Origin of the sequence: Bacteroides caecimuris (assembly GCF_001688725.2) — a bacterium.
Lineage (GTDB): Bacteria > Bacteroidota > Bacteroidia > Bacteroidales > Bacteroidaceae > Bacteroides > Bacteroides caecimuris.
The window spans coordinates 922,742-1,038,084 of the sequence record NZ_CP015401.2; the positions used below are offsets into that span (position 1 = coordinate 922,742).

The 115,343-nt window shown below is 44.0% G+C and carries 105 protein-coding genes and 13 pseudogenes (2 of these 118 running past the window's edge); 30 read left to right on the forward strand and 88 right to left on the reverse strand.

Features of this window, described 5'->3' with window-relative positions; all coding sequences use genetic code 11:
- Positions 1-208, forward strand: the 3' portion of a protein-coding gene (locus A4V03_RS03590; RefSeq protein ID WP_018667424.1) for a DUF7688 family protein. It extends 14 nt beyond the left edge of the window; only the last 208 of its 222 coding nucleotides appear in the window; its start codon lies off the left edge, out of view; the stop codon is at positions 206-208.
- Between the two features lie 68 nt (positions 209-276).
- On the opposite strand, the gene A4V03_RS03595 is transcribed toward A4V03_RS03590, so the two are convergent.
- The 20 genes and pseudogenes from A4V03_RS03595 to A4V03_RS03690 all read right to left on the reverse strand — a co-directional run bounded on the left by A4V03_RS03595 (position 277) and on the right by A4V03_RS03690 (position 16,535).
- The gene (locus A4V03_RS03595) at positions 277-804 is read right to left on the reverse strand and encodes a glycoside hydrolase family protein (RefSeq protein ID WP_065538001.1); all 528 of its coding nucleotides are present in this window, start codon (positions 802-804) and stop codon (positions 277-279) included.
- A complete protein-coding gene (locus A4V03_RS03600) occupies positions 801-1,304 on the reverse strand; it encodes a DUF3872 domain-containing protein (protein WP_065538002.1) in 504 nt (167 codons plus the stop codon). Before A4V03_RS03600 ends, A4V03_RS03595 begins: the two co-directional genes overlap by 4 nt.
- A complete protein-coding gene (locus A4V03_RS03605) occupies positions 1,301-2,203 on the reverse strand; it encodes a toprim domain-containing protein (protein ID WP_065538003.1) in 903 nt (300 codons plus the stop codon). Before A4V03_RS03605 ends, A4V03_RS03600 begins: the two co-directional genes overlap by 4 nt.
- An 8-nt stretch (positions 2,204-2,211) precedes the next feature.
- Positions 2,212-2,787: a conjugal transfer protein TraO gene (locus A4V03_RS03610; RefSeq protein ID WP_018667420.1), complete on the reverse strand. Its 576-nt coding sequence runs from the start codon at positions 2,785-2,787 to the stop codon at positions 2,212-2,214.
- Positions 2,788-2,789: 2 nt separating this feature from the next.
- Complete coding sequence (gene traN / locus A4V03_RS03615) at positions 2,790-3,794, reverse strand: conjugative transposon protein TraN (RefSeq protein ID WP_018667419.1); 1,005 nt, start codon at positions 3,792-3,794, stop codon at positions 2,790-2,792.
- A gap of 63 nt (positions 3,795-3,857) precedes the next feature.
- Positions 3,858-5,207, reverse strand: a complete 1,350-nt coding sequence (gene traM / locus A4V03_RS03620) for a conjugative transposon protein TraM (RefSeq protein WP_018667418.1) — start codon at positions 5,205-5,207, stop codon at positions 3,858-3,860.
- A complete protein-coding gene (locus tag A4V03_RS03625; protein ID WP_018667417.1) occupies positions 5,188-5,505 on the reverse strand; it encodes a TraL conjugative transposon family protein in 318 nt (105 codons plus the stop codon). The genes traM and A4V03_RS03625 overlap by 20 nt, the downstream gene beginning before the upstream one ends.
- A gap of 5 nt (positions 5,506-5,510) precedes the next feature.
- Positions 5,511-6,134: a conjugative transposon protein TraK gene (gene traK / locus A4V03_RS03630; protein WP_004308925.1), complete on the reverse strand. Its 624-nt coding sequence runs from the start codon at positions 6,132-6,134 to the stop codon at positions 5,511-5,513.
- 31 nt (positions 6,135-6,165) lie between these two features.
- Positions 6,166-7,170 carry a conjugative transposon protein TraJ gene (traJ, locus tag A4V03_RS03635; protein WP_065538004.1) on the reverse strand — a complete coding sequence of 335 codons (1,005 nt, stop codon included), beginning with the start codon at positions 7,168-7,170 and terminating at the stop codon, positions 6,166-6,168.
- Between the two features lie 3 nt (positions 7,171-7,173).
- The gene (locus tag A4V03_RS03640) at positions 7,174-7,803 is read right to left on the reverse strand and encodes a DUF4141 domain-containing protein (RefSeq protein WP_057098481.1); all 630 of its coding nucleotides are present in this window, start codon (positions 7,801-7,803) and stop codon (positions 7,174-7,176) included.
- 30 nt (positions 7,804-7,833) lie between these two features.
- Positions 7,834-8,217: a DUF3876 domain-containing protein gene (locus A4V03_RS03645; RefSeq protein WP_172323552.1), complete on the reverse strand. Its 384-nt coding sequence runs from the start codon at positions 8,215-8,217 to the stop codon at positions 7,834-7,836.
- A 37-nt stretch (positions 8,218-8,254) separates the two neighbouring features.
- A pseudogene (locus tag A4V03_RS03650) lies at positions 8,255-8,827 on the reverse strand (TraG family conjugative transposon ATPase); the annotation flags it as partial.
- Positions 8,828-8,847: 20 nt separating this feature from the next.
- On the reverse strand, positions 8,848-10,503 hold the full coding sequence (gene ltrA / locus A4V03_RS03655) for a group II intron reverse transcriptase/maturase (RefSeq protein WP_065540268.1): 1,656 nt from the start codon (positions 10,501-10,503) through the stop codon (positions 8,848-8,850).
- 623 nt (positions 10,504-11,126) lie between these two features.
- Entirely contained in the window at positions 11,127-13,160 is a 2,034-nt protein-coding gene (locus A4V03_RS03660; protein ID WP_172323550.1) for a TraG family conjugative transposon ATPase, read from the reverse strand.
- Positions 13,157-13,489 carry a DUF4133 domain-containing protein gene (locus A4V03_RS03665; protein WP_018667411.1) on the reverse strand — a complete coding sequence of 111 codons (333 nt, stop codon included), beginning with the start codon at positions 13,487-13,489 and terminating at the stop codon, positions 13,157-13,159. Before A4V03_RS03665 ends, A4V03_RS03660 begins: the two co-directional genes overlap by 4 nt.
- Positions 13,490-13,499: 10 nt before the next feature.
- Positions 13,500-13,811, reverse strand: a complete 312-nt coding sequence (locus A4V03_RS03670; protein ID WP_008782546.1) for a DUF4134 domain-containing protein — start codon at positions 13,809-13,811, stop codon at positions 13,500-13,502.
- Between the two features lie 204 nt (positions 13,812-14,015).
- Entirely contained in the window at positions 14,016-14,747 is a 732-nt protein-coding gene (locus A4V03_RS03675) for a conjugal transfer protein TraD (RefSeq protein ID WP_065538006.1), read from the reverse strand.
- Positions 14,744-15,328, reverse strand: coding sequence for a DUF3408 domain-containing protein (locus A4V03_RS03680; RefSeq protein WP_084081107.1), 585 nt, complete (start codon positions 15,326-15,328; stop codon positions 14,744-14,746). The genes A4V03_RS03675 and A4V03_RS03680 overlap by 4 nt, the downstream gene beginning before the upstream one ends.
- A 20-nt stretch (positions 15,329-15,348) precedes the next feature.
- On the reverse strand, positions 15,349-15,771 hold the full coding sequence (locus A4V03_RS03685) for a DUF3408 domain-containing protein (protein ID WP_089280693.1): 423 nt from the start codon (positions 15,769-15,771) through the stop codon (positions 15,349-15,351).
- Positions 15,772-15,773: 2 nt separating this feature from the next.
- Positions 15,774-16,535 (reverse strand): ParA family protein, encoded by a 762-nt coding sequence (locus A4V03_RS03690; RefSeq protein ID WP_065538007.1) that lies wholly within the window; start codon positions 16,533-16,535, stop codon positions 15,774-15,776.
- 66 nt (positions 16,536-16,601) lie between these two features.
- Between A4V03_RS03690 and A4V03_RS20615 the strand changes: the two genes are divergently transcribed.
- The 4 genes from A4V03_RS20615 to mobC all read left to right on the forward strand — a co-directional run bounded on the left by A4V03_RS20615 (position 16,602) and on the right by mobC (position 20,911).
- On the forward strand, positions 16,602-16,937 hold the full coding sequence (locus tag A4V03_RS20615) for a hypothetical protein (RefSeq protein ID WP_157447983.1): 336 nt from the start codon (positions 16,602-16,604) through the stop codon (positions 16,935-16,937).
- A 276-nt stretch (positions 16,938-17,213) separates the two neighbouring features.
- A complete protein-coding gene (gene mobA / locus A4V03_RS03695; protein WP_065538008.1) occupies positions 17,214-17,642 on the forward strand; it encodes a conjugal transfer protein MobA in 429 nt (142 codons plus the stop codon).
- Positions 17,621-18,871, forward strand: coding sequence for a conjugal transfer protein MobB (gene mobB / locus A4V03_RS03700; protein ID WP_065538009.1), 1,251 nt, complete (start codon positions 17,621-17,623; stop codon positions 18,869-18,871). Before mobA ends, mobB begins: the two co-directional genes overlap by 22 nt.
- Positions 18,872-18,901: 30 nt before the next feature.
- The gene (gene mobC / locus A4V03_RS03705; protein ID WP_065538010.1) at positions 18,902-20,911 is read left to right on the forward strand and encodes a conjugal transfer protein MobC; all 2,010 of its coding nucleotides are present in this window, start codon (positions 18,902-18,904) and stop codon (positions 20,909-20,911) included.
- Between the two features lie 59 nt (positions 20,912-20,970).
- Here mobC and A4V03_RS03710 read toward each other — a convergent pair whose 3' ends face one another.
- The 38 genes and pseudogenes from A4V03_RS03710 to A4V03_RS03895 all read right to left on the reverse strand — a co-directional run.
- The gene (locus A4V03_RS03710; RefSeq protein WP_065538011.1) at positions 20,971-21,360 is read right to left on the reverse strand and encodes a hypothetical protein; all 390 of its coding nucleotides are present in this window, start codon (positions 21,358-21,360) and stop codon (positions 20,971-20,973) included.
- Positions 21,361-21,362: 2 nt separating this feature from the next.
- Complete coding sequence (locus A4V03_RS03715; protein ID WP_065538012.1) at positions 21,363-22,811, reverse strand: Fic family protein; 1,449 nt, start codon at positions 22,809-22,811, stop codon at positions 21,363-21,365.
- 131 nt (positions 22,812-22,942) lie between these two features.
- The gene (locus A4V03_RS03720; protein WP_065538013.1) at positions 22,943-23,560 is read right to left on the reverse strand and encodes an RteC domain-containing protein; all 618 of its coding nucleotides are present in this window, start codon (positions 23,558-23,560) and stop codon (positions 22,943-22,945) included.
- A gap of 210 nt (positions 23,561-23,770) precedes the next feature.
- A complete protein-coding gene (locus A4V03_RS03725; protein WP_065538014.1) occupies positions 23,771-24,184 on the reverse strand; it encodes a dihydrofolate reductase family protein in 414 nt (137 codons plus the stop codon).
- 281 nt (positions 24,185-24,465) lie between these two features.
- Positions 24,466-25,788 carry a sigma-54-dependent transcriptional regulator gene (locus tag A4V03_RS03730; protein ID WP_065538015.1) on the reverse strand — a complete coding sequence of 441 codons (1,323 nt, stop codon included), beginning with the start codon at positions 25,786-25,788 and terminating at the stop codon, positions 24,466-24,468.
- On the reverse strand, positions 25,781-28,099 hold the full coding sequence (locus tag A4V03_RS03735; RefSeq protein WP_065538016.1) for a hybrid sensor histidine kinase/response regulator: 2,319 nt from the start codon (positions 28,097-28,099) through the stop codon (positions 25,781-25,783). Before A4V03_RS03735 ends, A4V03_RS03730 begins: the two co-directional genes overlap by 8 nt.
- 92 nt (positions 28,100-28,191) lie before the next feature.
- Positions 28,192-29,058, reverse strand: a complete 867-nt coding sequence (locus tag A4V03_RS03740; RefSeq protein WP_065538017.1) for a helix-turn-helix transcriptional regulator — start codon at positions 29,056-29,058, stop codon at positions 28,192-28,194.
- A gap of 76 nt (positions 29,059-29,134) precedes the next feature.
- On the reverse strand, positions 29,135-29,509 hold the full coding sequence (locus A4V03_RS03745) for a hypothetical protein (protein WP_065538018.1): 375 nt from the start codon (positions 29,507-29,509) through the stop codon (positions 29,135-29,137).
- 30 nt (positions 29,510-29,539) lie between these two features.
- Positions 29,540-30,046, reverse strand: coding sequence for a DMP19 family protein (locus A4V03_RS03750; protein WP_216655487.1), 507 nt, complete (start codon positions 30,044-30,046; stop codon positions 29,540-29,542).
- 17 nt (positions 30,047-30,063) lie between these two features.
- Entirely contained in the window at positions 30,064-30,783 is a 720-nt protein-coding gene (locus A4V03_RS03755) for a hypothetical protein (protein WP_104369553.1), read from the reverse strand.
- Positions 30,784-30,809: 26 nt separating this feature from the next.
- Positions 30,810-31,277, reverse strand: a complete 468-nt coding sequence (locus A4V03_RS03760; protein WP_065538021.1) for a hypothetical protein — start codon at positions 31,275-31,277, stop codon at positions 30,810-30,812.
- Positions 31,278-31,347: 70 nt separating this feature from the next.
- Positions 31,348-31,725 carry a hypothetical protein gene (locus A4V03_RS03765; RefSeq protein WP_065539097.1) on the reverse strand — a complete coding sequence of 126 codons (378 nt, stop codon included), beginning with the start codon at positions 31,723-31,725 and terminating at the stop codon, positions 31,348-31,350.
- Between the two features lie 44 nt (positions 31,726-31,769).
- Positions 31,770-32,102, reverse strand: a complete 333-nt coding sequence (locus A4V03_RS03770) for a hypothetical protein (RefSeq protein ID WP_065538022.1) — start codon at positions 32,100-32,102, stop codon at positions 31,770-31,772.
- A 40-nt stretch (positions 32,103-32,142) separates the two neighbouring features.
- Complete coding sequence (locus A4V03_RS03775; RefSeq protein WP_065538023.1) at positions 32,143-32,607, reverse strand: hypothetical protein; 465 nt, start codon at positions 32,605-32,607, stop codon at positions 32,143-32,145.
- Positions 32,608-32,633: 26 nt separating this feature from the next.
- Entirely contained in the window at positions 32,634-33,227 is a 594-nt protein-coding gene (locus A4V03_RS03780) for a DUF4304 domain-containing protein (RefSeq protein ID WP_065538024.1), read from the reverse strand.
- A gap of 64 nt (positions 33,228-33,291) precedes the next feature.
- Entirely contained in the window at positions 33,292-34,062 is a 771-nt protein-coding gene (locus tag A4V03_RS03785; protein WP_065538025.1) for a hypothetical protein, read from the reverse strand.
- Positions 34,063-34,122: 60 nt separating this feature from the next.
- On the reverse strand, positions 34,123-34,926 hold the full coding sequence (locus A4V03_RS03790; protein WP_065538026.1) for a hypothetical protein: 804 nt from the start codon (positions 34,924-34,926) through the stop codon (positions 34,123-34,125).
- A gap of 77 nt (positions 34,927-35,003) precedes the next feature.
- Complete coding sequence (locus tag A4V03_RS03795) at positions 35,004-35,441, reverse strand: NTF2 fold immunity protein (protein WP_065538027.1); 438 nt, start codon at positions 35,439-35,441, stop codon at positions 35,004-35,006.
- Between the two features lie 42 nt (positions 35,442-35,483).
- Positions 35,484-35,909 carry a hypothetical protein gene (locus A4V03_RS03800; protein WP_065538028.1) on the reverse strand — a complete coding sequence of 142 codons (426 nt, stop codon included), beginning with the start codon at positions 35,907-35,909 and terminating at the stop codon, positions 35,484-35,486.
- 69 nt (positions 35,910-35,978) lie between these two features.
- Positions 35,979-36,728, reverse strand: coding sequence for a hypothetical protein (locus A4V03_RS03805; RefSeq protein ID WP_065538029.1), 750 nt, complete (start codon positions 36,726-36,728; stop codon positions 35,979-35,981).
- Positions 36,729-36,802: 74 nt separating this feature from the next.
- The gene (locus A4V03_RS03810) at positions 36,803-37,597 is read right to left on the reverse strand and encodes a hypothetical protein (protein WP_065538030.1); all 795 of its coding nucleotides are present in this window, start codon (positions 37,595-37,597) and stop codon (positions 36,803-36,805) included.
- A gap of 68 nt (positions 37,598-37,665) precedes the next feature.
- Complete coding sequence (locus A4V03_RS03815; RefSeq protein WP_065538031.1) at positions 37,666-38,220, reverse strand: hypothetical protein; 555 nt, start codon at positions 38,218-38,220, stop codon at positions 37,666-37,668.
- Between the two features lie 44 nt (positions 38,221-38,264).
- Positions 38,265-38,597 carry a hypothetical protein gene (locus tag A4V03_RS03820; RefSeq protein ID WP_065538022.1) on the reverse strand — a complete coding sequence of 111 codons (333 nt, stop codon included), beginning with the start codon at positions 38,595-38,597 and terminating at the stop codon, positions 38,265-38,267.
- A gap of 68 nt (positions 38,598-38,665) precedes the next feature.
- Positions 38,666-39,289, reverse strand: a complete 624-nt coding sequence (locus A4V03_RS03825) for a hypothetical protein (RefSeq protein WP_065538032.1) — start codon at positions 39,287-39,289, stop codon at positions 38,666-38,668.
- A 79-nt stretch (positions 39,290-39,368) separates the two neighbouring features.
- Positions 39,369-39,902 (reverse strand): annotated as a pseudogene (locus tag A4V03_RS03830) (SMI1/KNR4 family protein).
- Positions 39,903-39,983: 81 nt separating this feature from the next.
- Positions 39,984-40,589 (reverse strand): hypothetical protein, encoded by a 606-nt coding sequence (locus tag A4V03_RS03835; RefSeq protein WP_065538033.1) that lies wholly within the window; start codon positions 40,587-40,589, stop codon positions 39,984-39,986.
- A gap of 45 nt (positions 40,590-40,634) precedes the next feature.
- Positions 40,635-41,291 carry a hypothetical protein gene (locus A4V03_RS03840; protein ID WP_065538034.1) on the reverse strand — a complete coding sequence of 219 codons (657 nt, stop codon included), beginning with the start codon at positions 41,289-41,291 and terminating at the stop codon, positions 40,635-40,637.
- 77 nt (positions 41,292-41,368) lie between these two features.
- Positions 41,369-41,611 carry a hypothetical protein gene (locus A4V03_RS03845; RefSeq protein ID WP_065538035.1) on the reverse strand — a complete coding sequence of 81 codons (243 nt, stop codon included), beginning with the start codon at positions 41,609-41,611 and terminating at the stop codon, positions 41,369-41,371.
- A 38-nt stretch (positions 41,612-41,649) separates the two neighbouring features.
- Positions 41,650-41,982 carry a hypothetical protein gene (locus tag A4V03_RS03850; protein ID WP_065538022.1) on the reverse strand — a complete coding sequence of 111 codons (333 nt, stop codon included), beginning with the start codon at positions 41,980-41,982 and terminating at the stop codon, positions 41,650-41,652.
- Positions 41,983-42,049: 67 nt separating this feature from the next.
- Positions 42,050-42,292, reverse strand: coding sequence for a hypothetical protein (locus A4V03_RS03855; protein ID WP_065538035.1), 243 nt, complete (start codon positions 42,290-42,292; stop codon positions 42,050-42,052).
- A 68-nt stretch (positions 42,293-42,360) separates the two neighbouring features.
- Positions 42,361-43,164: a hypothetical protein gene (locus A4V03_RS03860; protein WP_065538026.1), complete on the reverse strand. Its 804-nt coding sequence runs from the start codon at positions 43,162-43,164 to the stop codon at positions 42,361-42,363.
- A gap of 603 nt (positions 43,165-43,767) precedes the next feature.
- Complete coding sequence (locus tag A4V03_RS03870; RefSeq protein ID WP_065538036.1) at positions 43,768-44,448, reverse strand: BatD family protein; 681 nt, start codon at positions 44,446-44,448, stop codon at positions 43,768-43,770.
- Positions 44,449-44,589: 141 nt separating this feature from the next.
- Positions 44,590-45,696, reverse strand: a complete 1,107-nt coding sequence (locus A4V03_RS03875) for a tyrosine-type recombinase/integrase (RefSeq protein ID WP_065538037.1) — start codon at positions 45,694-45,696, stop codon at positions 44,590-44,592.
- A 125-nt stretch (positions 45,697-45,821) separates the two neighbouring features.
- A complete protein-coding gene (locus A4V03_RS03880; protein ID WP_065540271.1) occupies positions 45,822-46,433 on the reverse strand; it encodes a TetR/AcrR family transcriptional regulator in 612 nt (203 codons plus the stop codon).
- Between the two features lie 147 nt (positions 46,434-46,580).
- A pseudogene (locus A4V03_RS03885) lies at positions 46,581-47,759 on the reverse strand (DNA methylase); the annotation flags it as partial.
- A 103-nt stretch (positions 47,760-47,862) separates the two neighbouring features.
- Positions 47,863-49,548 (reverse strand): group II intron reverse transcriptase/maturase, encoded by a 1,686-nt coding sequence (gene ltrA, locus A4V03_RS03890; protein WP_065540272.1) that lies wholly within the window; start codon positions 49,546-49,548, stop codon positions 47,863-47,865.
- A 45-nt stretch (positions 49,549-49,593) separates the two neighbouring features.
- On the reverse strand, positions 49,594-49,719 hold the full coding sequence (locus A4V03_RS21430; RefSeq protein WP_255202460.1) for a hypothetical protein: 126 nt from the start codon (positions 49,717-49,719) through the stop codon (positions 49,594-49,596).
- A 508-nt stretch (positions 49,720-50,227) separates the two neighbouring features.
- A pseudogene (locus A4V03_RS03895) lies at positions 50,228-51,223 on the reverse strand (DNA methylase); the annotation flags it as partial.
- A 144-nt stretch (positions 51,224-51,367) separates the two neighbouring features.
- On the opposite strand from A4V03_RS03895, the gene A4V03_RS03900 reads away from it, so the two are divergent.
- From A4V03_RS03900 to A4V03_RS03920, 5 genes are all read left to right on the forward strand, one after another.
- Positions 51,368-52,579 carry a tyrosine-type recombinase/integrase gene (locus A4V03_RS03900; RefSeq protein ID WP_008640397.1) on the forward strand — a complete coding sequence of 404 codons (1,212 nt, stop codon included), beginning with the start codon at positions 51,368-51,370 and terminating at the stop codon, positions 52,577-52,579.
- Positions 52,576-53,532 (forward strand): tyrosine-type recombinase/integrase, encoded by a 957-nt coding sequence (locus tag A4V03_RS03905; RefSeq protein WP_008640396.1) that lies wholly within the window; start codon positions 52,576-52,578, stop codon positions 53,530-53,532. Before A4V03_RS03900 ends, A4V03_RS03905 begins: the two co-directional genes overlap by 4 nt.
- Entirely contained in the window at positions 53,516-54,529 is a 1,014-nt protein-coding gene (locus A4V03_RS03910; RefSeq protein ID WP_055256750.1) for a tyrosine-type recombinase/integrase, read from the forward strand. The genes A4V03_RS03905 and A4V03_RS03910 overlap by 17 nt, the downstream gene beginning before the upstream one ends.
- A gap of 391 nt (positions 54,530-54,920) precedes the next feature.
- On the forward strand, positions 54,921-56,960 hold the full coding sequence (locus A4V03_RS03915; RefSeq protein ID WP_065538039.1) for a phosphotransferase: 2,040 nt from the start codon (positions 54,921-54,923) through the stop codon (positions 56,958-56,960).
- Positions 56,941-57,234: a hypothetical protein gene (locus A4V03_RS03920; protein ID WP_008640392.1), complete on the forward strand. Its 294-nt coding sequence runs from the start codon at positions 56,941-56,943 to the stop codon at positions 57,232-57,234. Before A4V03_RS03915 ends, A4V03_RS03920 begins: the two co-directional genes overlap by 20 nt.
- Before the next feature lie 212 nt (positions 57,235-57,446).
- Here A4V03_RS03920 and A4V03_RS03925 read toward each other — a convergent pair.
- The 7 genes and pseudogenes from A4V03_RS03925 to A4V03_RS03950 form a co-directional block, all read right to left on the reverse strand.
- A pseudogene (locus A4V03_RS03925) lies at positions 57,447-59,933 on the reverse strand (DNA methylase); the annotation flags it as partial.
- A 77-nt stretch (positions 59,934-60,010) separates the two neighbouring features.
- Positions 60,011-61,187, reverse strand: a pseudogene (locus tag A4V03_RS21745) (N-6 DNA methylase); the annotation flags it as partial.
- On the reverse strand, positions 61,177-61,629 hold the full coding sequence (locus A4V03_RS03930; RefSeq protein ID WP_065538040.1) for a DUF1896 family protein: 453 nt from the start codon (positions 61,627-61,629) through the stop codon (positions 61,177-61,179). The gene A4V03_RS03930 and the pseudogene A4V03_RS21745, both read right to left, overlap by 11 nt.
- Before the next feature lie 164 nt (positions 61,630-61,793).
- Positions 61,794-63,884 carry a type IA DNA topoisomerase gene (locus A4V03_RS03935; protein ID WP_065538041.1) on the reverse strand — a complete coding sequence of 697 codons (2,091 nt, stop codon included), beginning with the start codon at positions 63,882-63,884 and terminating at the stop codon, positions 61,794-61,796.
- A 59-nt stretch (positions 63,885-63,943) separates the two neighbouring features.
- Positions 63,944-65,518, reverse strand: coding sequence for a DUF4099 domain-containing protein (locus A4V03_RS03940; protein WP_065538042.1), 1,575 nt, complete (start codon positions 65,516-65,518; stop codon positions 63,944-63,946).
- Positions 65,519-65,548: 30 nt separating this feature from the next.
- Positions 65,549-65,899, reverse strand: coding sequence for a helix-turn-helix domain-containing protein (locus A4V03_RS03945; RefSeq protein WP_065538043.1), 351 nt, complete (start codon positions 65,897-65,899; stop codon positions 65,549-65,551).
- 21 nt (positions 65,900-65,920) lie between these two features.
- Complete coding sequence (locus tag A4V03_RS03950; protein ID WP_024988120.1) at positions 65,921-66,280, reverse strand: helix-turn-helix domain-containing protein; 360 nt, start codon at positions 66,278-66,280, stop codon at positions 65,921-65,923.
- A 213-nt stretch (positions 66,281-66,493) separates the two neighbouring features.
- Between A4V03_RS03950 and A4V03_RS03955 the strand changes: the two genes are divergently transcribed.
- Positions 66,494-66,778, forward strand: coding sequence for a helix-turn-helix domain-containing protein (locus tag A4V03_RS03955; protein WP_065540274.1), 285 nt, complete (start codon positions 66,494-66,496; stop codon positions 66,776-66,778).
- Entirely contained in the window at positions 66,775-67,071 is a 297-nt protein-coding gene (locus A4V03_RS03960) for a helix-turn-helix domain-containing protein (RefSeq protein ID WP_071807633.1), read from the forward strand. The genes A4V03_RS03955 and A4V03_RS03960 overlap by 4 nt, the downstream gene beginning before the upstream one ends.
- A gap of 88 nt (positions 67,072-67,159) precedes the next feature.
- Here the strand turns inward: A4V03_RS03960 and A4V03_RS03965 are convergent, their stop codons facing one another.
- Both A4V03_RS03965 and A4V03_RS03970 read right to left on the reverse strand, forming a co-directional pair.
- Complete coding sequence (locus A4V03_RS03965) at positions 67,160-67,531, reverse strand: hypothetical protein (RefSeq protein ID WP_024988123.1); 372 nt, start codon at positions 67,529-67,531, stop codon at positions 67,160-67,162.
- Between the two features lie 11 nt (positions 67,532-67,542).
- Positions 67,543-68,778 carry a site-specific integrase gene (locus A4V03_RS03970; protein ID WP_065538044.1) on the reverse strand — a complete coding sequence of 412 codons (1,236 nt, stop codon included), beginning with the start codon at positions 68,776-68,778 and terminating at the stop codon, positions 67,543-67,545.
- Between the two features lie 382 nt (positions 68,779-69,160).
- Between A4V03_RS03970 and A4V03_RS03975 the strand changes: the two genes are divergently transcribed.
- A complete protein-coding gene (locus A4V03_RS03975; RefSeq protein ID WP_065538045.1) occupies positions 69,161-70,534 on the forward strand; it encodes an MATE family efflux transporter in 1,374 nt (457 codons plus the stop codon).
- A 39-nt stretch (positions 70,535-70,573) separates the two neighbouring features.
- Here the strand turns inward: A4V03_RS03975 and A4V03_RS03980 are convergent, their stop codons facing one another.
- On the reverse strand, positions 70,574-72,316 hold the full coding sequence (locus A4V03_RS03980) for an RluA family pseudouridine synthase (RefSeq protein WP_065538046.1): 1,743 nt from the start codon (positions 72,314-72,316) through the stop codon (positions 70,574-70,576).
- A 169-nt stretch (positions 72,317-72,485) separates the two neighbouring features.
- On the opposite strand from A4V03_RS03980, the pseudogene A4V03_RS03985 reads away from it, so the two are divergent.
- Positions 72,486-72,716, forward strand: a pseudogene (locus A4V03_RS03985) (SGNH/GDSL hydrolase family protein); the annotation flags it as partial.
- Between the two features lie 120 nt (positions 72,717-72,836).
- Positions 72,837-73,301, forward strand: a complete 465-nt coding sequence (locus A4V03_RS03990) for a MaoC family dehydratase (RefSeq protein ID WP_004308264.1) — start codon at positions 72,837-72,839, stop codon at positions 73,299-73,301.
- Between the two features lie 118 nt (positions 73,302-73,419).
- On the opposite strand, the gene A4V03_RS03995 is transcribed toward A4V03_RS03990, so the two are convergent.
- From A4V03_RS03995 to bla, 3 genes are all read right to left on the reverse strand, one after another.
- Positions 73,420-73,944: a hypothetical protein gene (locus tag A4V03_RS03995; RefSeq protein ID WP_065538047.1), complete on the reverse strand. Its 525-nt coding sequence runs from the start codon at positions 73,942-73,944 to the stop codon at positions 73,420-73,422.
- Between the two features lie 18 nt (positions 73,945-73,962).
- On the reverse strand, positions 73,963-75,402 hold the full coding sequence (locus tag A4V03_RS04000; RefSeq protein WP_065538048.1) for a GNAT family N-acetyltransferase: 1,440 nt from the start codon (positions 75,400-75,402) through the stop codon (positions 73,963-73,965).
- Positions 75,403-75,478: 76 nt separating this feature from the next.
- Entirely contained in the window at positions 75,479-76,360 is an 882-nt protein-coding gene (gene bla, locus A4V03_RS04005; protein ID WP_065538049.1) for a class A beta-lactamase, subclass A2, read from the reverse strand.
- A gap of 287 nt (positions 76,361-76,647) precedes the next feature.
- Between bla and A4V03_RS04010 the strand changes: the two genes are divergently transcribed.
- The 5 genes and pseudogenes from A4V03_RS04010 to A4V03_RS04025 all read left to right on the forward strand — a co-directional run bounded on the left by A4V03_RS04010 (position 76,648) and on the right by A4V03_RS04025 (position 82,577).
- The gene (locus tag A4V03_RS04010; RefSeq protein ID WP_065538050.1) at positions 76,648-77,844 is read left to right on the forward strand and encodes a hypothetical protein; all 1,197 of its coding nucleotides are present in this window, start codon (positions 76,648-76,650) and stop codon (positions 77,842-77,844) included.
- Between the two features lie 29 nt (positions 77,845-77,873).
- Positions 77,874-77,978: pseudogene (locus tag A4V03_RS21755) on the forward strand (condensin complex protein MksE); the annotation flags it as partial.
- A gap of 5 nt (positions 77,979-77,983) precedes the next feature.
- Positions 77,984-79,708: pseudogene (locus A4V03_RS04015) on the forward strand (ATP-binding protein); the annotation flags it as partial.
- Positions 79,709-79,713: 5 nt separating this feature from the next.
- Positions 79,714-79,935: pseudogene (locus tag A4V03_RS04020) on the forward strand (hypothetical protein); the annotation flags it as partial.
- A 551-nt stretch (positions 79,936-80,486) separates the two neighbouring features.
- The gene (locus A4V03_RS04025) at positions 80,487-82,577 is read left to right on the forward strand and encodes a BT4734/BF3469 family protein (RefSeq protein ID WP_065540275.1); all 2,091 of its coding nucleotides are present in this window, start codon (positions 80,487-80,489) and stop codon (positions 82,575-82,577) included.
- Positions 82,578-82,678: 101 nt separating this feature from the next.
- On the opposite strand, the gene A4V03_RS04030 is transcribed toward A4V03_RS04025, so the two are convergent.
- The gene (locus A4V03_RS04030) at positions 82,679-83,113 is read right to left on the reverse strand and encodes a DUF6078 family protein (RefSeq protein ID WP_065538052.1); all 435 of its coding nucleotides are present in this window, start codon (positions 83,111-83,113) and stop codon (positions 82,679-82,681) included.
- A gap of 419 nt (positions 83,114-83,532) precedes the next feature.
- Entirely contained in the window at positions 83,533-84,459 is a 927-nt protein-coding gene (locus tag A4V03_RS04035; RefSeq protein WP_065538053.1) for a tyrosine-type recombinase/integrase, read from the reverse strand.
- A 77-nt stretch (positions 84,460-84,536) separates the two neighbouring features.
- On the opposite strand from A4V03_RS04035, the gene A4V03_RS04040 reads away from it, so the two are divergent.
- Positions 84,537-85,712, forward strand: coding sequence for a restriction endonuclease subunit S (locus tag A4V03_RS04040; RefSeq protein ID WP_065538054.1), 1,176 nt, complete (start codon positions 84,537-84,539; stop codon positions 85,710-85,712).
- Here A4V03_RS04040 and A4V03_RS04045 read toward each other — a convergent pair.
- Positions 85,705-86,310, reverse strand: a complete 606-nt coding sequence (locus A4V03_RS04045) for a restriction endonuclease subunit S (protein ID WP_084081110.1) — start codon at positions 86,308-86,310, stop codon at positions 85,705-85,707. The two genes, A4V03_RS04040 and A4V03_RS04045, sit on opposite strands and share 8 nt — an antisense overlap.
- Before the next feature lie 225 nt (positions 86,311-86,535).
- Between A4V03_RS04045 and A4V03_RS04050 the strand changes: the two genes are divergently transcribed.
- Positions 86,536-87,822: a Fic family protein gene (locus tag A4V03_RS04050; protein WP_065538056.1), complete on the forward strand. Its 1,287-nt coding sequence runs from the start codon at positions 86,536-86,538 to the stop codon at positions 87,820-87,822.
- 36 nt (positions 87,823-87,858) lie between these two features.
- Here A4V03_RS04050 and A4V03_RS04055 read toward each other — a convergent pair whose 3' ends face one another.
- Both A4V03_RS04055 and A4V03_RS04060 read right to left on the reverse strand, forming a co-directional pair.
- Positions 87,859-88,683: a hypothetical protein gene (locus A4V03_RS04055; protein WP_157447984.1), complete on the reverse strand. Its 825-nt coding sequence runs from the start codon at positions 88,681-88,683 to the stop codon at positions 87,859-87,861.
- On the reverse strand, positions 88,643-89,746 hold the full coding sequence (locus A4V03_RS04060) for an AAA family ATPase (RefSeq protein WP_065538058.1): 1,104 nt from the start codon (positions 89,744-89,746) through the stop codon (positions 88,643-88,645). Before A4V03_RS04060 ends, A4V03_RS04055 begins: the two co-directional genes overlap by 41 nt.
- Before the next feature lie 131 nt (positions 89,747-89,877).
- Here A4V03_RS04060 and A4V03_RS04065 point away from each other — a divergent pair, with 131 nt between their 5' ends.
- Positions 89,878-90,492, forward strand: a complete 615-nt coding sequence (locus tag A4V03_RS04065; protein WP_141243560.1) for a restriction endonuclease subunit S — start codon at positions 89,878-89,880, stop codon at positions 90,490-90,492.
- Here A4V03_RS04065 and A4V03_RS04070 read toward each other — a convergent pair.
- The 4 genes and pseudogenes from A4V03_RS04070 to A4V03_RS04085 form a co-directional block, all read right to left on the reverse strand.
- Positions 90,485-91,678, reverse strand: coding sequence for a restriction endonuclease subunit S (locus A4V03_RS04070; RefSeq protein WP_236588673.1), 1,194 nt, complete (start codon positions 91,676-91,678; stop codon positions 90,485-90,487). The two genes, A4V03_RS04065 and A4V03_RS04070, sit on opposite strands and share 8 nt — an antisense overlap.
- Positions 91,679-91,729: 51 nt before the next feature.
- Complete coding sequence (locus tag A4V03_RS04075; protein ID WP_065538059.1) at positions 91,730-93,271, reverse strand: type I restriction-modification system subunit M; 1,542 nt, start codon at positions 93,269-93,271, stop codon at positions 91,730-91,732.
- Between the two features lie 15 nt (positions 93,272-93,286).
- Positions 93,287-96,118 (reverse strand): type I restriction endonuclease subunit R, encoded by a 2,832-nt coding sequence (locus A4V03_RS04080; RefSeq protein WP_065540277.1) that lies wholly within the window; start codon positions 96,116-96,118, stop codon positions 93,287-93,289.
- A gap of 176 nt (positions 96,119-96,294) precedes the next feature.
- Positions 96,295-97,175: pseudogene (locus A4V03_RS04085) on the reverse strand (DEAD/DEAH box helicase); the annotation flags it as partial.
- A 319-nt stretch (positions 97,176-97,494) separates the two neighbouring features.
- Between A4V03_RS04085 and A4V03_RS04090 the strand changes: the two are divergent.
- Together A4V03_RS04090 and A4V03_RS04095 are read left to right on the forward strand one after the other, a co-directional pair.
- A complete protein-coding gene (locus tag A4V03_RS04090; RefSeq protein WP_065540278.1) occupies positions 97,495-98,526 on the forward strand; it encodes an alcohol dehydrogenase in 1,032 nt (343 codons plus the stop codon).
- 58 nt (positions 98,527-98,584) lie between these two features.
- Positions 98,585-99,397 (forward strand): TrmH family RNA methyltransferase, encoded by an 813-nt coding sequence (locus A4V03_RS04095; RefSeq protein ID WP_065538060.1) that lies wholly within the window; start codon positions 98,585-98,587, stop codon positions 99,395-99,397.
- A 30-nt stretch (positions 99,398-99,427) separates the two neighbouring features.
- Here the strand turns inward: A4V03_RS04095 and A4V03_RS04100 are convergent.
- Positions 99,428-99,556 (reverse strand): annotated as a pseudogene (locus A4V03_RS04100) (YjbQ family protein); the annotation flags it as partial.
- A gap of 669 nt (positions 99,557-100,225) precedes the next feature.
- On the opposite strand from A4V03_RS04100, the gene A4V03_RS04110 reads away from it, so the two are divergent.
- From A4V03_RS04110 to A4V03_RS04130, 5 genes are read left to right on the forward strand one after another with little or no spacing between them, the layout of a single operon-like run.
- Positions 100,226-101,614 (forward strand): ATP-binding protein, encoded by a 1,389-nt coding sequence (locus A4V03_RS04110; RefSeq protein ID WP_065538061.1) that lies wholly within the window; start codon positions 100,226-100,228, stop codon positions 101,612-101,614.
- Between the two features lie 26 nt (positions 101,615-101,640).
- Complete coding sequence (locus tag A4V03_RS04115) at positions 101,641-102,840, forward strand: hypothetical protein (RefSeq protein WP_084081112.1); 1,200 nt, start codon at positions 101,641-101,643, stop codon at positions 102,838-102,840.
- On the forward strand, positions 102,830-103,387 hold the full coding sequence (locus A4V03_RS04120; RefSeq protein WP_007665836.1) for a condensin complex protein MksE: 558 nt from the start codon (positions 102,830-102,832) through the stop codon (positions 103,385-103,387). The genes A4V03_RS04115 and A4V03_RS04120 overlap by 11 nt, the downstream gene beginning before the upstream one ends.
- Entirely contained in the window at positions 103,371-107,021 is a 3,651-nt protein-coding gene (locus A4V03_RS04125; RefSeq protein ID WP_065540279.1) for an ATP-binding protein, read from the forward strand. Before A4V03_RS04120 ends, A4V03_RS04125 begins: the two co-directional genes overlap by 17 nt.
- An 11-nt stretch (positions 107,022-107,032) precedes the next feature.
- The gene (locus A4V03_RS04130) at positions 107,033-107,884 is read left to right on the forward strand and encodes a DUF7281 domain-containing protein (protein WP_007665834.1); all 852 of its coding nucleotides are present in this window, start codon (positions 107,033-107,035) and stop codon (positions 107,882-107,884) included.
- 203 nt (positions 107,885-108,087) lie between these two features.
- On the opposite strand, the gene A4V03_RS04135 is transcribed toward A4V03_RS04130, so the two are convergent.
- The 7 genes and pseudogenes from A4V03_RS04135 to A4V03_RS04165 form a co-directional block, all read right to left on the reverse strand.
- A complete protein-coding gene (locus A4V03_RS04135; RefSeq protein WP_044155111.1) occupies positions 108,088-108,894 on the reverse strand; it encodes a metallophosphoesterase in 807 nt (268 codons plus the stop codon).
- Positions 108,895-108,928: 34 nt separating this feature from the next.
- Entirely contained in the window at positions 108,929-110,317 is a 1,389-nt protein-coding gene (rhuM, locus tag A4V03_RS04140) for a RhuM family protein (RefSeq protein WP_007665832.1), read from the reverse strand.
- Positions 110,317-111,333, reverse strand: coding sequence for a Fic family protein (locus A4V03_RS04145; protein WP_369882198.1), 1,017 nt, complete (start codon positions 111,331-111,333; stop codon positions 110,317-110,319). Before A4V03_RS04145 ends, rhuM begins: the two co-directional genes overlap by 1 nt.
- A 143-nt stretch (positions 111,334-111,476) precedes the next feature.
- Positions 111,477-111,758 carry a hypothetical protein gene (locus A4V03_RS04150; RefSeq protein WP_007665830.1) on the reverse strand — a complete coding sequence of 94 codons (282 nt, stop codon included), beginning with the start codon at positions 111,756-111,758 and terminating at the stop codon, positions 111,477-111,479.
- Positions 111,751-112,149: a hypothetical protein gene (locus tag A4V03_RS04155; RefSeq protein WP_007665829.1), complete on the reverse strand. Its 399-nt coding sequence runs from the start codon at positions 112,147-112,149 to the stop codon at positions 111,751-111,753. Before A4V03_RS04155 ends, A4V03_RS04150 begins: the two co-directional genes overlap by 8 nt.
- 5 nt (positions 112,150-112,154) lie before the next feature.
- Positions 112,155-112,972: pseudogene (locus A4V03_RS04160) on the reverse strand (GIY-YIG nuclease family protein).
- Between the two features lie 31 nt (positions 112,973-113,003).
- Positions 113,004-115,343, reverse strand: the 3' portion of a protein-coding gene (locus A4V03_RS04165; protein WP_065538062.1) for a DEAD/DEAH box helicase family protein. Its footprint extends 1,011 nt past the window's final position; 2,340 of the gene's 3,351 nt are visible here — the last part of the coding sequence; its start codon lies off the right edge, out of view; its stop codon occupies positions 113,004-113,006.

The following is a 115,343-nucleotide window of genomic DNA, read 5'->3' on the forward strand; positions in this document are numbered from 1 at the left end:
ACAGAACGGAAAAATCATCTTGCACAGCGATGACGGAACAGGCATGAAGATGATTTTCAAAAACCTGACGGGAAAGAATTTTCAAGGTCGGGAGTATGCGGAGTATATCCGTCATATCGCAATCGGAAGCATGGGATTTTCACCCGGCATCATCGAACATTGCAGGGACGGTGAGGTAATCGACATGGGAACAATACCGAATGTATGAAATGAAAGCGGAAAATCCGATGAAGCAGGCAGCTTCATCGGATTTTCTTTTGTCAGGCACTTGCCATATCACGGAACATACAGCAGCGCAAATTCCGCCTTCCTCCGTTTGAGCAGCATGGCGTGCCGTTTACCCTTGTAATTGCAGAAAGCAATATACTCCCGATAAATGTTCCTGTCGCCCGCTTCCAATTTTCGGATCAGCGTGCTTTTGGAGTATCCGTTGCCGCCCAAAAGTTTCGCCGGACCGACATTGAAAGCCAGCGTGCCAAGCAAAATCGAATCCGCCCCGAACCTACGGAACATGGCGATGAACTTCCGCAGGTCTTTGCGCAGGAGCGCGTCCGCCTGCCGTTTCGTCATGGTGCGTGCAGAATACCTTTCGCCTTTTTGTAAACGATGCCCCCAGCCCAAGTAGGGATAGCAGCTTTGGTCATGCCAGCCTTCAAAATAGCGGGTGCATAGAAAAGCCCGCTCCATGAGTGGCAGGCGGTAGATTGCCGCCTGTCTGTCCGTTCCCTCTTGGCGGCTGATCTGTGCGGACACGGAACAGACCGCCAGCAGCGAACAGAGGATAGCCATGAATACACGCATCATCTTGGCAGAGGTTTGAAATTGCCCATAGGGATGACGGTCTGAATGTCGTCCTTACCGTTCCGATTATTGAAGTCAAATTCCAATTCATAGGAATTTTTGAAATTGTCCACCACCACCACGATGAAGTTGTGCGCCTCGTCGCCCTCTGCCGTGTAGTACAGCCGGAACTTCTCGTTTTCGAGCAGGTAGCGGTCGTTGGGCAGGAACGTAATGCCGTTGTCCATTTTCAATGTACCTTCCCCCTCGAACTGGAAATACCGGATGGTATAGAGGGTGTTGGCGAAGTCGCCCGTCTTTTTCAGCTCACAGCGGATTTCCACCGTCTGCCCCTTCGTCACCTTGTTCGGCACGGGCATGGTTTCCACCGTGAAGGGATAGGATTGCTGGATGTCCATGTCGTCGTCACACGACACGAGCGTGAGCGACACGGCGGCGAACAGGCAGAGTGCCAACGCCTTGAAGATGGATTTTCTTCGGTTCTTGTTGTTCAGTATGTTCATTTCAATTTGATTTTTAAGTTATTGTTCATTTCTTTTTTCGTTGTCAGTTGCAGATACTCGTTCAAGTCCTTGCAACCGTCATAGAGGGCTGAACGGTCACAGGCACGTCTGCCATAGCGTTTGCCAAGAACGTCAAGCGTCCTCCGTCCGGCTTCGTCACGGTCAAGGAAACAGTTGATGCGTCCGTAAGCGTCCAGATGCTTCATCGCCTTTTCCACGTTGGAAACGGAGTTCAGCACAAGACTGTCGCCATTGCCGACTATGCCGAGTGTGGCAGCAGAAAGGAAATCCATAAATCCCTCGAACACGCTGCACACGTCGGCAGCGGTATTTTCCAGCTTTACCAGTGACACATCTTTCGGTGGTATGCAACCCTTGAAATGGCGGCTGCGTACCTCATAGCCGCCAGCCATGTTTGGAAAGCCTATTGCGAAATACCGCTTTCCACGCACGCCATAGTTCAGGCGGAAACAATGGTGGAATGCAACGGCATAAGGTATGCCCCGTTCCGCCAGATAGTCCGTCAGCGGTGAGCGGAGCAACGGGACGGCTTCCACTCCTTCAAAGGCAGGTTCGGCAGGCTTCGGTTGATAGGTCGGAAAAGCCGACCTATCAACCACCATATTTGCGGCTTTCGCTATAAACCTCGCCTGTTCCATAAAATCCACGCTTTGCGCAAACTCCCCGGCAAGCGTAAAGATGTCGCCACCCTTGCCCAAACCGAAGTCGTACCAGAGCTGTTTCGCCACGTTCACACGGAAAGAGGGTGTGCGCTCATTGCGGTACGGCGCACGATACCAAAGCTCGTTTCCGCTTCTCCGTACAGGCTCGTGCCCCAACCGCGCGAGAAAGTCTGCCAACGGAATCCGCCTTATCATGTCGATGTCCGTATGCTCCATGCGGTGCGTCAGTTGATGATTATCTTGATGCCCGCCCCGAATTGGCAATGGAACTTTCTCGTGTCGCCACCCCACAGACAACGCTCCCGGAGGTTGGCGAGCAGGGCGATACGGTCAGCCACGTAAAACTCCACGTCCAGCGTCAGCGCACCGCCGTAGATGAAGGCGTCACGGTCATGGAGCGTGGAGCCGTCAGGCAGCACCTTCTCGCCCCAGTTCACCGATTCATACCCGGCAAGAGCCGAAGCACCCGCATAGACGAACACGGTTTTACGCGCGTCGGACAGTATCTTGAAGTAGTAGCCGCCCTCTGCCGTGAACTGTGCCACGGGTATCTTTGCGTCCTTGTAGGGGTTGTTCTTCAGCAGGTACTCGCCGCCGAACACCCATCTGTTACCTTTCTTCGTGTAGGTGGAGAGAGCCGCCCCGAAGCTGTACCCGCCGTCGTTGCCGCCGGGATTGAAGCCGTCCGCCATGTTTGCCCTGACCTCGATGCCTTGCATCTTCGGCAGGCACCGCTGGGCGTTCGCCCGCCCTGTGAACAGGGCAAGCGACGCGATAATCATGAAAAGGTACTTCTTCATAGTCAGCGCACTTGAAGTTCGTTGATGGTATTGGCTCGTACCAAGTCCTCGTTCTCAATCACGAAGGACTGGTGGCGACCGCCGTTCTTCTCGTTCAGCTCCACCACGAGGCACTTGCCGTCGGGGATGGTGAACTTTGCCATCGTGAAGACCGTGCGCTCGCTCTTCCTGCCCGGCACGAGCGTGGCGTAGTTCTGCGCGCGGAGCGGCAGGACGATCTGCTCCTGCACGGCGGTACGCTTCGCTACCTTCTTGTCCACGATTTTCCACGTTATGTAGTCCACGTCGAAAGGAATGTTGCTCTGGTTCTTGATTTCCGTGTGGAAATACAGAAGCCCGTTATGCGTGTAGATGCCTTTCAGCAGGTACTGGATGCCGAAACGCTTGCAGCCGATGTGCTTCACCTCGCGCTTGTTCTGCCTGTGGATGGACTTCATGATAAGGCGCACCAGCATCGGGCTTTCGCTGCCCAGCTCCTTCAGATAGATTTCCTGCGCGTTGTTCGGGCGGTTCACCGCCGAGCCGTCATGGATGAAATCGCACATCTCCACGTTGAGCAGCAGCGGTTCGGCGGCGTACTTCACGTTGAAGGTGTAAAAATTTCCGTCTTCCGTGATTACGGACATGTTGGTTTCGTTCGGAAAGTCCCTCACGGTAGCCTTCACGCGGATGACGTTCTCGGCTCCGTCGGCTTTGCCCGCAATCAGGTCGGGCGAGCCTAAATCGACATAGCGCACTTCCGAGGGGAAAATGACGTGGACGGTCTTGTCGTAGGTCACTTCCAAACCGTGCGGGGGGACCATGCGGTCAAATCCCAGCTTTCTTGTCAGCCCGTGGTACAGGTCGCCGTCCGCCTCCTTCTGCGGATAGACCTCCTTTGTCAAGGTCGGCTGTTCTGTCGTCGGCTGTTCTACACTGCCGTTGTCCGTTCCAACGGTCACGTTCTCCTGCGCGTTGGCAGTAGCGATGCCCATAGCGAGGGCAAACATGATGATTACTTTTCTCATATTACTTTGGATTTTAGTGGTAAATTAAACATTGGTTGTTGTTACTTTTTCTGTATTCTGTTTTCAGTCTATCTCCTGATAGAGCATGACCCTGTACCCGGCTTTCAGATGCACTTTCACCGTGCGCATCTTCTTGGCGATATACTGGCTCGTGCCTTGTATCAGCCCCTTGCCCAAGTCGGAGGCGAGCTGCGCCCCTGCATTGGTGGAGATATTGATGCTGCTCCCCAGCGAGCCGCCCATGTTTGCGGCAACCTCCCTGACAGCGTTCATTTCCATCGAGTTGGGGATGAAGATGCCGGGCTGCCCGTCCGTGTCATACACCGCCAGTTCCACCGGGATGATCGTACCTGTGTACTCCAGCGAAGTAATTTCAATATCAAGCCGTTCGCCCTGAATCTTTGCCGTGCCGACCACCACCGCATTACGGGGGATGATTTTGTCAGCCACCGCCATCGGCTCCAGCAGCCGTAATCTTACCGCCTGCCCGTCGGTCACGCTTTGCGCCCCATAGACGCACGCCGATATGGTGTTCCTGTCCGATACGGTCGTGACGCCCACCGCCGTGTTGAAATTGCGGTTACGCTCCTGCGAGAAGGAGGCGACAAACTCGGCGTTACTCATCGGTTGTCCAAGCGAGGACACCACCTGATGCACTACCTGCCTGACGGGTTTCGCCGTGTTCTTTCCGGCTTTCTGCACGGGGTAAGGCTCAGCCGCCTGCACCGGTTCCGGCTTGCCGCCGTTCTGACCGCCCATGTATTTCGCCGCCAGCTCATAGGACTTTTCCATAAGTGCCACCTGCTCATCCATAGCGGACGCCTTGCCTTTCTCGCTTTCCAGTTCCGATTCCAGCGATGCGATACGCTCCAGCAGTTCGTCCATCTCCGCGTTGTCGTTCTCCGGCTGCTCGTAGAAGTTACCGAGCGTGGCATTGAGGTCGCGGTAGGCGGCTGCGGAGGATTGGATGGTTTTCGGTGCGGGCTTCACCGCCTCTTCCGTTCCACCGGGATTGGCAAGGTCGAAGTCACTGCCATTGTCCGCTTCCACTGTTTCGCGGTCGAACAGGTCGCCCAACTGCTGCATGGCACGGTCGCGGTTCTCCTGCCGTTCTTCCATCGCCCCCTGTTCGTAGGCTTTCGCCTTGTCGCCGATAATCCGGCGGTTCGCCTTGTCCGCGTCGGGCATTTCGATGTTGTAGCCGCCCGTTCCCGGCTCCTGCTCCTTGCCGGAGGACGGTGCGAATATCAGCCACATTGCACCGAGGAATACCAGCACCATAGCGGGCAGCACTATCATCTTCTGACGTTTCAGCCGTTGGGCTTCGGTCAGCGGCTTGCGCACCTTCTTCGGTTTCCCGTTGTCGGGAGCCGCCTTGTTCTCGTTTTTAGGTTCATTCTTCGTCTGTTCCATACATATTATTATAATAAGGTGTAAAATTGTCACTCACTTCAGGCTTCAAGGACAGTTCCACCTGTCCGGCATGGTCTGTCACCATACGGCTGCCGTCATTCCTGCCGATGTCATGGACGGCTTTGCCGAAGGTGTAGAGGGCAAGCGCGGCGAATGCGGCGAGCATTGCCAGCACGACACGCCTGCGTGTCTTCGGCGGCAAGCCGTCCAGATACCCTTTGAGCCTTGCCACCAGCATTTTCTTTTTGTCGTGGAGTTTCCAATAGACCCTCCACAGCGATTTTCCGATTCCTTTCATGCCTGTTAGCGTTTGATGGTTTGTAAATCCTTGTTCTCGATGATGGTGAAACCCTCGATGGTGAACCCGTTGGGGTTGTCGTCCGAACGGGACGAGTTCAAGAGGCGGCATGTGGTCACAAGGCTGCGCTCGGTGACGTTGCTCTGCCGGATGATCTTCTGCGTGGCGTAGGTCACGGCACGGTAAGGATAGCCGTTGAAGTCGCACACCACGCTGTCCACCTTCAGCACTTGGTTGATGTTCCCGGCGATGATGCGGTTGTAGTACCCCTTCTCGGCGAAGTCCGAATAGTAGTTGTACACGCTCTTGTCCGCTAATAGCAGGGCACGCTTCACGTTATGCTCTATCGCGCTCTTTTCGGGCGAGAGCGTGAAGAAAAGCTCGTGGAAGCGGCGCACATGCTCCCTTGCCTCTGCCGGACGGTTCTGCGACAGGTCCTGCGAGAGAGCCAGCATCAGCGACTTGCCGTTGTCCAGCACGTAAATCTTCTCCCGCTGCCGCTCCGCGAAGCGGTAGGAACTCCACACGCTCCATACCGTTATCACGGCGCACAGCGAGAGGAAGACGATACCGAACAGGCGTATCTGCCTGAACGATGATTCGATGTTTTTGAGTGACTTGAATTCCATTGTTTTTTATTCGTTTTTAATTGTCAGTTGATTATTTCAGCAGTTTCCCAGCACGTCCGACCATGTTGCCTGCGGCTGCACCCGCCACGCTGCCCGCCATGCTTCCGGCTCGTCCTGCCGTCTGGTTCACGTTGCGACCGTAGCTTCCCATGCCTCCGGCTTGGATAATCCAGCCTGCCACCGTCGGTATCGTGAAGTAGCCGATGATGCCGATTATCATGAACACGATGTACACCCCGTCGCTGGAATCCAGCGAGAAGTTGGGGTCGGTCTGCATACGCTCGATGTCGCTCTGGAGCATCAACACCTGAATCTTGGCGAGTATCGTGCTGAATATGTCCGACACGGGAAGCCACAGATAGACCTGTATGTAGCGGTAGAACCACTGCGTGAGCGTGCTTTGGAAGCCGTCCCACACCGAGATGGCGAAGGCTACCGGACCGAGTATCGCCAGTACCACGAGGAAGAAGGTGCGGATGGTGTCTATCACGAGGGCGGCGGCTTGGAACATCAGTTCCAGTATCTCGCGGAAGAAGTCGCGGATGCCTTTCTTTATTTCGTACATCTTCCGGTCGAGGTACATTTTCGCCATCGTCACCATGTCGGCGGGCGACCAGCCCAGTTCCTCCAGCTGCTTGTCGTACTCCTCGTTTGACACGAGGTAGGCGGTTTCGGGGTTGCGCACCATCGCCTCGTATTCCAGCCTGTCCTTCTGCTCACGGTACCGGTTCATGTCCAGCGTCTGCGTTTCCAGCAGTTTCGCCGTGCCCTGCACCACGGGAGAGAGGACGCTGTTCACCGTGCCAAGCACCACCGTGGGGAAGAACATGATGCACAGACCGATGGCGAACGGGCGGAGCATGGGGAACACGTCTATCGGTTCGGCTCTCGCCAGTGATTGCCATACACGATATGCCACGTAGAACAGCGCGCCCAGCCCGGCTATCCCTTTCGCCACGCCCGCCATGTCACCGCACAGGGGCATCATCTGCCCGTAGAGCGAGCGCAGGATCTGATGAAGGTTGTCGAACTCCATAGGCTACCAGTATCTTTCGTTCATACTGCCGTACAGCCCCATGATGCGGTCGAGGTCGTTCCTCTTCTTTGCCCGCAGGTAGCTCACGCCGATGTTCTTGTTGGTGTAGTAGCTCACGAGGTTGCGGTAACGCTTCATCTTGGAATGGCAGCGTTCCACCACGTCCATACGCTCCTTGTCGGTCATGGAGAGCGTGGTGATGTTCACCACATTTTTCAACTCCGTCAGCACGTCGTTGCTCTCCTCCAAGAGCTTCGTGTAGCCGAAGGCGATGGCTCCCAGCTCCTCCACCGTGAAGCTGTCGTCGCGCAGCATCTTTTGGAAGCTGGTGACGTAGATGTCGGTGATGTCGCCTACCATCAGGATGGTCTGCTGCACCTTGCGGGCGTCTTTCACCAGGTTGTTCACGGATTTGAGGGCGTCGTAATACTTCTTGCCCTGTTCATAGATTTTCACCGTTTCCTGAAAGTTCTTCACCATATTCTGGGCGGTGGTCGAGGTATGCACTACGTTCTTCGAGGTGTTCACGATGCTCTGCGCGATGTTGGACGGGTCTATCACCGCCCACTGTGCGCTTGCCCTGCCGGCTGCAAACAGGCACAGGCAGATAATAAGTGTCATTCTTGTTCTCATGTTACTTTGGATTTTAGTGGGTTTCATTATTTATTCTCCGCTTGCCGGATGGTCCGGTTTCGGGGTCACACGCACGTAGTCCCCGTTCGGCGAGAAGGTCAGGATGTCCGTCGCCTCGTTGTAGGACACGTCGATACGGAATCCGGTGTTTATGAACAGGTTGCCGTTCTCCTCCTGCAAGAGGTAGGTTTCCGGCTTCAGTTTGCGGCGGATGCCGCTCCGCTTGAATACCGTTACCTTATAGACTTCGCCCTCCTTGTAGATAAGCACGTCGGGCTTTCCCTCAACGCTCTCCCAGTTCCCGCAAAGCTGGTCGCGGCGGTTGTCCACGGTTTCGCAGGATTGCAGCATCATGACTGCCAGCCCGATTAAACACTTGCTGACTTGCAGCATTTTCGTTCTTGATATACTCATACGCATTTTCTTTTTTAGTTGATGAATCTGTTTCTACTTATTCCTTTTTTCTCCGCCTTTCGGCAAGCTGCCGGATTGCGGCTTCGATGTCGCCGCCCAACTGCTCCGCCAGACAGTAAACCTCTACTTTTTCCGTTTCTTCGGTGGTGTACGCCAGATACTCTTCAGCACTAACTTCGGTGGCATAAACCGCCGACTGCGTGCCACCCAGTCCGATCCAGACCTCCTTGTAGAGCCTTGACGGGTTGTTCGCCATGTTGATGGAGAGTATCTGCGACTTCTCCTTCTCCGTAAGACCCAACAGGGACTGTATGGCATCAAACTTGTTCATGTATTTCCGCTGGTCGAGGAGTATCTTGCAGTCGGAGTTGTTGATGATGCTCTCCTTGACGACAGGCGAGGAAATGATGTCGTCCACCTCCTGCGTCACCACGATTGCCTCCCCGTAATACTTGCGCACGGTCTTGTACATATAGCGCAGGTACTCAGCCATGTTCGCCGAAGAGAGAGCCTTGCCGGGTAGGTCAGGGGCATTACTGCCCCTTTCCCCCCTCAGAACCGTACGTGAAAGTTTCCAATCATACGGCTCAAGCGGTGTTAAATTTCTATTTAATAGAAACCAGCTCATAGTTACATCTTATTAGTTTGAATGACTTTTCTTCTACAACTGTCATGCAACAGGAAATTTACTTTCTTGCCGTTGACTATTTGTTGGGAAGTTCCCCAAGGATGTTCCTTGTCTATGGGTTTACCACATACGGGACATAAATGGTTCTGTCTTTCCCACATGTACAGCAATGATTTTCTACCGTTGAGCGACTGTAGCATCTTGTAAGTCTTGCGCTTTTCAAAATACTCTGTCCATTCGGGGTCAAAGGGATTTGCTTCACCTTTTACCTTGACATATCGGGTAATCTTTGTATCATACAGCCTTTTCAGTGCAATCCTGTCATCAGTCTTGCCTTTCTTGAAGTTTGCCACGAAGCACCAGTTACGGTTTTTTACCCGTGTAAAGTATCGGTCGGCAATCCAATATTTGCCTTTCTTGGGGTGTCGTCTCTTAGCCCATTGCCATAACTTTTCAAATATCAGGTAGTCAGCTTTTCTGAATGTATCCGAAGCCACACAATTCTTATAGTAGTTTACCCAGCCTGTTATCAGAGGATTCAAGAGCCTTATAAGTGATTCCTGTTTGCTTCCTTTATTGGAATCAATGATTCCCCGGATTTTCTGCATGAATTTCTTCAGGCTCTTTTTGGACGGTTTGATTAGAAGCACTCCTTTGTATTTTCGGATATTGTACCCAAGAAAATCAAATCCGTCATCAATGTGTGTAATCTTTGTTTTCTCTTCCGACAGGGTTAATCCCCTTTCTTTGAGAAAGTCCACTACTAACGGTTTGATTTCTTCCAAAGCTTCCTTGCTTCTACCCGTGATGATAAAATCATCCGCATAGCGTACAAGATGTACTTTGGGATAGTAGGTCGTTTTCCTGTTTACAAATTTCTTGTGATACTTCTCTGCAAGCATAGTTTGCAGTCCGTCCAGTGTCATATTCGCAAGAGTTGGTGAAATGATACCGCCCTGTGGAGTACCCTCTTCCGTGGGGAATAGCTCCTTGTTGAAGACGAAACCGCATTTGAGCCATTTCCGCAGCATCACTTTATCCATAGGGATATTGTTCAGCAGCCATTCGTGGCTGATGTGGTCGAAACAACCTTTGATGTCACCCTCCATAATCCATTCGGGAGAAGTTTTCTTTGCAAGGACACAAAAACATTGTTCCCTTGCATCTCCAGTACTTCTCTCTTTACGGAAACCGTAGGAATTACTGTCCGCAGTTGTTTCCGATACAGGTTCCAACGCAAGCAGGTATAATGCCTGCATAGCCCTGTCTTTCATTGTCGGGATGCCTAAAGGACGTAGTTTCCCATTACTCTTTTTGATATTGACCCTTTTTAACGGCTGGGGCTTGTAGCCTCTTCTTTTCAGTTCACCGATAGCCTTGAATCTGGCATTGGGAGTTGACCATTTCACCTTGTCAATGCCTGCGGTGTCACTGCCACTGTTTGATGTAACACGCTTTACGGCTAAAGCCTTAGCGTAAAACGAATGCGTCAGCACCCACTGCAAGGATTTCACCCTGCCGTGTTTGCCCGCCTTTTGAGCTTTTACAATACGTGCTTGTAGCTTATTAACCGCTATCTTGCACTTGTTCCAGTCTATGCTTTCCCAAGTGTTCCATTTCCGGTCAGTAGATGCACACGATGTTTTAATTTCGTTCATTTGCTTTTCTTCTTTAATAAGTTCTATAAGTTTCTTGTAAAACATCCACCATGCGGAAGTCTGCCCACTTTCGTGTGAGGTGATGTTTCAACCTCTATCCGTCCCATTACAGGACGGCATTCGCTTTCTCCGCATTCCTCTGCCCGCACTCCATTCGGCTTCACTTACGGTCTGCTTACCTGTTGTTACACAGGAGAAGTACGGGTTTACCATGTTTCTTGTATATGACAAACGAATGGGTTAGAATCCGTCTATCCGCCGGCAGTCGTTATGTCCGTGTAACCTTAGCATGGAGAAGGTTATCCGACTGCGTCCCTTTTGGGTTAGAGCCCAGTATCATTAGCGGCTCATTCGAAGTTACGACGTTTATCAACGGTTCACATTACGTTATTCATACCATTCAGCCTAGCTCCCCTGCCATTCGATACTAACGGCAGTTGTAATCCCCTCACGGTTCAAACTTCTCCTTTCGGAAGGGCTTCATTGTTGGTTCTGTTACCGCACGGGTTCATTGCTTAATACCGCACGTTCCCATAGGCTACTGTTGACGGAACAACAGGTTCAATCATTCTAATTCCAACTCGTGGAATGAAAGTTGAACAATCATATACAAGACTTACATGTCACAACCAAGCCTCTTCCACTATCAGTTGCTTGCGCACGCCTTTCAGACGGCGCATCTTGTTAATGAAGGCTTCCATGATGATGATGGTCACCACCGGGAAAAGCTCGCGATTTTCCTTAATACTGTCAATCTCGAAGACGATGAACCGCTTGCCGAGCAGGTCGATGTTCTCCGTGGAGTTGAGCAGGAAGTCGTAGCGTCCGCCCCGGTAATACTGCCGCATGGTGGTGAGCATGTTGTCGATGTTGAAGTCGGACTTCTCCACCTTGATGTCACGCTGTGCCAGCTCGCGGCGGTAGTCGTCGCGCATGTACTCGTAGAAGGTGTTGAACGAGGGGACGATGCTCCGGTCAGCCCTGATGCGTTCGATGTAGGCGTTCACCGCGCTGCCCAGCTCGCCGCTCTCGGTCTTCGTCACCTTGTCGTCCTCCGACTTCCAGAGCGTCAGCAGCAGCGTCTTGATGCTGTCCTTCTTCTCCACGTCGTACACGTAGTTGTCGGTGTAGAACGGGTTGAACGAAATCGGTTTCTCCTCCGTATAGGTGAAATACACGCCGTCCGCGCCGTTTGTCTTGCGCCGTATCATTTCGCACAAGCCCTGATAGGAGTTTCCCGTGTCCACCAGCACCACGTGCGCGCCCTGTTCCCAATACTGCCTCACGAGGTGGTTCATGAAGAACGACTTGCCGCTGCCCGAAGGACCTAATACGAACTTGTTGCGGTTGGTGGTGATGCCGCGCTTCATCGGCAGGTCGCTGATGTCGAGGTGCAGGGGCTTTCCCGTGAGCCTGTCCACCATCTTGATGCCGAAGGGCGAGAGCGAGCTGCGGTAGTTGGTTTCCTCCGTAAAGAGGCATACCGCCTGCTCGATGAACGTATGGAAACTTTCCTCGGCAGGAAAGTCCGCCGCGTTGCCGGGCATCGCCGCCCAGTAGAGCATCGGGCAGTCGATGGTGTTGTGGCGCGGCACGCACTCCATGCTTGCCAGCTGGCTGCCCACGTCGTTCTTGATATGCTTCAGTTCCTCCGCGTCGTCGCTCCACGCCATGACGTTGAAGTGCGCCCGCACCGAGGTCAGCCCGTAGGAATGGGCTTCGTTCAGGTACTGGTCTATCCATTCGCGGTTGATGCTGTTGCTCCGGCTGTATCGGGATAGCGACTGCATATTTCTCGCGGACTTCTCGAACTTCTGCAAATTTTCCTCGCTGTTGTCGATAATCACATACTGGTTGTAGATGTGGTTGCAGGAGAGCAGCAGCCCCACCGGGGAGGCGAAGGAGAGGCGGCAGTCCGAGCGGTCGGTGGAGAGTTTCTCATAGCGGATGTCGGTAACCACCTTTCCGGGCATATCCTCCGCATCGGAGAGTGTATGCAGGCACAGGCGGTTGTCGCCGATGCGCATTTCTTTTGCCGAGAGGTCGATGTCCTGCAAGGTCGCATTCCCTTCGGGCATAAGCGAGAAGTAACGCTCTATCAGCCCGGCGGACTTCTCCGTGCCGACAATCTCGTCAGTGGAGAGCCGGCGCAGCCTGACAAATCCGCTGTCGTTCATGATGCGCTCGAACTGTTCGGCGGCTTCCATAAACTTCCCGGCGGTTTCCTTGTCCAGTTCCTTCGGGATGATATGCCCCCGGCACAGCGTGCTGAAATTGCTCTGCATCCGGTTACGCTCCTTTGTCGTCTTGGTCAGGTAGAGGTAGCAGGTGTGCTTCAGGTACGGACGCTCGTTGAAGTGACGCTCGTTCGAGCGGCTCAGGAAGCTCATGTCCTCCTTTTGCAGTTCCGGCTTGTAGCGTTCCTTGATGAACCAGTCCTGCTTGTGGACGACGCAGAAGTCCGGCAGCACCTTGATAGCCTTGCACCAGCAGCCGTGTATCGCCTCGTACTCCGCGCCCGTCACGGTGTAAAGCTCCGGCAGCTCCACCTCGAAAGCCACCGTGATGTCGGCGTCTTTGGAGATGATGCAGCCATGCTCCACCGCCAATAGCGGGAACTTGTTTTCCAGTGTCGTCATTTTGGATGTATTTCTCATGTCGTTTCTTCCTTTCGTTGCCGTTTGAATAATCGGGTGATCCGCCGCCGGTTGATAAGGTATCGGGGATGGTTCCGTGCCGCTCCCAGCTTCATAAGCCCGTGTTCGCCGTACCGTGCGTTCAGCGCGAAGGTCTGCCATACGAGGACGGAGGACGATGCCGCGCCGAAGCCGATACATACCCACTGGTCGATGCCGACCATGTAGAGGATGACGAACAGGATGAAGAGAGCCAGCAGACCTCCGCAGAAAATGAAGAGGTATTGTGCCTTCAGACCCTTGAACTCGACCGGACGGCCGATACCCTTGTTTATCGGGTATTCAGCCATACATTGTTTATTAAAGGAAGAATGAACGCAGGATAGTTGCGGCGACAATCAGGAAAATGCACGCTCCGAACCAGCTTGCGGCGGTCTTCGAGGTGTCGGGGTCGCCGGACGAGAATTTTCCGTACACTTTTACGCCTCCGATAAGACCGATTACAGCACCGACGGCGTAAATCAGTTTCACTCCCGGATCGAAATAGGAACTCACCATAGAGGTGGCTTCGTTGATGCCCGCCATGCCGTTTCCCTGCGCGAAGGCGGAGGCGGTTGCGGCAACCAGAAGTGCCGCGGAGATGATGAACTTTTGTCTGATGTTCTTGTTCATAAACTGTTCTTGTTTTTGTGCCGTCCAAAGGGTGGATAGTCCTTTGGACGGCGGTTGATACTGGATTACATTACTTTGGTTTAGTGGATTCTCCCTTTGTTTCCACGGACTTGGGAGGGGCCGTTGCGGACGGGCCGTACCTTGTACCGCCGTGCCGCGTGGTGTGATGTTGTCTTACGTTTTCATTTTTTCTATCGTCTTTCGTTACACAAAGTCCCTTATGTTGAAATCCTCCAACCTTGTGGGAATTACCAATTCTTTTTTCGTCTTTGTCTCTGCGGTTGCCGTCATAGGTTCATCATAAAGATAGAAGTCTATGAACCCCGCGATTTTCACTTTGACAGACTTGCGCAATTTTTCAAGCAGCTCCGTTCCTTCCAGTTCGGAGAACACCTTTCCGGCTTGCCGTTTTTCGTCGTTGGTCGGGTTGTCCTTTCCTGCTATGCCGACGGCTTCCCCGATTTCGTCAAAACTGTAACCGGATGCACGCTGTTTGTCCGCCGTATCCTCTCCCGGTTCATCCTCCCCGAACTCCAGTTCCGAAGGCGGGATGCTCGTGAAGGTTTCATCGAGTTTCTCCTCCGGGACTTGTGCAGGGCGTGACAGGGTTTTCGCGTTTCCGTCGTCAAAAGTAGCGTCTTCCTCCGACAGCTCAATGCCTTTTTCCGAAGTGGCAGCATGTGGCACAGGGGTGGCAGCGGTTGTCCGGGGTGATGCCATCCTGAAACGGCTCTTTCCGATGATGTCCGGTATTTCTGCGGGAGGTGTTTCCCGTACTGTTTCCTGCTTTGCCGCCGTGCCGCCCAATGACTGCCAGACAACCGCCATACCCTTGAAGAAGCGGACGATTTTCGTTTCCATGATGCGGTCGTAGAGCAACAGGAACAGGAACCATGCGTTGCAGGCGATTGATACCGCCAATAATATTTTTGTCATAGCTCGGCGGGATTTATGTTTCCGAGAGCTTGTTTGTAGAGAGCCTTGTGCCTGCGTATATGGTCGCGTAGAATATTGTCCACGAACTTGCCGATGCTCAGTCCTTCCACCAGAAATCTGGCTATATGGGCTATCTGCCTATGTGTTTCACGGTCGATATAGACGCACTGCCGGGTTTTGATTTCCGAGGGTTCCAGAAAGGTGGCGAGAAGTTCTTTGCCGTCAAGACCGATGGCAGATTGCACATTTCCCGTGTCCACACGGTTGCCGATAACATTGATCGTGACCTTTGTCGCCGGTGCTGCCGAGTTGCGGTATGGAGGCTCTTGGGCATGTCTGCCGCAGGAAGGCTCATTCTCTTTCTGAAGCTGTGCAAAATGCCGGGTCAGCACGTTGTCCAGATAATCTTCCACCGTCACGCCTTCTTTGGCAAACAGCCTGATAAGCTCTTCCATGCGCTGATAGTACTCCGGACGTAACAATGTCTGATAGCCAGAGACCGTTCCGATGCTGGACTTTTTCAGGATTTCATCCTTGTAGCCATCCGCCTGTTTCTGATTTTTCTTGTTCTTTGTTTCCATGTTCTTTTTATTTTTGGTGATTAAAATACGTCTTCGTAATTTTTGTCATACAGTTTCTTTATCACGTCCCCGCACTGGAGGAAGTGCTGGGTCAGCACATGGTCCAGATAGGCGGACAGTGTCAGCTTGTCCTTGCCGATTACGCGGGTGATGCGCATGATACGGTCGTGGTATTCCCTGCGCACGTATGCCATCTTTCCCGACCGCGCCGCAGTTTCCGCGCCTTTGATGAACATTTCAAGGTAGTCCTCTTCGTTCTCTATGGGCGGAATGACGGATACGGCAGCCGGCTTCTTGCGGTTTTCACCTTTAGCCGTTCTCTTTTTGTCAGCCGCATTGTCAGTTCCCGGCTTTTCCATGCGGGTGGAGGACGGGGGCATTTCCGGACGTATGCTGTCCAGAAAACTCGCTGTGTCAATCTGCACATCAAGGTTCTTGGCCATAATTATCCGTTTATCAGGTTCAGCATTTCGTCCGCAAGCTGTTCGATGTTGCTGCCTTTGACAAGAGCCTTGTCAGGCGGCATGATGGTGGAACGGAATACATAGCGTTCACCGTCCTCCTCGCTTTCCTTGCGGAAACGCTTGCTGTCCGGCAAATAGGTTTTCATCATGTTCAGTCCGGCTCTTCCCGCCACTTTCTCGTACACGTCATACAGGTTGGTCTTCTCCCTGCCGTCCACCATGTTCCACAACAGGTAAAGCCCTTTGAGGTTGGCTTTCCCCGTACTCATGAAAGATTCGTTCACGACGGCGGCGAAGTTCAAGGAGCTTTCGGCAACAATGCGGTCTGCCGTTATGGGGCAGAACACGTAATCCATTGTCGCCACGGTATTGATGACGCCGGGATTGTTCACTGTTCCGGGCAGGTCAAAGAAGATGATGTCCGGCGGTGTTTCCATCGCGACGAAATCCTTTGCCTTTTCGATGGCGGTTTCGGGATGGCTCTCCACTATGGGATACATTCTTTTCTGTACTTTGGCATACAGTTCGAAAACCGTTTTTTTCAAACGGGGATTGCGTTCGATGTTCTTGATGTCACGTTCGCGCATGTCCTTGATGCTGTACTGCGGGTAGTCGCAATCCACCACGACGACGTCCATTCCTTTCACGTAGTAGAAATAGCTTGCCATCAGTACCGTGAGCGTTGTTTTGCCCGCACCGCCTTTCTGGGTGGAGAAGGCAACCAGTAATGTTTCTTTCTTCATTGCTTCTGTTTTTTTATTCGGTTATACAATCAGTTTGTCCGTTTTGTGATTGGCTGAATAACCGGGATGTCAGACGGTTTTCCAATCAGCCGACTGTCGGTATGCCGGATGAACCGGTCTGCATGGCTGTCAGTAGTCAGGCTTGCTTGCCGGCTTTCATATCAGCTTGCCGTTTTACTGACTTATCAGCCGGGCGGCTTGTCCGCTTATCGGCTGACTGGTCATCAGACCGGTCTTCCGGACGGTTTGCCGGGTGTCCGACAAACTGGTCTTTCAACCAATCACGCTGCAAATAAACAGGTATATTCCGGAACTTGTATCACTTCCCCGGCAAGTGGCAGCAAGTGGCACAGGGTGGTAGCGGTTGGCACAGCTAAAATCCTGTTTGCCATGCGGTTTTAGCCCTAACTTTGCCCCCGAACGGCAGGGTTCGCCGCAGGTGGCGCAGCCCGGAGTTTGAAAGGCATTCCCCCTAATCCGTCCCCGACGGATTTTTATGTTCACCTGAACATAGCAAGGTATGTTTTCAGCCGCTCAAAACATTTTGAGCAGCCGTGAAAACGCCTTGCCCTTGCAGGGGGCGGGCTTACCCTCCGAAGTCGGGAAGCCTCTCAAACCTGCGGTGTCTGTGACCCATAGCGGCGGCTTATGCCGCCAATCCGCTAAATCCAAAGTAATATGAGTGAAAAAAGAAGAAACAAAGGCGGGAGAAATCCCAAACTCGATCCGGCGGTGTTCCGCTACACCGTCCGTTTCAGCGAGGAGGAACACAACCGTTTCCTCTCCATGTTCGAGAAGTCGGGCGTTTACGCCAAGTCGGTTTTCCTGAAGGCGCACTTCTTCGGGCAGCCGTTCAAGGTGCTGAAAGTGGACAAGACGCTGGTGGATTACTACACCAAACTGTCCGATTTTCACGCGCAGTTCCGCGCAATAGGTACAAATTACAACCAAGTCGTGAAGGAACTGAGGCTGCATTTTTCCGAGAAAAAGGCGATGGCGTTGCTCTACAAGCTGGAGCAACAGACCGTCGAACTCGTGAAACTGAGCCGCCAGATTGTGGAACTTTCAAGGGAAATGGAGGCGAAATGGTCGCAAAAATCAGTGTAGGCAGCTCGTTGTACGGCGCGATTGCCTACAACGGGGAGAAGATCAACGAGGCGCAAGGGCGGCTGCTCACTACCAACCGTATCTATAATGACGGTTCGGGAACGGTGGACATCAACAAGGCAATGGAGGGCTTCCACACCTTTCTGCCGCCACAGATGAAAGTGGAGAAGCCGGTGGTGCATATCTCGCTCAATCCGCACCCGGAGGATGTACTGACCGATGCGGAATTGCAGGATATAGCCCGCGAGTATCTGGAAAAACTCGGTTTCGGCAACCAGCCGTATCTCGTTTTCAAGCATGAGGACATCGACCGCCACCATCTGCATATCGTGACGGTCAGGGTGGACGAGAACGGCAGGAGCATAGACACTCGGAACAATTTTTACCGAAGCAAGCAGATAACACGCGAACTGGAACGGAAGTACGGTCTACACGACGCGGAACGCAAGAACCGCCGTCTTGACACGCCGCTGTGCGAGGTGGACGCCTCTGCGGGCGACGTGAAGAAGCAGGCGGGGAATATTGTCAAGGTTCTGAACGGGCAGTACCGTTTCCAGACGATGGGCGAATACCGCGCACTCCTTTCCTTATATAATATGACGGTGGAGGAAACGCACGGCAATGTGCGCGGACGCGAGTATCACGGGCTGGTCTATTCCGTCACGGATGACATGGGCAACAAAGTCGGTAATCCGTTCAAATCCTCGCTCTTCGGGAAATCCGTCGGTTATGAAGCCGTGCAGAGGAAGTTTGCCCGTTCCAAACAGGAGATTAAGGACAGGAAACTCGCCGGAATGACGAAACGCACCGTCCTTTCCGTGCTGGAAGGCACGTATGACAAGGATAAGTTCGTTGCCACGCTCAAAGAAAAGGGCATCGACACCGTGCTGCGCTACACGGAGGAAGGGCGCATCTACGGAGCCACGTTCATCGACCACCGCACGGGCTGCGTGCTGAACGGCTCGCGCATGGGCAAGGAACTTTCCGCCAATGCCTTGCAGGAACACTTCACGCTGCCTTACGCCGGACTGCCGCCGGTTCCGCTTTCCGTTCCGGTGGAAGCCGGGGAGGATATGCGCGGACAGGGCGCATCCGACGATGAAAGCATGGCGGGCGGTGTCGGCCTGCTCACTTCCGAAGGTCCGGCGGTAGACGCCGAGGAGGAAGCCTTCATCCGTGCGATGCAGCGCAAGAAGAAAAAGAAGAAGCGCAAGGGCTTGGGAATGTAACCGGGGTATCAACAATCAAAAAATAAATGTATGTCACAACAAGAAGACGATTTGAGGGCATTGGCGAAAATCATGGATTTTCTGCGTGCCGTGAGTATTATTTTAGTGGTCATGAACGTGTACTGGTTCTGCTATGAAGCCATCCGGCTCTGGGGAGTGGATATCGGCGTGGTGGACAGAATCCTGATGAACTTCGACCGCACGGCGGGGCTGTTCCGTTCCATCCTGTACACGAAACTGTTTGCCGTCCTCCTGCTTGCCCTGTCATGTCTGGGGACGAAGGGCGTGAAGGGGGAGAAAATCACTTGGGAACGGATCTGGACGGCTCTTGCCGCAGGCTTCGTGCTGTTCTTCCTGAACTGGTGGATATTGGCATTGCCGCTGCCGGTGGAAGCGGTGACGGGGCTGTATGTCCTGACCGTCGGAGCGGGCTATGTCTGCCTGCTGATGGGCGGTCTTTGGACGAGCCGCCTGCTAAAGCACAACCTGATGGATGACGTGTTCAACAACGAGAACGAGAGTTTCATGCAGGAAACACGGCTTATCGAAAGCGAGTATTCGGTCAATCTTCCGACACGGTTCTACTACAAAAAGCGTTGGAACGACGGCTGGATCAATGTCGTGAATCCCTTCAGGGCTTCCATCGTATTGGGTACGCCGGGCAGCGGGAAGTCATACGCGGTGGTAAATAATTTCATCAAGCAGCAGATTGAAAAGGGCTTCTCGATGTATGTGTACGACTTCAAATTCAGCGACTTGTCCACGATAGCCTACAATCACTTGCTGAACCACTCGGAGGGCTACAAGGTGAAACCGAAGTTCTATGTGATAAACTTCGACGACCCGCGACGCTCGCACCGTTGCAATCCCATCCACCCGGATTTCATGGAGGATATCACGGACGCTTACGAGAGCGCGTACACCATAATGCTCAACTTGAATAAAAGTTGGGTGCAAAAGCAGGGCGACTTCTTTGTGGAATCACCTATTATCTTGTTCGCCAGTATTATATGGTATCTTAAAATCTATAAAGGCGGCAAGTATTGCACGTTCCCCCATGCAATCGAGTTCCTTAACCGCCGTTACGAGGATATTTTCCCTATTCTGACCTCTTATCCCGAACTGGAAAACTACCTCTCGCCATTCATGGACGCATGGCTCGGAGGGGCTGCGGAGCAGTTGATGGGGCAGATAGCATCGGCGAAAATTCCGCTCTCGCGCATGATTTCCCCGCAGCTCTATTGGGTGATGTCGGACAGCGAGTTCACGCTGGACATCAACAATCCCGAAGAGCCGAAAATCCTCTGCGTTGGCAACAACCCCGACCGTCAGAATATCTACGGTGCGGCTCTCGGTCTTTATAACTCCCGTATCGTGAAACTCATAAACAAGAAAGGTATGCTGAAGTCGTCGGTCATTATAGATGAACTACCGACGATATATTTCAAGGGGCTGGACAACCTTATCGCCACCGCGCGAAGCAACAAGGTTGCCGTCTGTCTGGGCTTTCAGGATTTCAGCCAGCTGGTGCGTGACTATGGCGATAAGGAGGCCAAAGTGGTGATGAACACCGTCGGCAATATCTTCTCCGGGCAGGTGGTAGGCGAAACCGCCAAAACACTATCCGAACGCTTCGGAAAGGTGTTGCAGAAACGGCAGTCCATTTCCATCAACCGGCAGGACGTTTCCACCTCCATCAACACGCAGATGGACGCGCTTATCCCGCCCAGCAAGATTTCAGGCTTGACGCAGGGTATGTTTGTCGGTTCGGTGTCCGACAACTTCAACGAGCGCATTGAACAGAAGATTTTTCACTGTGAGATTGTCGTGGACGCAGAGAAGGTGAAGCGCGAGGAGAAAGCCTACAAGAAGATACCCGTCATTACCGACTTCACCGACGGGGACGGCAACGACTGCATGAAGGAAACGGTGCAGGCGAATTACAGGCGCATCAAGGAGGAGGTGAAGCAGATTGTCGCCGACGAACTGGAGCGTATCGCGGGTGACGAGAACCTGAAGCATCTGTTGCAGCAGAAATAATATATCCGTTTATATATGGAAAATCCGTAGCCGATGACCGGTTACGGATTTTTATTTCATTATGTCTGCTTTTCTTTTTCCGATTTGAGTTGTTTGTTTATGGTGGAAATGACAAGTGTCAGCAGGTAGTTTTTCAGCTCTGTGTCATCTTTCAGCAGTATGCTGTATTCTTCGGCGAACATTCTCAAAAGTCTGGTTCTGAGTTTCGACATTTCCTCACCGAAAGGTATCTGCCGGTTTTCATTCCAATACTCCATTGTTAGAGAGGCTGCCAACCATTTGAACTCCGCTTTCATTTCCTTGCCGAGTTTCTTGAATCTGGTTTGCTCAGTAATGGGAAGGTCTCTATATGGCATCATATCAACCGGGTCATAAACGGATATGCAGCCGATGCCGTAATCCATGACTACAGGCAAATCCGTATTCTTATGTTTCTTCTTTTTTGCCATGCCTATTGCTGTTTCAACAATTCCAAGCCTTTCTCCGTAAGGCGATATTTCTGTTTCGGATGGCTCGGTTGTTCCGGATATAATGGAATGACATAGCCTTCATCCAATGCAGGATGCAGGTAGTTTGTCCTGAACGTAGGGCGATGGTTCAGTTCCAATGCCTCCATTATTTCTTTTACGGACAACTCTCGTTCATCCAATATTTTCACCAACGCGAATACTTGGTCGGTGCTTGGTCGGTGCTTGGTCGGTACTTGGTCGGTACTTGGTCGGTTTGTCACCTCGCATTTGAATATCAGCGTTACACTGTCACTCCATATCCTGTATTCCGGTTCGGGCAATCCGGCTTTGCGGCATTCCGACATCATCAGTCCTATACCGCGTCCCCAGCTTTCCAAGACCTTCCGTTTATATAAGGCATTTGCCAATAATGGATTTTGTGGTTTGGATTCATGCTCGGACTTCATCTTTTCCGCATCCCAGTTGGGCGGAAAAGTTCCGGGGTTCTCAATCTCCACGCGGTCATCATAAATGGCTATGCCCACTGAACCGCCGGCCTCTTTGTACGACCTGTGGGTGAGCGAGTTCACTACACCTTCTCTTATTGCCTTGTATGGGATGGTCAAATGCTCCTCCCGTTCCAATGTGTCTGTTGTGCCGGATAAGGAAAGGTGCTTGAATATAAAAGCCATCGCTGCGTTGAGCAATTGAAAAAAATTGCCTTGAATGCGTTGGCTGTCCATGAATACAGTCTTGTCAGTACCTTTGAAACGCGCCAGCCGAAGCAGGCATTGGGGATATTCCATGTCCTCGTGCTTTCCAAACAGCACGGCTGCCGCATTGTTCAACACCCCGTTTTTCTGTAACCCGAACTTTTCCAATATGACAGGAACGTCAGTGCCCGTATCCTCCGGCAGACGGCCGCATTCTATACCTAACCTTACAGTCTTCAATACCTCATTGGCGTCCAAGTCCTGCAAGGTCAGGTTTCTGTTCTCTAAAAGTTCCCAGCGGTATCGGTTGCCGTCACGTTGCAACAGCAAGTCATTATATGCTGTCTGCGGCATCGTCGTGGTCGCGCTTTCTACCCGCATATATGGTCTTCCTTTATAGGAGAACGGACGGTTGAGCTTTGAGTTTTCAACGTGGAAAGCAATTACTTTCTTCTCACTGTCAGGCAACGGTGCATAGGATATTTGTACCATTGCCACCGGTTCCAACCGGTTGATCGCTTCCGCTATATCCCTTCTGGTCTTGTCGCTTACTTCCTGTCCGATGATTTTTCCCTTGTCGGTGACGCCGAAAAGCACCGTGCCGCCTTCTCCGTTAAGGAAGGCGCAAAGCGTTTCCATCCCACGCTCCAATTGTCCGGTGGTTTCCTTGAACTCTACCCGTCCACATTCTTTTCCGGCTATCAGTTGTTTTACTGTATCGAGGTTGTCTATGCTCATATTCAATTTGTAACGATTATGCAAAGATAATGTTTTTGGCTGACTTTCGGGACAATAGCGCGTGGAAAGTACAGATTCGGCATATATAAATCAGAGGACAACGCAATGCCGTCCTCCGACTTGTATGCGAACTATCTTCTCATGCGTTCCATTTCTTCATCATGACGGATCTTTTCATTCAATTTTGCCAGCATCTTGTCGAGGAAATAGGTTCGGCTGGTATTCTTGCGTAGCTTGATGGCGGAATAATACCGATAGCACTCTTTGGTTTTGATACCGAAAAACTCATATAGAGCGGCGGACAGCTCTTTCAGCGAGGTTTCCCCGTTATTGATGCAACCCATTTCATCAAGACCGTAGATAAGCTCCACCAAATCAAGTGTGTTGCCCGTCCATTGCAGTAGTCCGGTTGTGTTTTCGGTTGTATTTTCGGCGGATGTGTGGATGGGGAGCAGTGGCGGCACTTGGGGAGCGGCAAGGAACTTCTGCATCTTCCTTACGAAAGAGAGAGCCTTGCTGACGTAGGCGGCGACTTCTCTCTTTTCTTCGGGGAGATGGCGCACGGGGTGATGCTGTAACTCGATTTCGATGTAAGCCAGCGCGATGATGGTGCGGTTGGTGTCCACATTGCCGCTGCATAGCTCGATCACTTGGGTGGCGAAAGCCGTGTATGCCGTTTCCATATTGCAGTCACCGGCTTCGTTTATACGGCGGAAGAACTCGGTTTCCGCCAATAAGAAATAATTCATGTCCTGTCAATTTTGAAATTTAACACTCTGTTTTTCGGTATGCGCACATGAATATGATTGGCAAAAATCATGTACATCAAACAAAAAATCCGGCACATAGTCTGCAATATGCTGGATTTCAGAGTAATAATTTCAAAATTTATTTATCCGACAGGAGTTGTATTCAACTTAAGGTGTTAATCTACTGAACATTAGTCCATTTTCCGGACATCAAACGCACGCTTTATAGATATGGCGGACCACTCCGTTGCGGTATGCTTTCTGTGAGGTCAGCGTCCATTGTTCCTGTGGCAAGACGGACTGGAAGAAACGCTTTCCCGTTCCGGCAATGAAAGGAATTGTGTATAGTATGATTTCATCCACCACACGCATACGCAGCAGCCCGTTGATGTAGTCCGCCTTTTCAGGAGTGGCTTCCGCCAGATAGCAGATGTCTGTTGTGGATTTCCGCCATTCGTCAAGCATGGAGATGGAATAATCCGGTGTGATATGATAAAGGGCGTTTTCCCTTATCTCGTTGATACCGCAATCTTCAAGGCGCAGTTCCTTATACGCTTTGCAATACAACTCGGAGCTTTGACATCCGTCCATCGTGAGGACGGCAAGAATCTGTACTTTACCCATTATCGTTTCCTTTCGTTAGGCAAGGGCAAAAAAGTAGCGTGCAAATCACACTACTTTCAAGCGACGGCTCTGGTAAAGCCTTTTACGGAGAGTACGTGAATGCACGCTATGCGTAGGCATAGCATAAGCATCACGCAATCGTCTCCGTAGTGTCAATTTACCAGATTTTCGCTCGAAACGCCTTGCGGTCTTATGTTATATATAGGCGGCAAAAGGATCTGCCAATCGCCGTTACCTTCTGATATGTCATGCAAAGATAGCCATTTTCAGCGAATTGCGGGCTATGATTGCTCAAATTTATATTTCAATCCATATTCTTCCAGTTTATTATAGAGTGTTGTCCTGCCTATTCCAAGCAGTTCGGCGGCGACCTTGCGGTTCCCGTCAGCTTGCTTCAAAGCGCGTATAATCCGCTCTTTATCTTCCTCTTTGTTGCGCAGGGAGAAGCCGGTAACAGAGGTTGTTTCGGTTATTCCAAGTTCCAGATGCTCTTTCGTGACAAGTCCCGTCTGTGCCTGCAACACCGCGCCCATGATTTTCTGACGAAGCTCGCGCACGTTGCCCGGCCATGAATGGGTCAGCAACGCTTTCCGTGCTTCGGAGCTGAATCCGCTAACCTTGCACTCCAATTCATTATTGGCAATCTCGCGGAAAAACTCTGCCAGCGGCATGATGTCTTCCTGACAATCACGCAGCGGCGGAACGGTTATCTCGAAGTCGTGCAGACGGTACAGCAAGTCCTGCCGGAAACGCTTTTCATTGACCGCCTTTTCCAGATTCTCGTTGGTGGCAGCGATAATACGGACATTGAAACTTCTATCCGTCCTGTCACCAACGGGGCGGTATCGCCGCTCCTGTATGGCACGCAGAAGCATCTGTTGGGTTTCCGGTGCAAGGTTGCCCACTTCGTCCAAAAACAGCGTGCCGCCTTCGGCTTCATGGAAATATCCTTTCTTGGCACTGTCCGCACCGGTGAACGCCCCTCTGACGTGTCCGAAGAATGCCGACGGTGCAAGCTCTTTGGTGAGTGAACCGCAGTCCACAGCCACAAACGGTTTTCCTGCCCGCTTGCTCTTGTCGTGCAGCAGATGGGCGATATGCTCTTTGCCCGTACCGTTCTCCCCGAATATCAGCACGCTCATGTCGGTGGGGGCTACCAGCCTTATCCGGTGCATGATTTTCTGAAAGGCGGAACCGTCACGGGCAAAGACGGGCATACGACTTCGCCCGATATTCCGCTCTTTCAGTATGGTACGGAGCAGAGGTACAAGTTTGTCCTCCACGAGTTGTTTGGGTATGTAGTCCAGCGAACCGAGTTTCATACTTTCGACCGCCGTATGCACTTCGGCATAGTCGGTCATGATAATGAACGGCTGCATCATGCCTTCCTTGCGCATCCAGCGCAACAGGTCGATACCGTTGCCGTCGGGCAGACGCAGGTCTGAAACCACGATGTCCCCGTCTGCGGCTTGTTGCAGATATTTCTTCGCGGTCGAGAGGTGGAACGCCTGCACGGTACGGAATCCCTCACGTGCCAGCAGGTTGCAGACAAACTCGCAATACACGATGTTGTCCTCCACCACTATGATTTTTGTCTTATCCATTGTTATATTTCTTCCTTTCTTCTTTTGCCAGCCGGATTATCTCCGAACCCTTATCCAGCACAGCTTTTATAGCATTACCAATTGTTTTTTCGTCAGGCGTGCCATCGCTATGAAGCAATTTTTTGTATAGTTCCCTTAACGGCTGGTCGGCACGGAGTATCTCCCACGAGCTGCGCAGGTGGTGTGTAAGGGCGTCCAGCTCCTGAAGGTCTTTCCGTTGTTTCGCCTCCCGAACCGCCTGCATTTCCTTCTCGGTTTCCGTAATCAGTTTCTCCAGCATGACGGATTCATTGCCGTAGGATAGCAGGGATGTGAAATCCGGCTTTTCATTTTGTGCCGCATTCATGGCACATTTATTTGAAATCTCCATCAGTTCAGATATAGAGAACGGCTTGAACAGGCATTCTGTGAATCCATGTTCTATAAGTTCCTCTTTGCCGCAACTGCCCGAAGCGGTTGTCACGACTACCGGGATATCCCTTGAATTGCCAACGTTGGAAGTGCGCAACAGTTCCAGCAACTCGAAACCGTTTATATCCGGCATATTCAGATCCGTCAGAAGAAGGCTGTATTCCTTTTTTCGTATCAGTTCCATCAGTTCCGCAGCATCGGTACAGGTATCGCAGTGTATCCCTTCCTGTGCATACATTTCTTTCAGCATCAGGAGCAGCACTTCGTCATTGTCGATGGCAACCACATCGTGGAATGTATGGTTATGATGAACCTGTGCTTGATTTATCCGTTCCGGAATTTCCTCGGCTGTCTGCATGGGGATTTCCACAGTTAAACAGCTGCCTTTGCCTTTTTCGCTCTCCAGCCGGATTGTGCCGCCGAGCATTGTCACGATACGCTGCACGATGGACAATCCCAGCCCGAAGCCGTCTTTTGCAGCGGCGTTTGACAGACGTTCAAATGCACCGAATATACGTTGTTGCTCCTCTTCGGTCATGCCCGTCCCCGTATCTTCGACGATAAGTGTCAGCATCCCGTTAGTGTAATCCGTTGTCAGAGATACGCTGCCGTTCTCCGTGAACTTGATGGCGTTGGACAACAGATTATTTCCGATTTGCAGGATGCGTTCCTTATCAGTCAAAACAACCGTATCAGTTTGATTAATTATGGTAAGAGCCAGCCCCTTGTTCATAGCGGTTGGCATAAACTCCGTTTCAAGGATGTGCGTGATTGCCGAAATTTGGCAAGGAGAGAAATTCGGCTGCTCCTTGCCGTTGTCCAAGCGGAAGAAACTTAGCAGCGTATTGAGCATTTCACGCATACGCTCAGAAGATTGCCGGATGTTTTGGATATACGCCCCGATTTTATCAACATCGCAATCTTTTTGCATCAGTCCGGCATAACCCGTTATTGCCGTCAGAGGCGTGCGCAATTCATGGGTGATGGTATGAACGGCTTTCTTGCGGGAAGCAATCAGTGCCTCGTTCTGTTCAACAGACTGTTGAAGTTGTCCGATTAAATCCGATGTTTTCAGTCGGTATCGTTTGATTCGGATGGCATCCCTATGTATAATTATGAACAATACGAGCAATAACAGAAGTATGGATAATGCCAGACTGCCAATTTGCCTGAACGACTTCTTACGCATGGTGGCTATCTCGGTTTCTCGTTCTTTCAGGTCGGTCTGAACATTGTTGTCGATATGACGGATAAGCCTACGTAATTGGCTGTTTAGGGCTGCATTATGTGCGGCAACGCTGTCGGTCTGTTCGCTAAGTATCCGGTTCTGGGCTTTTTGTTTGGCAATCACATCGTTGTTAAGAGAACAGAGCATCGAGGTTGTTGCCGAGGGTTTTGTTTCCTCCTTTTTGCCGAAGATGCCCAAGAACCCCTTGCGTTTAGTCTTGCGGGGGCTTTCATTTGCGCTTTGACGGACTATGAACGGCACTTTATCGGCTATACGCCTATTGAGTGTCCTCTGACGGGAATGTATATCCGCCAGCTCCCTCATCTGTACTTCTTTGCTTGCCAATATGTCACGGATGCTGTCTATCCCGACACGTTCCGAACTGAACACCTCGCAGAAGACACACAGTGTACTGTCAATTACCATTCTTTGCTGATGGTATTGTTCTGCATCGCCCTCTTTCCATTCCGATACGGTTTCTCCCAGCAATGACAGCCCTGTAATCCGTATGTTCAGGCGGTTTATGTTTTTTCGCAACTCGCTTGCCTTACGGTTTTCCTCCTCGGACAGAGCCAATGTGTTTTGTTCGTTATGGTAGGTATAGGCTACCAGCAGTGACAGGATGAATATGGAAATGTAGCCTGCGGCTACCAGTATGCGGTAGGATTTCATAAGCCGTATATATAATGATTGCGAAACTTCTCATTTGTCAGGAATATGCGTGCCGCTATAGCCGCACCTTCCAAATCTTGCCGGAAACGTGCTCATGATTCACTGTTCCAGTATTTCATCCTTCTCTCGCACCATTCCTCATATCCCTCTTTTTTCAGTTCTCCAGGTGTCTTGAGAACCTGCTGGTTGCAGAAGTCGGAAAAATTACTTGCAGAGAGGAACCGGTTGCGTTCAGCCACTTCCTTCAGGGCAAGTTCCGGACGGTACGAAAGATCTTCTTTTATACGGCTTATGCGCTCCTGCCGGAGCCAGTCGGTCGCGGAACAGCCGTAATATTCTTCAAAACGGCTTCGGAAATGGGAATAGCTCATGCCACACATCCCTGCCAGCTCCTCTGCTGTAAAGGTGTGCCACTTATACATCTTCACTTTCAGGCGGAAGACCGCTTTTTCCAGTTCTTTCAGACGGCTTTCCGCATATTGCATTTCAGATCCCTTCAGAGGGCTGGAGATATGGCGGAGGGTGTCACGGCGCGCCCTGAAAAAGTAGTCGCACACCCGGTTGGTCACACAGTTAAGATAGGAGCGTCCCCTCATGCAGCGGAGCAGGTCGCAGAAAAACATCAGTTCCGGTGTCCGGCACTCCGTTTCATAGACGGCTACGAGGTCATTGCACAGGTAGCAGAATGCAAAATCTTCAGGCGAGCATGCCACAAGAGCCATGTAAGGCTTATAGTCACGCATTTTCAATGTAGGCTGGACAGGAACGGATTTGAACGTGCCGACAATCAGGCGCAGCACCTCTGCATCATGGGCGAAACTCTCCATTTCGCGTACCATACGGCTTACGGAGTAGCGTTTCTTTACAAGCTCTTCCGCCTTGTCTGCTATGCTGTGCAGGCTTACGGAGTGTATGGGATATATATCGGCTGTGTGCCGTAGCAGGGCTGTCAATCTCATTATGTTGTTTTTGCGGCAAATATCGGGTTTATAAAGTAACAAGCAGTTCCAAATCTTGCCGAAAATCCCAACACGGTCATATTTTTCCTTGCCGTTGCAACGCTTCCAAGAAAAAAACGGCAATGGTAGACACTACATACAGCGCAAGAACCCATGCACCGGATTTGCGTTGCACCGGACTTTCATCGTCATACCTGGCTATAATCCTGTCATAACGTTTCCTGAAAAAGAACCGCCAGCTCAACAAGGCAATAATGCCGCCCTCGATAATATAATACTGAATATCGGAGGGATATGCGACAATGCCGTATCGGGTCAGCATCCCCCATACGGTCAATACGTTGGTACTCAGTATGACCGAGAACATAAGCATCCCCATAAACACGGCTCCTTCCGCCAGAGAGGAATGGAGCCATAGTCTATAAAACCGATAATACAGATAATCTATCATATCCTTCGGGTAACTATATCATGTTGAATATCACTTGGTCATTCCTGTAAGAAACTCCTGCGGATGCTGTTTGATGTATGTGCCTATCATCGTGTAGAGTTGCCGGTCATTCTTCATCAAGGCATAGTACTCATCATCGAAGGTATCAAAGAGCTTCTCTTTATAGCCGTGGGCGAATCCTTCCTTCGTTCCGTCCCATACCGATTGCAGTTCATCACGGTTGGCGGCATATTGGTCGTTGGCTCGTTTCACGACATCAGCGATCCGGTCTGCTCCGAGCTTGACAAAGGTGTCCTCGGCTTTTTGCGCACGTTCGCCACCGGAATTGTAGTAGTATTGGTTGAAACCGCCGTTGATGACTTCCGCGTGCAGTTCCACCGCGCACATTATGCTGTCGAACACTTCGCTCTCCATATCGCTTGCCAGCTCTCCGTCAATGTATTTCCGGCAGAGTTTATCGGCAGGAAGACGCTCTATCAACTCTTCCGTTATCTGTTCGGAGCATCTTATCCTAAACAGTTTCTTTATCCATTGCATGATTTCGGTTTTTATTATTACTTGAACATATTTTTTTCATTACCGTGTAAGACATATTCCGGCCTTTTATCAAGCAATATGAACTGCGGCAACTGTTGCGCCCGCTTCCACATTGCCGGATTGTACGACCATAACACGGGAAGTTCCACTGGAGAATGCTGGAAGAAGTAACGCTTTGTTTCAAGACTTGGTAATATGGATATTATTGCTCCGTTGCCTTCCATACTCGGATGATAGCAGAAACGGAAACTCATATAGGCATATCCGGGGCTTCCTTTCCGGGCGTCAATTTCAAGAGACTCCACAATCGTGTCCTCTTGTGTTTCCTCACTGTCGCTACGCTCGTCTGCTTCGGGAAGACCGCTGTCGTTGTCAAGATTTAGTTCCGGGAAATTCAATATCCCATCCACGGTTGAAAGCATGACACAGGCATTATACCGCTCATGCTTCCTTATGGATTGATCCGGTACTGTGACGCGGAGCAGAACCCAGCAGGAATCCTCCTCAATCAAAGCTTTCTCTATAGCAAATCTGACCTGCGGACGTTCCAAAGGACGCAATTTTCCGTGAATGATTCGATAAGCCCTGTCACAGCCTGAATTGTTCACTTCACTCAGACAAATCCGTGAATCCTGAGCAGCACCGGTTTTGCGGATTGTGGCACATCCCGCAAATGCCAACGATAATGCCGACATCATGGTCAGCAATATTATATTTCTAAAATGATTGTTATTCATTGTTTAATGGTTAGCAGGGAGCATCGTCAGATGCTATCTTTCGTTGTTTCTAATATATTTACAAATTCCAATCCGGTGAATAAACACCCAATCCCAATAAGGGGATAAACAATACCACATAAGACTGCAAGCATATTCAATCCTCGTTCATCTCCCGTGAAGCCGTCTAAACAAACAGCTTGCAATATGAAGTTTGTAATTTGCCAATCCAATAAACTTTGGTCTATACAGATAAAGGCAAGCCACAAAAAGATAGAGCAACATTCCAAGCCCAACAATAACATTATGGTTTTAGGTTGCATTGCATATAGTTTATAGACCTTGTAGATTACCAGTATATCTATGATTACAAGCATACCCAAAAGACAATATTCCATAATGCCATATATACCGAACAGACGACCAAAGCCTAAGCCACCACAAAATAATGTAATGGCTATCAGCAAAGCACTGAAAGCTGTCAATAATACTATGGATTGAACTGTTTTATTCATCTCACTATTGTTAGTAATGGGATAGCGTGGAATGCTGGTAGGCGTTATCACGCTTTGTTATAAACTCAATTTACCTATTGGTATAATAGTCTTTAAGTAGAAGCGGGAGAAAAAGCCAACCTACTATGCCTATTATAGAGATAGCAACAAAAAACCAATTCTTCCTGTTGGTGTTATTGTTCCTGTAATGGTTGTCCCATCTTCGGTATCTTTTTGTATCATCCCAAAATACGATTTCATTTATAAGCATAAATAAGATGGAAACAGATAGGAAAGCAACGTATTTGGCTTCATGAACAAAATGGATTGGTGCTATCAGTGCCATTATCAATGCAATAAATGGGAGATGGAAAAACAAAAAGCCAATGTTATTTCCAGCTCTACCATATCCAAGTAATCCCCAGAAGAAATACCTAATTGTAAAATACCAATAAATATACCAGTTCATAATGTCAATTTCAAATTGATGATAATGGTTAGAAAGGAGCATCGTCAGATGCTATCTTTCGTCGTTATATGTATTTCTTGAATATCACTGGCTACTATCATTCCATTCATACCAACAGATGAATCTATATGAATGAACTTCAAAGTATCTTTTGATTGATAATTCTTCACCCAACTATACTCGCCAATCAGATAGGCTGGTATGTTGGCGTTCGTGAAGATATTGAGTTCAAATATAACATTTTGAATATCAAAAGAAGATAATTCCCACCATTCAACACCTTTACAAACCAAACGAATGTTTGATATAGTAAAGATTAGTGTTGCATCATCTTTTTGGTATGCAATTGATGTTATTTCTTTATCGTGATATTCCATACTGTTACATATAATGGTTAGAAAGGAGCATCGTCAGATGCTATCTTTCGTCGTTAGATACTGATTTTATAGTTTCAAGAATATTGCCCGATACAATATTTTGAATACCACTGAATATATCACTGCCATAATAATAAACAAGATTGTCGTAATCAGCCCACACTTGTTCTTGTTCATCTAACCACACAATCAAATAGCCGGGATGAATGTCTGCTAAATAGATAACCTTATTGACCCCTAACTTCAAAGCCACTTTTTGCATAGCTTCCGGGCGGTATTTCTTTATTTTCTTGACATCAAAATAAAGAATATCAGATTGGTTCAGCTCTAATTTCATGTTATAGAATAGAGCAATCTTGCTTATAATACTTTCATTCAAAGGATAATCAAACTTAGAGTAGGATTGTCTTAACTTGTCTATGTAAGAATCCTGCATCATTTGAAAATTAAATTCGTCCCAATGGTTATGAACAAGTATTTCCTTTATTGCAGTAGGTATAATCATTTCTAATTGTATCTAATGGGTTGCAACTAATTGTTTTCAGCACTTAGTTGTTTGTTAGTCATTCTCATTATTACTTCTTGTGCCTTCTTCTTCCATACTTGATTATTGATTTTCTCTAATCGTATTAAAGCATCATTTTTTTTATTCATTATATATTCAATACAAGCAATATATATTTGATGCAATTCTTGTTGAATAGCCTTTTCTTCGTAGAAAAGCATTATTCTATATAGCTTTTCAAATGATTTTATTTTATTAAAGAAAGGAATAATATCTTTTTCAATTAAGAAATTTATTCTTTCTTGTAATTCCTTTACATCTACATCTTCATAAAATTCAATGTCGCCATTTTCTTGAAAGAAATCAGAAATGCTACCTCTCAAACAACAATCTGTATTTTTTACACTTTTACCCTTTGGCACTTTACCCCAACACAAAGCAAAAACATCTGAAGAATAGATTCCTATCTCCAAAGTATAATATTGCCAATTTTTATCACAATATTTGCCTGGTTCAATTCTGAACATATAAACAAAAGGATCACATTGGCATAACCAAGTTAAGCTATTCTTTTTAAAACCTTTTATTTTTATTCCTTTCGATAGTTCTTTGATATACATATTGTTTTATAATGGTTTGGTGAGAAACAGCATTAGCTGTTATCTCGGCCTTGTTAGTTGCTTACTATATATTCTTAATGATTTCAATGTCTTGAATAGGTATATAACCTATATGGGCATTAAAAATGGAATTTATTCTACACCAGCCATTTACTATTTTACTTATAACAACAGGCATTCCAAAACTAACTGCTATGCCATCTTCTCCTTCGGTAATTTTTTCTCCATCAGGTAAAGAATAAATGTAGGAGCTGCATAGTATGGCACTATCTCCAACTTGTGGCGTAAAATTCGTCCTTTTAGCATTCGGGGGGCTCTGTAATATTATATTATACTGAGCTTCCATACATTTCGTAGATAGGAATAGGTATGCTTCAAAACAGTCATTACATTCATTCTCTTCAGGAAAATGCTCTATATGAAAACCCGGAGTGTCAGCATACAACTTTCCGTGAGTTTCATCTCCTCTATTATATACCCCATATATCAATCGCCCATTAGAATCATAATATGCGATACTGTGCAATGCACCCCCGTCAGCCCATCGCTTAAATACTTTCCTGATATTGTTATCGCTATCGAAATACATAGTGATCAATATATTGGCATTCTTAATATGACCATCATCTAAGATTTTGTATGAATGGATTTGATCAAATTCCATATATTCATCCTCTATTACTTTTCCTAAACTATCTAAAGGAACAAGGTATGCAATTCTCAAAGGCATTTTGTTTATTGCATCAATCTCTGTTTGAATAGTTTCCTTATAGTTTTGTGCAAAAGCAAAAGGTGAAAGCAAGCATAAAATATAAAGTATTATTATCGTTCTCATATTACAACTAATGGTTTAGCGGGGAACGCTGTTTAGCGTTATCCCGGTTTGTTAGCAACTTTACTTTAGTTCATAACAAGCATAGAGTTCAATTTTATTTCCTTCAAGAATATCATTGATTTGATACTCCAGTTCGCCCAAACTATTAACACTTGTTATTTGACGGTTGAAACCTAATTGTTCAATCTCCAAATCAATACTTAAATGTCCGATTGATATAAAATTATCTTTCAACTTCTCTATATCCGTATAATATAGAGATAACTTGCGTACACCAAAACTTCCCATAACATTAGTTTTTGTTACAGGAACTTCTTCTATCAAAATCGTATCTATTGTTGGCTTTAGATAGTCATTGTAAGTAGTAGGAACAAAAGCATAATAAGCATCTTTCCTATATTGATAAAAATCTTCAAAGATGAAACAGCGATACTTGTTATCAATTTGAAAGGCAATTACTTCTCCCTTTGTAAAAAGACTGTTTACAAGTATTTTATGCTTTTTCGGCTTACGTACTTTCAAAATGGGTGCGCTTACCTTTTTGAGTAACTTTTGGAGTGCAATATTTCTTTGCGAAATAGCGGTTTTATCTATTTCAGCCCAAGTTCTATCAGCTCCGTTTTCCACGATAGCTTTAAGCAGTTTTACAAAATAATCGTCCAAAAGCCCTATTTCCCAAAGCGTAAGACAAGCAGTAGAAATATAAATTTCTAAATCAAGTGAAGATGATATATTTTGTAATCCATTTTTTAGATACGATTTAATTTCATCTGCCGACTGTCCGCTATCATATCTGTCCAATATTTCATTTTGAACATCTATGCCTAAATCACTTTCCAATATGTTTGTACCGTCAATCGCCATATTTGTTATTTTTTTTGTTGCTAATGGGATAGCGGGGAACGCCATTAGGCGTTATCACGCTTCGTTACCGATATATTCTATAAGTAAATGTTAGACCATTTTGTATCATCGCCCCATTTTCTTTTTTTACTATCAATAAGCCACTTATTTGATTTACATACACAGACATAGCAATGAAGTTCCTTCATCAATCCTTTTTCGATACATGTATATACATGGAACTTGTTTTTTGTAACTCTTTCTATGTCTGTGATAGTTTCTTTACTGGGGTCATATTTATAACTGCCTTCAAGTCCCCATGAAAGGCAATTCGGTAAACCCATTTTTCTGTCCTTTGAGGTACAGAATTGGATGAAAATAGAACTTATTTTCAACTTCATCAATTCTGTTTTTTCTTTTTCCGACAAATCAGGATTATTGTCTATATCTTCACAATATATTTCCCAACCATTCATTTCTGTGAAAAATGCGATGATTGTTCTTTCTATTTCCTGTTTTATTTCTAAATCTTCCATTTCTCTAAATTTATTGGTTTAATGGCTAAGCGGGGAACGCTGTCAAGCGTTATCCCGGTTTGTTAATAACTTTTTTCTTCTCAATAGATGCGAAACTCCAATTACCAAGAGCAGATAGGCAACCAGCAAACTTTGATAAAACCAATACTTATGAAATTTGCCTATGTCTGCTAAAAAAATCTTTTCGCTTGAACCTTGATGAACCACGAATCTATATTCATCACAAAACAAATAATATTCAAAACTCATTAGGTAGGCAAGTGCCAATATAGATAAGGCGATTAGGCGTGATATTTTATGATGTAGCCACAAATCGCTTCCTATAAACAGCACTGAAAAGACAGCCCAATACATAGATGCAAGCGAAAAATGCCACCCTGTTTCGTATAAGGGGCTTATAATACCGATACCTGCATAAAGCGTACTTGCCAATAGTAAGTAATACAATATTATTTTTATAATTTTCATGTTTCGCACTATTGTTATTAATGGGATAGCGTGGAACGCTGGTAGGCGTTATCACGCTTTGTTATAAACTCAATTTACTTTGCATGATTGGCTTTTATTTACCCACCATTCCTGTTCTTCCACCTCACGAGCCTTTTGTATCTCATCCGTTGTCAGATTTTCATTGTGATAGGCATTATATAGATTTTCCCAACCATTCTTACGATATTTCGGTGATACAACCCATTCGCCTGCATCATCAAACAAGTAGAAATTTGCAGGAGTATCGGGTATAATCTCATCTGCCCAAGAACAGACTTTTGTCAGTCCCTTTACGGATTTCCACTTACCCCGATATTCAGATAAGTTCAATTTCAGTTCTGCTATTTCATTCCGTCCTTTCTCTATTTGTTGTCCGCTCATCTGATACCCCTGCTTGAAAGAACCGGAGAATGTACCGCTATATCGTTTATCTCCGTATTCCGCAAACGAGTAATGCCCGTATATGAAACCGTCCAATTCCGTATATTCACTTTTTATCATTTGGGAACAGGAAGAAATGCTATCTACACAAACCTTTCCCTTAAACGGACAGATTACGGATAATCGGGTACGACTGATACCCTTTATCTCATATTCTCTACTATCCATTTTCCGAACTTCGGTAATATGGATATCAATTCGGCTACAATCTTCTCCTAATATGCCAATCATGCTTAAATTGTCAAACAAACCTGAAAGGTCTTGCTGCAAAATATCCGCTTTGGGATTTTGAGAATAGGCTACTCCACAAAACCAAAAGAGTAAAAAGATAATGATATGGTATATTTTCTGTTTCATATTTTACATTACTGTTTATAATGGTTTGGTGAGGAACAGCGTTTAGCTGTTGGCTCGACCTTGTTAGCAAAATATTATACCCATTCTAATATTGGGTTAGGTCTATGAACAAGATACTGTTTATTACCCGGAATTGAAAATGTTATTCCTGTAATGCGATTTCGTTCAAGTTCCTCTTTTAGTTTGTCAGATATATAAATCATCCATGAAAAGTAGGGTATTTGAAACAAATCCATTGAAAAATCAAAAGAACGATTAAAATATATCGTATCAACTTGTTCAAAATTCCAATACTCCTCAGATAAAGTAGATATTTGTTTTTGATTTTTTTCTCTTAGCTTTGCCGTTTCAGACAACTTACTTATCATTTCCGATATAGTTTTGTTATGTATAGGCAAGTTCTCTACATCTTTTCTATCTCTGACTAAGAGATATTCTCCTGCATTTGTTTTTATCCGAATATTAGATTTTTCATAATCAATCATTCCTAATATATCATTTTGAATATAGGTAAAGTCGTAATGTAGAGCGTAATAGTTGGCATCTACCTTATTCCTCTTTTTAGGCATATAAACATCTACATTAAAAAAACGATGTTCGGGTAAAGAACAAAGTTCTATGATGTTTTTGGCTTTTTCGGATATACACAAATGCTCTATCGGGCTGAAAATAAAATCATTCAACCTATTAAATTCCACATCATCATAAATCCTAATTTCAAGATTTAAGTCAGGAACTTGTTCCGGATATGCACCGTATTCTTTGATATATTCTCTCAAAGAGAATTTCGGCTGCTTTTTCCAATAGTTCTTTGTAAACTCCGCAGAACTTGTGTCCTCAACTTCTAATACATAGTATTCTTTGTTCATAGACTTTCTGTTTTTGCTAATGGCTTGACAAGGAACTGCGTTTAGCAGCTATCTTGGCTCGTTACTAACTATTTATTCCACCCATGTAATTCATATTGTTGTTCAACAGTATTTCTGATATATTCATAGGGGGAGTTTTTCAATTCTTTTACGCTTTTTATAGCTGTGGGCGTACCGATTGATGCCAATTTCCAAATACACTTAGTCCATATAGGAACCATAAAAGTTTCTTCCGCTTCTTGGTCTTCGTAATAGGGAAAAGTCGTATGCAGGACATCAATATAAAGCCTTTCATCCTTTTTATCATCACGAACAGCTATTAATATGTCCAAGAGTTCTTCATGCTGTTCATGCCAATATTCTTTCATTAATCGGCGTATATCCTCAATATAATAATCGTCTGGACGCCAAGGACCATATTTATCACAATATAAATAGCATTCCACATATAATACATTCTGCATCGTTTCTTTATCTTTTTCTTGTATAGCCATCTTCCACATCTCTCTCAAAGAGTGTGGATTAGACAACAAATCAATGGAAAAGCGTTTATAGAACTCATCAAGCGTTATCTTTCCTGCTGCTAAGTCCGTAATAACTCTGTCATCTTCGTTGCTTATCATATCTGTTGCTCTAAATTGTTAGTAATGGTTAGAAAGGAGCATCGTCAGATGCTATCTTTCGTCGTTATATGTATTTCTTGAATATCACTGGCTACTATCATTCCATTCATACCAACAGATGAATCTATATGAATGAACTTCAAAGTATCTTTTGATTGATAATTCTTCACCCAACTATACTCGCCAATCAGATAGGCTGGTATGTTGGCGTTCGTGAAGATATTGAGTTCAAATATAACATTTTGAATATCAAAAGAAGATAATTCCCACCATTCAACACCTTTACAAACCAAACGAATGTTTGATATAGTAAAGATTAGTGTTGCATCATCTTTTTGGTATGCGATTGATGTTATTTCTTTATCGTGATATTCCATACTGTTACATATAATGGTTTGCAGCTTGCCGCCGTTTAGGCGGAACAGGTGCTTGTTAGCTACGTTCCTTATTGTTCCAGTTTTCGTTTTACAATATCTACAAACTCCTCTTTAGTCATGAACTTGTTTAGAAAGTCTTCTAATGCTCCCTCATTAGTAACATCTGTGAAAAACACCTCATGGTCTGTACTCCAGACAATCGGATTCTCTGGATTGAGGTCTGATAAACAGATGTAATAGTAATTGGGATAACTATCCGTATAAAGCAATCCTATAAAGGCGGGAGTGGCACAGGTTGAATGTTGAATGATTTCGCCCAACTCTGCATCATCTGAAAACCAATCATTCCATTCTTCAAAATCTTTTGTCCCTTCTTGAAACGGTGTAAAAGGTTTGGCAACCCAAAATAATTGCCTGCGAGGTTCTTCATTCAATGTATAGTAGGCATCTACCATTTTCTTATAGAATGCCTCTCTGTCAGAATTGAACAATTCAGTATTTTCATCCACCCAATCGCCCAAACCTTCAATCGGTTCTGTGTCTTCGGCAGATAGCCAAGGCGTATCTTCCGGCTTTTTATACAATGCGGTATTAAAAGTTATAGCACACAAGTCTTCGGATAAAGACGTTCCTTTTACATTGGTGACATTACCGCCTAATTGCTTTATTCGGTTTATAATTTCCTGTTTCATGACTTCTATTTTTTTCGTTCGTAGCTAATGGCTAAGCGGGGAACGCTGTCAAGCGTTAGCACGCTTTGTTACCGATGGTTTAACTTTCAAAGTCTTTTGAATTAACAAGCCCACGAATAAACTCCTCAAAACATGCTGCAAGCGTAGTAATCTTATAATCGTTTTCTTCATCAATATGGACAACACTTGGTTCTCCTGCTAAACCACATTTGCGATAATCCAAGAATATCATATCATGTCCGGCAGAAGGAGTGGTGCATATCGCTATTCCAATGGTTGGATAGCCCCATTCATCAATCCAAAAACGATTTCCCATTTCTCCGCAAAGAGAATAAGGTTTATCTTTATCTATTCCCATAATTCCACTTATTGTTATATGGTTATTTGCCCAAGAAGTCGGGATTTAAGTTGGAAAACATGTATTGACAGGTTCTCCACCATTACATTGTTTTATCAGCGCAATATAAGATTGGGGCAATTTATATCCCAATTCATTTTCAATATCTTTAACTTCTTCATCAGTAGGTGTTGTCCCTATATAATATTTTTGGGCATATTCATTATTATCCCAAAAACTGGAAAAGTCAAAATCTTTAAAAGGAGTTTTATTCATGACTGTATATTTTCTGTTTTATCGGTAATGGTTTGACGGGGAACGGCGTTAGTCCGTTATCCCGTCTTGTTAATATTAAATTTATGTTTCCTGATAGATTGTTTCAGAATATAATTCTGTCGAAAGAATAATAGATTTTAATTCTCCATTAGGTTTATAATCAAATGAATGTTGTAACGTATCCTGTTCAATATCATTTCTATCAAATTGTCTTATAACTATTTTTTGTAGGCGGTCATTTTCATAAAAATATGTTTCTTCTCTACTTCCACGAGAACCCTTTGAATACATTTTCTCTATTTTACCATTACTTCCATATTGATAATATCGGACATTCACAATACGTTTGCTATTATCATATGCAATAGTTTTCATAAGTTCCTTTTCATAAATGAAAAAGGTGTAATAGAATTGATTTTTAAGTTCCAAGCCCTCTCGGATTTCTATAATTTGATTTTTTACATCGAAATAATAAGTAAATAGGTTATTAGTTGTTTTGAGAGAAGTTACATTTCCAACTATTTTCCCTTGCTTAAACCTGTTTCTTTGATAAGAATAAGGGGATATTTCGTAGAACTCACCTTTGTAATTCTCTTCCCTTACAACATTCTTATCAATTTCTCTTTTCAATTCATCAAACATATTTCTCAATGAATTAAAATCATCTTTCAATTTATCAGGTATCATAGTGTTTCCTTTTAATATTAATGGTTAGCAGGGAACGGCTTGCCGTTATCCTGCGTTGTTAGCAACCTCTTTAATTCTCACCTGATATTTTTGTAATTGCCATTTTTTATCAATCAACAAATATGTTGCGGACAATTCGTTTTTAGAATCGTCTATTATCCAAGTTAAATCTTGAACTTTAATACCTTGCTCATTGTCTGCAAATCTTTTCTCTTTCGGATTGCCAAATAACTTTATACAATGTTCATAAGATGAAGTTTCTATTACAGATAGTTTATATTGTCCGTTTTCGTTTGGTAGCCATAAATTTTCGATAAGGAATAACCGCATATCCTCTACTAATTCTTTTTCTACTGATTTGAGAACGGGGAGTTTATATATGTATTTATGTATATTAGCAGAGAAAAATGGAAAGAAGTGTTTTCCCATTATTCTTCGCTGCATAGATACATTATCTTTGTATGGATTAAATTCATCCAGTGGCATTATTAAATCCATACCCAACCAATTTACATCTTTTTCATATCTCACTTTCGACCTAATACCTACTGTGGAATATAATGCCCTAAAACAAAACAAGAAAACAAAGTCTATTTCACTATATTTCGTTTCTATAATTCCCGAAAAATCTTTCAAATCATTGCTTATGTCTGAGACCTTGATGTATCCCGGAGAATCCGATGTTATTCTTATTCGTTCCATATTTGTTGATTATATTGTTGCTAATGTTTGGCAGCTAATCGCCATTTCTGGCGATTGAGGTGCGTGTTAGTGATATTTTATATTTTAATACAAAGCATATTTTCTATGTAATTGACAAGCTCGATTCTATCCATTTCCATGCATGAATCAGCATCCATCATCATTATTTCATAGACGACCTCTTTCAACTTTTCATCTGTAATTATATAATCAGAATAGCATAAAAAGGCGTATTGGGCAATTTCTATAGCATCATAATTGTCATGATGTACATATTGCCTTATTTCACTTGCAAACATTTCTTTTGATAATAACTTCATATTTTAACAATATCACTAATGGTTAGAAAGGAGCATCGTCAGATGCTATCTTTCGTCGTTATATGTATTTCTTGAATATCACTGGCTACTATCATTCCATTCATACCAACAGATGAATCTATATGAATGAACTTCAAAGTATCTTTTGATTGATAATTCTTCACCCAACTATACTCGCCAATCAGATAGGCTGGTATGTTGGCGTTCGTGAAGATATTGAGTTCAAATATAACATTTTGAATATCAAAAGAAGATAATTCCCACCATTCAACACCTTTACAAACCAAACGAATGTTTGATATAGTAAAGATTAGTGTTGCATCATCTTTTTGGTATGCAATTGATGTTATTTCTTTATCGTGATATTCCATACTGTTACATATAATGTTTGGCAGCTAATCGCCATTTCTGGCGATTGAGGTGCGTGTTAGTGATATTTTATATTTTAATACAAAGCATATTTTCTATGTAATTGACAAGCTCGATTCTATCCATTTCCATGCATGAATCAGCATCCATCATCATTATTTCATAGACGACCTCTTTCAACTTTTCATCTGTAATTATATAATCAGAATAGCATAAAAAGGCGTATTGGGCAATTTCTATAGCATCATAATTGTCATGATGTACATATTGCCTTATTTCACTTGCAAACATTTCTTTTGATAATAACTTCATATTTTAACAATATCACTAATGGTTTAGCGGGGAACGCTGTTTAGCGTTATCCCGGTTTGTTAGCAACTTTACTTTAGTTCATAACAAGCATAGAGTTCAATTTTATTTCCTTCAAGAATATCATTGATTTGATACTCCAGTTCGCCCAAACTATTAACACTTGTTATTTGACGGTTGAAACCTAATTGTTCAATCTCCAAATCAATACTTAAATGTCCGATTGATATAAAATTATCTTTCAACTTCTCTATATCCGTATAATATAGAGATAACTTGCGTACACCAAAACTTCCCATAACATTAGTTTTTGTTACAGGAACTTCTTCTATCAAAATCGTATCTATTGTTGGCTTTAGATAGTCATTGTAAGTAGTAGGAACAAAAGCATAATAAGCATCTTTCCTATATTGATAAAAATCTTCAAAGATGAAACAGCGATACTTGTTATCAATTTGAAAGGCAATTACTTCTCCCTTTGTAAAAAGACTGTTTACAAGTATTTTATGCTTTTTCGGCTTACGTACTTTCAAAATGGGTGCGCTTACCTTTTTGAGTAACTTTTGGAGTGCAATATTTCTTTGCGAAATAGCGGTTTTATCTATTTCAGCCCAAGTTCTATCAGCTCCGTTTTCCACGATAGCTTTAAGCAGTTTTACAAAATAATCGTCCAAAAGCCCTATTTCCCAAAGCGTAAGACAAGCAGTAGAAATATAAATTTCTAAATCAAGTGAAGATGATATATTTTGTAATCCATTTTTTAGATACGATTTAATTTCATCTGCCGACTGTCCGCTATCATATCTGTCCAATATTTCATTTTGAACATCTATGCCTAAATCACTTTCCAATATGTTTGTACCGTCAATCGCCATATTTGTTATTTTTTTTGTTGCTAATGGTTAGCAGGGAACGGCTTGTCCGTTATCCTGCTTCGTTAATAACTCTTTTCTTTTCAATAGATATGAAATACATATTGTCAAGAATAAATAAAAAACAAGAATTTGGCTCGCCAACCATACAAAAATGAAATCATCAATATTGGGCGGAAGATATGCGTCATAAGGTGAATATTTAAGTCCACTCCAATATTCTTGCAATTCTTCCATTTTGAAATAGTAGATATATGACCATATATTGAAACACAATAGAATGGTAATCGAAATCGCTCTCAAGGCTATTTTATGCAAAATAATATCTAAGATTACAAACAATAACAATGCGACTATCAACAAGAACGTTTGTAGAAATGGGGTGAAATCCATTGTTCCATTTGTATCTACTATACATATAGACCACCTTAAAATACCCACTATTATTCCAAATAGGAGAAAATAGGCTATATGGTATATCTTGTTTTTTATGTTCATCTTTAAGTTGTTATTAATGTATTTGTAAGATCACCCGTAGGTGCTGTTTATTGTGGTAAACGACACCCGACAGGTGTGTTTCCTAATCTCTAATAGCTGCACCTTTTGTTAATGCCTCTTTTTGCACTTTCGTGGTCGGAGTTTATATGCTTTCCCTCCAAAGGTCAGTTTCTCGCAAGCTACTTTATAGCCTTCACTGTTAAAATAATACCGATAAACATATTCTTCCTTGCCTTCTGAACCTGAATAGGATGTGCTGCTTGGACGGGTTGTTTCCCCGTTAATTGACAACAACGGAGGATTCTGATCGGGATGAGTATTGCAGGTAAGGGTGGCACAGTATCTCACGTAATCTCCGACCAGTTGCTCCACATTCAAACTGCATTTCAATCTTTTTCTGTCCACTCCGGCAGAATTTACATGCACTCGACATTCAGGAGTGGTATAGGTACGGTTCCCTACCGTTACAGATGCGGCAGGGAGCTGAATCTCGCCGCTTTTCCTGAACCGCACAAGATAGCTGAAACAGGTTTCATCACTCTTGCTTCCCACTCCGTCCACAAGTGTGTAACTGCTACATTTATGTTGTTTCGGACCACTCACCACTTCAATGTTGTCATTGAATACCGGATAAGAAGCCGTGTCGAACTGGGAATTGACCAAAGCATACGTCAGTTCCACCACTTGTCCCGCACGGATTTCCCGTATTGTGTCTGCCTTTATGTGGAAATACACGGAGTCTGCGGTAGTCGAGGCGTACACTCGAACTCCCGAAAAAAATACATACATCCATATACAACAGATTTGTATGTTCCTGATTGACTTTCTTGTTATGTATCTGACCTCTTTTTTCATTTATTGATGTATCATATCAAACATTGCCGTAATCTATTCTTTCTTGCTCTCACTATAATAATGACGGAACAACATTCATGAATCGTCCAATGAATCAAGCGGATTCGGTATGCTCGACTTGTGGGCACTTGTAACATGAAGGTAGATGCTCGTAGTCTTGATGTCGTTGTGTCCCAAAAGCTCCTGTATGGTTCTCAGGTCCGTACCCTGCTCCAGTAAATGGGTGGCGAAAGAGTGCCGCAGCATGTGTACGTGTACCCGGTGCTTGATGCCGGCTCGATCGGCGGCTTCCTTCAACACTTTCACCAATGCACTTGCCGAATATTGCTCTCCGGGTGTTTCTCCCTCGAACAGCCATTTTTGCGGGCGATATTCCTTGAAATATTCCCGAAGTTCGCACAATACCTTCTCCGACAGCAGCGAGTAGCGGCATTTTTTGCCCTTGCCCATAATGCGAATCAGCATACGTTCGCTCATAATATCCTGCGGAGTGAGGTTAAGCAACTCGCTCCTTCTCAATCCTGCGGAATAAATCAACGAAATCATACAGCGATGCTTGCGGTTTGCAAGGCATGAAAGAATGCGCCGCACCTCGTTGCGGCTCAACACTTCGGGCAGGCTCTTGTACTCTTTGGCACGGGTGATACCGCCGTAGTATTGCCGTTTGCCGCCTTTCACCTGCTCGTAGTAGAACTTGATGGCGTTGATGCGCATATTCTGTTGCGACACCGAGATTTTCTTCTCGTTCACAAGGTAGAGTATGTAGCGGTTGATGTCGGCAACCTTCAGACGGTCGATGTTCCGTCCCTTGTGATATTCCATGAAGTCACTGAAATAGGCACGGTATGTTTTGACGGTCGAGGGGCTGTAACGCTTTTGTTCCAGCAGTTCGAGGTAGCCTTTCGGCAGTGTGTATTCACGCTTAGGTTTGGGATGCCGCACGTAAACCCGGCTGTAATCGATGTAGGCATGCGGAGAATAGCGGTCGTAGAAATCAGGCAGCCGGAAAACGGCGGCAGGGATGTAGCCGGAGCCGTCAACGACCGCAGCCACGTCGGTGTCCTGTGCCAGCAGCAGGGTTATGGCTTGGCTGTCCGCGTAGTCCACCCGGATGCACTCCTCACCGTTGTACCTGTCTTTATGCAGGACGATGCTGCCACGTTGTTTTAGTATCTTATCCATAATTTCCCGGCTATAGATTCCATGACCCCAAAATTAGCGAAATAATCCGAAAAACAAACCAATCGGTTTGTTTTTAACACATAAAAAAGCGGCTGAAAACACAAAACCGCTCGAATTTTAACATTTCAGGCTTTTAACAGCGAATAGACGAAGCGCAGTTCCCTTGCAAGCCGTTGTATGTCAAGCCCCCTCAAAAAAGACTGCTCAAAGGACAGACCGAAAAACACCTGCCGGAACAGCATGGCTGTGTCCTCGATGTCCACATCCTGCCGTATCTCCCCTGTGTCCTTTGCCGACTGTATGGCGGCTCTCCAAAACTCGTAGTCCTGCCGGAACATGCCTGCTATCTTTTCCTCCACATCCGGATAATAAAGCCGAACCTGCATCATAAGATGGTAATAATAGAAATTGAAGCTGCATCCTGCCGGATTGTTGCCGTCATCAAGAAGCGATATAAGTTTCCGCATGGTCTGTTCCACACCTTTTATATATTGTTCGATAAATTCCGACAGGGTGGCAGCCTTGAACCGGAACTTGTTTGCCACCGACTGCATCCCGAACACGTATTTATCTATAACCGCCACGAAAAGGTCCAGCTTTATCGGATAATAATACACAAGCCCGGCTTTCGTCAGCCCGCAGGCTTTTCCGATCTCTACCTGACTTGCCTTCTCATAATTCATCTTGGCGAAAACGCGCAGTGCGTTTTCAAGCACTTCTTCACGGTTGGTTATCATGATAAAATTAAATTGATTGATATTTATCTTCCAAAGATAGGACATTATCTTGAGATACAGGTAAGAAACGCTGAAGAATCTTCCATATTCAGATAGATAGACCGACCGCGTCTGCATAACAGTGCGGTCGGTCTGTAATGGCATGGGTCATATCTTTATCCCTTTCGGGCGGTTTTCATTCTTTAACTGAAAACCCGGACGTCCGATGATGACACGGTCGGCAATTTCATTGCCCGATGGACTTCGTTCATTCATTGGGTTGCGAATCCGGGGAGCTTCCTCGGTATGCTGTGACGGCAAGTTCCGTACACCTTCCGAAACCGGCTTGATCTCCTGCCCGTCGTTCTCCTTTTCGGCGACTTCCGGCGTTGGCGGTGCAAGTTCCAGCTGGATCTTGCGGTCAAGCGCGGCAAGTTCGGACTTCAGCTGTTTCAGCTCGTCCTCCTTCTTCCACACCTTGCCCGCTATCTCCTGCAACTGCGGAATCTCCTTTTCCAGCACCTCGTTCTTTGCCTTGTACTGGTCGATGGTGGAGGGTATCTTCTCCAGCGCGTTCAGAAAATTGCGTGCGGCGGCTACCGGGTCAGCCATCGCCAGATGCCCGTTGTTGTAGGTGTACTTGTAGTTTCCCTCCACCACAAAGCGGTTGTCGGTAAACTCCAGCCCCTCTTTAAGTATCCTCTCGCTGACCACCTTTATCGGAAAACCGTAAAGTTCTCCGACAGGCTTGTACAATCCACCCGTCGTGGCGTTCTTGGCGATTTCCTGCAAACGCTTTCCGATAACCTTTTCATCGGTAGAATCCATGCCATCCACCTTGACTGTATTCAGGCGGTTGCCTTCCTTGTCGGTCTGCACAACAGAAAGAAAACGGTTCCAGTCCTCCGTCATGGCTTCTATGACCGCCGTGTTGTTACGCAGTTCTCCCGTTTTGGCTTCCAGCTTGAACTCCGAATCACGCTTGCCCTTGTTGAACGACTTGCGTTCCCCTTCGAGCGAGGCAATTCGCTTCTCTAACTTCGCTTTGTCGAGCAGATCGGTATTGCCGGAGAGCAGTGCCATGTATTCCGAGAAGTTCATGCCCGATTTCTCGTCCATAGCTCCCTCGTCGATGGTACGTGCGCCCATAGCCCCGCTTTTGAGCTGCGATATGAACGTCTGCTTGCAGTGCAGCAGGTTGAACTTGTAGCTGTCCAACGACTTCTCCACGGCGTAGATGATGACATCCACGTTGTTCCCGGCAAAATGCTTGGCAATCTCGTTCCCGGCTCTAACTCCTCGTCCGTCACGCTGTTGCAGGTCGGACGGTCGATCGGGTAGGTCAAGGGCATTACTGCCCTCTTCCCCCCTCAGAACCGTACATGAGGGTTTCCCCTCATACGGCTCAAGCTTTTCTAAGTCTCTGTTCGTGTGCAGAGACCGGCTCACACTACTTCTTGTTTCCATTGGATTTACGGGATAATTTGAAGCATTCATCATGAACCAACAGATTGCATTTCCGTCCGTCTTGGACGGTTGGCATTACGTTCCATGCCTTATACGTGTCAATCGGTTCACCACATATCGGACATTTCCGCCCTTGCTTTTCCCATAGGTAAAGCAGGGACTTACGTCCTTTCAGTGTCACAAGCATCTTTGACTTCATTCTTTTATTGAAGTACAGGCGGCAGTCTGCGTCAAACGGATTCATATCCCCTTTTATCTGCGTATATTGCAGGAAAGGAAACGAAGATGCCAGTTTCAGCAAAGTGAGTTGGTCTTCCTTGCCGTTTGATTTCTTGAACTTAGCCGCAAAAGTCCAGCTGTTCCCTCGGATATTGTGCCAATAACGGTCTTTTATCCACCGTTTTCCTTTCTTGGAATGACGGCGTTTAGCCCATTGCCACAAGGCGAGAAATATCTGATGGTCGATTCTGTGAAAAGAATCACGTGTCGCCCCATGCTGATAATATGCTCCCCATCCTCGGATTTTAGCATTCAACATTCTGATTAATGATTCCTGCTTGCAACCCTTATGACCTTTTGTAACCTTACGGATATTTTCCATAAAGCGTTTTTCGGCTTTCTTAGTCGGCTTTGTCAATATTTCATTGCCGTATTTGCGAATATTGAAACCGAGGAAATCGAAACCGTCACGAATGTTGGTTATCACCGTCTTTTCTTCGGATAAGGTCAAACCTCTTTCAGACATAAAGTCGGCTACCAATGGCTTGATTTCTTTTTCAAGTGTTTCACGGTTCTCGCAGGTAATTATAAAGTCATCAGCATAGCGGACAAGATTCACCATTGGCGAATATAACTTGCCTTTTATTCTAACTCGTTTATATTTCTCTGCAAGGACTTTCTGCAATCCGTCCAATGTCATATTGGCAAGCGTGGGAGAGATAATGCCACCTTGTGGCGTTCCCTCCTCTGTCGGGAACATCTGTTTGTTGAAGATATAGCCGCATTTCAACCATTTTCGGAGTATTGCTTTGTCCATAGGGATGTTGGCAAGCAACCATTCATGGCTGATATGGTCGAAGCACCCCTTTATGTCACCCTCCAAAATCCATTCGGGAGAATAGCCTTTCCGGAGAATGTTATGACATTGCTGTACCGCATCCATACAGCGACGTTCCTTGCGGAAACCGTACGAACGTGTGTCGGCTGTTGTTTCCGACACTGGTTCCAATGCCATGAGGTAAAGTGCTTGCATGGCTCTGTCTTTCATTGTCGGTATTCCCAACGGTCGCAGTTTGCCATTACTCTTTTTGATGTGGACTCTTCTCAATGGCTTCGGCAGGTAGCCTCTGCGTTTGAGCTCACTTATCGCTTGTGTTTTTGCTTCGGGTTTCTCCCATGTTTCCATGTCCACCCCGGGGGTGCTACCACCTCCGTTAGAAGTAACTCTCTTTACGGCTAAGGCTTTTGCGTAAAAAGAGTGGGTCAGCGTCCACTGCAAGGCTTGAAGCTTGCCCGTTCTGCCTTCCTTCTGAGCCTTTACAATGCGAGCTTGAAGCTTCTTAACAGCCTGCTCCGCTTTGGTCCAGTCTATCCTGTCCCAATTCGTTTGCAAGTTATCAGTCGGTGCACACGATTGGTCGAGGAGTTTTTCTTTGATTTTATCGTTCATTTGCATTCCTACTTTAAAAAAGTTCTAAAAGTCTATTGTAAAGAATCACCATTTGGCAACATTCGGTTTGTTTTGCCTACCGAGTGTCGCCACAGAAGTCTGCCCACTTTCGTGTCGGATGATGTCGCCTACATCAGCCCGTGATGTCGGTTCAATCCGTATCCGTTCCATTACAGAACGGCATTCGCTTTTTCTGTTATCTTATACCTGCACACCATTCGGCTTTCATTGCTGTCAGCTTACCTGCCATTTTTACATGGCAGGAGATATACAGGCTTACCATGTTCCACATAGATAACTAACGGATAGGTTAGGTTCTGTCTCATCCTCCGGCGGTGCTTATATCCGTGTAATCCTACCATGGAAAGGATTAACCGACCGCTTCCCTTTTGGGTAGAGTGTACCAGTATCTTACACTCTTTCGTGACATTACGAAGTTTACTAACAGTTCGCTTGCGCTAACCATACTATCCAGCCTCGCCACTCTACGGTATGATACTAACCGTACTTGACTTCCCCTCACGGTTCTGTCTTGTCTTGCGAAAGTGTACTTTGTCCCAACCGCTTAATACAACTATTAAGGTGCATCGGTGGTAGGCTACCGCTGACGGAACAGCGGGTTAAAGCTGATACCCGTAAGTATCATTCCAACAATTATCTATGCGACTTCATGTCGCACCCACGGCGTATCAAGGTGATGGATAGCCACACACCTTTTCTGCGCGTTCACGCCTGTTCCGAGCATACTTGTGGAGCCGAACAGCACGCGTACCGTTCCGGCGTTCATGGCGTCTATCACCGCCTTGCGCGCCTTGTCGGTCTTGCACTCCTGAATGAAGCGCACCTCGCTTGCCGGTATGCCGTAGTCCTCCGTCAGCTTCCGCTTTATCTCGCTGTACACGTTCCACCCGTCGCCCGGCTGGTACGTGCCCAGATCCGAGAAGACGAACTGCGTTCCCTTGTGCGCGTCATATTTGTGGTAATACTCCGCTATCATCTTGGCGCAGTGGCTCGCCTTGTTGTCGGGGTGGTCCTCGTAATTGGGGTCTATCATGCGCATATCCAAAGCCATCTTTCGTGCATAGTCGGTGGCGATAAGCATCTTTGCCTTCTCCTCCGTTTCAGACAGCGGCATTCGGCCCAGCAACGTCGCGTCGCCCGTCTTCGCAAATTCCATCAGTTGTTTGATGAAATATTCTTGGTCGGGCGTAGGCGGTATGTTGTGAAGTATCTCGTTCTTGTGCGGACGGTCCACACCCACGTCTTCCGCCGTGCGGTAATCGGTGATCTCGTTGTAGAAGGCGGCAAGTTCCGGCACTTTGATGAAGTAGCGGAAACGCTCCTTCTGCACCACGTTGTTCGTCACGTTGAACTCGAAGTCGGTCGTCTTTTTGGCGAAAATCGCCGCCCATGCGTCGAAGCACCGAATATCCTGCCGTTCCAATTCCTTCGGACGCAGATATTTGAAGAGCAGGTACAGTTCCGTCAGCGAGTTGCTGATGGTCGTGCCAGAGAGGAACGTAGCCCCCAAGTCCTTGCCCGTGCGCTCCTGTATGGTGCGTATGGCAAAGAGCATATTCAGGGCTTTCTGGCTTCCTTCACTATTACCCAATCCCGCCACGCGGTCATGCCGGGTATTGAAAGTCAAGTTCTTGAATTGATGGCTCAAATCCAAAATTTCGGATTTATCGCATTATCAGAACTTTTATAAGTTTCCTGTTAAATTACTTAATTATTTAGTAATCATTTATTTTGCACAGTAGATAGTTCTGATTATATTACGTCTATAATTGTAATAACTTTCAAACAAAATGCGATTATGGACATATTTAATCTAAATGAAAAAGTCAATGGTCTTGTTTCTTATTTGCAAGACACCGGTTATTCAGCCATGTACATAGACTATGTGAAGAAAATGGCTGAGTGGCTATCAGGAAATGCTAACCATTACAAATGGCAGAGTCTCACCGACGTTGAACCGACACTAAAAGTATTGTGGTCCAACAAGTATACTTATAGGAACAAGGTACGCCTGTTACGTGTAATCTGCCAATATATCGAGAATGGATTATTACCCGATGGTCGTAAACACTATAGTAAACCGCACCACTACGAGTTGCTCTGCGCAGAATACAAGGATGTAACAGACATGGCTTTCAACACGGTAGGTAGATGTTGCAAATTTTCAACGAATGTGAAGTATGCACTATCTTCGTTCTTCTTCCGGCTACAGGAAATGGGAGTGTACTCATTAGAGTCAATAACAGGAAATGCGGTATTGGAAGTATTTTCCAAAGACGGAAAACCGAATATGGGCCATTCGCTCAAATATTCGGTGGAATATGGACTGAAAGCCTGTTTGCCCCACTATGGCAAATCCGTTGAACGTATAATCGCATATCTGCCGGCTATACCCAACATGCGGAAGAATATTCAATACCTTACGGATCAAGAGCTTACTGCTATCAGGCATACTTTAGAATACGATGGCACAATATCCCTACAGGACAAAGCCATCATAACCTTGGCCATGTACACGGGATTGCGTGGGTGTGATATCTCTGCACTCACGCTTAACAGTTTCGATTGGGAACACGACCTGATAAAAATCACTCAGGTAAAGACCGGACAGCCACTGACATTGCCACTCCGTGCCGTGGTAGGAAACGCTGTATTTGATTACCTGCTCAAAGAACGTCCCCGAAGTTCGGAACCATATGTTTTTCTCACAGTACACGTGCCATACAGAAGGCTTCATACAAGCAATCTCGATGCCATATGCTCAAAAGTCATGTGCAAAGCAGGAATAAGACAAGGTAAAAATGAGAGAAAAAGTCTGCACCTATTCCGCCATAATGTGGCGACGACTCTGTTGCAAGGCGGTGTGCAGCAACCTGTCATAAGTGCCACCCTCGGTCATGCGTCCCCAGATTCTCTTGACCGTTACCTTAGTGCGGAATTCAAGAGGCTGAAGGAATGTTCATTGAGTATAGAACACTTTCCCATAGGAAAGGGGGTGTTTGACGTATGAAGACAATTTCATTCCTATCCAAAGCTATAGAAGGATATGTAAAATACCGCAAGGCTTCCGGGCGTTACAGTTATAGCTATATCAAGAACATAATACAGTTCGACCATTTTTGCGTAAGGGAATATCCAGAGCAAACCGAACTTACCCAAGAAATCGTTGACAGGTGGTGTAGGCAACGTCCGACTGAATGCACAAACTCTTGCGTGTCACGTGTCTATCCTGTTTCGGACTTCATCAAGTACATGAAAAAGCGTGGAATGACGAAAATTGACTTGCCGCAAGTGCCAAGGTCTGTACCGAGAACTTATACGCCGCATCCTTTTACACACGATGAATTGAAACGCTTCTTTGACGCTTGCGACAACATAAAGCCAAGGCGTGGCAGACTCGCGGCTATCCAGCGCATGACACTGCCGGTGTTCTTCCGCTTACTGTATAGTTCAGGAATAAGGACAACCGAGGCCGTCCTGCTGGAACGCGATGACGTAAACCTTGAAAACGGCGTGGTATCCATCAAGCGCGGCAAAGGGTATGACCAACATTATGTAGTCCTCCATGACACAATGTTGCCCCTGATGCGTATTTATGACGGAAAAATAGATGGGCTGACTCCGAACCGCAGGGTGTTTTTCCCGACACCGGATGACAAGCCGCACCCTCCTGTATGGGTAACGTACCACTTCAGGGTGCTGTGGCAAAGCTGCAATTCATCCCACGCGATCCCATACGAACTGAGGCACAACTACGCCATAGAGAACATAAACAGCTGGACGCACCAAGGATTTGCAGTACACGACAAGTTATTAGCTCTAAGCAAGAGCATGGGACACAGACAAATGGAAAGCACATTGGCTTACTATTCTTTGACCCCTGCGATTTCTGATATAATAGCATATGCCGATAGCGAAATAGAACAATCATTAATATTAGAGACAGATGAAAAAGAAGATTAACTTACAAGCAATACAGATTGCTAGTTATTTACATGAGTGGCTTGAGTACTATGTGCCCTCAATAAAAGCTTGTAGCCCTCACACGAAAAGAAACTATAAAATTTCAGTGACACTCTATGCTGAGTTTCTTAAGAAAGTGAAAGGCATTTTACCGGAAACATTGAATGCAGAGTGCTTCTGTAGGAAATATATCATGGAATGGATTATTTGGATGAAAAGCGATAGGAATTGTACCCTTGCAACATGCAATGTAAGGTTGTCAGCCTTACGTGCCTTCTTGAAATATGTAGCGGACAGAGATATGACTTATATGGCCGTATTTCTACAAGCTGAGAACATTCCCAATGAGAAAACGCCTAAAAGAAAAGTTATTGGCTTAAGCAAAAAGGCTGTTAAAGCCATATTGTCTGTCCCAAATCAAAGAACGGCAACAGGTTTTCGTGATTTCACATTGATGCTACTTTTGTACTCTACAGCTATACGTGTTAATGAACTCCTTACATTGAAGATTAGTAATATCGTCATGGATTGTACTAAACCTCACATGATTGTCATAGGAAAAGGGAGAAAGAAACGCCCACTTCCTCTTTTGTCTCAACCAGTGCAATGTTTAAAGAGATACCTCAAGAAATACCATCCGAAATATAATGATATGGATGCACTAATCTTTTATTCAAAAAGCAAAGGAGTATATGCTCCTATGTCTGCCGAAAATGTGAACAAAATGCTGAAAAAATATGCCTTAATAGCTCATGAAACTTGTGAAGATGTACCATTGAACTTACATGCCCATCAATTCAGGCATGCCAAGGCTTCACATTGGCTTGAAAATGGAATGAACATAGCTCAAATTTCATATTTGCTTGGACATGAGTGTATCCAAACCACAATGGCGTATCTTGATATAACTACAGAACAAGAAGAGAAAGCTTTGGAAACGCTTGAAAACGAGAGTCAAAAGAATATGGCAAAGAAATGGAAAAATAATAAAACATGAGGCCTAAAATATTCTCAACATAAGTTTGACGAATTGAAAGTAAAGCTGTGTGTCAATATACAAAAGTTTATTGATACACAGCCACTTTGTATGTAAAAATAGCAATATACAGTTATACTCCCAGTTGGTAATAAAGGTGTCAAAGTTAAAGTGTTTGGAATTATTTATCTGCAAATGCTTTTTTGTTATATCATCTCAAAATACAAATATGTGTTGCTTGTACTTTTCTAATTAGAAGTGTTTTTAATTCTATTTTATCGTGTTTTTTTGCCATCACTATATCAAAATCTTTATAAAATCATCTGTTATACAGGATAATTTGGTAATTTTGGAATCAGATTTCCATTTGTTCTTTGAGCATTTGAAAATATATTTAACAAATTAGAAATATATGAAAAGATGTGATTTACATATTCATACAGTGCCATCTGTATCAGATAGGATGTTTACTTATGATAAAGACGTTTTGTTGGATTATGTTGCAAAAACAAAATTGGATGTAATTGCTATCACAAATCACAACTTGTTTGACTACGCACAATATCAAGAAATCAAGGATGCATTGACGCAAATAGTTGTTTTACCCGGTATTGAAGTAGATTTGGAGAATGGGCATATTCTTGTCATAGCGAATAACGATGACGGGACGCTGTTTGATTTTAATTCAAAATGTGAAGAAGTAAAAAATCTAATCAAAACTAAGGATGATGATATTTCTTATGATACATTCATTAGAATATTTGGAGATTTGAGTAAATATTTACTTATACCACATTATGAAAAAGAACCAAAACTTCATAAAGATACCATCGAGAAATTGGGAAGAAACATAATAGCAGGTGAAGTGTCGAGCGTCAAGAAATTTATTTATATGGAGAAGGAGGATACAGAACTTACGCCTGTCTATTTCAGTGACTTTAGAATAGAAAAAGGTGTTACGCCAGATAAGTATCCTGTCAGCCATACATTTTTTGATGTTGATCAGGTGAATGTCAATACACTGAAACTCTGTCTAATGGATAAGACAAAGGTTACTTTGACCTCAGAAAAAGGAATTAAACTTTTTCAGATATTCCCGAATGGACAGATGTTATCAACGGGGCTTAATATTATGTTTGGGAAACGTTCTACAGGGAAAACTCATACCTTGAATGCCATTGCTAGCCGTTTTGAAGGAAAGGCCAAATACATTAAACAATTTGAACTGCTCAATACTAGTAGGAGTGATTCTGAACAGTTTGAAAATGATTTGAAGGTAAGACAAGAAAATTCTGCAGAGGATTACTTGCGCGAGTTTAGCGTTATAGTAACAGATGTATTGAAAACTTGTTCAGCCGATGAGGATGAGATGAAATTGCAGAAGTACCTTGAAGCGGTTATGTCTTCAGCACAGCAAAGCGATGTTAACGATGTTTTCTCAAAGTCAAAACTGTTTAATGAAAGCGATTTCAAAGAACTAAGTTTTGATGAGATTAAAAAACTTATCAATGCAACACTGACTTTATTAGAATCACAGCTTTACAAATCGCTTGTCAATAAGCATTTGCCCGAAGCCTCACTGAAGTCACTCTTAAAAGAATTGATAGAACAATGTCGGAAGGATAACGTTGCCAACTTGTATTTCAAAGAAGTTAATAACATAATCAAGATGGTAAAGGAGTCGCTACAATTGAAATCTGCAGCACCTCGTATTCCCAATATAGACTTATACCAATACTTCATCAATAAGAAAAAGCGTGAAATTTTTGCCCAAGTAGCTATAGCGATAAAGAAAAGCAGAACTATTAGCACGGAAAAGGCCGGACATTTTACAATCAGTGTGTCCGCACGCCCATTTGTGAATGCTACAGATTTGAAAACTGTCGGATTAAAACAGGTGTCACTTACTAACGCTTTTGCAAAGTATGGGAACCCTATTCAGTATTTAGATGAATTAAAGGCGGCAGGCGTTGAGAGTAATCGTATTTATAAGTTGTTTGCAGCCATAGATTACAGAATACTTAATTCTTCAGGCTTGCCTGTATCCGGTGGGGAACGTTCGGAGTTTAACTTCTTGCAGAAAATTAAAGATGCTATTCTATGTGACATTCTCATTATTGATGAACCAGAGTCTTCGTTTGATAATCTCTTTTTGAAGAACGAGGTAAATAAGTTTATTAAGGAAATGGCAGAGAATATGCCAGTGATTATTTCTACGCATAATAATACAATAGGAGGTTCTATAAAGCCAGATTACATTCTTTATACGGAAAAAAAGATAGAGGCAGATGGAGTTCATTTCAACATTTATAGCGGCTACCCAACAGCCCAAACCCTAAGGGATGTTAAAGGAAATACCATTGAGAATTACGAAATCACGTTGAACAGTTTAGAAGCTGGTGAACAAGCTTATTCAGAAAGGAAAGATATTTATGAAACACTTAAAAATTGAAGATCGGAAAGCCTATTTTACAAGAGGCGAAAACTGGATGGTTGTAACCGATATGACCAAGGAAGATTTATTAAATCTTGCTCATGCGGCTATAGAAGAAGAGGATTTTGAAACAGATGTATATGATGAAACATTGCTTCCAAATCCGGCACACAGGATTATTTATCAGCAGATTAATGGCCAATTGATGGAATTACATAATAGAAGGGCGGCTTTTCAAGAGGAAGTGAGAAATATATATAAAGACGCATATAATAAGTATTGTATAGAATAATCTTTGTATTTCAATAGTACAAAGTCAAGATAAATTTCACTTACTACATCTTTTTAGATGTTTATAATTCATTAAATTCGTATTATTTTAAGATTATATGGCACTATGCTTGTAAGCATGGTGCTTCTTTTTCTTACAAAACTATCCATAAATAATCCAAACTAAATCAGACTAAAATCTATAAATATCAGCCAATTATCTCATAAAATAGGAAAACTTAAAAAATTCTGATAATGGCTCTCGTCAATGAAGATATGGTCGATGCCCGTCTGCTTGAAGTCCACTACGTCATCTGTACGCGATTGGATGGCGTGTTCCACCTTCTCCAGTTTCGCCACAAGGTTGTGCTTGCGCTTCTCCAGTCCTTTCAGCATCGCCCGCGACACGTTCTTGCCCTGCTGCCGCAGGACTTCGAGGTTTTCCTCCACCGTGTCAAGCTCCGCTTGCAGGATGCGCTGCTGCAACTCCGGTGACTGCGGAATCTTGCCGAACTGGTCGTGCGACATGATGACGCAATCGTAGTCGTTGTTCTTGATGTTGTTGAAGAAGCGCACGCGGTTGGCGGTCGAGAAGTCCTTTTCCGAAGCGTAGAGAATCCGCGCGTTCGGATATGCCGCCTGATAGGTGGCGGCAATCTCCGCGACATTGGCTTTCAGCCCGATAATCATCGGCTTGTGCGCCAGATTCAGACGCTTCATTTCATGCGCTGCAATGCACATTATCAGCGTTTTACCGGTTCCCACCTCGTGGTCGCAGATCCCCCCGCCGTTCTGTTTGAGCATCCAGACGCAATCCATCTGCGACGGATATACGCTCCTGATTCCACGGCTTGCCAGCCCCTTCAGGTTGAGGTCGGGGAAGGTCTGGTGCGAGCCGTCATACTTGGGGCGCACGAAACAATTGAACTTGCGGTTATACATCGTCGTGAGCCGTTCCTTGAACTGCGGCGACTGCTCTTCCAGCCATTCCGAAAAACCGTTGCGGATTTCATCGATCTTGGCGTTGGCGAGCTGTATGCCCTCGCTGTCGCGCACCTTGATGTCATTGCCATGTTCGTCCTTGCCGATGGACTTCATCATGTCGGGACAGGTATTGTGCAGGGCGTGTTTCAACAGGTGCATACCGTCATAGTTCCGGTAATAGCCCTTCACTAAAAACTCGTCCGTGATTTTCATGGTGCGGTAGCCGCACGCCACCGAAAACTCATCCATGCTTGCGGAGTAGGCGATTTTCACGTCCGTGTCGAACAGGTGGCTCATGTAGGCGGCATACACGCCCGTCGGAATCCAGCGTTCCCCGAAGTTGAAGTCGAGGTCCTCAAAGGCGATACGCTGCGGCTCGGCTTCCTTCAAAGCCTCCAACGCCTCCTTAACCTCCGGCAGCCGTTCACTTTCGGGATTGCCGCCCATCCATGCCTCAATGCGTTCCGCCTTCTCTATCACGTTCCCCGCGATGAACCTGTCCTTTATCTCGTAACCGGTTACGAGCGGGTTGTAGAAGACGCGCCCTTTGAGGGCGTCAAGCAGTCCCTCCTCCGTGCTGTCGGTTATCTCCCGCATATAGCCGAGATTGACCGTGCCGAACTTGTTGAGCGATGCGGAGAGTGCCTCTTCGGGAGAGCTTACGTTGGCATGGCTCTCCACAGAGAAGGAAACGGGACGCTCGAAAATGTCCGCCTTGACGAACCTGCCGTCCTCCGCACGTTCCAGCGAAAGGATGTCGCGCCCTCCGGCATCCATCATCACTAACTTCACGTTCTGTCTGGCGTTGAGGTTGCCGTAGCGCATGACAAACTCGTCGTAGCAGGTGTTCAGGTGTTCACGCCACACGGGATTTGCCTCGCGCCTGTTCGTTTCATAGCGGTACAGCCGCTCGTATGCGTCACGGAGCGACACATACAGCAACGCCTTCTCCTTCTGGAAGCCCGTTAGTCCGAGTGGATGGAATGTCGCGCCGTAGGGCGTGATGTCCTTCAGATAACCGATGTCGCGTGCCCTGCTTGCCACCAGCGAGCCTTCACGCAGGTGCATTTCCGGCGTGCGGTGGTAGGGGCGCGGCGTAAGGTCGGGGGCTTCCTCCTTCGGCTTTTCCGGTTCAATTTCAGGGAAAAGTGAAGTGGTTGCCTGCTCACTTGGGCTATTGTCCGTAACGGGAATGGGAGTTGCCTCCGGCTGTGCTTCAGTCTGTTGTGCCGTTTCCTTCTCCGGTTTGTTATCAAATGAAGGCACAAAGGCAGGATTCAGCGTGTCCTTGACACCCGACTTTTTCAGTTGTTCCTGTCTGTGCCGTTCCGCTTCAAGACGTAGAGCCTTGCGCCGCTCCGGTGTCAGGCTCATCATCGTTTCGTAGAAGCCGTTGATGGGCGGATTGGTGTCCCAGTCCAGCGTGGCGTAAATATCATCAGGGTCGCTTTGTTTGACGATATTATCCGGCTTTGCCTCCTTGCTTCCGGTTGCAGGCTTGACGGTTTCAACGGGAGGCGCGGCGGTAACCTGCGGTTTCGGTTTGGGGACGGCGCGTTTTGCCGTGCTTTCCTTTTTCGACGCCTTTTTCTTCTTGGGGGATTCCGGCTTGCGGACTTCCTCCGTCATTCCCCAGAGGTCGAGCAGGGAGAGCTGCACGCCCGCCTGATAATTCGGTTTGCGGGGCTCTATCTCCGGCTTTTCCTCTATCAGTTGCGGTTTTTCGGTTCGGGCTTCTTCCGTCCGTGCCGTAATTGTCGCTTCCGGCTTCATGGCAGGCTGTTCCGGCTTGGTTTCAACGGCAACCGCTTTTCGCTCCCCCGCTTGCCCGATTGCGCCCGAATACAGGCGCATGGCAAGCCTCATGTGGCAGTCCTCGTCAAGCATATGGCGCAGGTCCTCCGCGATGCCTGCCGTCTTGCCCTCGTGCGTATAGACCATAGCGGGCTTGCCGTAAGGGTCGGTGTCGAACTTAGCGGACGTATGCACGATCCGTTCGGGATGGTGGACAAAATAGGCGTTGTCCGTCAGGTTTGTCTTCGTGTCCGTCTGTATCACGGTCATCAGCCGTTCGTCCTGCGACAGTTCCGTCTTGCGCAGGTTCTTTTGCAGTACGATAAGGTCGCTGCCCACCTCTGTCCCCGCATTGTCCGAAAACAGGTTGTTGGGCAGGCGTATCGCCGATACCAGATTCGCCTGACGGAACAGCTCGTCGCGTACGGAGGTCTTGGAGCTGTTCAATACCCCCTGCGAGGTGATGAACGCCACGATGCCGCCGTCGCGCACTGTGTCCAGCCCTTTCAGGAAAAAATAGTTGTGGATGGCTTTTTGCGCCGAACGCCTGCCGAAAGATTCGCTCCTTTGAAACCCGGCGTCGAACACGGCTATGTCACCGAACGGGATGTTGGACACCACCAAGTCGAAATAGTTGTTGAACGGCTTTTCGATTTTCTCAAAACCGTCTATGCGCATCTTTTTGTCGGGGTGGAGCTGCCGCAGGATAGTGCCCGTGAGGAGGTCTTTCTCAAACGCCATCACGTCCGCGTCGGGACTGTGCCGCAGCACGGCGTCCACGAACACGCCGACACCCGCCGACGGTTCCAGCACGCGGGCAGGACGGACACCGTAATCCGCCAGCACATCGGCTATGGTGTCGGTTATCTCTTTCGGGGTGTAGAAGGCTGTCAGCACGGACGCTTTCAGCGAGTCCACATACCGCTTGTACTGCGTATCGTCCTTGCTGTTCCCGCGTACCAGCCTGTGCAGTTCCGCAGTAGGGGCAAACAGTTCGAGGTCGGATTTCGCCCAGTGGACGGCGTCCGTCAATTCCCTTGCCGGGTTCAGGATACATTTCAGCCCGCCGAAACCGCAATACTTTTGAAGTAACGCACGTTCTTCGGGGGTTGCCGCTCTCCGTTCCCTGTCAAGGATGAATGCCGTCCGTATCGCCTCGATGTTGTCCCGCAGCCGTTGTTTGCGGTTAAACGCCATATTCGTCGATATAAAGGACGACAGCCCCCGTCAGCTCCGTATAGAGCAGGTCGTAATCGGGCGACAGGGCGAAATTGTCGTCCGCAAGGTCATAAATGGAGAATACGTTTCCGACAAGCGGCAGCAGCCTTTGCAGGAAGGATTCACGCTCCGCTTCCGGCACATCGTCGGCAAACTCGTTTTCCACGACTTCGCGCAGGATGGCGTACTTGGAGTAGCGAAGTCCCTCCAGCAGCGTGCGCATCGCCAGTTCCTGCACACCAGCAGCAGGATAGCCTTCGAGCATTGCCCGTTCATACGTTCCGGCGGCACGGTCGGCGCGTTCACGGATGAAGGCTTCGTCGGTCGCCTGTTCAAACCTGTTTGTTCTGAGATAGTCCAGCAGGTACAGACCGTAGTAGGAAAAGTCGGTCTGACCCTCGTTTTTCTTCTTGTTGTTCATTACTTTGGAATTTAGTGGATTGATAATGACATGGATAATCGTCTGAAAAGGAGAAAGAAAAGGCACTCGGTATCCCTCCGAGTGCCACCACTAAATCCAAAGTATGAGTGTAATCCGGTATCGAAGAACAATTCATTACTCTGAACCAGTGGCAAAGTTACTCATTATTTTCTTCTTCTCGTAGAGGTTGCCTTATTTTTCCTTTCGGGGAACACGAAAGTCGTGTTGTAGTCCCCGTCAAAGGTTACTATGGCATCGAAACTCTTTCCCTGCTTGCTTTTGAAGCCTTTGAGCAGCTTCGTGTGCCCTTCGGTGAGCAGGTCTTTGATCTCGTCGTCGGAAAGGGAGCGGTTTGCCTTCAGGCGGAACACGGGCAGCCCGCACTCCGCGTTGTCGCAGCGGACAACCTTGCCGTAGAACTGCATCATGCCGGTTCCGCACTTGGGGCACTTGCAGCCGGAATCCCTGCGGGAGAACAGCTTGTCGCACGAGAGCAGTTCGGAAGTGATTTCGCGTGTGTAAGCCTCTATCTCCTTGCGGAAGGTGTCGGCGGGCAGCTCACCGCGCTCGATGCGTGCCAGATTCTTCTCCCATTCGCCCGTCATGGCGACGTCGGCGATGCGCATCGTCTTCACGACCGAATGGAGGGCAAGCCCTTTTTCAGTCGGCACAAGCGACTTCTTGCAGCGTTCCATATAGCCGCGCTTGAAGAGCGTTTCGATAATCGCCGCACGGGTGGCGGGCGTGCCGATGCCGCAGTCCTTCAACGCCTGACGCAGCGCGTCGTCCTCTATCTCCTTGCCCGCCGTTTCCATAGCGGACAGCAGGGTGGCTTCGGTATGCAGCGGCTTGGGCTTGGTCTTGCCCTCCGTGATGGAGGCGGCTTTCAGCGGCAGCGTGTCGCCTTCCCGCCAGCCGGGGATGGTGGTTTCCTCCTTGTCTTCCACGCCATAGACGGCACGCCACCCGGCTTGCCTGATGATGCAGCCTTTTGCCACGAACTCCACTCCGGCACATTCCGCCGTGACGGTGGCGGTGTCCTTGACGCATTTTTCGGAGAAAGCCTCGATCATGCGCCCGGCAATCATCTGATAGACGGTATTGTCCTCTTTGGAGAGGAACAGCGGCTTCTCGCCCGTGACAAGCAGGGCGTGGTGGTCCGTCACCTTGCCGTCATCCACGCTGCGGCGTGTCGGCACTGCCTTCGGATTGACTTTCTCTTTCCATTCGGGCAGGCTGCCGATGAAGGCGAGCAGTCTGGGGATTTCGGCGAACACGTCTTCGGGGATGTAACGGCTGCCCGTTCTCGGATAGGTGACAAGTTTCTTTTCATAGAGCTTCTGCGCGATTTCAAGCGTATGTTCGGCGGTGAAGCCGTGCTTGGCGTTGGCTTCCTTCTGGAGCGTGGTCAGGTCGTACAGAAGCGGAGTTTCCTCCGTCTTCTCCTTGCGCTCGGCTTTCGTGACGGTGGCTGTGCCTGCTTCCTTTACCTTATTATATAGCGTTGTGGCAGGTTCTTTCTCTTTCCATTTCTCGGAAGAGGAGAACTTCACCACTCCTTCGTCGCAACCGTCTGTTGCGATATGGAGCTGCCAGAAGGGTTCGGGCGTGAAGCGGCGGTTCTCCCAATAGCGTGCGCACACCATCGCCAGCGTGGGTGTCTGCACCCGCCCGACGGAATATGTGCCGTGTCCGGCGGCGATGGAGAGTGCCTGCGTGCCGTTGATGCCCACGAGCCAGTCGGATTCGCTCCGCGCTTTGGCGGCAAGGTAGAGGTTGTCGTATTTGTCGCCCGCTTCGAGGTTGCGCAGCCCATCGCGGATAGCCTTGTCGGTGAGCGAGCTTATCCAGAGGCGCACGAAAGGCGTGGTGCATCCGGTGTAATGGTAGAGGTAGCGGAAGATAAGCTCCCCTTCGCGTCCGGCATCGGTCGCCACGATGATCTGTTCGCTTTCCTTGAATAGCCGGGTGACGGTCTTGATCTGCGACACCACGCCGCTGTCGGGCTTGTAGCCCTTGTCCGTCTTTACCTGACGGGGAACGAGCGTGAAGGTATCCGGTATGACGGGCAGGTTGTCGCGGACGAAGCCGCGTATGCCGTAGCCGTCGGGCATGGCAAGCTGGACGAGGTGTCCGAACGCCCATGTCACGGCATAGCCGCCTCCCTCGAAATATCCTTCCTCTCTTTTTGTCGCGCCCACGATGCGGGCGATCTCACGTGCCACGGATGGCTTTTCAGCAATGATTGTCTTCATGTTTTTTCTGTTTTGAAATTTTACAAATGTTTACTTCGGATTCAGTGGCGGACACAGGGTTACATCCTCATGCCCTTGTTTCTCTTTTTGCCGTTCTCCTGCTGCTGTTGCTGCGCGGTGTCCTTCGGGGCGGTCTGTCCCTTCCGCAACGGCTCTTTCAGGTTCTTGGTCGCTTCGTTGGTCTTGCCCTCGCTGTTCACCGCCACCTGCGTGCGGCTCTCGTTGGAGGGTGCGACCTTCTGTGCGTTGTCGGGGTCGGTGTCGTAGCGGTACGGACGTCCCTTCTCCGGATTGAACCTGATGTACATCGTGGCGTGGAAGCCCTGCTTGTCGGTCACGTTCTCCAGTTTCACGGCTTTGCCCGCCACGTAGTCGGCTTTCTGCTGCTCGGTGAACTCCACGCCGCTCCATTTGCTGATGGGGCGGATACTGCCGTCGGCGTTCGTCCACGAGTTGCGGCGTTGCCCGTTCTGTATGGCTGCGGCGTTCTCCGCGTCCTGTGCCTGTCCCTGTATGGGATTGTTCTTGGCTTCCTGTGCCTGTGCGGCACGGGGCGACCTGCCGGTCCCCGGCACGAACTCCACGCCGCGCTGCTCCACGTTCACCTGAAGGGTAGTGACGAACTTCCTGCCGTCCTTGCGCTCGATAAGTTTGTCGCGCACGGGCAGCCCGGCGCGGAGCATGTCCTGCTCCTGCTTGGTGATTTCCGTCTTGCCGATGCGCTCCGGTATGCGCACCTTGTTTGCCGGGATGTCGGTAATCTCGTTCGTCTTGCGGTCTATGCTGATGAACGAGGGGATGATCTCGCCCGTTTCCCTGTCCACGATGTCCACGACCCTGCCGAGGTTGCCCGTTTCGCGCAGGTTCTTACGGTCTTCATCGGAAAACTTGTGTTCCTTGTACTCGTCGAGCTTCTGCTCCTTGCGTATGAAGTGCGGCACAAGGCTGACATTACCCTCGCTGTCTTTCTTGAAGGAGAGGCGCGCGTCCAGCTCGAAAGCCTCGCCGCCGAAATTGGGCGACACTCTCACCAAATCGGATTTGCCGTAGTTGAGCATCTTGGTCAGGTCGCCGGACTTCTCAAGGTCATCGCGTTTCACGCCCCATTTCTCTTCCAGCTCCTGCCAGTTGATCTTGCTCTCGTCGATGGGCTGGTAGCCCCGGTTGCCCTGCGTCTGCTGCGGGCTTTCCTGATTCTGTTCATTTTTCTGTTCCATCTCTTCCTGTTTTTTAGGTTCTTCCTGTTTCTGTTCAGGCTTTTCAGCCGCCTGTTCCTCCTGCACTTTCTTCTCGTAGCCGGAGGTGTCCACCTTGTGGGGCGCAAGCATCTCCTTGTTGCCGTCGGGGTCTTTCAGCAAGTCCTTGATAACCTCCAGCAGTTTGTCGGCTTGGTCTGCCGCGACACGGTAGAAACCGAAGCGGCTGGGTTCCTTACACTGCCGGAAGAAGTTCTTGAAGAAGTTGTCCAGCACGTCGCCGTGGCGGTCGAATTGCAGGAAACTTTGCGCGTTCTCCGCTTTCGCGGGGGTGCGCTTGGGGGAGCCGTCGGCATTAAGCCCGGCTACCACGCTGATTTCGCCCGTCTTCTCGTCACGGACAATCAGCACGTCCTTTTCGTCTTTTTTCTTTGCCATCTGAAAAATGTTTTAATGGTGAGACATTGATTATCTGATGCGGGCCTTATAAGCCTCGACCCGGTCCTTGTTGATTTCGTCAAGATGCTCCGAGAGAAATTTTTCCACGTCTGACTCCTTATAGTAGGATTTCTGACGGAGCATCAGGTAGGGCAGGATGCCGATGCTGCGGTAGCGTTGCAATGAACGTTTGCTGACTTGAAGCATCAGGCAGAGGTCTTGGTTGTCATAAAGACGCTCTCCGTTCAGCAGCTTTGTCGCTTCAGGGGCGTTCGCCGGTTGTTCCGGCCGCTTGTTCCGGAGGTCTTCAAGCATTTGCTCCTGCCTGTCAAGCCGCTCCATGATGCAGCCGAACAGTCTTTCTATATTTTTTGTGTCCATATACCTCAATCCTCCTTCGTTTTAGGTCTTTTCCGGTCGGATATACATTTTCCTTGTGCGGATAAGGTATTGCCGGTGCAGGACGTCAGGCTTTGCCGCCGTTCCGTCAATCATATACATTTCCAATGCACGCTCTATATCGGACAGGCGGTAACGGCAATTCCTGCCTATTTTGGAGAATGGTATGCAGCCGCTGTCCCGGTAGCGTTGCAGGGTGCGCGGGCTTACTCCGAGAATGTCCATCGCTTCCCGGTTGGAAATCCACCGTTCCGCATCAACGGAGAGCCTCTTGTTTTCACTCTTGCGGATATGCTCCGCAATTTCTTCTATACGTCCGACCAGCTTGTCGAAATCGGATTTTTCAATCATTATCATATCCATAACCGTTGCTGTTTTAATCGTTTATGCCGCAAATTTACAGGGACGGGGAAAGGCGGGCTTATGACTCATATATGACTCATAGAAGATTTTTTTGAGTTTGTCACCGCTTGGCATACGTCGCTGTTCCAAATGCTGCCACTTCCGCAGGAAATGGACGGAGTAAGACCTTTGGAAGCTAATTTTACGGCGGACAATTCTAAGACAAGATATATTATGGAAATCGTAATCATTGAAAGAGAGGCTTTCGAGACGTTTATGGCGGAGGTCTCGGCACTTACGGAAAAGGTGGACCGGCTTTGCGCGCGGGGAACGGAACGACGGTTGAAAAAATGGATGGACGGTGAGGACGTCTGCCGCCTGCTGCGCCTTAGCCCGAAAACATTGCAAAGTATGCGTGACAGGGGCATTGTCGCCTGTTCGCAGGTAGGCAGGAAGTTCTATTACAGGTCGGAAGACGTGGTACGGCTTGTTTCGGAAAAGCAGGAGGGGGCATCATGAAACAGGAGGTTCTTACATTGGAGCAGGGCTTGTTGGCTGACGCGTTTGTGTCCCTGAAGGAGAGCCACAGGAAAATCAACCGTTTCACACAGAAGTACAACCCGTTGCTGGACGGCGACCGTTTCCTGACGGACAAAGAGGTGGCGGAACTGTTGAAAGTCAGCCGTCGCACCTTGCAGAAGATGCGTGATGAAAAGACACTTCCGTTCATAATCCTCGGCGGAAAGGCTCTGTACCGGGAATATGATATACAAGCGCTTCTGGAGAGGAACTACCGCAAGGTGGAGGATTGATATACGGAACGGCAACAAAAAGGCATACGGGCAATTCCATCGTGAGGATTGCCCGTATGCCTTTTATTGTGCCTTGCCTGTCCGGTATTCAGCAGGAGCAGCCTTTGCCAAGCAGAAAGAACACCGTCCTGCGTTCCCGTTCGTTTCCGGACAGCGCTTTACTTTTCAGCCACTCCCGGAAGGAGTGGGCATAGAAGGTGTTCAGTCTGTATGACACGGGGATGATGATGTCAATGCTGAAGATGTCCGCCGAACAGCCGTTCTCCGTGCGGATGTATTTGCAAACCTCATAGTCCGCCAGTACACCTGACTTCCGTACCGCCCTTATCTCTTTCTGTATGGCTGTGACGGACACATTGAACAGTTCGGACATTTCCCATGCGGTCATCCATATCTCTTTTTCGGGATTGCCCGCGATGCGGATGTTCCCGTCCTCGTCAGTCTTGATTATTCTTCTCATGGCAGTGTGGTTTATATGGTCTGGCAAATGAACTGTTCCATTGATTCTATCTGCTTGGCAAGGCGTTCCATGTCGTTGCTCACCTTTTCAGCCGTAATCTTGGCGTATATCTGCGTGCTGCGGATACTGGTATGTCCCATCATTCTGGACAGGGTTTCTATAGGCACGCCGTTGGAGAGGCAGATGGTCGTCGCATAGCTGTGGCGGGCCTGATGCCAGGTGATGTTTTTATTGATGCCGCACAGTTTCGCCACCGCCTTGATGCCGTTCTTGCAGTTCGCATAGCAGGGAACGGGCAACAGTTTCCCGTCCCCGGTCATGCCGCTGTACTTCCGGATGATGTGGCCCGGCACTTCCAGCAGGCGGATGTTGGATTCCACGCCTGTCTTCTGTCGTTTGGTCTTGATCCACAGATGACCGTCAAAGGAGGTTTGCAGGTTCTCTTCCGTAAGGTTATACATGTCCGTCCAGCTCAGCCCCGTGAAGGTGCAAAAGATGAACAGGTCGCGTATCAGTTCATATTTTTTCTTTTTGAACGTCCCGTTTATCAACAGGCTTATTTCCTCCTTTGTCAGAAAGCCGCGTTTCGTTTCCTCTTTGGTGATGTGGTAGGCGTAGAACGGGTCACGTGGAAGCCAGCCGTTGTTGATGGCTGTATAGATGATGCTGCGAAACGGCATCATGTACGACCAGACGGTGTTGGTGCAATGGTTCTTCTCCGTGCGGAGGAACAGTTCAAAATCCGTGATGAATGCCGGGGTAAGCTCGCGCAAGGCGATGTCGCTCATCTTGTAGCGTTGTCTGATGAACTCCGACAGATGGTTATAGACGGTGCGGTATTTCAGGTAGCTGCGCACGCTTTTCATTTTTCCTACCATCTTGGCGTAGTCCTCATTATGTTGCTTGAACACGGCAAGCAGGGTCTTGTGGTTCTGTCCCAGTCCCAGATAGGCGTTGCGTACTTTCTCTGCCGTGACATAGCTGTCCGCGTCGCATACTTCCTGATATGCACGGTTTATGCCCACACGTATCTTGTCAAGCATACGGTTACCTTCCTGCGCCACGAGGCTGCGACCGGACAGACGCCCGGTTTCCACGTTCCAGATGCTTTCCTCCACGTCCAGTTTGCTGCTGAACTGTGATACCTTTCCGTTCACCGTGATACGGCACATCACGGGAATCAATCCGTTCTTCTTCGGCGCATTGCGCTTGAGATAGAACAATACTTTGAATGTGCTTCTGCTCATACTCTACTTTTTGTTTGCAAAATTAAACCATGTAGAGCTGGAAGACGGTAGGCAAATCACAGCATATCGGCGCATTCACACCCACATCTCATTTTTTTGAGCAGGTCCCGCTGACATTTCCAAAAGAATCCTTAAATTGGCATCCAATGGCGTATGGATCAGCGGATATGCCAGTGTCCTCAGCAAGCTGTTCTTTTGTAAAAAAGAGTAACGGGATAGTAACGTAACTCTTGCTTCAAACGGCTTTTTTGCGGCATTCAGTGGCTTTGGCAAAGTCCTCGTCGGAATCGCTAAAACGCTTTATCTCAACGTTCATTCACCATTTTTCTCCTATTCTCGTTTTTTTGTAGTATCTTTGCCATCGATTTTAGAACATAGACGTATGGCAACTTCTAAAGAAATGACGGCAGGTCCGGCATTACCTCTCATTTTAAAGTTTACACTGCCGCTTTTACTCGGTAATCTGTTGCAACAAACGTATTCGCTTGTTGATGCTGCAATTGTGGGAAATTTCTTGGGAATAAACGCGTTAGCTTCTGTTGGAGCCAGCACTTCAGTGGTATTTCTCATTCTCGGGTTCTGCAATGGATGTTGCGGAGGGTTCGGGATACCCGTTGCGCAGAAGTTTGGGGCGCGGGATTACAGTACGATGCGCAGTTATGTGGCTGTCAGTCTGAAACTGGCTGCGGGAATGTCGGTGGTGATTGCGCTTCTCACCTGTATTTTATGTGAGGATATTCTTTGGATCATGCGTACGCCGGAGAATATTTTTGAAGGGGCTTATACTTATCTGCTTGTCACTTTCATCGGTGTGCCGTGTACGTTTTTCTATAATCTTCTTTCGAGCATTATCCGTGCGTTGGGAGATAGTAAGACACCTTTCTGGTTTCTGCTGTTTGCGGCTGTTCTGAATATCATTCTCGACTTGTTCTGTATTCTGGCACTTGACTGGGGAGTGGCGGGAGCTGCTATTGCTACTGTCTTTTCACAAGGATTGTCGGCTGTTCTCTGCTATATTTATATGTACCGGAAGTTTGAAATATTGCAGGGTACTCCGAAAGAACGCCGGTTCCAGTCGAAACTGGCTAAGACGCTGCTCTACATCGGTGTGCCTATGGGATTGCAATTTTCTATCACGGCTATCGGCAGTATCATGCTTCAGAGTGCCAATAATGCCTTGGGAACGGCGTGTGTGGCAGCCTTTACATCTGCTATGCGCATCAAGATGTTCTTTATCTGTACGTTCGAGAGTTTGGGTATTGCGATGGCTACATATAGCGGACAAAATTACGGAGCGGGTAAACCGGAACGTATTTGGTTGGGAATCAAGGCTAGTGCTCTGATGATGATTATTTATGCGGCTTTCACGTTCCTTCTTCTGATGGTAGGGGCTAAATATTTCGCGTTGATCTTCGTAGACCCGTCGGAAACGGAAATTCTGCTGGATACGGAGTTGTTCCTGCATGTCTCCTGTATGTTCTTCCCGATGCTTGGTTTGTTGTGCATCTTGCGTTATACCATTCAGGGAGTAGGCTTTACCAATCTTGCCATGTTTTCCGGAGTGGCAGAGATGATTGCACGTATCCTTGTCAGTCTTTATGCTGTACCGGTATTCGGCTTTATTGCTGTCTGCTACGGTGATCCGATGGCTTGGATAGCGGCAGACTTATTCCTCGTGCCGGCCTTTATCTACGTTTATCGCAGGTTGAAGAAGCAGGTATTTACGAATTCGACTGTACAGCAGACTGTTGCATAATTGTCTTTTTTCAGGCTAGGAATATTCCTTTGTTTGAATTTAGAAATCGGCCTCTTTCTGTATGCAGAGAATGTCTCCGTATATGGGATGGCGGAACTCTATATATTCGGCATGGAGGTATAGTCTGTCTGCTTTCTTTCCGTAGAGTTCGTCTCCAAGTATGGGGCATCCCAAGCCTTCCGGATGGGCGGCGTGTACTCGTAACTGATGTGTGCGTCCGGTCAATGGATAGAAGACAATCCGGGTGTATTTTCTTGACTCATTGATACTCCTTTCTGATTCATCAATCCTGTTTGATTCGTTGAAAGTGTTTTCAGATGCACTGGTAATTCTTTCAGACTCACTGATGATCTGATATTCTGTAATCGCTTCTTTCCCGTGTTCGCTACTAACCATTTGCCGAGGGCGGTCGAGAGGATTCAGACAAAGAGGGAGTTCGATTCTTCCTGTATTTCCTGTTCTTTCTGGTAGTACTATTCCATCCAGCACAGCCACATAGCGTTTCTTGATACTTCTGTTTGCAAATTGTGCCTGTAAATCCTGATGTACTTCTTTTGTTTTGGCAACGAGCAATAATCCTGAAGTAGCCATATCGAGCCGATGTACAATCATAGGACCGGTAGCTTCGGGATACTTCTTCTTCAAACGATGATAGACTGAATCTCTGTCCTCTGCTTTTCCCGGAACGGACAACATTCCTGCCGGTTTATTGACTACCAGCAACCATTCATCCTCAAACACGATTTCCAGTTCTTCCTCTTCATGAACAGGATTCAGCAGTGGATTTTCGTCTACCTCCAATCCTTGCAACATGTGTTGCAGAATCGGTTCGCACTTTCCTTTGCAGGAAGGATAATAATATCCGTGATGCCGGATTTCGTTTTTAGGAGAGTCGCCCCACCAGAATTCAGCCATAGCCAATGGCTTTAATTGATGAAGATACGCATATTGCAATAACTTAGGCAAAGCACATTCACCCGCACCGGCAGGAGGAACTTTCTGAACCGTTTGCTCGAAAATAGTATATAAGTCTTTCACTTCTCCTTGGGCGTTTAGCATCCGGAACTGCTCGAATAATTTTCTTTGTAAAGCTGCCGAACGTTCTTTTCGTTCGGTTTTCAGTCGTTCTATTTCAATATCGAAGTGCCTGACTTCCGTTTCGAGCTCTTCCAATCGTTTCTTCCATTCCTTTTCCAGTCGTTTGTATTCCGCCTTTTGGTATTGGCTTTCCCGAATCAGGGAGGCTTGTTCTTCTTCGGAAAGCTCCGGAGATGACTGGCGGCGAATCTCTCTCGCCTTCTTTGCCATTTTAAGCTCCGCTTTTGCTTGATTCAAAACAGCTTTAGCATGTTTCGTTTCTATCTTCCATTTCTCTTTTGAACCGAGATAAGAACTACTGTTTTCCAATTCACGAATACGGATATTAATGGCAGAAATCTGTTCTTCTTCGATTTTGAAGAATCCCTCCGGTTGTAATAGGTCATAAACAGGAGGAACGAAATAAGGATGCAGATTCTTTCCGGCCAGATTGCCGGAGAAAGCTGCAAGATAACCAATTTGATTTTCTTCGTTGTTTGTTATTCCATTGTCCGTTTGCACAATCAACACTCCAAACATCTTTCCGGAAGCCAACTCCTCTTGCCATTCTTTCCGGTTTGCAATATATTCTTTCACTTCTTCCGCAGCCAATACACACAATGGATGAGGTGTATAATGGAAAGGATAAGTGAATTTCTCCGGCAACGCAAGGTGAGAAATGGGTTTCTTGAAAAAATGTATCATCGGTTTATATATGAATGAATGTGATTACCTTTGCAAAAGTAACGTAAATCCGCGAATTTTATTCTATATTTGTTTGAGAGTTTGAGTGAGATAACGTGGACGTTTGAATGAAATTGTATGGATAGGATAGAAGAAAAACCAAAATTTGCCTTTCTTGGCAACAGTCACATGGCGTAATGATTACGATGATTACAGTACGGCTGTGAATAAATTTATCCAGATCCTTAACCGGAAGATACACGAAAAATTGCAGGGAACAGATGTTGTCTATCTGGACGTATTCAATCGTTTATTGCAGGATGGCAGGCTGAATCCGGAGTTGACTCTCGACGATTTACATTTAAATGGTAAGGGCTACAGTATTCTGACAGAAGCACTGAAACGGGCTTCCGGTTTGTAAAGCATACCTAAATACTTCATTCCTTGCTTTTATTTATAAATTTGGTGGCATATCAGTTTATTTTTCCTATTTTTGTCCCCAATTTAATAGTAAATAACCCCCATAAAAACGATAAGACTTATGGAAAAAGTAATTATCAATTCGTACGAAGAATTCGAAAAACTAGTAGGCCAACAGATAGGTGTTTCCGATTATGTGGAACTCTCGCAGGAACGTATCAATCTTTTTGCTGATGCAACGCTGGATCATCAATGGATTCATGTAGATACGGAACGTGCGAAAGTAGACAGCCCTTATCATAGCACGATTGCTCACGGCTACCTGACATTATCCATGCTTCCTTATTTGTGGAATCAGATTATCCAGGTGAATAACCTGAAAATGATGATTAACTACGGTATGGACAAAATGAAATTCGGTCAGGCTGTACTGTCAGGACAGAGCATCCGTCTAGTGACTACTTTGCACTCGCTGACTAATCTGCGTGGTGTGGCAAAAGCGGAAATCAAGTTTGCTATCGAAATAAAAGACCAACCGAAAAAGGCACTTGAAGGAATTGCTGTGTTCCTTTATTATTTCAATTAATAATAAGCTGAAAAGACACAGATTCTACCTGCTTGTCAGATTTTGGTGACGGGTATATCCCAGATATTCCATCTGAATATACCCTAGCTGAACGGTGAGATAAAAGCGATAGAAATAATCAGTTTTTCTTTGCTTTTATGGCTTTTAGGGTGTTTTTTCGTACGGAACGGATAGCGGGAACTAGTAAGTCGGGCTCCATGATTTCCAGCATGGTGCGTAATTCCTGTTGTAGTTCCGGGATGGAGCGTGTCAGTTGATAAGCCAGTTTCATGCAGAGCGATTGTACGCCCGGTGGTTCCTCGCGGGATATCATGCGTTCCATGCAGAAATCGAGGAAATCCACTCGTGGCGGATTGGCGGCAGGTTGCTGGCATATCAGGTTCAGGATCATTCTCCGTTTTCCCGAGTGTGGACAGGTCATGGCAGTGTCGATCAATTTTTCTTGTTTCTGGCTCAACCATTCTACATCTGCTTTGGAGAAATGAGTACATACCCACAGTGCCTGATAGGAAACAATGTGGTCTTCGTCGAATATCAGCTGGTAGACTTCTTCTCTAAGACGCTCGTCGTCTTGTATGAAATGGAGTACTTCTCTGATATCTTCAATGTGTACACGTTCGGATAATCTGGCACGTAGGTTCATATATCTTTTCTTTTATCATTATGCTTCCGGCAGTTGTAAATGAAGAATGGGGAAAGGTTTGCCCATGTTGTCCGTTTCATCTCTGCCGATGATTTGGAATCCTAAATGGAGATAAAATTGGAGTGCCTTTTCATTCTGTTCGTTGACATCTACTTTATCCATCTGTTTTTTGTCTCTTGCGTATTCTATTAATCGTTTGCCGTATCCTTTTCCCTGCTCGTCAGGGTGTACAAACAACATTTCGATCAATTCGTCACTTAGTCCCATGAAGGCGGCAATCTTTCCGTTGGCATTGCGGATAACAAAAAGTTCAACGACTGGTAGATAATGCTCCTGCATCAGTGGTTTGTAAAACTGGATATCTTCTTCCGTCAGGAAATCATGCGTGTGACGGACGGACGTTTCCCATACATGGAGGATTTCTTCATAATCTTCCGGAGTAGGTTGGGAGATGCCGGGGAGATAATAACATTGGTGATCGTAGATATTTCCGTTGTAAGTCAGTTCTGCCTGATGGAGGGTTCCTTCATAGATGAAACCGTTCTTTTTCAGGACTTTCTGTGAACGTTTATTATGTGGATAACAAGTGGCAGTGATGAGGCTTAGTTTCAATTTTTCAAAACCGTATTTGAGAACGCCTTGCACTGCTTCAGTCATATATCCTTTGCCCCAATAAGTCTCGTCGAGCCAATAACCCAGCATTCTCACTTGTGGGTTTTCCCGTTTGGGATCGGGGATGATTCCTACGGAACCGATCAGTTGTTGCGTTTCTTTTAGTATCATTGCCCATATACCTTCCTGATTAATAAATGTGGAATGGAGTATACGGCGGGACTCTTCTAATGTCCGGTGGGGCGGCCATCCGGCATTGTTCCCCAAATTTGGGTTTTGGCAACAGGCGAAAAATGCTTCTGCATCTTTTTCCTCAAAAGGGCGGAGAAGCAAGCGTTCTGTATCAAGTGTTACGGAATGAATACTTTCTGTTTCGGTGTTTGGTCTAGCTTCAACTTCCGGTCCAACTTCAGTTTCAGTTCCGATTGCTGTTTCTGCTTTTCTTTCTCCTCCTGTTATTTCCCGATATACACATTCAATCCGATTTCCATCAGGATCAAGCACAACACTTTCAAAGTATCCGTCTCCCGAAGTACGCGGTTCACCGGCGATGGTATATCCTTCCGAACGCATCTGTTCGGTGAAACGTAATACTTCTTCTTGGCTGGGAAAGGTGAAAGCAAAGTGTGTCAGTCCGACTCTGTTTTCTTCAATGGGGGTGTTTTGTATGTCTGTACGACTCATGAGTTCCAAGTCAGTTCCCTCTCCGAAAGAGACAAAGTATGACTCAAATCCTTTCTTGGGATTAATGTATTTCTCATTGCTTTTTCCTCCGAAGAAGCGGACATAGAACTCTTTTAATTCTTCCAGCCGGAAGGTCCAAATGGCAATATGATGCAGTTTCATATAAATGTTTTTTTATTCCTGTTACTTTTTACTTTGTTTCAATCCTGATTCGCACCGAACGTGTTTTGTGTAGCTCTTAATGCAGTATTACGTATTCGTAAACGATGCGGGAAATATCAGCGATAGTCTTACTGTTCACCTGACTGTTTTCTTTAGAATCCTTCACGAAGACAGCTATGCTATAGGTACGTCCATCGGGTAAAAGAACGAAACCGATGTCATTATAACCAATCTGTTGTCCTTTCGCATTACGGTCTCCTGTTCCGGTTTTGTGACCTACGGTTACTTTTTTATCAAGCAACGGAGCAACCATACGGTCTTGCCCGGTTTGACATTCCACCATTGTCTGATATATAAAGTCTTTGTACACTTTTGCAAACAAAGGTTTTTTGCGGAATATCTCCAATAATTCGGCAGCAGCTAACGGAGTGGTCCAGTTTTGATAACACAGATTCAAGTCTTCGTGCATCGCCGTTTCTGTTCCGACGATGGCGCATTCCCGAACTCCTAATGAATGGATATACCTATTCACAGCTTCCGGACCACCTTGATAGTTGAAAAGAATATCGCAAGCATTGTTATCGCTCTGCTGAAGTGTGTATCTTAACAGGTCGGCAATACTCATTTCAATTCCCCCTTGTGGATATTTATCTCGCAGCGGACTGTAAGTATCCGGCTTTAAATCTGATTTTTTGATTGGCAACCGAGTGTCCAGTGATTGTTTTTTCTTTCCCATATAATCGGCCAATGCCAACGCCTGATGAAACTTGAATACGCTCATCAACGGGTAGTGAATGTCATTATTGACAGTTGCCGTATCTTTTCCGTTAATAATAACGGCAATCCCTATTTCAGCTTTCTTATCTTTGATTGCCTGTTTCAACTGTGTTTCAAGTTTGCTTTGTTGGGCAAGCAGGAGGGTGGGTACTAAACAAAGAAGCACTATGAATGAACGCATAATCAATTTCCTCTTTTAACGGGTTACTAATTCTCTATTGAAATTACATTCTCTATTGAAGTCACAAAGGTATAAATAGTAATTGCCTTTGCAAATTCTTACTTGAGATTTATAGTTGTATAATGAATATGTAGAGTTAGTTTCTTAATTTTTGTAGTAATAAAAATATTGATACAGAAATTAGGTTTGCTATTTCATTTATGTTATTTTTGTGATATCTTAATTACTGAAATATATACTATGTAAATATTTGGAAGTAGTAAACATCATTAAAAGACAAAACTAATATGAGCACTTTTCGTTCCATAGAAGAACTGGTCAAGAGTCTCGACCGGGAGAAAGAACTCTTGAAAGAAATGTTTGCCAAACGGAAATCTCTTTCGTTCCGTTACGATTATGCGCTTGAAATGACGGAATACAAGGAAGAGCGTATCCGCTATCTGATAGACTATGGAGTCATCCGGGACACTGGTGATTTTCTAGAAATGGAGGATATTTATCTGAAATTCTTTGAAGATGTGCTCGAAGTGAATGAAGAAATCAATGTCTCTTTCGTACAGGATTACCTGACGCGACTGAATGAAAACATAGATTATTACTTAAAGGAAAATAACGAACAGCGCAAGTACAATTATCAGCGGGAAGTGAAACGTTGCCTGAAAAATATAGCCCTGACTACTGTCCGCAACGTGATGGACTTGAAGCGGAACATGGATAATACTTATAAGAACGAACCTAATTACAAGATAAAGAAAACCAAACTTGTCCGGCTTGACGAGAAACGAAATAATATTGCCCTGTTGATTCGTAAAAGCGAGGAACTGATAGACTATGGACAGCCTGTTTTCTTCCGGGTGGCGATGGATGTGCAGATGCGGAATGTGGTGAGTGACGTAAAACTCCAGTTGAATGACTCGTACCATAACCTGATTGAAATCCAGAAGCAAATCATCCATTATCTGAATCTGATAGATTATCAGAACCGTATCCTTGAAAAAGTAAAGAAACTGAAGTACCTGAAAGACCAGTTCCTGTTGGAAGAGCATACAAGTATCCGCTCTGTCGCCGCACAAAAAAATCCCGTTTGGATGGAGCCGCAGGTCGGCTATCGCATCAAACTCTCCATTGATAATCTACGTACTTCCGATGAGGCTTTTCAGATTTTGAAGAAACTTGTCGCACGGCAGAAAAATACTCCGAAGGGAATGAAACAACTGGCAGATGCCATTCCGGAAGGATACCTGGATGGGCAGTCGCAAATGATAGATACCGTAAACCTGCAGGAAGTGCATAATTCATTTATGGCATCCAGCACCCATCTGTTCTCTTTTGTGATGAACTATCGCTACCGGAAAGAGGTGACACGTGGAGAGAAATTAATCTTTTTCTGCCAACTGGCATCACAGTATGCCGACGAACTTCGCTTTACGGATACTTATGAAATCTCCGACGAAGTGGAATACCCTTTAATATATGCCAAATAATATATGATGAATACAGAAAATAGATGACCATGAAATACACTGAAGAGATATTTAATATACTTAGCAAAGGGGGATTCATTTCTTCCAACAGTGTCTCTACCCAAGTGAAACGCTTGTATGATGCCATTGAGGAAGGGAAGTGAAGTTGGATGGGAACGTACATTTTATAGGTACGCAAGGTGTCGGTAAGAGTACGCTGCTTCGTGCTATCCTCTTCTTTTACAATGCTGACAAACTAAGATTGGGCATTCCGAAAGAGAAGAAAAGTTTCGATGCTTTCTATTTTCCTTATGCCAATTCTTACATTATCTATGAGGTGATGCGGGAGAATGGGGCGTATTGTGTGGTAGCTGCCAAATCCCAGGGACGGGTGTTTTTCCGTTTTATTGATGCGCCATTCCAGCAGGACTGGTTTATTGACGAGCATAATGTGGTACATTCCGAATGGGGACGTATCCGCGAACACATCGGTGCGAAGATTCAGATTACTGCACAAGTGACTAGCTATGAGATGTATCGGGACATCATCTTCGGTAATAACCGTAAGCATGAAATGATACCCTACCGCAAGTTTGCCATTGTGGAAAGTGCAAAATATCAGAATATTCCCCGTACGATACAGAACGTCTTTTTGAATTCCAAATTGGATGCTGATTTTATAAAAGATACCATTATCCGTTCGATGAGTGATGAGGATATCTCTGTCGATTTGGACTTCTATCGAAGCCAGATTAAGGAGTTTGAGCAGGAATACAGGGACGTGATGCTTTGGTTTACAAAGAACAAGAATGGAGAAGTGCCTGTCCGGAAGATGGCGGAGAAAGTAATGAACGCCTATCGTGACTTGATTTATACCCAAAAGCAGATTGGTGAAGGGCGTGCGGAGCTTAACTTTGCGGAGAAACGGGCTTTGCATGAGATTCCGTTAGTGAAGGAGGAACAGGCTAAAGCGGAGACAGAGCGTGAACGGTTGTTGCGGCTTATGGGTGAACTGCAACAAAAGTACACCAAAGAACGTGATGGCTTGATTACGGAGATAGGTGTAATAAACGATTTGCTCAGGAAGATACGTGAGAAACGTCTGCATTACGAGCAGATGCAGATTGAAGAAATCATCAAACGGGTATCTTGCGAAGAATTATTGGTTCAGGAACTGGAACAAGTCCGGAATATGAAATCGGAACTGACAAGGGCTTATGAGGATGTATTGAGCAAGTACCGATTACTGTTTGAAAAACTGGAAGCTGATTTCCGTACTTTTGAGAATAGTCAGCAAGCACGGATAAATGTCCGGAATGCGGAGATTGCTGGTAAGCAGGAGGAATTGATGCAACAGCTTCGTGTGGAAGAAGAAAAAGTAAGGGTAACGCAAGAAGAGAAAGTGCAGACAGTGGATAATCGTATCCGGCAGTTGCGTGACGAACAGGCACAGTGTAACCTGAAACTTCAAAAGGTGAAATACGAACATCCCCATCAAAAGGAAATGTCCGATTGTGAAGACGGTATCAACGAACTGCGCAAAAAAGACAAGGAACTGGAACTTAATATTCGCCAGCAGCAAGGAGATATAAAGCAGTTGAGACAGGAGTGTGAATGGAAAGTGAAAGAATTGAAATGGGAATTTCAGACAAAGATGGAGGCCGTTCGCAAAGAGCGGAGTGCGATTGAAGAACAGTTGCAAACATTGGATGCCTTGATTGAGAAACGAAAAGGTTCGTTGTGTGAATGGTTGGAGAAGAATAAACCGGATTGGCAGGAGACGATAGGCAAGGTGGCGGATGAGGAACTAGTGCTGTACAACAATGAATTGCAACCTCAATTAGTGAATAAGGAGTCTACTCTGTCCGGCATTTGTTGTCGTTTATGAAATTCTTTCTGAATGAATTTTATGCTAAATTGGGCAATCGTGCGGAGTTTTTCATTCCTGCGGATGTGAAGAAACGCCTCAAGGACGGAAACCGGCAGCTTTATGATAATCAGTATTTGCGCTATCGGGCCATGTTGGTTTCTGACGAACGTCTAAGACCATTGGTGGCAATGATTCATAAATATGGGAAAGCGTATGAACAGGAAGGATATATAAAGTATTAAACTAGTCATATGATTACACTGGATAATTTTGAGAACGTTGTCCCCTTCTGCTCTCTACAAAATAAAAAAATGAAAAATATCTGTCATCTGTCACAATTTGTGTTCTAATTTGCAGATTATAAGCACTTAATGGTGTGACAGCACAAGGTGACAGCAGTGTGACGGCAATAATGCTGTCACATAAGAAACAAAGAATACCGGAAAGATAGAACGTTCAATCGGCTGTCTCTATATCTCTGAATGGTGTCCTGTCTTGAAATCAATAGTGACAAGTGGCGAAACTGTAGTTTCTGTATTGTTTGAAACTTTAGTTTCGTGTACTTGAAACTGTAGTTTCAATTACTTGAAACTTTGGTTCCAATTACTTGAAACTATAGTTCCTATTCGTTGGAACTATTGTTTCTATAAATTGGAACTAAAATTTCATGCAGGAGAAAATTAGTTGACCTGTAATTAATAACTTGTCATCCTTGCCGGTCTCGGATATTATGACTAACTTAGCAATCTCAACGATCATAAAGACGCTGACAAACATACTTATTATCAAATTAATGAAAATCACTCAATTTCGTAAGAACGAAGATACGATAGCGCTCAGCGTAATGGATCTTGATATACTGGTGAATAAGATAAAGACGGAAATAAAATCCCGTCCTGTTTCTACCTTCAGAGAGCATCTGCGATATACCCTTTCCGATAAACGGTGTATGTTTGCCGATAAACTCCCCCAAATAGTTCCCGCCGCCGAATTCCGAAAAGTAAACGGTCAGAAGCAGATGAAAACCTACAATGGTATGGTGGAACTGACTGTCGGTCCTTTATCCAATAAGTCCGAAATCGCTTTAGTGAAACGAAAAGCCTGCGAGCAACCGCAAACTCGTTGTGCTTTCGTAGGTTCAAGTGGCAAAACGGTGAAAATATGGACTACCTTCACCCGACCGGACAACTCCCTTCCCAAAACACAGGAAGAGGCAGAACTATTCCACGCCCACGCCTATCGGTTGGCTGTGAAGTGTTATCAGCCCCAAATCCCGTTCGATATCCTTCCCAAAGAACCGACTTTGGAACAATATTCACGCTTATCCTACGACCCGGACATTATCTATCGTCCGGATTCGGTTCAGTTTTATCTCTCCCAACCGTCATCCATGCCCGAAGAAACCACTTTCCGCGAAGCGGTTCAGTCGGAAAAATCTCCATTGATCCGTGCCATGCCGGGATATGATGCTGAAATGGCTTTCCTGATGCTTTTCGAGGCTGCCTTGCGCAAAGCATACATCGATCTTAGGGAAGCGGGACTCGAATTGCGCGAAGACACATGGCATCCTTTAGTCGTACAACTGGCTAAAAACTGTTTTGCTTCGGGACTTCCCCAGGAAGAAGTCGTGAAACGTACCGTTTTCCATTTCTATATGCACAAACAGGAAGCGCTTATCCGACAAATGATTGGCAATATATATACCGAATGCAAAGGTTTCGGCAAGCATATCAGTCTGACCAAAGAGCAGCAACTCGCCTTGCAGACCGAAGAATTCATGAAACGTCGCTATGAATTCCGCCATAACACTCAAATCGGCGAGGTGGAATATCGTGAAAGGCTTTCTTTCCGTTTCCGTTTCAATCCTCTTGACAAACGTGCGCTGAACAGCATTGCCTTGGATGCGCAAATGGAAGGCATTCCGTTGTGGGACAGGGATATCAGCCGTTATGTCTACTCCAATCGCGTGCCCGTATTCAATCCGTTGGAAGATTTTCTCTACCGGCTTCCCGGGTGGGACGGCAAAGACCGTATCCGCGCGTTGGCAGCCACCGTTCCCTGTAAGAATCCGTATTGGACGGATTTATTCCACCGTTGGTTCCTCAATATGGTTTCTCATTGGAAAGGAAGCGATAAAAAGTATGCCAACAGTGTATCGCCCTTATTGGTCGGTCCGCAAGGAACGCGCAAATCTACCTTTTGCCGGAGCATAATGCCCCCTTCCGAGCGTGCCTACTATACCGACAGCATTGATTTCTCCCGAAAGAAAGATGCCGAACTTTATCTTAATCGTTTTGCGCTCATCAACATAGATGAATTTGATCAGGTGAGTTCGACGCAACAAGGCTTCCTGAAACATATTTTGCAAAAGCCTGTACTGAATGTGAGGAAACCCCATGGGAGTGCCGTGCTCGAAATGCGTCGTTACGCCTCGTTTATAGCTACGAGTAACCAAAAAGACTTGTTGACCGACCCTTCCGGTAGCCGTCGTTTTATTTGCATCGAAGTGACCGGAGTGATTGACACCAACCGTCCGATAGACTATGAGCAGCTTTATGCGCAAGCCATGTATGAATTGGAACATGGCGAGCGTTACTGGTTCGACCGGGAGGAAGAAAAGATTATGGTGGAAAACAACCGTGAATTTGAACAAGTTCCGCCGGAAGAGCAACTTTTCTTCCGTTATTTCCGTGCCGCGCAGTCGGAAGAAGGGGAGTGGTTGTCTCCTGCCGAGATTATGGAAGAAATCCAAAAAGGCAGTTTCATCCCGATGTCTGTCAAAAGGGTTAATTCTTTCGGGAGAATACTGAAAAAGCAGGAAATCCCTTCCAAACATACGCGTAGCGGTACACTCTATCATGTGGTAAGACTCATGATCCGGTGACGGCAAAAAATGCCGTCACCTTGCTGTCACCTCTTGCTGTCACAGTCTTATCGGTTCATTACGAATGTATTAACCCCTAATCTGTGACAGATGACAGCAATTTACCAAATATATTCTTCTGTGTAGCGTTGGTAAGTTGGTTCTTCTTTGATTCCTTTATTGCGGAGCAATTGTTTGATGTAGGCTTGGTCTTTAGGCATAAGTCCCCGTTCTCCACGATAGAATCTGTAATATCCTGTTTTCCCATAGTGTCCTATCAATTGTATTCTGATACTGACCGCATCTTCATAAGGGATTCTGTCGAGCAACCGTTTTAGCCCCCATGCCACATGAACTTTGACGGCAGTCTTGAAACATTCGCATTGGTTTCCATCCGCAGGATAACGTGCCGGATTAACGATGGGAATATAAAGGTAATCGGCTGTTTCATTTTGTGCAGCTATGTAGCGCAAGCATTTTGCGGCTTGCGGGCATCGGTCGTTGTAACAACGGGCGAATTTGTAGGGGACAGACAGGCTGTCGGATTTTTCTTTCATTTTGTAGGGATTCTTTTATTTGTGAAATATTTGGTTGATACGTTTATATACGGGAAAATATTCTTCACAAAAGTAGGGCTTTATTTTGGGAATGGGAAGCGTTTGGACGAATATTATTTGTATGCAATAGGTGTTTTTTGAGCTATATTAATTTCTCTGTGTCAGTATAAGTTTTGAGAAAGCATCTCAATAATTTCCTATCAGTTTTCCAAGGTGGAGATGATTTGCTTTTATGTTATCTATTTCCTGTTTCTTTTATTTGTATCTAATCCTCTAAGTTTTGATAGCTCTCCAATTTTAATAATTGCCATAGTAATTTGTTTTAGGGTGAAATTTTTTAATTTAAATAGCTTGAGTACAAATATATTGAAAGAAAAGATATAAAGGGAAAAAGTCGTTCTCTTTTTCCCTTATATGGACTATTTTAATCCTTTAAACATTCTATCTATACACTTTTTCTTTTGTTCCATATTAGGATGAACATAAAGGTCGAGAGTCGTACTAATGTTGGAATGTCCTAAAATAACACTTACAGTTTTATAATCACAATTGCTTTCTATACAGCGTGTAGCAAAGCTATGTCTGAGTCCATGAAATTTTAGTTCAGGGATATTCAAATCTTTCATAAGCCTTTTGTAGTAATTGCGATACGTTCTTGGTTCTGTCGGCTTTTCTTCATTAGTTAGAATATAATAATTACCATTCACTATCTTTTTTAATGGTTTTAAAATTCTGATTAATTCTTTTGTAATTGGGATTTCACGAATGGAGTTTTTGGTTTTTGGAGTATTGATAATAAGTTCCGTATGTCTTTTTTCTCCATCAATGATATAGATGCGTTCAATGGTTCTTTTTATAGAAATAATACCTAATTCAATGTTTATGTCATTCCATTTTAAAGCGCATACTTCTCCGATGCGTAGTCCGGTACTTAGACAGATATAAATACCTAAATTTTTGAATGTGAAATGTTCTTGGATAAAACTCATGATTCGTTTTTGATGTGAGATACTGAGTACTTCTAAATGTCGCTTTTCTTCTTCTGTTGGAAACCTAATTTCCCATTCTTTATAATCTAGAAATCCATGTTTTACTCCAAATTTCAATATCATTTTCAGCACAATAAGAATATCTTTAATGGATTTTTTACTCAACCCATTATTGAGCTTTTGAAGAGTAAATTCTTGAACTTTTCTTTCTTCTAACTCATACATCTCTCCAAATGTCGGATTAATGTGGTTTTCAAGAATTAATACGTACGCAGCAAATGTTGATTGTTTCACATATTGCTTTTTGTCTTCTTTCCAAAGTACGGAAATTTCTCTGATAGTTTTCTTTTGAGTCATACTTTTTATATTTTTAGTTATACAAAACAGGGTAAAGCTACGGTAATTGAGGATATAATTGCCATAATGTTCCCCATTTGAGATTTCCGGAGTTCAGTGGGGAGTGGGAGAAAAACAATTTATCAAAATTCTCTTCTAAAATTACGAAGAAGAATAAAGGTAATGTTATCCAAAATGTATTATGTAATTCTGCGAACTTAGGAATTATCCCTCAAAATGATTATTTTGATAGAGATATTGCAAATGCTGATAACACAGATAGCTATTATATTATCGAGCAGGGTGATTTCGTCTATAATCCGAGAAAATCAACGGCTGCACCTTATGGACCGGTCAATATTTACAATGGAGAGAAACCTGGCATCATTTCCCCATTGTATCTTTGTTTTTCTGTTCTCAACATTTCACCAAGTTTTTTGTTCTACCGATTCAAAAGTTCTGTATGGCATCCTTATGTTTACTCCCATGGTGACACAGGAGTAAGATTTGACCGCGTAAGTATCAAAGATGATGTTTTCTTTGATATGCCAATTTATACACCAACACAGAATGAACAAGAAAAAATAGCGACATTATTATCTTTGATAGATGAGCGTATTGCCACCCAAAACAAAATCATTAAGAAATACGAGTCCTTAATTAAAGGAATTATGGTTGAGTTGCAAAAGCAAGGATTAAAAAAAGGTACTTGGAAGAAAGTGTTTCTCAATGATATTCTCACAGAAAGAAATGAACGGAATTCTAACTTGTATCAAGTGTTTTCTGTTTCTGTCAGTCAAGGAATTATCAATCAAGTAGATCACCTTGGACGTTCATTTTCGGCGAAAGATACATCAAAATATAATGTAGTGCATTACGGAGATTTAGTTTATACTAAAAGCCCTACTGGATCATTCCCTTATGGTATTGTAAAACAAAGCCTTAATCGTGAAAGAGTTGCGGTTTCACCATTGTATGGTGTTTATGTACCCAATAGTCTTGCTATCGGAGTGTATCTTCATAAATACTTTATGAGTGAAATAAATACACATAACTACTTGCATCCTCTTATTCAGAAAGGAGCAAAGAATACTATTAATATAACAAATCAACGTTTCTTGGAAAATAGAGTTCCCATGCCTTTAGATTCTAATGAATTACTGCTGATTTCAAAGTTGTTGCGTAGTGTGAACGATAAGATAAGACACGAGCAAAACATGCTGCAAGAATATCAGAAACAGAAGCAATACTTACTTCGCCAGATGTTTATATAAACATTTGGCGGAGCAGATGCTGCTTTTGATTTTGTAAAAGTGAAATAAAATATCTCTCTGCTTCCAATTTTGTATATAATGTTTGGAACAACTCACATATTCTTTTCTGATTCATTAAGTCTGGAATCCGAACAATCGTTTTTCCCAATTCTGTTTGATTTATGCTTGCTTGTGATACCGCTTTGTTACAGACTGTCTTAAAGTGATTGAGTAACCGATTAGTATTCAGCACTAAGTATAGGTAGAATGGCATAACTACCTCTTTGTTAGGTATTAATCTAAGTAGATTCATTCCATGATACAAGTTATAATCTTTATCAATGAATGCAGTATTACCAATGTATTCAACGCTATTTATATTGCTGAACAAAATGTCTCCAATTTGCAGTCTGTAATTTCCTGAAGATTCAAAAGGAGCGACATATCCTGCACGTTCCATATTGACCTTATGTCCTGAGATTGTTTCAATACGAGATACTTTTAAGCCATCTTTTAACGTAAGTTGATTACCTGAGTAACCGCTTCTAATTTCACAAATTTCTCCTAATTTGTAATTGATACCTGTGTTTGTGAATGCATATTGATTAATTCCCTTGATTAAGGATTGTGCGGTTTATAGTCGCAGTTTGTAGATGCGCAATCCCTAATTTGATTTGAAAATACAGATAAAAGTTAAGCTAATCAGACGTTTTTTAGGGAAAATCATCGCATTTTTTGCAACATTATATGGCTTCTCTTGGTGATACGACAATAATCGAGTATATTTGTCGCAAATATTGCGATGTTATTGATTGCTTAATGACGCATCAGATATGTTCCAGATATGTATATACACGAAAGAGACAATTGGACTGCATTCCGTTGGAATGCGACTGAACTAACGGCACTTCTTGAAGAAGTGAACCGTAAACAGGGCTTGTTGTATGGCAGACTTGCTTCACTTGGCTTTGATAGCAAATTAAAAGCGATGGCGGAGAATCTGACGTATGACGTAGTTTATTCGTCAGAAATAGAAGGAATACGATTGAATGTAGATGAAGTACGTTCATCCATTGCTCGAAAATTGGGTATAGAAAATGTCAAACAGACGGCATCATCGCACTACATAGATTCTGTTGTGGCAGTCATGCTTGATGCAGTAAATCATTATGACCAGTTATTGACGAAAGAGAAAATTTGTGCATGGCAAACAGCATTCTTCCCGACAGGTTTCAGCGAGGGTTCGCAGATTGAAGTTGGACAATATCGTACAAACGAGGAACATATAGTTTCCGGGATGTTCGGTCGTGAGAAAATACATTATATTGCTCCCTCACCGGAACGTGTGGACGAAGAAATGGCTCATTTTCTTGATTGGTTCAATGGGAAAGAAAATATAAATTCGGTTATACGGTCAGCCATTGCACATTTCTGGTTTGTCAGCATTCATCCGTTTGAAGATGGTAACGGACGCTTGGCTCGCATACTTTCTGATATGTTGTTGGCTCGTGCTGATAAGAGCGAGTTCAGATTTTATAATATTTCCTCGCAAATAAATCAAGATAAAAACCACTATTACGACATTTTGGAAAAGGCTCAACACGGCGATGGCGACATTACAGAATGGATATACTGGTATGCAAGTATGTTGTCGGTTGCACTTGACGAAGCGGAAAATATCGTCAGTACCATCTTGAACAAAAGTTTCTTTTGGCAAAAGGCTTCTTCTGTACCACTTAGCCAAAGACAGACCGATATGCTGAACTTGTTCCTTGATGGCTATGAAGCAAAGATAACTTCCAAAACTTGGGCATCCTTGGCCAAATGTTCCAAAGACACAGCCATACGGGATATTCAAGACCTCGTGGATAAGGATATTCTTCGAGAAGATATTCCCGGAGCCAAACGACCGAGCTATTCCATTATATATGACCCGGAAGACATCACTGCCTTTTTCTCTGAAATCAGCATCGAACAGCAAAATGGAAATCAATACATCAAAGCCCTCTACAAGGGTAAGTTACAAGTATGCGAAAGAATTTTGCCACTTGATGCAGAGCGATTTGAAAAAGGCGACCTTCCATTAGAGAACCTGCTTGCCAAGTATTGTTCCTATTTAAGGATGAACTGAAATGTCAGACACATTATAATTCTTAATTCACTTGTATTAAGAATTTAACATCTCAATCGTTCTTACACATCCAAAATAATCCAGCACATAAAGAGGGAATGCGCTTAATACCGCAACTTCGGGACATTTATGGCAAATGTGCTTTTCAAATTGCTTTGAAAAAATCACTTCCTGCGATATCAAAGTAGCAGGTAAAGCAAAAGTATTATTGACAAGATTATTAGCCTTGCATAAGTGGGCTGTAATCAGTTCTTGCCAGACTGTTTTCGTGTATGAGTTTATATTTGACAATTGTGGCTTGCTATCTATAGTAGCAACAATCTTGTAATGAGGCTCTTTCAAGCATTCGTCCTTGTCATGACATTCGTCTTTGTATGGACAATTCCTTCGTTTGCATTTTACTGTCAATGATTTGAAACTTTCCAAATTCTTAAAATGTCGTATGGCTTCAACCATTGGATAACTGATGTAAAGCATTCCCTCCTCTGTTTCATCATTGAAAAAAGAAAGCATTTCTTTTATCTTATTGTCATCAGCCAATGTGGAGTGGGCATCATAATCAAAAAACAAATATATGTAGGCAAAACTGTCCCGATTATAATCTTTTAGAGTTTCGGCATTTTCGACAGTACGTTCCTTTAACAATGAAACGATATCTATTGAAAATCCTTTTTCTTCTTTAATAGTACGATACAATTGGTATATCTCCGCATCAAATACGCATTTTATGGCATGTCTAGCTCCTAAAAAATTACATTCTAATTTTTCGACAAGCTTATCCTCAGTTTTAGCTCCTTCAAAGATAAAAAGCGTTTTTTCCTTATTCATCATAGAAAGCTCCTGCTCGATAGATTTTTTCAATGTTGTGACCAAAACGCAATTCTTTGTCTGTACAATCTGCCAAACACTTGATTTTGTTATTGTTTAGAATGAAATTGCAGTCTGGGCGCAAAAGGTCATTCGTCATCAGATATGTATTATGTGACGAAGTGAAAATCTGACAATCTAATGCAAACAATCGCTTGCATACTTCAAAAGCCAATCGGAAATGATAGAAAGCATCAAACTCATCTATAAAGACAAACGAGGCTTTATCCATGCGTTTCAGCCAAAAATATAATAATTGTAACGATTGTGTACCTGTTGATGCTACTATTCTGAATGGAACTTTATTTTTATCTATTTGGCAAAAAATCTGCTTATCCGTGGTATTGTGTGCAACAAACAGGAAAGTCTGGCCACTCACTTTTTGTAGAAAGTCTGAGAAATCATCAAGTAGGTTGTTTGTGATGATAAATTCATCCAACATTGTTGCATTTGTTTCAAGGCCGATAAACTCACGAACATCAAGATTCCTGAACCAAAGCATAGTATTGACAAACCTATTGAGCTTGATTAAATAATGTTCTGAATTGAGCGGATAAGATGTAAGGAGGAAGTTGATTACGGACACATTATTGGCATTATTCTCAAGGTTCTTTTCTATACTTTCGTCCATAGGGAATTGCTGCTTGTCAATACGAAATGAGTTAGCTTTTCGTTCAAAGATATTCATCTTATTTACAAAAAGACTTTCCTCCACCAATACTCCGACAGCATTTTTTGCATAAATGTAATCTATTGTATCATTGTCAAATCTGAATGTGTATTCGAATTTAACGACTCCGTTATTGTTACCTGCATATATGAAATTTACATAGTAATCTATTTTTTTCCATTTTGGGGATAAATGGTTCTCTATGTCGAAAATCGCTAAACTAAAATTCGTCTTACCGGATCCGTTAGGACCATATATGATGCCATTCTTTATGACCCCATCTTTTATCACAGATTTGTTAAACTCATAATTGGCAGGATTGGATAAATCCCACTCAATACGATTGGCGAATCCTCTATAATTTGTTACTGCAAATTTTGTTAGCATATTTATTTCAATTTGATTCAATTACAAAGATACGTATTATTTCGATTGTTCCGTAATTTTTTTACGGTAGTTTAATCGAATAAGTAGTTAAATCGCTTAAATGAACAAAAATTAGGGATAAATGGTTCTGAATGTCTGCGATTATTGAAAAAATATTTAATGAACCCCATTCCAATAAGATACGTTTGGGTGATATTGGCTCATATATTCGTGGATTAACTTATAGCAACGATGACGTTGTTGAGCAAGATGGTGTTTTCGTTATGCGGTCTAACAATATTATCAACGGTAGTTCGCTTGATTACCAGCATAATATTGTGTCTGTAAACAAGCAAATACTAACAGAACAACAGTTGCAAGATGGTGATATTATTATTTGTATGGCAAACGGAAGTTCTTCATTAGTTGGAAAATCTTCTTTTTACGATGGTAATTGCTCAATACCTATAACTGTTGGTGCTTTTTGCGGTATATATCGTTCAAAAGAACCTATTGTGAAATGGTTATTTCAGACAAGCAAATACCGTAGGTACATTGGGAACTCATTGCAAGGCGGTAATGGGGCAATAGCCAACCTGAACGGAGATGATATACTTCGTATGTCGTTTTCAATTCCCGACGCACCAGCTAAGGATAATGGTGTAAAACTGCTCACATCGTTAGATACTCTATTGGAAAGCAATCTATTACTCTATGGTTTATACACTAAACAAAAGAAGTATTTGCTCCGTCAAATGTTTATATAAACAAATGATGGAGCAAGTATTGCTTCTGGTTTGACAAGCAGGAAGCATACTTTTCTTCATTTTCTATTTTATTCTCAATATTTCTAATAGTTTCCACTATGTGATGTTGTCGCTCTTTTGATGGAATTATAGTTTTCATATCAAGCCATTCTTCAACATTTATAGAACGCCCATCTCGGATGCCGTAAGTGACAACAATCAGCGACTTGATAAATCTTTGCGAAGTGAAATAATATGACAGGTACCTAAACTCTAACAAATCATTTGGACGCAATATTGTATATGCAGGACTACACACACCATGCTTATCCGAAAAAGCAAAACCACCTTGAAATGAGCGCAAATGAATTACATAGTCGCCTTCTTTCACAATTTTGTAGGTGTTGATATTACTACGCTCAAATTGAATATCCAAGTTCAAATCTTCTCTATTTACCATTCCTTTTTCTTGGCTAGCCGAAAGGATGTTTAAATATTCAAGTTGCTTATTTCGCTCGTTGACAATTTCAAAAATTTGCCTGTATGAATACTCTCTGCCTTTTATGTCGGAGTAGAGTTTTTCAATAATCGCAGACTTTAATTTTTTCAAGTCCTCAATGATTTTGTTTTGGGTGGCGATGCGTTCATCAAGAAACATTAATAATTTTGCTATCTTGGCTTGTTCTTTTTTGTCCTTTGGCATATAATGATGTGTGTGAAAGAAGTCTTGAACAGATATATTAAGGAGTCCGTGATTTCGAGCACCCTCTACGGCTATCTCAGAAACACCTTTATGCCATTTAGGAGATTCAAAATATTGCAAAATGAAGTCTGTTTCTACATTATCTTTTGGAGCAAAACATATGTAAAGAGATGATAAGGCCCCTTGTTCATAATTATCCAATCTCTTTATAGCACCCCATGGATAGTCAGAAGAATAACTTTTATTGTATGCAAATTCTCCTTTTTTCAACAGGTAGTAGTTTGACATATCAGTACTCGCCACAACCTTATTAAAGAATGTAATTTGGTCTACTAAACCATATTGAGCTGAAATGGTAAGGGGCAGTTTGGACAGGTTGTTTTTGTTTTTACGCATTACACGTTCTGTGAAACTATCCAATCTTATTTTCTTCCACTCTTCCGTAAACTCCGGAAATCTCAAATGGGGAACATTACATTTATTTTTATTGCTATTATTTGCCATAATCATTTCTTTTTTGTAGAAAATAACATTAAGGATTTGTGAGTGTCAAAATTAAATTAAGCCGAGCTCTTTTAAATAAACATCAATTTGTTTATCTAATTCTGCTCGTTTGGCTTCTAACTCTTTAATTTCGGCCATAACAGCATGAATGTCTATTTCTTCTTCCTCTTCAAAAGTATCCACATAACGGGGAATATTCAAATTATAATCATTCTCTTTTATTTCCTGTAAAGTTGCACAATGACTATATTTTTCTATCTCTTTTCTTTCGCGATATGTATCGATTATTTTTTTGATATGGTCAGGGCGTAATTTATTCTGTGTTTTTACTTTTTCAAACTCTTTACTGGCATCTATAAAAAGGATGTTATCATCTTCTTTTCGGCATTTTTTTATTACTAGGATACAAGTAGGAATACTAGTACCATAGAAAATATTCGCAGGTAGTCCAATAATAGCATCAATATAATTTTTCTTTTCAATTAGAAATTGACGGATTTTTCCTTCGGAAGCTCCACGGAATAATACTCCATGCGGTGCTACGCAAGCCATTGTTCCACCATCATTAAGGTGATAAATCATGTGGAGGATAAAGGCATAATCTGCTTTAGATTTTGGAGCTAGTACTCCAGCTTTACTAAAACGGTCGTCGTTGTTGAATTTATCTGCCGCAGTCCAATCTGCGGAAAAAGGTGGATTGGCAACTACAGCATCAAATTGTCTGTCTCCAAAAGCATCTGCTTCTAATGTGTCTCCATTTTGGATGTCAAAGTCATTATATTTAACACCATGGAGAAGCATGTTCATTCTGCATAGATTGAATGTTGTAGGATTCTTTTCTTGTCCGAAGATAGAATCGGCTTTACCACTTTTAGCGGTACGAAGAAGTAGAGAACCGCTACCACAGGTCGGATCGAATACATCTTTTAATCGCACTTTACCTGTTATTACAATCTCAGCTAAGATTTGACTGACCTCTTGCGGGGTATAGAACTCTCCTGCTTTCTTTCCTGCTCCGGCAGCGAATTGACTTATCATGTATTCATAAGCATCTCCTAAAATATCTATATCTCCGGCTTCTTGCAATCCAAAGTCAATACCATTTAAGGCGATCAATACATCGCTAATTAACTTGTTCTTGTCGTCAGCAGTTTTGCCTAATTTAGGTGAAGCTAAATCTAGATCAGAAAATAAACCGCCAAAATCATCTTCACTATCTTGTCCAATAGTAGAATCTTCTATTTTCTTGAGGGAACGTTCTAAGGACGGTAGGATATTCTCTTTCTTACTGATTAATTCTATAATGGTGGAGTAAAGATACTCTGGTTCTATAAAATAACCAAGATTCTGAATACATTCTTCTTTTACATCCTGTTTTAATTCTTCGTCTTTGCCATTCCATACTTCTTTGAAAGTTATATGATCTTCTTCCAATATTTCATTGGCGTAAAGTTCTATTTTTTCGGATAGATATTTGTAGAAAATAAAGCCTAATGTGAAATACATAAAATCACTGGCAGACATGTTTCCTCTTAATGTATTGGCTACAGTCCATAATTGACTGCGCAATTTTTGTTGTAGTTCTTCGCTCATATGTTTAATATAATTTTATTCCCAGTTAAACAATTCTATTATTGAATGTAGTTTGCCCATTACCCTTTTTAGGAGCGTTCGACGCGCTTTTAATCCTATTCTTTTCTTTTTGATGGCTTCCTGAAGTATTTCTGTTTTTTCTTTTTGTAAGAAATCGTATTCATTCAAAAATTTGATGAGAGCTTCTTTGTCAATATCTTCTTCCGCCGCCAAGTCTTGAATAGCATTATTGCGTTGTTGGCTGACATAGTTCGCAAGTCTGCTTTCCAGATCAATTGAACCATCTGCTTTGGATTTGCTAAATCCATCTTTATCATTATCTATATTCTGACGGATAAATCCATCTATAAGTTTTGCTTTATTACGCATGACAGCATCTTTTATCATAGTATCTAATATCTGCTGGCGTCTTTCTTGATAATCATTACTTGAAGGATCCAAGTCATTGATAAGCGTTAGAATATAAGCTACATTTATTACATCGCTGTGAAGCAGCTCTAAGCAGAAGTCAATATCGTCTAGAGTTCTTTTATCTTCTCCATAGGGAGGCACATCTGTGTCTCCTGTATTTTTCTTATCATCGGGATTGGGATTGATAACACCGGTGGTAATATCCAAATATTTGCTTCGAAAATCCATGAATTCTTGTTCTGATAGAATGAGTTCTTTATCATCAGGTTCAAAATCTTCATAGATTTGCATCTCTGCTCGTTTTTTTATAATTTCACGGAAAGCTAATACAAAATCTCTTTTTTCATATTCGCTTTGTAACCTGTCGATACTTTGTACATCTGGATATTTTTCTTTAAACTTCAAAGATAGCTCATTGAACTTTTCTTTTACTACAGGAAAAGGTTCACGTAGAATAGTATCTGCTGGATTATTATTACTAAATAATTTTATAGCAGCGTCTACGTTACTTTTTAAATCACGGAAGCATACGATTTTCCCGAAACGTTTCTTTTCGTTCAATATGCGGTTAGTCCGGCTAAAGGCTTGTAGTAATCCATGATATTCCAGGTTTTTGTCAACGTATAGGGTGTTCAATTTTTTAGCATCAAAACCAGTGAGAAACATGCCCACGACAAGAAGTAAATCCAAAGGTTCCATATCTTTCTTTTTTTTCTTCATGCGTAGGTTTATATCATCATAATAGGCACTAAAATTATCAGTTGTAAAAGATGTACCGAACGTATTGTTGTAGTCATTCATAATAGCTTGTAGTTCATCTGCTGTGACTTTTTCGTTGGCATAACCTTGGTTCATTCCTGTTTGTCCGTCATCTTGACTACTGTTAGCGGCGTAAGTAAACACTGCTCCAATCTTTATTTTAGGATTGAGTTCTTTGAATATTTTGTAATATTGCAATAGCATAGGAACAGACTGGATTGCGAACAGTGCGTTGAATTCTCTATTTACTGTTGATTTATTGAAATTCGTAAGAATGAATTTAGCAATTTCTTTCATGCGGGCTTCATTCATATAATCGATGCCAGTTTCATCCTTTCCTTTATAGTATTCAACCAGAAATCCGAGTACATTTTCATCAGCAATGGCATCTTTGATGAGATAGCGATGAAGGCAGTCACTAAATATTTCTTTTGTAGTATGATCTTGTTTGGCGTTTTCTACAAATATAGGAGTACCTGTGAATCCGAAAATTTGAAGATTACTGAAAAACTTGACAATATTTTTATGGCAGTCACCAAAATGGCTACGATGACATTCGTCGAAAATCATCACTACTTTTTGGTGGCGTACTTCTTGAAGATGTTTGTTATAATAATCTTTTGTAATGGCACAATTTAATTTCTGAATAGTAGTAATTATTATTTTAGAATTTCCACTTAACCGTTTGATAAGTTCATAGGTGTTGTCTGTTCCATCAACAGCACCCGGTTCAAATGCTTCGTATTCTGATTGGGTCTGTGTGTCCAGGTCATGTCGATCGACAACAAACATGACTTTATCAATGCCATCAAGTTCTGAAACTAATTGGGCAGCCTTGAATGATGTTAATGTTTTCCCTGCACCTGTAGTATGCCATATGTAGCCATTTTTATTAGAATTTTGTACCCGTTCTAATATACGCTCTACTGCATAAAATTGATAAGGACGAAGTACCATCAGGCATTTGTCGCCCTCATGTAATACAATGTATTTGCTTATCATTTTCCCTAGATTGCATTGATCGAAAAAGAAATAAGCAAATTTACTTAAATCATTGAACGGTATATTTTCGGCATCTGTCCAATTGAAAGTAAACTTATAACCACCATTAGGATTATTGGCAAAATAACGTGTGTTTACGCCATTGGAAATGATAAATAATTGTACATAATCAAATAGTCCATGAAATGAAGTTTTATGATAACGTTGAATTTGGTTATATGCTTCTTTTAATTCAACTCCTCGTTTCTTTAGTTCTATCTGTACTAGTGGTAATCCATTAATTAAGATAGTTACATCATAACGACATTTTTTTCTCCCTTCTATCGTTATTTGATTGGATACTTGGAATTCATTTTGACACCACTTGCTCTTATTTAAGAATTCGACCCAAATACGTTCCCCGTCTTCTGTCTCGAGAGGATATAGGTCACGGAGTTTTTTGGCTTTCTCAAAGCGTGTTCCGCCTTCTAGATAAATACAAATCTTATCAAACTCTTTATCTGTAAAATGTTCTCTTTTATGTAGGGCGAGTTCTTTTTTATTGTGCTTTTCAAGTTGCTTTTTAAAATTAGCATACAGATTTTCTTCTTCCTTAATAGAAATGTATTCATAATTCATTTCCTGTAAGGTTTTTATTAATCCGTTTTCTAATACTTGTTCACTTTGAGTAACCATATATTGTCGCATTTTTAGTCCATAATCTAATAGATTAAGGATAAAAGGGTTCAAAGTTACAATTTTTTTAGTACAGAAAAAGAAAAAAGGTTTTAATATCTTGCTTTTCTACTAATTTGTGTCGTAAAACATTTATTTGTAATATTGAATTGCTAATTCAATATTCTAATGATTCATTATTGTAAATGTAATACTTCACTTAACTTATCTACAACAACTTTCTTCTCATTACTGCCAATAGTAGACAATCTCACCAACGGAATACCATACAACTCCAATATATGATCCTTCTTAACATCACGTTCCGCCTGCCTTGTCCCAAATTTGTGTCCTGAATCAACATATAAAGAGGTAAATGGCAAATGATATTCAAATGACGCATATTGATGTTCTCTTGCAGAATGTCTTCTCCCATTGATTCAGATGGTTGCGGGAATGGTTGCCTTTGGCGGTTCTTATGGTACGGATTACGTCCTTTTCTCCTTTATCACGTGTCATGATAACAAGATTCCCGCCATAAAATTTCTGATTGCAGAAGTTGATGATTTTAGGGTGGCACCGATAATGCTCCCGTAATAAAGTCTGTGGTACATTCGGAATCACTTTGCAGACAGATTGTAGGAAACTCATACGGGCACAATCATATTCAGCCTTAATCAGACATGCGTTAGCGATAAAGTCCAACTTTTTCCTTATCTTCTTCCGTGACTACATTGGGGAGCTGCATGGTGTCTCCGACAATGATTGCATTTTTAGCGCATGATAATGCCAAAGCTCCTGTTTCTACCGAAACCTGTGAAGCTTCATCCATAATCAGATAATCATATACGGCATCCCGATGCAGGCTACTTACTGATGAAAATGTAGTGCTTAGTATAAATCGGATACTCTTTCTGTACTTCCCGCCAATTATCTTTCAAGTCTTCTAAAGTAAAGGCTGATTTGTCATGATTATTGCCATAAGTACGGAATAACTTATTTTTCAGATACTTCATCGATGCATCAGCCATTTATTAGCCATTTCCGCTGCATCTTTGTTGGCTAGTTCCTTTTCTAATTTTCTAAATCGCTCTAAAATGGATAGTGTCTCGATGTTTGATAAGATTCTTCTTGGAGTGGCTATTTGATAATTGGTAGGATCCGGTTTGTGTTCTTATTATTTATCGGTTATTTCGCAGATAAAAATAAGAGTAATTTCTTGAATACCCAAAATAGAAATGAAAAAAATGCAAAACTACTTTATCAGGCTGTTTATTGCTGCCGGGTAGGGTGAGATTTCGTTTCATATAGCCGAACGTGATATAAGGCCTATGTTTTACTGATGAAATCATTATCTTTGCAATGAAATGGAACTGTTAATTAACAAAGAAGATATTATGCTTACATACACATACGTTGAACACGGGAAATTTGAATTACAGGAGAAGCCGAAACCGGGAATAATAGATTCACGGGATGCAATCGTGCGAGTGACTCTTGGCAGTATTTGTACTAGTGACCTTCATATCAAACATGGCAGTGTGCCGCGTGCTGTACCCGGAACGACAGTCGGACATGAGATGGTGGGTGTCGTAGAAGAGATAGGGGCTGATGTCACCTCAGTCAGGCCCGGAGATAGGGTAACTGTGAATGTCGAAACTTTCTGCGGGGAGTGTTTCTTTTGCAAGCGGGGATATGTCAACAACTGTACCGACCCAAATGGCGGTTGGGCTTTGGGTTGCCGCATTGACGGCGGTCAGGCAGAATATGTCAGAGTTCCTTATGCTGACCAGGGACTGAACCGTATTCCTGATACAGTCAGTGACGAACAGGCTTTGTTTGTGGGCGATGTGCTTGCGACAGGCTTTTGGGCAACCCGTATCTCGGAGATTTCCGAGGATGATACTGTGCTTGTTATTGGTGCCGGTCCTACCGGAATCTGCACTTTATTGTGTGTGATGCTGAAGAAACCACAACGTATTATTGTCTGTGAAAAGTCACCTGAAAGAATCCAGTTTGTGCGTGAACATTATCCTGATGTATTGGTAGTGGAACCTGAAAACTGCAAGGATTTTGTGATTCAAAACAGTGAACATGGGGGTGCTGATGTTGTATTAGAGGTGGCTGGCAGTGAAGATACTTTCCGCCTGGCGTGGGAATGTGCCCGTCCCAATGCTATTGTGACTATTGTAGCTCTCTATGGCGTGCCTCAGCTACTTCCTTTGCCTGATATGTATGGCAAGAACTTGATTTTCAAAACTGGCGGAGTGGACGGCTGTGATTGTGCCGAGATTCTTAATCTGATTGAGGAGGGCAGAATAGATACTACTCCTCTTATTACACATAGATTTCCGTTGAACGAGATTGAGGAAGCCTACCGTATATTTGAAAATAAGTTGGACGGAGTCATTAAGGTAGCCATTTACTAATGAACCGCTATGATGAATGAAGCGATTGTATGTCTAATTGAAAGTTATAAGCAATAATATGCCTGTTATCGAAATATCATCTTTATCCCATCCCGGAGTTGAAGTGTTCAGTACTCTGACTGAAACTCAGTTACGTAACCGCACCGAACCCGACAAGGGCATTTTTATTGTGGAAAGTCCGAAGGTTATTAAAAGAGCTTTGGATTCCGGTTATGAACCTTTGGCTATTTTGTGTGAGCGTAAACATATTATCGGTGATGCTGCCGAAATCATCGAGCGTTGTGCTAACGTACCTGTTTATACCGGTGGCAGGGAATTGCTTGCTACGCTGACCGGCTATGTCTTGACACGTGGTGTTCTCTGTGCCATGCGTCGTCCCACGCCACGAAGTATGGAAGAAGTATGTCAAGAAGCCCGGCGTATTGTGGTAATCGACAGTGTTGTTGATGCAACCAATATCGGTGCTATTTTCCGTTCGGCAGCCGCTCTTGGAATTGATGCCGTATTGCTGACGCACACCTCTTGCGACCCGTTAAACCGTCGTGCAGTCAGGGTATCTATGGGAAGTGTTTTCTTTGTACCATGGACTTGGATGGATGGTTCTCTCTCTGAACTGAAGAATTTAGGGTTTCGCACGGCTGCTATGGCGCTTACGGATAACTCTATTTCCATTGATAATCCTGTCTTAGCGGATGAATCAAAATTGGCTATCATAGTGGGCAACGAAGGGGACGGACTTTCGCACGATACGATTGCTGAGGCTGACTACGTAGTCCGTATCCCTATGGCACATGGTGTTGATTCGCTTAATGTGGCTGCAGCGGCGGCTGTTGCTTTCTGGCAACTTCGTGTTCCACAATCCATCAAGTAGCTATTCTCCGCTGATAGTTGCCACGATTCGTCAATTGCCACCATGATCCCGGAATTCACAGAGGTAGATGCCTTGCCAAGTTCCGAGATTCAGCTTTCCATTTGTGATGGGGACTGTAATCGATGTGCCTATAATTGAACTTTTTGCATGAGCTGGCATTAAGCTACATGCTAAAGTAACATTTGGGCGAATTATATGCATCGGAAGTCAAATTGCATGGAGGGACAAGAATTTGACCATCGCATGACCTTTCGGGGACAAACGGGGGAAAAAACATTTGAAAATATCTGTAAATGCACAGAAAACACGGCGAATAAAAGAAAGCAAGAGAAAATACTCTAACTTAATTATAGCCAATGATTTGCGGTGATTGTTGTATGATATTTTGATAATAAACTGATTATGTCTATTTTCCGATGCAGCATATTTACATCACTGATTATCAGTAACTATTCATTTTAATCGGTACAACTTCTGTTTTGACAAATACACAGAATGTAGGAACAAATGCAAACCGTTGGATTTCACCGCTTTGCATATACGTGTTGTACCGCCTCTTTTCAGCCCTTTTGTAGAATGTCCGCTATCAGATACAAGGTGTTGAGTGATAGGGCATTTCCGCAGGTATGTTACAGAACGTTTGTTGAATGCAAAGGTAGTGGTTTTCTTGGAATTTCTGTGGGTTGCGATAGTTTTTTGTGTGAAAATATGTGATTGGCTTGAATAAATGTGGACATATGTGATTTATTCGCTTGAAAAAATGTATAGGTTTGATGGTTATTCGCTGAAAAAAGTGTAACTTTGCCATTGGAAGAATAAGATTGCGCCATGCTTAAAAGGAAAGTAGAAACATATTTAGCTAAATGGAAAGAGTCTGAGGACAGAAAGCCCCTTGTGATAAAAGGTATCCGCCAATGCGGAAAAACGTATATTGTCCAGAAGTTCGCAAGAGAGAATTATGAGAGTGTTGTCTATATGAACTTTATCCTTGAACCAGATAAGAAATCCGCTTTTACGGGTAATATAGATGTCGATACCATTATTCTCAACCTCTCTGCTTTGATTCAAGGCAGTCGTTTCATTGAGGGGAAAACCTGCATTATCCTTGATGAGATTCAGGAGTGTAAGGAAGCAAGGACAGCCTTAAAGTCATTCCATATAGACGGGCGTTTCGATATTATTGCTACAGGTTCTCTTTTGGGCGTGAAAGGCTACGGCAAAAGCAGGAAGAAAAACGAAGAGGAAGGACAAGATTCTGTTCCTGTCGGATATGAAACTGTGATCGATATGTATCCGTTGGACTTTGAGGAATTTTTATGGGCAAATGGAATTGGTGAGGTGGTCATTGATGCTGTCAAATCATGCTTTGAGCACGAAAAGGCTGTTCCTGATGGAATTCACAAGGCAATGATGGAGTTGCTGTATAGATATATCATTGTCGGAGGTCTGCCAGAAGTGGTAAACTGCTTCCTTGAAACCAAGAATATCGAACTTATCTATAAGGCGCAACGCAATCTTATTGCCGAATACGAAGAGGATATGGTTAAATATGCGGATGATGCGGACAAGCCTAACATTCGTGAATGTTTTGAATCCATTCCGAAACAATTAGCCAAAGAGAACAAGAAATTTCAATATTCCATCGTCAAGAAGGGTGGAAGGGCTTCGCAATACATCGGTAGCATCCAATGGTTGGAGGATGCCGAGATAGTCCGTAGATGCTATAACACGCAGATTACAGAACTGCCTTTAGAAGGCAATTCCGTCAAAGAGTGTTTCAAGGTATATACCACTGACATAGGTGTTTTAATGGCAATGCTCGATTATGGAACACAGGCAGATATTTTGAAGGGTAATCTTCTTGGATACAAGGGGGCTATTTTTGAGAATCTGATGGCTGATTTCTTATGCAAGTCCGGGCAAAAACTATACTACTTCCATAAGGATAGCGGGCTTGAACTGGACTTCTTGGTGAGATTCAAAGGAGAATGCGTTATTCTTGAAGTCAAGGCAAAGTCGGGAAAGGCAAAAAGTATGACTACGGTTCTGAAGAACAAGGAGGTGTATCATGTCAAGAATGCAATCAAGTTGGGGCAATATAATGTAGGACGTGAGGGAGATATACTTACCATTCCGTTGTATATGGGATTCCTTGTTGAAGATAAGCTTACGGATGTTATCATTCCCGATGTTGATTTGAGTTTATTGACAGTTTGATGGCATTAATTATAGAATTTTGAAATATGGATATTCTGACACATTTCAGAAGCATAGAAGAACTGACCAAAACACTCTCGCGTGAGCAAGGTTTGCTGAGTGAGATGTTTGAGAAACGTAAACTAATAAAGTTTCCGTTGGGACTTGCTATAGATCTTGTCGGAGGGAATGAAACCAGATTGAGAAAGTTGGTTGACTATGGCGTATTGGTGGAGACAGGCAATACGCTTGAAATTGAAAGTGACTATCTGAACTTCTTCGAGGAGGTGCTGAATGTAAACGAGGAGATTAGCGTATTGAGTGTGCAGGAATGTATCAACACTTTAAAAGAACATATTGGATATTTTCTGCAAGAGACTAATGTCAATCGCAAAGCCGGATATCAAGACAATGTACGGCAACTTTTAAAGAAGACTGGATTCAGAACGTTGAAGAATGTGGTGGATTTGAAACGTAACATGGATAATGCTTATAAGCAGGAACCCAACTATATTATCAAGAAGAAGAAACTACAGAATCTGGATGAGAAGAGCCATAGCATCCGTGTCATGATACGTGAATGTGAAAAGTTGATGGACAACGAGCATGCTTTCTTCATTATGGCCAATGATCCGCACATGGCCAAGACCTGTAGCGATGTGAAACATGATTTTGTGGAAGCTTATCATGCACTCATGGAGATTGACCGACAGATTATTTTCTACATCAACCAGATAGACCAGCAGAATCAACTTTATAAAAAGATACGAAAGTTGAAATATCTGCAAGATCAGTTACTTATTAAGACGGATACGAACCTTATGCAGGTATTGGAAGAGAGAAGTCCTCTTTGGACGGAATCCCGCCAATACAACAAGACACGTTTGTCTTTGGAGATGCTACGGGAAAATGAGCAGGTCGTAAAGTTATTGAGACGAATGGCTGAACGCAACGGAATACAGAAAACAACAAGAGCAGAAGCCGAACCTTTGACAGAGGAAGATTTACAAGAGCATATCCAACAACTGGAGGAGGTGGATTCCACGGAAGTATGGAATGCGTTCTTAGCCTCAAGCTATGATCTGTTTAAGTTCATTTTGAGGTATGACTATAAAGTAAAATGTACGATGGAAGACCTAGTAACTCTCTTTTGCCAATTGGTTATCCTACATTCTGACGAATGCAGGATGACAGGAGAATATGCAATTTATCAAGACATCGAATATCCCATAATTTATGCGAAATAATACTCAAAGAATATACGAACGGTTGAGCCGAGGAGAGTTTCTTTCGGTGGACAGCACAGATACCTCCATCCGCCATTTGTATGAAGATATCGAGGAGAATATGGAGGATTATACTGATTACTTCAAGGAAATTGGTCTGCAATTGGAATGCGGCAATGGTTTCTTCTATTTTTCGCGAAAAGGAGAAAGTAAGCAAACCATAGAACAGAAATTGGAAAGCTTTTCAAAATGGCTTGACTATCTGGACTTTTTGAAATGCTATAACCAATCATTTACAGCCGGATATCAGTTCCGTAAAAGTCATTTGATAGAACAGATTAGTCTGGATATAGAACTAAAAGAAAAGGCTAATCATCTATTCAAGAAGTACGGTGCAGGGTCTAATATTGAGATTGTAAACAAACTGCTTCAAGAGATGCAGAATATGGGTTTTGCCGAGTGTATTAGCGAACAAGACGAGACTTATAAGATTACTTCGGCATTTCGCTATGTTGAAGAATTAGTGGAAATCATTCAAATAGTTAATGAAGATGAAGTACCTGAATAAGATTATTTTTATTAATAGTGCTAATATCCCTTATGCTGAGATTTCCGTGGATGGCAATGTACATTTTACAGGAACACAAGGTGTGGGCAAAAGTACTGTGTTGAGGGCATTGCTGTTTTTCTATAATGCCGACAAACACCGTTTAGGTATTCAACAGGGACAGAAGTCGTTTGATGAATTCTATTTTCGCCAGTCAAATTCGTATATACTTTATGAGGTGATGCGTGATAATGGCGCATATACCATATTGGTCAGCAGATACCAAGGACGTGCTTCATGGCGATTTATAGATGCACCCTATCAACGTGAATGGTTCATTACCGAAGACAAGCAGGTGTTGAGTGATTGGGTGAAGATTCGTGAACGTATAGACAAGAATGTAGGGGTTTCTGCAAGAATAGAATCCGGTGTGATGTTCAAAGATATTATCTTCGGCAATACACATGACCATAAATACGCACGTTATTCTTTAGTTCAGAGTTCGCATTATCAGAATATCCCGCGAAGCATTCAAAACGTATTTCTGAATACCAAACTGGATGCAGACTTTGTAAAGAACACGATCATACAATCCATGACAGATGAAGATTTGCCCATTGATTTACAAACCTACAGACGACTTGTTTCAAACTTTGAACGAGAGTATGATGAAATTGATTGCTGGTTCCGTCAAACACGTGACGGCAATTATCCGGTGCGCCAACAGGCATTGAATATTGCCGAACAAGGTCGCAAAATTGTCGCGCTCGACCAACAATTGTCGGATGTATGGCATATGATGAATCATGCGGTAGCATATAGCGAGCAACGGATACCACTATTGGAAGTGGAAGCGGAAGAAGTTAAAACGGCCATAGAAAAGGAACATAGTCGTAAGAAAGAACTTACAACTGACTATGATAAAGAAAAAGACTCGCTCAATCAAGAACTTGGCGCCAAGAAAAGCAAACTGAAAGAAATAGCACAGGCAAGGAAGGATTTCGATGCTCTTGGCATTGAAGACAAACTCTCTCTTTCCGACCGGGAGTCTGCGATCAAGCAAGAAGCGATTAATAAACAAACTCTATTGGATGATTTATTGAAAACGCATGCTTCAATAGAGGAAAAGTACAACATTGCAAAGGCTAAACTGGAGAATGCGCGTCAAGCATTCGAAAATGTTCAAAAAGAGGCATATTATCAAAAACAAGCCATACTCCAGATAGAGCGTAAGAGACTAGAAGAAGACCGTTCCAAGAATAGAAATCAGATTATGGAAGCGTTCGACAATTGGCGACATGAGTCTGATGAGCGTTTACAAGTCTTGTTGACCGAACAAAACAGGGCTGATAGTGCGTTGAAGGAACTCCGTCATTGGCATCCTATGGCCGATGAAATAAAGCAAACGGATGAACAACTTCAACAGCTGAATTTGAAAGAGAAAGAGAATACCGCACAACAGATAGCGGTAAAAAGCCAGATAACACAGATTATCGCCGAGTATGAGATGAAAGAGGCTGAAATAAAACATGCCTCACAACGTGAGCAGGAACGGCTTGAAGCCGACCGGACACAAATCAGGGAACAAATTGCAAAGATTAATAATTTGCTTACCCATTTAGACGGCTCTTTTTATAAATGGCTTTGCGAGAATACGGAAGGCTGGGAAAACACGATAGGCAAAGTGATTGACGAAGAACGGGTCCTATACGCACAAGGGCTTGAACCTCAGTTTTGTGTTGCATCTGACAACTTGTTCGGGATAAGGTTGAACCTAGACAATATAGCCTCCGTGCATCGTACGCCTGACGAGTATAGATTGGAGAAAAAGAACTTGGAAGAGCAAGTGAAGCAAATAAACCGCCAGCTCATGCAATCGCCTATTACCCTTGAGGAAGAGATATCGAAACTCGGAAAAAAATATGCGACACAACTCAATCCGCTTCGGCAGAATGTAACTTTGTTAAAGGTGGAAGAAGAACAAATACCTGTCAAACGACAAAATCTGCAAAACCATCGGCATAAGCTGGAGATGGAAGAACTGGAACAGATTGCTCAAGAAAAAGAGATCCGTGAACGTTCCTTCAACGAAGCTCTGCTAAACGTGCAATCGGAGAAGGATGTCCGTGAGAAAAATGAAGCAAGGAATAAAAAAGAACTTAAAAACCTTGACTCCTCATTCGGTAAAACCTCAAAAGCACTTGATGAGGAACTGCGCATTTTTAACGAATCACAAAATGCGGAAGCGACCGTGCGTTATAAGGAGTTTGCCGTACAGAAGAAGCAACTCGATGAACAACAGAAAGCAGAACTTGCAGGCAAAGGTGTTGATATGGATTTGCTTGAACAATATCGTAAAGCTTTGAAGGATTTGCAGACATTGTTGGCGAGGATTGAAGAGGAACGTTCTATTGTTATCAGGTATCGCGACGCTGAACAAAACCTTTTTGCCAAGGAGCCGGAAATCAGAAAAACGATTAAGACTATCGAGCAACGACTCTCTATGATACGCCAGCGTTATGAGGATAAACGAACACGCATCGAGAAAAAATGCAGAGAAATGGAAGAGCGTCAGCATATAGTCCTCAAGGAGCTGGCGCACAGAAAAGAGGGGTTGAACTTTTATCATCAAATGGTCGAGAACGAACATTTGGTACCCGACACTTATCTCTCTGATGACAAGACAATGGAGACACATTTGGATTGTCAGCAACTCCTGAGCCAACTTAGAGGTACTGTCAATCAAAAACGCGAGTCAATCGACAAACTTAAAGATATAGTGGTTAGTTTCAATCGCAACTTCAAGCCTCAAAATACTTTCCGTTTCAACACGATGCCTGTGACGGACAATGATTATCTGCAAATTGCCGTTGATTTGCAGGAGTTCATGGACAATAACAAAATCGATGAGTTCCGCCGACGTACCAGCGAGCATTATAAAGACATTTTGGGACGTATCTCAACCGAAATTGGTTCGCTGATGAAACGTAGATCGGATGTGGACGGAGTGATACTTGACATCAATCGTGATTTTGTAGAAAAGAACTTTGCTGGAGTCATCAAGAGCATTGAGCTAAGAGCGAATGAATCCTCAGACAAGCTCATGCAACTGCTTATATCCATTCATGATTATACCGTAGAAAATGCGCTCTCTATCGGTGAACTTAATCTTTTCTCAAGCAATAATCGGGATGAAGTGAACCTCAAGGTCGTGGATTATCTGAAGAGTTTATCTCATCAGTTGCAGAACGAACCGAATCGTTCATCTGTATCATTGAGTGACGCATTCCGCTTACAATTTCGAGTAAAGGAAAACGATAACGACACGAACTGGGTCGAGCGTATTAATAATGTAGGGTCAGATGGTACGGACATTCTTGTGAAGGCAATGGTCAATATCATGCTCATCAACGTCTTTAAGAAAAAGGCAGCCCGAAAGAGTGGTGATTTCATTGTACATTGCATGATGGATGAGATAGGACGCTTGCATCCTAACAATATCAAAGGTATTCTCCAATTTGCCAATTTACGCAATATCTATCTCATCAATAGTTCCCCCACATCCTATAATCCTTACGACTATCGTTATACCTATCTTCTGAGTAAGTATGGAGTGAAGACGAGAGTGGAAAAATTATTGAAACGAATAAAATAGTCGGATACAATATGGCAATAAGTGCGTCTATACAAGCATTGATAGCAGGTGAACAAGTCACAGGTTCAAAACTAAGCAGTAAGTTACGGGATGAACTATTGACCGAGGGTATGCTATTAGTTACCTCCCACGGCTCAAGAAAATCATATCGTGCCCGTGATACTGAAGCTTTAAAAAGATTTCTGATCGATAAGGATGAAAACTATCGCATTCTCGAAGTAAATATCTCAGATTCACGCGCTTCTATGGCGACAGAAACAGGTAACTCCAAACTTGTTATGGTTCGTTCCTGCCCAGGATTCCCTGTAAACAGCTATGAGCCTATTGGGTGTAGGCTTAACGGAGAACCTTTTATGGTAAAACCACAAAAAGGGAGTTTTGTTTTTGTCGCAGAATGGGAGACGTTCACAATACCTAAAGACGTAGTAGTGATAGGTATCGAGAATATGGAAAATTTCAGAATGATTCGCAATCAAAGAGTATTTTTCGAAAAATATCTTCAAGCGCATAAGCTTCCGAAAAAAGCACTCTTTGTGTCCCGCTACCCACAATCAACAGATCTTAGAAGATGGCTATGTACTATTCCCAATCATTATCTTCATTTCGGTGATTTTGATTTAGCAGGTATTGGCATATTTCTCTTTGAATTTCAACAATATTTAGGAGCGGAACGTTCTTCATTTCTAATTCCTTCCGATATTGACTCTCGTTTGAAGTCCGGTTCCGGAAAAAGATACGATGAACAGTATTGTCGTTTTAAGGACATTAAGTCAGATGAGAGTGATTTGCAGCAGTTGATAGATCGTATCCATCATGAACGAAAAGGTTATGACCAAGAAGGATATATTATGTTTGAATATTGATATTGCTCCCTCATCTTTTATTCGTTTTAAAAAGTGTAATAAGTCAGATTTATTCGCTTGAAAAAATGTAATTGCTTCCGTTGTCCACTATGGAAAATATTTGTATGCCCTAATAGGAACACTTATATTCAGGTAACAACTATTATATTCTATCGGGTATAATTCTGTCTATTGCATCATTATTATACCCGAAATGGTATAAATCAATATATTTGACAGAATTCCATAATATCGAGCATCTGATATAGTATTCCATCAATAGCAGAATGCCAACTTTGATGAAAATGCCCATAATACCAATGATTTATCGGATGATTGTTGGTTTTGAGATGGTTTAGAAGCATATCCATCGCTTTTCGTTCAAATTGTATATCCTCAATTAATGAAGGATCGTTCTCAGCCCATTGGTTAAGATTGCTTTTTGAGAATAGTTCGCAATATGAAGGTGCGGTATGTGTGACAACTGTATCAATCAAGAAGTTTGCACGGATGGTATTCAGCTTATCAGAATCGTAAATAGGAGCTTTGTTCTGCCAATATAAATTGCGAGAAATATCATTTTCTTGTGGTTCATTTGAATGAACACGGTATTTGCGTTTATCCCATTCATTTATGCGATAGATACGGTCAATAGAGATAGCTCCACCAACACAAAGGATGGTATGATTACAGGCTTGTAGAATAGTATAATCTGGAATAGCGATGAAGCGTTTGAAGTTGAACATTGCTCCATCGAAATAAGCTGGATTATCATGATTACCTCGCACAAACACAATCCAATTGTTGGCTTGGTTCATTCGCTTGACATTTCGTCTAACCATCTGTTCATAGTACTCTTTCTTTTCGAAGCCAAAGCCACAATCCCCGGCTACAATTAGCAAGGTGTCCGTAAGCTGATATTGGATGCAGAGTTTGAACACCAACTGATTAAAGTCTCCATGAATATCACCAGAGACAATAATTGTCTTGGCTTCGGGAAAAGATAGTGAGAATATGCCGTTATGGTTTATCTTATGTTCCTGTTAATAGTGTTTATAGATAGAATTAATCTTTACCAAACAACCCTTTCTCTTTCCACCTCTTGAGTTCCTTATCAAAATCTGAAAGAAACTCATTATCTTGAATCAAGCGAAATTTATCATATTCAGCGTATGCCTTTTCTTTCGCTTGTTCGGCGGAAATGGTGTCAGCCTCATTATATTTATCATACTCATATAGAGTCAAGAAATCATCCAATTGCTTTTTCCAATCTGCCATTGTGGAAATGATTTGCCGTTCGGCACGAAGTTCAGCCAAATCAAGGAAAGCGGTTGAAAGACGATTGAAAGCAGAAACTTCTTTATCTGATAGGTAATTCTGGACGATAATTGTATCCGACTTTTGAACTCTACCGTCAGGAGCGTTTTTCCACGTGGTAAGTCCCATGTGGGGCATTTGGGCATCTGCTCTTGAATAGATGATTTCGGCAGCCGTTTGATGTGAAGTAGCCCAATGCATCATATCTTGCACCATTTTGAAGAATTGTAGGGTGGTCTCTGCCTTAGGGTCATAATCGGCACTACATTCGGCATAGATATCGGTGATTTTCTGATAATACCGACGTTCTGAAGCTCGTATCTCTCGGATACGTTCTAATAGGTCGTCAAAATAATCTTTGCCAAAATGTTTGCCCTGTTTCAAGCGTTCATCATCCAATACAAATCCTTTTATGCTCATTTCTTTTAGAATCGATGTAGCCCACATCCGAAATTGGCCCGCTTGATAACTGCCCACACGATAACCAACGGCAATAACCGCATCCAAATTATAGAACAATGTATCATCGTTTTTGCCATCATGGGCGGTTGTTCGAATTTTTCGAATAACTGAGTTCTCGTTCAATTCACCGCTTTTGAATATATCTTTCAGATGATTGTTAATCGTATTCGTTTCGACACCAAACAAATCAGCCATTCGCTTTTGCGACATCCAAAATGTTTCACTATTAAAGATGACCTCTATACGACTTTCTCCTTGTTTCGTCTTATATAGCAATATCTTGGATGATAGACTATTGTCGATTAATTCAGGAGTTGATATTTCTTGTTTGAAATATTCTCTTGCCATTTGCACTTGCGGCTTCTTGCTATCGGCATTTTCCGCAATCATCAAACAAGCGATTCGTGATAGATGTATATTCTCCACCTTACGAAAGGAACCGGAAGCCTGTTTTACCATTTTAATCGTAGGGTTAAAATGCCCGGTAGTATTACAACCTTTCTTATTGGCTATGGCGATAGCTCTGTTTAGGATACGATTGAATTTTTGATATGTACTATAGCCTAATGCAGTGCACAGCTCACGAGAAGTCCAGTACTCTAAACCTTTTGCGTCTCGCTTTTTAATCCGCTCAAAGTCGGATTGAATAGGGGATGTGTTGTTCTCGTCTATCATTATTTCAGATTGTTTGAATTATACACCGCCAATCCTTTAATCGTCAACATATATTTCTGACGAGGATGACGGGGCTTGTCTGGGTAGAGCATAGAAACAGATCCCTCTTTTATGGCTGGATTGAGTGAGTATTCCATAAAATTCTCACGGTTCTTTAATCCTACAGAAGCCATCATCTCTTTAACTGATAATCTATTGTTTGCAATAGCCTTTATTAAGCGGCTGATATTCTCATTATCTATTTGTAAGGGATTGTCTGAGCTTGTCGGGGTACTTGTCGGGGTAGAGATAGCCATATCTTCGGGTGCATTAACCACCATGAAACGATTCCTCAATTCATTGTTTTCTCCTATCAAAAGGTTGCGGAAGAATCGTTCCAAGTAGACAGAATCTCTTTTGATGCCCTTTTGTATGTTTTGATAATTAGCTCTAACTAAAGCATTACGGAAATACCAAGAATGATTGGCGAAAAGGTTATTCTCAACATTGAATCCCATTGAGCGTAAATACCGGATGGTGAACACTGCTGTAGTTCGGGTATTGCCTTCTCCAAACGGATGAATCTGCCACAACCCGGATACGAATTGGGTAATATGACTTACTATTTGGTTTATATCCAATTCCGTATAATCAAAAGCCTTTTCTTGTTCAAGGTCATATTCTATGGCTCTACGGATGTCGGGAGCAGATACATAGGACACCGTATCGCCACGAAGCACCCATTCTTTTTGGGTGATATTGTAATCTCTGATTTGTCCGGCAAACTTGAATACTCCATCAAATATCCGCCGATGAATGGCGGTCAATCCAGCTACGGTAAAGGCAAACGAACGCTCATTCAATAGCTTGGTTATATTGGCAGAAACTTTATCGGCTTCCTCTGTTTCATTATCCTTTTCAGTACGAATGTCTTTTGAATCGTAGTAACTCTTGATAAGTTGTTGTACTTCATCAATGGTTATGTCTCCCTCAATATGCTTGCGAGCAGTTTCAATAAGATAATTCGAGGGCTTCAAGCCATCTACTGCTTGAAGTCCTATTGCTGTTTGCCACGCATAGCCTTTTTCACGCTTTTGCGGCTCGCCTTGTTGGGATGTATTCGTCGAAGTTAATCATTGAATATGTCTGAATTAATCCGCTTCTATTATATTGGTTGATGTTAAATAATTCTCAGTATACCTATAAGATAATCCAAACATATCCCAATTTTTTGGTAAGGTTTTAATTGTGGATTAATTGACATAATTACACTAAGATAATTCAATAAGATTGCAGGATTATAATCTTTGGTTGTTATTTCCAAAACTTGTTGAGAATATTTTAGCCATACACCATACAAGTCCTCTGAAAGATTATAATCTTTCATCTGTTTTAATCCGTCATCAATCAATTCACGAATATATTTGCGGGTTAATTCTTGATTTCTATTATAATTATTCATTTGTATGTTCTTTTTGAATGTCTTTTAATTGCTTTTCTAATTCGGTCGGATCTAGAGTATCACTTTGCTTAATAACATCGTCTCTTAAGAGTTTGATTTTATGTGTTATTTCATCTTGTTTAGCTTGTTCTTTATTAAGCTTAAAACCGTATCCTTCTATACTATTGATAAGAGGCATTATTAATAACAATAACCATAAAATTAATATTAAACTATTTCCGTCAAATTTGCAAATAAAGCATTGATTCACAAGTGTATCAAAGTTTTTGAACACATATATTGATGAGATAATTAACAATATTATGTACCATCCTTTTTTTACCCACTGCAGTTCACAGTTCACTCTACTTGTATCACATAGGAAGTTGTGAATTTTAGAAAATATCTTCATCTCTTTTATTCTAATTGTTTTCTATAAACAGAATCTAGAGTTTGTCTTTCCATACCAACCAGCCGTTATTGCTGCTACCAATACAGAAATCTGCGGCAGTACTGGGGCTTGAAAAAGTTTTATCCGATGTTAATACCAATATTCCGTTCTCGTTGGAAGTGTAATCTTGAAGCATCTTTTCTCGTTTTTCTTTCCAGTTGAAAGACGGAACCATTGTTTGGGCAACAATACTCCCTTTTAGGACTGTAAAGCCATCGGAACTGTAGAAGCCCTTTGCATTGCACCCTCTACCTTTGGTGTAGAATAGATGTTCCTCTTTGGGTTGTGATACTTCAAAGATATTGCAACCGATAAATGATGCCAGAAATTTCACATCTTCAAAAAATTCATCCATTGAATCTTGTTGATGCTCTGGTAGATTCGGTGCTTTAGGGATTTGTTTATTATCGCTTAAAACAAAAGCGTTTGCTTTCTTGGCTTCAGCTATCGCTTTATGTTCTAGGTATTGCACATCAACTTTAGTCATATCGGCATCTTTCGATACGAATATAAGTGCTTTTTGCCAAAACACCTTCTTGCTGTCGTGGTCTTTCACACGCTCTTTAAAATTTTCCGTTTCACCAATGTATGCCTGCGGCTTAGTTGATTCATCTTCGCCCAGTAATATATAAAATGCAGGTTTCTGCAACTTCTCTTGAGTATTCAGATAAGAGAGGTTAGAACGTGGCACGACAAACATCTGGCAAATCTTATTGCTGATGAATGCATATTGAGTTCCTTTCGGGTCTCCGTCTATGAGATATGTTGTTACTGTCTTCCCCATAATTATCTTCTGTTTTCTATTGTTCTTTTATTTACGCCGCAATCACCCTACTGATTAGTTTTACATAATCAATAAGTGCTTTAGGGCTATCACGGAAGATAGCTGTGAACTTATTGAAAGGTGGTTGCTGCAATACAACAGTGGCAATATCGCCATTCTCACATACATAGCGGATGAGTGTACGCAGATACTCCTCTTGCATACGGGTTAGTTCCGCACCATGAATCAATGCACGATATTTCTCTAATGCTGCTTCCTGTTCTATACCAATGATGGAACGGATGAAAGCAGCCACGTTATGCTGATAAGGCTTTGTTTTTGTTTGTGCATCAAATTCTTCTTTGGATCCTAATTCTTCCCAGAAAATTTGTTCCAATCGAGCAATGTCCTGTTCAGACAACGGTTCAAGGTGGTATATCTTCTGCAAAGTGTCATCGTCTGACAGATGTTCTTTGAGGTAGTCCTCCACCCTGCGGCGATAGGTACGGATAGGGGTTATATTAACACCTGAATTATCTTCTTCAAAGGTATCCGTTACATTGATGGTAAATGTTTGTCCTGCCGTGCCGCCATCCAAGTATTGGATAAGCTCACGAAGCTCCCGTCTGATGCGTTCAAGCGAGCCAAGACTTTTAGATTCCCAGAAATGAGCGGACAGCACCTCGTTCAGCACATCCATCTTGGCCATCACTTGCGGAATGGAGGCTTTCTTCTCTTTGAGATAACCGGCTATATCCATTATTTTCCGCTCAGATGATGTGGAGTTGACCGTTTCATCAACCAATGCAAGTTGAGATTTAAGTACAAGAGCGTCAAACTTTAAAGCAGAAGTGTCTGTCGTTGCATTTTTGAATAAAGGTGAGATATTTCCTTTCATTGCCGCCACATCACCAAGAGTCAAACAGGTCATAGCTTCCGGCATGGCGTATGTTTCTACAGCTCTCAGTTGAAGGCGCACATCAATCCGATTTCTGTTCAGTTCGGCTACCTGCTTGTGTAATATGTCGGCAAGGTTGTCGTGAAAAGCCTTTGATTCCTCCTTACTTTGATACGCTCCATCCTGTAAGGCGAATTTAATATCCGTGCGAAGATTAAAAAGCAGGCTTACGATGGATTGCGATTTGGTGGGCTTGGCACCTTCGGGGTTCATCTCAAAATATTCAAAGTTTCGATAGAAGTCGAAGATTAAAAATTCTTCCTTATCTCTGCCTTCGCCAAACAGGTTCTCACACAGACGTGTGCCTCTGCCTATCATCTGCCAGAACTTTATTTTGGAGTGGATAGGTTTGAAGAAAACCAAGTTTACGATTTCAGGCACATCAATGCCCGTGTCGAGCATATCTACAGATACGGCAATTTGTGGTTGCTTTTCTGCATCAGCAAACTTGTCAATCAGATCGGATGAATACTTTTCATAATTATCAATCACTCGGCAGAAATCCGCTCCTAAGTCGGGATAAAGGGCTGCAAACCGTTCTGCTATGAATACGGCGTGCTTGTGGTTGTAGGCAAATATGATGGTTTTACCTATCAGGGTATTGTCTTTCACCCGGATGCCGTCGTTCATCAGCCTATTCAGCACATGGTCAACGGTATTTTGGTTGAAAATGTATTTGAATATCTCCGTTGCGTTAATGGTGCGGCTGTACGGGTCATCTGGTTCTAATCCAGCTTTCATTTTCTCATACTCGAAAATCTCTTCCAACTGTTTCCGCTCTTCCGGGGTAAGTTGTTCAGGGTCAATTCCTGTGGTCAGAATCTTTGAGTTGTCTTTTATTGCTCTGAATGGGTTCAGATAACCATCTGCTACCGCTTCGTCATATTCGTAGCTGTCGGTCGGTTCGCCCTGCTCCATGCCGAACAGGTCGTATGTAGAGCGGTCAACTTCATCACGTGGAGTTGCCGTCAGTCCTAAGAGCAGGCAATCGAAATACTCAAAGATTGCTCCATATTTACCGAATACACTGCGGTGTGCTTCGTCAATGATGATAAGGTCAAATCTGCCTAATGAGAATGTTTTTGCATCCCTGTCCAGATGTCCTATCATGGTCTGATAAGTGGAGAATAGGATTCGTGCCGATATATCCACATCGCTGTCACGCAAGGAACTGACCGTCATGTTGGGCAATAACTTAGTGTAATTCTTTTTTGCCTGATTGACCAGTTCGATACGGTCGGCAAGGAACAGCACGTTTTTCACCCAATTGTTTCGCACCAGCACATCCACGAGCGAGATGCTGACACGTGTCTTTCCTGTTCCGGTAGCCATCACCAATAGGGCACGTCTATGTTTGTTGTTATAATGCTTGCAGACAGACTCAATTACTCGCTTCTGATAATTGCGGTTGGTTATTTTATCCGAAATCTGCAA

Coding starts and splice junctions, on each gene's coding strand:
- A4V03_RS03595 (WP_065538001.1), bottom strand. CDS start 804: ATGATGCGTGTATTCATGGCTATCCTCTGTTCGCTGCTGGCGGTCTGT.
- A4V03_RS03600 (WP_065538002.1), bottom strand. CDS start 1,304: ATGAACATACTGAACAACAAGAACCGAAGAAAATCCATCTTCAAGGCG.
- A4V03_RS03605 (WP_065538003.1), bottom strand. CDS start 2,203: ATGGAGCATACGGACATCGACATGATAAGGCGGATTCCGTTGGCAGAC.
- A4V03_RS03610 (WP_018667420.1), bottom strand. CDS start 2,787: ATGAAGAAGTACCTTTTCATGATTATCGCGTCGCTTGCCCTGTTCACA.
- traN (WP_018667419.1), bottom strand. CDS start 3,794: ATGAGAAAAGTAATCATCATGTTTGCCCTCGCTATGGGCATCGCTACT.
- traM (WP_018667418.1), bottom strand. CDS start 5,207: ATGGAACAGACGAAGAATGAACCTAAAAACGAGAACAAGGCGGCTCCC.
- A4V03_RS03625 (WP_018667417.1), bottom strand. CDS start 5,505: ATGAAAGGAATCGGAAAATCGCTGTGGAGGGTCTATTGGAAACTCCAC.
- traK (WP_004308925.1), bottom strand. CDS start 6,134: ATGGAATTCAAGTCACTCAAAAACATCGAATCATCGTTCAGGCAGATA.
- traJ (WP_065538004.1), bottom strand. CDS start 7,170: ATGGAGTTCGACAACCTTCATCAGATCCTGCGCTCGCTCTACGGGCAG.
- A4V03_RS03640 (WP_057098481.1), bottom strand. CDS start 7,803: ATGAGAACAAGAATGACACTTATTATCTGCCTGTGCCTGTTTGCAGCC.
- A4V03_RS03645 (WP_172323552.1), bottom strand. CDS start 8,217: ATGAGTATATCAAGAACGAAAATGCTGCAAGTCAGCAAGTGTTTAATC.
- ltrA (WP_065540268.1), bottom strand. CDS start 10,503: ATGAACGAAATTAAAACATCGTGTGCATCTACTGACCGGAAATGGAAC.
- A4V03_RS03660 (WP_172323550.1), bottom strand. CDS start 13,160: ATGAGAAATACATCCAAAATGACGACACTGGAAAACAAGTTCCCGCTA.
- A4V03_RS03665 (WP_018667411.1), bottom strand. CDS start 13,489: ATGGCTGAATACCCGATAAACAAGGGTATCGGCCGTCCGGTCGAGTTC.
- A4V03_RS03670 (WP_008782546.1), bottom strand. CDS start 13,811: ATGAACAAGAACATCAGACAAAAGTTCATCATCTCCGCGGCACTTCTG.
- A4V03_RS03675 (WP_065538006.1), bottom strand. CDS start 14,747: ATGACAAAAATATTATTGGCGGTATCAATCGCCTGCAACGCATGGTTC.
- A4V03_RS03680 (WP_084081107.1), bottom strand. CDS start 15,328: ATGGAAACAAAGAACAAGAAAAATCAGAAACAGGCGGATGGCTACAAG.
- A4V03_RS03685 (WP_089280693.1), bottom strand. CDS start 15,771: ATGGCCAAGAACCTTGATGTGCAGATTGACACAGCGAGTTTTCTGGAC.
- A4V03_RS03690 (WP_065538007.1), bottom strand. CDS start 16,535: ATGAAGAAAGAAACATTACTGGTTGCCTTCTCCACCCAGAAAGGCGGT.
- A4V03_RS20615 (WP_157447983.1), top strand. CDS start 16,602: ATGTCAGACGGTTTTCCAATCAGCCGACTGTCGGTATGCCGGATGAAC.
- mobA (WP_065538008.1), top strand. CDS start 17,214: ATGAGTGAAAAAAGAAGAAACAAAGGCGGGAGAAATCCCAAACTCGAT.
- mobB (WP_065538009.1), top strand. CDS start 17,621: ATGGTCGCAAAAATCAGTGTAGGCAGCTCGTTGTACGGCGCGATTGCC.
- mobC (WP_065538010.1), top strand. CDS start 18,902: ATGTCACAACAAGAAGACGATTTGAGGGCATTGGCGAAAATCATGGAT.
- A4V03_RS03710 (WP_065538011.1), bottom strand. CDS start 21,360: ATGGCAAAAAAGAAGAAACATAAGAATACGGATTTGCCTGTAGTCATG.
- A4V03_RS03715 (WP_065538012.1), bottom strand. CDS start 22,811: ATGAGCATAGACAACCTCGATACAGTAAAACAACTGATAGCCGGAAAA.
- A4V03_RS03720 (WP_065538013.1), bottom strand. CDS start 23,560: ATGAATTATTTCTTATTGGCGGAAACCGAGTTCTTCCGCCGTATAAAC.
- A4V03_RS03725 (WP_065538014.1), bottom strand. CDS start 24,184: ATGGGTAAAGTACAGATTCTTGCCGTCCTCACGATGGACGGATGTCAA.
- A4V03_RS03730 (WP_065538015.1), bottom strand. CDS start 25,788: ATGGATAAGACAAAAATCATAGTGGTGGAGGACAACATCGTGTATTGC.
- A4V03_RS03735 (WP_065538016.1), bottom strand. CDS start 28,099: ATGAAATCCTACCGCATACTGGTAGCCGCAGGCTACATTTCCATATTC.
- A4V03_RS03740 (WP_065538017.1), bottom strand. CDS start 29,058: ATGAGATTGACAGCCCTGCTACGGCACACAGCCGATATATATCCCATA.
- A4V03_RS03745 (WP_065538018.1), bottom strand. CDS start 29,509: ATGATAGATTATCTGTATTATCGGTTTTATAGACTATGGCTCCATTCC.
- A4V03_RS03750 (WP_216655487.1), bottom strand. CDS start 30,046: ATGCAATGGATAAAGAAACTGTTTAGGATAAGATGCTCCGAACAGATA.
- A4V03_RS03755 (WP_104369553.1), bottom strand. CDS start 30,783: ATGAATAACAATCATTTTAGAAATATAATATTGCTGACCATGATGTCG.
- A4V03_RS03760 (WP_065538021.1), bottom strand. CDS start 31,277: ATGAATAAAACAGTTCAATCCATAGTATTATTGACAGCTTTCAGTGCT.
- A4V03_RS03765 (WP_065539097.1), bottom strand. CDS start 31,725: ATGAACTGGTATATTTATTGGTATTTTACAATTAGGTATTTCTTCTGG.
- A4V03_RS03770 (WP_065538022.1), bottom strand. CDS start 32,102: ATGGAATATCACGATAAAGAAATAACATCAATTGCATACCAAAAAGAT.
- A4V03_RS03775 (WP_065538023.1), bottom strand. CDS start 32,607: ATGATTATACCTACTGCAATAAAGGAAATACTTGTTCATAACCATTGG.
- A4V03_RS03780 (WP_065538024.1), bottom strand. CDS start 33,227: ATGTATATCAAAGAACTATCGAAAGGAATAAAAATAAAAGGTTTTAAA.
- A4V03_RS03785 (WP_065538025.1), bottom strand. CDS start 34,062: ATGAGAACGATAATAATACTTTATATTTTATGCTTGCTTTCACCTTTT.
- A4V03_RS03790 (WP_065538026.1), bottom strand. CDS start 34,926: ATGGCGATTGACGGTACAAACATATTGGAAAGTGATTTAGGCATAGAT.
- A4V03_RS03795 (WP_065538027.1), bottom strand. CDS start 35,441: ATGGAAGATTTAGAAATAAAACAGGAAATAGAAAGAACAATCATCGCA.
- A4V03_RS03800 (WP_065538028.1), bottom strand. CDS start 35,909: ATGAAAATTATAAAAATAATATTGTATTACTTACTATTGGCAAGTACG.
- A4V03_RS03805 (WP_065538029.1), bottom strand. CDS start 36,728: ATGAAACAGAAAATATACCATATCATTATCTTTTTACTCTTTTGGTTT.
- A4V03_RS03810 (WP_065538030.1), bottom strand. CDS start 37,597: ATGAACAAAGAATACTATGTATTAGAAGTTGAGGACACAAGTTCTGCG.
- A4V03_RS03815 (WP_065538031.1), bottom strand. CDS start 38,220: ATGATAAGCAACGAAGATGACAGAGTTATTACGGACTTAGCAGCAGGA.
- A4V03_RS03820 (WP_065538022.1), bottom strand. CDS start 38,597: ATGGAATATCACGATAAAGAAATAACATCAATCGCATACCAAAAAGAT.
- A4V03_RS03825 (WP_065538032.1), bottom strand. CDS start 39,289: ATGAAACAGGAAATTATAAACCGAATAAAGCAATTAGGCGGTAATGTC.
- A4V03_RS03835 (WP_065538033.1), bottom strand. CDS start 40,589: ATGATACCTGATAAATTGAAAGATGATTTTAATTCATTGAGAAATATG.
- A4V03_RS03840 (WP_065538034.1), bottom strand. CDS start 41,291: ATGGAACGAATAAGAATAACATCGGATTCTCCGGGATACATCAAGGTC.
- A4V03_RS03845 (WP_065538035.1), bottom strand. CDS start 41,611: ATGAAGTTATTATCAAAAGAAATGTTTGCAAGTGAAATAAGGCAATAT.
- A4V03_RS03850 (WP_065538022.1), bottom strand. CDS start 41,982: ATGGAATATCACGATAAAGAAATAACATCAATTGCATACCAAAAAGAT.
- A4V03_RS03855 (WP_065538035.1), bottom strand. CDS start 42,292: ATGAAGTTATTATCAAAAGAAATGTTTGCAAGTGAAATAAGGCAATAT.
- A4V03_RS03860 (WP_065538026.1), bottom strand. CDS start 43,164: ATGGCGATTGACGGTACAAACATATTGGAAAGTGATTTAGGCATAGAT.
- A4V03_RS03870 (WP_065538036.1), bottom strand. CDS start 44,448: ATGTATGTATTTTTTTCGGGAGTTCGAGTGTACGCCTCGACTACCGCA.
- A4V03_RS03875 (WP_065538037.1), bottom strand. CDS start 45,696: ATGGATAAGATACTAAAACAACGTGGCAGCATCGTCCTGCATAAAGAC.
- A4V03_RS03880 (WP_065540271.1), bottom strand. CDS start 46,433: ATGATAACCAACCGTGAAGAAGTGCTTGAAAACGCACTGCGCGTTTTC.
- ltrA (WP_065540272.1), bottom strand. CDS start 49,548: ATGAACGATAAAATCAAAGAAAAACTCCTCGACCAATCGTGTGCACCG.
- A4V03_RS21430 (WP_255202460.1), bottom strand. CDS start 49,719: ATGGAACGGATACGGATTGAACCGACATCACGGGCTGATGTAGGCGAC.
- A4V03_RS03900 (WP_008640397.1), top strand. CDS start 51,368: ATGGACATATTTAATCTAAATGAAAAAGTCAATGGTCTTGTTTCTTAT.
- A4V03_RS03905 (WP_008640396.1), top strand. CDS start 52,576: ATGAAGACAATTTCATTCCTATCCAAAGCTATAGAAGGATATGTAAAA.
- A4V03_RS03910 (WP_055256750.1), top strand. CDS start 53,516: ATGAAAAAGAAGATTAACTTACAAGCAATACAGATTGCTAGTTATTTA.
- A4V03_RS03915 (WP_065538039.1), top strand. CDS start 54,921: ATGAAAAGATGTGATTTACATATTCATACAGTGCCATCTGTATCAGAT.
- A4V03_RS03920 (WP_008640392.1), top strand. CDS start 56,941: ATGAAACACTTAAAAATTGAAGATCGGAAAGCCTATTTTACAAGAGGC.
- A4V03_RS03930 (WP_065538040.1), bottom strand. CDS start 61,629: ATGAACAACAAGAAGAAAAACGAGGGTCAGACCGACTTTTCCTACTAC.
- A4V03_RS03935 (WP_065538041.1), bottom strand. CDS start 63,884: ATGAAGACAATCATTGCTGAAAAGCCATCCGTGGCACGTGAGATCGCC.
- A4V03_RS03940 (WP_065538042.1), bottom strand. CDS start 65,518: ATGGCAAAGAAAAAAGACGAAAAGGACGTGCTGATTGTCCGTGACGAG.
- A4V03_RS03945 (WP_065538043.1), bottom strand. CDS start 65,899: ATGGACACAAAAAATATAGAAAGACTGTTCGGCTGCATCATGGAGCGG.
- A4V03_RS03950 (WP_024988120.1), bottom strand. CDS start 66,280: ATGGATATGATAATGATTGAAAAATCCGATTTCGACAAGCTGGTCGGA.
- A4V03_RS03955 (WP_065540274.1), top strand. CDS start 66,494: ATGGAAATCGTAATCATTGAAAGAGAGGCTTTCGAGACGTTTATGGCG.
- A4V03_RS03960 (WP_071807633.1), top strand. CDS start 66,775: ATGAAACAGGAGGTTCTTACATTGGAGCAGGGCTTGTTGGCTGACGCG.
- A4V03_RS03965 (WP_024988123.1), bottom strand. CDS start 67,531: ATGAGAAGAATAATCAAGACTGACGAGGACGGGAACATCCGCATCGCG.
- A4V03_RS03970 (WP_065538044.1), bottom strand. CDS start 68,778: ATGAGCAGAAGCACATTCAAAGTATTGTTCTATCTCAAGCGCAATGCG.
- A4V03_RS03975 (WP_065538045.1), top strand. CDS start 69,161: ATGGCAACTTCTAAAGAAATGACGGCAGGTCCGGCATTACCTCTCATT.
- A4V03_RS03980 (WP_065538046.1), bottom strand. CDS start 72,316: ATGATACATTTTTTCAAGAAACCCATTTCTCACCTTGCGTTGCCGGAG.
- A4V03_RS03990 (WP_004308264.1), top strand. CDS start 72,837: ATGGAAAAAGTAATTATCAATTCGTACGAAGAATTCGAAAAACTAGTA.
- A4V03_RS03995 (WP_065538047.1), bottom strand. CDS start 73,944: ATGAACCTACGTGCCAGATTATCCGAACGTGTACACATTGAAGATATC.
- A4V03_RS04000 (WP_065538048.1), bottom strand. CDS start 75,402: ATGAAACTGCATCATATTGCCATTTGGACCTTCCGGCTGGAAGAATTA.
- bla (WP_065538049.1), bottom strand. CDS start 76,360: ATGCGTTCATTCATAGTGCTTCTTTGTTTAGTACCCACCCTCCTGCTT.
- A4V03_RS04010 (WP_065538050.1), top strand. CDS start 76,648: ATGAGCACTTTTCGTTCCATAGAAGAACTGGTCAAGAGTCTCGACCGG.
- A4V03_RS04025 (WP_065540275.1), top strand. CDS start 80,487: ATGAAAATCACTCAATTTCGTAAGAACGAAGATACGATAGCGCTCAGC.
- A4V03_RS04030 (WP_065538052.1), bottom strand. CDS start 83,113: ATGAAAGAAAAATCCGACAGCCTGTCTGTCCCCTACAAATTCGCCCGT.
- A4V03_RS04035 (WP_065538053.1), bottom strand. CDS start 84,459: ATGACTCAAAAGAAAACTATCAGAGAAATTTCCGTACTTTGGAAAGAA.
- A4V03_RS04050 (WP_065538056.1), top strand. CDS start 86,536: ATGTATATACACGAAAGAGACAATTGGACTGCATTCCGTTGGAATGCG.
- A4V03_RS04060 (WP_065538058.1), bottom strand. CDS start 89,746: ATGCTAACAAAATTTGCAGTAACAAATTATAGAGGATTCGCCAATCGT.
- A4V03_RS04065 (WP_141243560.1), top strand. CDS start 89,878: ATGTCTGCGATTATTGAAAAAATATTTAATGAACCCCATTCCAATAAG.
- A4V03_RS04070 (WP_236588673.1), bottom strand. CDS start 91,678: ATGGCAAATAATAGCAATAAAAATAAATGTAATGTTCCCCATTTGAGA.
- A4V03_RS04075 (WP_065538059.1), bottom strand. CDS start 93,271: ATGAGCGAAGAACTACAACAAAAATTGCGCAGTCAATTATGGACTGTA.
- A4V03_RS04080 (WP_065540277.1), bottom strand. CDS start 96,118: ATGGTTACTCAAAGTGAACAAGTATTAGAAAACGGATTAATAAAAACC.
- A4V03_RS04090 (WP_065540278.1), top strand. CDS start 97,495: ATGCTTACATACACATACGTTGAACACGGGAAATTTGAATTACAGGAG.
- A4V03_RS04095 (WP_065538060.1), top strand. CDS start 98,585: ATGCCTGTTATCGAAATATCATCTTTATCCCATCCCGGAGTTGAAGTG.
- A4V03_RS04110 (WP_065538061.1), top strand. CDS start 100,226: ATGCTTAAAAGGAAAGTAGAAACATATTTAGCTAAATGGAAAGAGTCT.
- A4V03_RS04115 (WP_084081112.1), top strand. CDS start 101,641: ATGGATATTCTGACACATTTCAGAAGCATAGAAGAACTGACCAAAACA.
- A4V03_RS04120 (WP_007665836.1), top strand. CDS start 102,830: ATGCGAAATAATACTCAAAGAATATACGAACGGTTGAGCCGAGGAGAG.
- A4V03_RS04125 (WP_065540279.1), top strand. CDS start 103,371: ATGAAGTACCTGAATAAGATTATTTTTATTAATAGTGCTAATATCCCT.
- A4V03_RS04130 (WP_007665834.1), top strand. CDS start 107,033: ATGGCAATAAGTGCGTCTATACAAGCATTGATAGCAGGTGAACAAGTC.
- rhuM (WP_007665832.1), bottom strand. CDS start 110,317: ATGATAGACGAGAACAACACATCCCCTATTCAATCCGACTTTGAGCGG.
- A4V03_RS04150 (WP_007665830.1), bottom strand. CDS start 111,758: ATGAATAATTATAATAGAAATCAAGAATTAACCCGCAAATATATTCGT.
- A4V03_RS04155 (WP_007665829.1), bottom strand. CDS start 112,149: ATGAAGATATTTTCTAAAATTCACAACTTCCTATGTGATACAAGTAGA.